The organism is Massilia niastensis DSM 21313 (assembly GCF_000382345.1).
Lineage (GTDB): Bacteria > Pseudomonadota > Gammaproteobacteria > Burkholderiales > Burkholderiaceae_D > Telluria > Telluria niastensis.
Map to the genome: position 1 here is coordinate 57,532 of NZ_KB908079.1, position 114,259 is coordinate 171,790.

Genomic DNA, 114,259 nt, shown 5'->3' on the forward strand with positions numbered 1-114,259 from the left:
TCCAACATCCCGATCTATATCTACGGCGAGACCCGCACCAGCCGCCACATCCCGAACGACATCCTGAAGGAGCTGCACGGCTTCATCCACATGTTCGAGGACACCCCGGAATTCGTCGCGCGCCACATCATCCGCGAAGCGAAGGCCTACCTGGACAGCCTGGCGCCGCCATTCTTCCGCGCGCTGGTGAACTACGCCTATGACGGCTCCTACTCGTGGCACTGCCCGGGCCACTCGGGCGGCGTGGCCTTCCTGAAGTCGCCGATCGGCCAGATGTTCCACCAGTTCTTCGGCGAGAACATGCTGCGCGCCGACGTCTGCAACGCGGTCGAGGAACTCGGCCAGCTGCTCGACCACACCGGCCCGGTGGCCAAGTCCGAGCGCAACGCCGCGCGCATCTACAACGCCGACCACTGCTACTTCGTCACCAACGGCACCTCGACCTCGAACAAGATGGTCTGGCACTCGACCGTGGCGCCGGGCGACATCGTGGTCGTGGACCGCAACTGCCACAAGTCGATCCTGCACTCGATCATCATGTGCGGCGCGATCCCCGTGTTCCTGATGCCGACCCGTAACCACCTCGGCATCATCGGCCCGATCCCGCTCGAAGAGTTCACCCCCGAGTCGATCGCCCGCAAGATCGAGGCGAATCCGTTCGCGCGCGACGCCGTCAACAAGAAGCCGCGCATCCTGACCATCACCCAGTCGACCTACGATGGCGTGGTGTACAACGTCGAGACCCTGCGCGAAATGCTGGACGGTAAGATCGACACCCTGCACTTCGACGAAGCCTGGCTGCCGCACGCCGCCTTCCACGACTTCTATCGTGACATGCACGCGATCGGCCGCGACCGTCCGCGCGCCAAGCAGTCGATGATCTTCTCGACCCAGTCGACCCACAAGCTGCTGGCCGGCCTGTCGCAGGCCTCGCAGGTGCTGGTGCGCGAATCGGAAACGGTCAAGCTGGACCAGGACGCCTTCAACGAGGCCTACCTGATGCACACCTCGACCTCGCCGCAGTACTCGATCATCGCCTCCTGCGACGTGGCCGCGGCCATGATGGAAGCCCCGGGCGGCACCGCCCTGGTCGAGGAATCGATCCTGGAAGCGCTCGACTTCCGCCGCGCCATGAAGAAGGTGGACGCCGAATTCGGCCAGGACTGGTGGTTCCAGGTCTGGGGCCCGGACGTGCTGTCGGAAGAAGGCATCGGCGAGCAGAAGGACTGGATGATCCACGCCGAGGACGAGTGGCACGGTTTCGGCAAGCTGGCGCCGGGCTTCAACATGCTCGACCCGATCAAGGCCACCATCGTGACCCCGGGCCTGGGCCTGGACGGCAAGTTCGGCGAGACCGGCATCCCGGCCTCGATCGTGACCAAGTACCTGGCCGAGCACGGCGTGATCATCGAGAAGTGCGGCCTGTACTCCTTCTTCATCATGTTCACCATCGGCATCACCAAGGGCCGCTGGAACACCCTGGTGACGGCGCTGCAGCAGTTCAAGGACGACTTCGACCGCAACCAGCCGATGTGGCGCGTGATGCCGCAGTTCGCGGCCGCCAACCCGCGCTACGAAAGCCGCGGCCTGCGCGACCTGTGCACCGAGATCCACTGCTTCTACAAGCAGTACGACGTGGCGCGCCTGACCACCGAGATGTACCTGTCGGACATGGTGCCCGCGATGAAGCCGTCGGACGCCTTCGCCAAGATGGCGCACCGCCAGATCGAGCGCGTCGCGATCGACGAGCTGGAAGGCCGCATCACCGCGATCCTGCTGACGCCTTATCCGCCGGGCATTCCGCTCCTGATCCCGGGCGAGCGTTTCAACCGGACCATCGTCGACTACCTGCGCTTCGCACGCGACTTCAACGAGCGCTTCCCGGGCTTCGAGACCGACGTGCACGGGCTGGTCCGGCGCGTGGTGGACGGCAAGCTGGGGTATTTCGTGGATTGCGTGAAGCAGGACGCGTAAGCCGCCCTGGCTGGATGACAGGCCCGGATGCGTTCCGGGCTTTTTTTTGCGCCCGATGTCACGATCGCCGCCTCCCGCTCGTCCTTGCTGTATCCCCAGCTTCCAAGGACGCCATGCACGCCACCGCCGAGCCCCTGCCTCTCCCATTGCGCAGTAGCGAACAGCCCACACCTGCGGTAAGCTCCCGCCGCATGGACACCCTCGATTTCGATTACACCGGTTTCTTCGCCTCCCGCCGCCGTCGCCTGCAGCGGATCGCCTACCGCATGCTGGGCTCGGTCGCCGAGGCCGAGGATGTGGTGCAGGACGCCTGGCTGCGCTGGCATGCGGCCGACCGCGATGCCGTACTGGAACCCGAAGCCTTCCTGGTGCGCACCGTCACCCGGCTGTGCCTGGACGTGCTGAAGTCGGCCCGCGTCAAGCGCGAGGAATACATCGGCCCCTGGCTGCCCGAACCCTTCATCGATCCGGACGACGACAGCGACGACATCACCCTGCCCCTGATGCTGGCGATGGAACGCCTGTCGCCGCTCGAGCGCGCCGCCTTCCTGCTGCATGACGTGTTCGAGCTCGACTTCAACGAGGTGGGCGACGCCATCGGCCGCGAGAGCGCCGCCGCGCGCCAGCTGGCCAGCCGCGCACGCATCCACGTGCAGGCCGCGCGCCCGCGCTTCCCCGTGGCCGAGGACCAGCAGAAGGAAATCGCCGCGGCCTTCTTCGCCGCCTCGCGCAATGGCGACCTGGGCCAGCTCAAGCGCCTGCTGGCGGACGACGTCGTGTTCTACGGCGATGGCGGCGGCAAGCGCCAGGCGGTGGTCAATCCGATCGTGGGTCCGGACAAGGTCTCGCGCCTGCTGGGAGCAATGTCCTCGAAGGCGGGATGGGATACGGCGGAGGTGCTGTGCGACACCACCATCAACGGGCTACCCGGAAGGGTCAGCGCCGAGAACGACGACATGCTCCAGACCATTGCGCTGGAAATCGATGGCGGCAAGGTGAAGGGGATCTACGTGACCCGCAATCCCGACAAGCTCGGGCACCTCGACCGGGCATCCTTCGCCCGGCATTGAGGCCGTCCCCGGGGGAGCGGCGCGGCGGGCCGGCGCCCGGGCGCGCCGCCGGCCGCGATCAGGCCTTGGGCAGGGTGACGCCGTGCTGGCCCTGGTACTTGCCGCCGCGGTCCTTGTACGAGGTCTCGCAGACCTCGTCGCTTTCGAAGAACAGCACCTGGGCGCAGCCTTCGCCGGCATAGATCTTGGCGGGCAGCGGCGTGGTGTTCGAGAATTCCAGGGTCACGTAGCCTTCCCATTCCGGCTCGAAGGGGGTCACGTTGACGATGATGCCGCAGCGGGCATAGGTCGACTTGCCGAGGCAGACCGTCAGCACGTTGCGCGGAATGCGGAAGTACTCGATGGTGCGGGCCAGCGCGAACGAATTCGGCGGAATGATGCAGACGTCGCTCTTCACGTCGACAAAGGAATTCGAGTCGAAATTCTTCGGATCCACGATGGTGCTGTTGATGTTCGTGAACACCTTGAACTCGTCCGCGCAACGGATGTCATAGCCATACGAGGACGTACCGAACGAGATGATCCTGCGGCCATCCTGTTCGCGCACCTGCTGCGGTTCGAAGGGCTCGATCATGCCGGTTGCCTCCGCCATGCGGCGGATCCATTTATCGCTCTTGATTGTCATTGTCTGAATTCCAGGCTGGGAGAAAATCCAGCGATTTTACGCGAAATGGCAACGCCGGTCTCCCCGGGGAGATTGGTGTTGCCAGCATGGCAATTTGTTTGTACGATGGGAGTGCTTAACTCATCGACTGGAGACACACATGCACCATGCATCAAAGGCCTTGCTGGTAGCGGGCTTGCTGATCCTCGGCGGTTGCAGCACCGCCCCCACCACGGAGGCGCCGGCGGTGGCCGCCGACCCGAAACTCGCGGCCGTGACGCCGGACGAGAACCTGATGACGGGTTCGCGCATCCCGAAACGCCAGGGTACCGACCGCATGCTGAAGACGGTCGGCGCGCAGGAGGCGCGCGACGCCATGGATGCGGCCCCGCGCCCGATGAACAGCCAGTAGCAAGCTAGCCCGCCTCGGCCACCCTAAGCGGCCGGGCCACCGCTTCGCCCAGCAGGCGCACGATCATTTCGTGCGTCAGCAGCGCCGTGTCGGCCGGCTTTTCGAGCGGATACAGGTGGCTGCCCTCGATCGTCACGAGCCTGTCGCCGACCAGCTTGCGGGTGGCGGCCAGCCCGGCCTGGCGCAGCTCCTCGGAATGGGTACCCGCGATGAAGCCGACCGGCACCGGGAACGGCGTCCGGATCACGGCGCCCATGTGGTGCGGCAGCGTGTTGTAGATCTCGGATTCGACCTCGCGCGAAAAGCGCAGTTCCACCCCTTCCGGATGCGGCTTCAGGCCATGGTCGAGATAATCGTCCAAGGCTCCCGGCGCCCAGGCCTGGAACATCGGCTTGGCGATGAAATGCTGGTAGGCGGCCGCGCGGTCGGGCCAGTGGATGCGGCGCCGCTCCGAGAAGCGCGCCGGCGAAAAGCGCGAGCCCCAGCCGCGCAGCTTGGCCAGGCGCCAGACGAAGGCGCGCCAGCCCGCCACCACCGGGGAATCGAGCATCACGACGCAGCGCGCCAGGTCCGGCCGCTGCTTCGCCGCCATCATGCTCAGCATGCCTCCCAGCGAGTGCCCGACCAGGATCGCCGGCCGCCCGTAGCTGCCGAGGTGGGCGATCAGTTCCTCCACCAGCCCATGCCAGCCATCGCCCACCGGGTAGCGCGGATCGTGGCCGTGCATGTCGAAGGCGTGCACCTCGTAGTGGGTGCGCAGCGCGTCCAGCATGCGGCTGTAGGTACCGGCGGGATAGCTGTTCCCATGGGCGAAATGGAGCAAGGGTTTGGTCATGGACTAGGGCCGGCGCGCGGCCAGTGGTGGATCACGGCGGACCATTGTAATGGGACTCGCCGGCCCGCGGACCTCCTTTAGAGGGAAACCCCTACTGTGATGGTCGCGACATAGCCCTGGCTGGCATTGCCTGTTACGCTCGCCATCTGCAGCGCCGTGCCGTCGCTGAACACGTTGTCGGTCGCATAGCTGATGCGCGCCAGGTTGCTCGCGCTGGTGCCGTAGCCCGACGCCGTATAGGCCTCGTTCAGGCTCGCCATCGGGAAGGTGAACTGCGAAGTCTTGATGCGGTTCGATGCGCTGTTCGCCTTCGCCAGGGTCGGGTAGACCTCGAAGTGCACGTGCGGCATGCGTCCGTCGTAGCAGCCGGGGAAGATCGTCGTGAACGTGACCAGTCCCTGGCTGTCGGCCTCCTGCACGCCGCGCAGGTAGTTTTCGTTCGTGATCCCGCTCGAATACATCGAGTAGCCGCCCTCGCGGGTACAGTGCCACAGGTAGACCGCGGCGCCGGTGGCCGGCGCGCAGTCGCTGACGACGTTCACCAGTTGCAGGCGGATGGTCAGCGGCACGCCTGGCGCCGTGCCGCTCGCGCCGGCGACGCTGGTGCGGATATCGCTGCGCACGATGCCCGACAGGATCAGCGCGTTCGCCACCCCGTTGGCGTTGCGGTTGCTGCCGTCGCCCGGATACGGGCCGCCGGTTTCCTCGGGAATCACCGCGCAGGCGGCGCTGGTACTGCCGGTGCCGCTGGTGCCGGTGCTGCCGGTGGTGGTCGAGGTCGAGATGCCGAAGCCGCTGTCGGCGCCGCTGCCGCCGCAGCTGGCCAGCGGCACCGCGGCCGCGCCGGCGAACAGCCAGCGCAGCGACTGGCGGCGGCTGGCGGGCTGGGCCAGCATCTTCTCGAGGTCGAGGGCAAGGCCGTGATCGTGGTAGTCCATGGGGTCTCCGTGCTGTCCGGTTTATTGGCGGGCGCCGCGCTGCTGCGGCTTCTTGAGCTGCTCGCGCTGCTCCGCGGTCAGGAGCGCCATGATCCGGGCGTCGGTGCGCAGGCGCAGGATTTCCTGGTCGGCGATCGCCTGGCCCAGCGCCTGGGCGTGCGGGGCGGCCTTCGACTGTTCGAATTGCGGGGCGCCGCGCAGCGCGCGCAGGGCTTCGCGCGCCTTGCGTTCGGTCTTGTCGAGCTCGCGCTGCTTCGGCGCCTGCTCGTGCAGGATCGCGAACACGCGGTCCTGCTGCGCTTCGCTCAGGTCGAGGCCGCGCAGATGCGGCAGGCCGCCCGGGCCGCGGCGCTCGTGAGCACGCCCTTCCGACGGTGCACCGTCCTGGCCCGGACGCGCGTCGCCGCCCGGCGGCATCGGCTGGGCCAGCACGGCCGGGGTGGCGAGAAGGCAGGCGGCGAAGGCGGCCGCGGCGCGGAGGGAAGTCAGTGTCATGGTGGTGTCCTCGTGTGTATCGGAGCCGCCATTCTCTGGCCCGGCCATGTAAAGCGCTTACAAGCAAGGTAAATCCACGTAAATATTCCTGTGCAACAACTTGGATAGGCGGCGCACTTTGCTATCCTTGCGCCATGAGCCATGTATTACTGATCGACGATGACGTCGAACTTGTCGGAATGTTTGCTGAATACCTCGAACAGGAGGGTTTCAGCGTTTCCTGCGTCCATAACGGCGAGGACGGCGTGCGCGAAGCGCTGGCCGGCCATCACGCCATCGCCATCCTCGACGTGATGATGCCGGGCATGAGCGGCATCGACGCCCTGCGCCAGATCCGCGCCGCCAGCCGGATGCCGATCCTGATGCTGACCGCGCGCGGCGACGATGCCGACCGCATCCTCGGCCTGGAACTGGGCGCCGACGACTATGTCGCCAAGCCCTGCACGCCGCGCGAGCTGACCGCCCGCGTGCGCGCGATCCTGCGCCGCACCAATGCCGCGCCGGACAACGGCCCCGGCGTGGTGCTCACCGTGGGCAAGCTCACCATGCTGCCCGAGCAGCGGCGCGCCACCTGGGACGGCGCGCCGCTGGACCTGACCAGCACCGAATTCAACCTGCTCGAAGTCCTGGCCCGCAACGCCGGCCGCCCGGTGAGCAAGAACGAGCTGTCCGAGCAGGGCCTGGGCCGCCCGCTGGCCCGCTTCGACCGCAACATCGATGTCCACCTGAGCAGCCTGCGCCACAAGCTGGGGCCGCTGTCCGACGGCCGCTCCTGCCTGCAGACGATCTACCGCCAGGGCTACCAGTTGATCAGGGACTAGCATGGGGCGCTTGTTCTGGAAGTTCTTCCTGTCGATCCTGCTGGCCCAGGTCGCCGCCACCATCGGCATCGGCGGTGCGTTCTGGCTGCGCGACCAGGCGCGCCAGCGTCAGGTGCCGGTGCTCGACACCGGACCGCCGGCCGCGATCGCACTCGACGCCGCGGCGGCCACCCTGAAGCACGGCGGCGCGGCCGCGCTGCGCGACATGCTGGGCGAGATCCGGCGTCCGCAACTGTTCGTGCTGGACGAGAGCCTCCGCGAACTGCGGGGGCGCACCGTGCCGGGCGAGCTGCTCGGCGAAGTCGAGCGCGAGCTGGGCAGCGGCGACCAGGTGCGCGGCGCGCGCCGGCTGGTCGGACCGGACGGCGCCCGCTATACCGCCTTCGTGTCGCGCCAGTTCGGCGGTCCGCCGCCCGAAGCCCGTGGCCGCGGCCGGCCGGACGGTCCGATCCCGGGCCTCTTGCCCGGCATGGATCCGGGATTCGGACGCCGGGTCGGCCAGGTGGCCGGCATCGTCGCGGCGATCCTGGCCAGCCTGCTGTTCGCCGCCCTCCTCGCCTGGTATTTTTCGCGGCCGATCCGCGCCCTGCGCGGGGCCTTCGAGGCGGCCGCCGCGGGCGACCTGGCGCCGCGCTTCGGAACCCGTCCCACGGGCGGCGACGAATTGAGCGACCTCGGACGCGACTTCGACCGCATGAGCGGCCAGTTGCGGGCCCTGATGGACGGCCAGCGGCGCCTGCTGCACGACGTCTCGCACGAGCTGCGCTCGCCGCTGGCGCGGCTGCAGGCGGCGGTCGGCCTGGCCCACCAGCAGCCGGAAAAGATCGGGTCGTCGCTGGAGCGGATCGAGCGCGAGAGCATCCGCATGGACAAGCTGGTCGGCGAACTGCTGACCCTGTCGCGGCTGGAGGCCGCCACCGGCATCGCGCGGCGCGAACCGGTCGACCTGGCCGAACTGGTCGACGCGATCGTGGAGGACGCGCGCTTCGAGGCCGGCGATGCCGGGCCGCGCGCGGGCGATCCGCGCATCCTGGTGGAAGCGGAAAGCGTGACGGTCGCGGGCGATCCCGACCTGCTCTGGAGCGCGCTGGAGAACGTGGTGCGCAATGCGCTCAAGTATGGCGCCGGCGGCGTCATCCGGGTCCTGGTCGGCATGGACCACCAGAGCGCCCGGGTCGAGGTCCTGGACCGGGGTCCGGGCATTCCGGCAGCCGAGCTAGGCAACATCTTCCAGCCCTTCTACCGCGCCAACCCGACCGGCGCCGCGGTCGATGGACATGGACTGGGACTGGCGATCGCCCAGCGCGTCGTGCACGCGCATGGCGGCGAGATCCGCGCGGCGAACCGCGGGGACGGCGGCCTGGCGGTGACGATCACCTTGCCGCGCGCATGAGATCGGGCTGGACGAAGGGACGGGCGGCGCCGGCTGCATCGAGTCGCGCCCCGCGCACTGGCCGGCTGCCCACGTCCTGGTGACATTTCTGCAATGCCGCCGCCGCGCCATCCCGGGGGAAGTTCGAAACAGGCTGCAGGCCGGGACTGGTGCGTGGCATTCCGAAGACATCCTTGCCCGCGGAGCTCGTGAGCGTCAGCGTTCCCCCGGCGGACCACCTCCCCGGCGCCAGGATGGCCTGCGCTTCCGGACAACGCAGGGTGGCTTACGCGACATTTTCATCCGGCGTCATCGGCCTCCGTTCTTGAGCAGATAGACCGTGCTGGTTTCACGCACGTGCCCCAGGCGGTGCTGCAGTTCGGGGACTGTCAGCCCATGCTCGGCCTCGATCCGGGCGTAGCTCACGCGCAGCGCGGAGATGCCGAGGTGGGTCAGGTGATCCAGCCCCGCACGTTCGAGCACTTTCCGGACCTGGCGCCAGACCGTGGACGGCGCAAGACGCCCGCCTTCGGACGACGCGGGAAAGAATTCCTTCAGGGCGCCCAGGCCCGCTTCTTCCCTGGCCTTGAACCACTGTTCGACGAAGGGAACGGCGGCTTCGCGAATAGGAACCGCGCGGCTCAGGTGGCGATGGTGCACCATGACGATCGGTGCGACCTCCCGCAGGAAGACATCCTTCGCATCGAGGTGGATCGTTTCTTTTAACTTCAACCCGGTGCCCAGGGAGAGCGCCAGCAAGGCGGCATCCCGGGTTTTCTTCCAGGTTCGTGGCGTCGGCAATGCAGCCAGAAAAGCCCGCTCCTCCTCCTCGTTGGCAAAGCCGGTCGTTGCAGCGAGTTTCTCGGGATAGCTGTAGCGGTCGCGCAGACGGAATGCCGGCGACACCTTGAGCGCGCCCGCATGCACCAGGTACGCGTAGAAGTCATCCAGGAAGCAGGCGTAACGCTTCGCCGTATTCAGGTTCTTCTGATTGCTCAAGAACCGGTTGATCGTCATTGGCGAGGCATGGAGAAGGTCTTCGTTCGCTTCATCGGCCAGCGATTCGAGCTTGTTCAAGATGGCCTCGAATACAGTCAGGGACGAGTCTCTGTAGTCCTTGCCTGCTCCGACTGAATAATCCAGTAGTAGCTTTCTCACCGGCTTCATTGTGCACGCTCCTGTTGGCTATATCAGTAAGTACGATATGTGAAGTTTACGCCAATTTTTACGGGAAATGTGAGAAATATTGTTTCTAAGTGTTTGATTATTATGGATATAGCGAACACAACCCAGGCATGGTCCGTGACATCGCGGCGACGTGGCGAGCCCAAGATAATTGCAATTAACGCAAGTGTTTTCCTGGTCGCGGTTTTCCTGGGGTCGTGCCCCTCTCTTTCCGTTAATTGCGTTTTTCGAAATATAGCGGGCTGGTGGTATGGCGCCGATTCTGCTGGTGTACGGCCCCTACTTTTCCGTTAATTGCGCTTTTTGAAAATAGGAACAGGCCGCGTCCGCTTTCCGTTCAGGCGCCCTCTCTTTCCGTTAATTGCGTTTATATAGGACGCGCAGGCGATGGATATGTCCCCTCCCTCCCCTTGCCGCGTTGGCGGGACAAGGATCGGGACAGCCGATCATCGCCCCGGTCGACGGTCGCCGCGACTGGACAGGGAGTTCGCTACCGGCCATACCTGGAGCATGCCGCGCGCCGCTATTCGGTCCACCCAGCGACGCTCCGAACGCCAGCGCAAACGCGCCGGTCTCGTCCGTTCTCGAGCGGCGAATGCTGATGACGCCGTAGCGGGCAACAAGCTCGGCCTTCGGCTGCTGGCAGCGATCGCGGCAGCGCAGAGAACGCGAAACATGACGCGGCCTTCCCTGTCGGACGTACTTGCGAGTCTTCAATATTCACCGTCCCATCGTCATATAGCTTCATCTTCTCGACAAACGATGTCCATGCAGCAGGTTCCGCAGTCGCCATCGTGTCCTCGCTGCACACACCCGCACGCACGAGCAGTTAACTTACGTTTGCGAGCAAAAGTAATAAAATGAAGCGTGCGCTAATGATGAGCACGGTTCGAATATTTCCCGCACCGAAGAGATCCATGGTTTGAGTCACGACGCCAGCTGCTGATGCGGCCGTGCGGGCGCGAATGCGCCACGCAATGCGACATCGGTCCTGCTGATCTTTCATCCGTCCCCCAAGTGTCCGGGACGCGAATTGCCAAGAGGGAGAATAATGATGGCTCAGGTTACAGGCACTAATGATAATGATTTTCTGATCGGTACCGAGGATGCGGACGTGATCGACGGCCTGGGCGGCGATGACACCCTGCTCGGCGTCGGGGGCGATGATGTCCTCAACGGCGCCGCGGGCAATGACGCCTTGCAAGGCGGCGATGGGAACGACCAGTTGAACGGGGGCGACGGCAACGACGTCCTAAGCGGCGACAAAAGTTTCTTCGGACTGCTTGGCGCCGACGTATTGAGTGGAGGCACAGGCAATGACACCTTCGCCTGGGACGTCGGCAGCGGCGGGCATTCGACGGCGACCTTGCGCGACCGCGTCACCGATTTCGCCGGCGCAGGCGCGATCGGCGGCGATTTGCTGCGTTTGTCCCTGCCCTTCGATATGCAGAGGCTGATGGTCTTCGAGGGCAGGCTCGCCACCATGCCGGCGCCGGGATCGGCCCTACCGTTTGCCAATAATGGATTTACCGAGGTGTTTTACGCACATAGCGGCGGTTCCACGGTGCTGCTGGCCGATTCGAACGACAACGGGGTGTTCGACACCAACGACTTCAACGTCCTGTTCGATGGCCAGCACGACTTCCTCAAGAGCGATTTCGTCTCCACCGAATTCGTGATTCGCGGCACCGCAGGCAACGATACGCTGAATGGCGGCATCGAGAACGACCGGATTTTCGGGCTCGGCGGCAATGATGTGCTCAATGGTGGGGCAGGCGACGACGGGATTTCCGGTGGCGATGGAAACGACCTGATCGACGGCGGCGATGGGAACGATTTTTTCAACGGCGGCCTGTCGGGCGGCAATGGCAGCGATACGATCAACGGGGGCGCGGGCAACGACATCCTCCGCGGAGACGCCGGCAGTGACATCCTGAACGGGGGCGCCGGGCGAGACCAGCTGGCAGGCGGCGACGGCAACGATACCGCATCGGGCGGCGACGGCAACGATACGCTCGATGGCGACGCCGGCAACGATACCTTGTCCGGAGGCCTCGGCAACGACGATTTTTTCGGCGGCGACGGCAATGACGTCATGCGAGGCGAGGCCGGCAACGACGAACTGTTCGGCATGAACGGTAACGACACACTGGACGGTGGCGCGGGGGATGACCTCCTGATGGGCGAGGCCGGTACGGATCAACTGACCGGCGGTAGCGGGGATGACGAGTTCGAGTTCTTCCTCGGGTTCAATCCGAGCTCGAGCTTCGGCGCGTTCGATACCGTGCACGACTTCGAAGGCGCCGGGGTCGACGGCGGCGACGAGCTGGAACTGCGGAATGTCGACCTGGTCTTCCGCGGCGAGGTTTCCCTTAATCCCGTCCTGGGTGCAGCACTGGTCGGTGGCGGCAATGGGGCGACCGACATGATGTATACGACACGCAGCGGTTTTACCTGGCTGCTGGCCGACGAAAACGACAACGGCGTGCTCGACAACACTGACATGGCCATCCGCTTCGCGGGCACCCACGACTTCACCGTCGACGATTTCGGCGGCGCGACCAGGTTCATCCAGGTCGGCACCGATGGCGACGACGTCCTGGTCGGCACCGCAGACAACGACGTGATCTTCGGCGCCGGCGGAAACGACCAGATGTCCGGCCTCGAAGGCGATGACGAGCTGCACGGTGGAGCCGGCAACGACACCATCGATGGCGGTCCCGGGTTTGGCGTCGACAGCCTGTTCGGCGACGCGGGGAATGATACCTTGACCCTGGCCAGCAGCGACGGCGGCAGCGCAAGCGGTGGCGACGGCGACGACATCCTGATCGGTAACGATTCCTTCGGCGCCTTCCTGTCCGGCGACGACGGCAACGACATCTTGCGCAGCGGCTCCGCGGGCGACATTTCCAGCGGCGGGGCCGGCATCGACTTGTTCGCTTTCGGCACGGCCTGGGGCTTCGCGGTGGTCCAGGACTTCGAAGACGGCCTCGAATTGCTCGACCTCCGGAATAGCGGCCTGAGCTTCGCGGACCTGACGATCACCGACCAGTTCGGCAGCACGCAGATCGAATCCAGCGCCGGCCTGATTTTCCTCTCCGGCATTCCATCGACGGACATCAACGCAAACGATTTCATCTTTGTGTAAGCTGGAAGCGGCGCTGTCCTTCGTTCCCTCGACGTTCCGCCCGTTTCCGGGCGTCGGGGGGCGGTCGAGACCTGCCGGCCGCTACCGGAGTACGGCCTGGGAGGCGCCCCGGGGCAGTGCTAACGGCCATGCCAGTAGCGGGGATGGCTCGACCGGAATTCGGACAGTGCGATCGTGTTCCCGAAGGTGATGGTGACGGCGCCTGCTTCATCGGTGCGCACCCGGCGGATGCCCAGCGCCTGGTAGCGCGCGTACACCTCCGGCTTGGGATGCCGGTAGCGATTCCTGTAGCCCACCTGGAAAATTCCGAGCGACGGTCTCACAGCCTGTAGAAAAGCGATGGTCGAGGAAGTCCCGCTGCCGTGATGCGGCGCCAGCAGCACGTCCGCCCGCAGCCGCCGGGCACCGCCGTCCAGCAGCGCGCCCTCCTGGGCGGCCTCGATATCGGCGGCAAGCAGGATCGCCCTCCCCTGCGCACTGACGCGCAGCACGCAGCTGCGGGCATTCGCCTTCAGCCCAGGATCGGCATAGCTCGCACCATCCGGTCCGAACATCTCGAACAGCACGCCATCCCACTGCCAGCGCTGGCCCGCCTGGCAGCGCACGTGGCGCGCCGCGGCCCGCAGCGCCGGATGTTCACCGGGCAGCGAGGAAATCAATTCTCCGACCTTCACTGCGCCCAGCAGCGCCAGCGCGCCGCCGGCGTGGTCGAGGTCACTGTGCGAGACGATCACGCTGTCCAGCCGTCCGATGCCGCGCCCGCGCAAGTAGGGCAGGATGACGCGGCTGGCGCCGTCCGCACCCGGCGCGTATTGCGGCCCGGTGTCGTACAGCAGCCGGTGCCGGTGCGTCTCGACCAGCAGGGCCATGCCCTGCCCCACATCGAAGGCGGTGACGGTGAACCGGCCCGGCGGCGGCGACGCCGGCAGCTGGGTCAACAGCGGCGTCCAGGCCGCCAACCCCGCCCAACGATGCGGCCAGCCGCGCGGCGCCAGCAGCCAGGCGGTACCGGCGATCGCCAGCGCGAGCATCCAGGGCTGCGGCGCGGGCGCGCTCCACACGGCCAGCTTCGGCGCCGCGAGCCATGCGAGCCCGCCTGCGAGCAGCTCGATGGCGAGGTGGGCGGTGCCGAGCACGAAGTCCGCGAGCGGCGACGGCAGCACGCTGCCGGCCAGGGCGAGCGGGGTCACGAACAGGCTGATCACCGGAATGGCCACCGCGTTGGCCAAGGGACTGACCAGCGACACCTGGCCGAACAGCAGCAGCGTCAGCGGCACCAGCCCGACCGTGACCGCCCATTGCGTGCGCATCCCGAGCAGGAGCGACCCGCGCCAGCCCGCCGGCGCCGGGCCCAGGCGGCCGGTGCCGGCATACAGGATCGCCGCCACGGCCCCGAACGAGAGCCAGAATCCGGGCCACAGCATCGCCCAGGGATTGAGCAGCACGACCACGCCGAGCGCCAGGCACAGGACATGGGACGCCAGGGCGATCCGGCCCAGCCAGAGCGCGGCCGCGACCGTCGCCAGCATGTAGAAGGTGCGCTGCGCCGGCACGCCGAAACCGGCCAGCAGCACGTACAGCAGCGCGGTCGCCGCGCCCGCCAGGGCGGCGGCCTTCTGGGCCGGCAGCCGCAGCGGCAGCTGGGCCTGCGTGAAGAACGAGCGGCGCCAGAGGAAGGCGGTCAGCCAGGCGGCCAGGCCGGCCACCATGGTGATGTGCAGGCCGGAGATCGAGACGAGGTGGCTGATGCCGGTGCGGTTGAAGATGTCCCAGTCGGACTGCGCGATCCCGCGCTGGTCGCCGATCACCAGCGCCACGATCACGCCCGCGTAGGGCTTGCCGTCGAGCGCCGCCAGGATCCGCTCCCTGAGCAGCGCGCGCAGGCGTTCGACGCCATGCCGCGGGCCGGGCTCCCACGCCGACAGGCGCCGGTTGCGCCCGCCCGCCTCGCGCACATAGCCGGTGGCGCGCACGCCCTGCTCCAGCAGCCAGGCTTCGTAGTCGAAGCCGTGCGGATTGGCGTTGCCGTGCGGCCGCTGCAGGCGCACGAGCAGGCGCCAGCGTTCGCCGGGACGGATCGCGCCCGCCTCGGCGCCGCCGTACCAGGACAAGGCCACGCGGGGCGGCGCCGCCATGCCCGCCGTCTCCACCGACGCGACCTCGAAATGAAAGCGCACGCCGCCATCGAAGCGATGCGGAAGGCTGCCGACCGTGCCGACGACCACGATGTCGCGTCCCTCGTCCGCCTTCGCCAGGCCGTGGCCGAGCGCCAGGTGGGCCATCGAGGCGGCCCAGCACACCCCGAGCAGACAGGCCGCCGTCACGGCGCGCAACTGCCCGCGCAGGAAGCCGCAGGCGGCTGCGGCGCCACACAGGCAAGCCGCCAGCACCGGCGCATCCGGCAGCGCGGCGCGGGTCTGCAGCCAGGATGCGCCGGCGACGAAGGCGAGGATCGCGGCGCGCATTCCTTCCTCCGCCTCCGCAAGCTCAGCTGCTCAGCGGTCCATTGCCGCCATCCCGGCGGCCGGAATCGGGGCCGCCCTTGTTTCCAGGGTCGGCCGCATCGACAGGGACCGCGCCCGCGGGATTGGCGTCGGACCGGCCGCTGACCGGATGGCCCGGGTCCACGGGGCGGACGGCGAGGACCTGGTCGGCGCCCCCGGCATCGGCATGCCGCACCAGCTGCCAGGCGCTGCGCCGATGGATCAGTTCCGGGTGCCCCGCCGCGCGCCCGTGGAACTGGGCGCGGAAGGTCGCCGCCGGCAGCAGGCTCCCCGCGGCGAACCAGCGGGTGCCGTCGAGCGCATGGCTGTTTTCGCAGCGCCACCAGCCGCTGGCCGGACAGGCCGCTCCGGTCCTGGCGACGCTGCCGATCGGCGCCTCGGCGCTCGCCATCGGGAGCGCCGATGCCGGAATCGCGCCCGCCTCCGGGCCCGGCGCTGCCGGGGCCAGCCCGCGCGGCGGTGGAAGACGGACGCTGCTGCGCTTGTCCGCCAGTGTCCATACCGTCGGAATGCTGCTTTCGAAGCTGGGCTGCAATCCACGCAGGCGCTGCCACAGCGTGGGCGGCGGCAGCAGCAGGGCTTGCGGGATGCGCTGGCCCTTCTTCAGGAACTGGCGCTGCCCGCCGCAGACGCCCGCGCCGGCGCCGCCGTCGCTGCACAGCCACCAGCCGCTCTGGGGACAGGTATCGCCGGCGGAGGCATACGTGCCGATGGGCAGGGTCGGCGGCTCGGCCGGACTGCTCCCGGGCAGTGCCGTAGGCCGTATCCGGATGCTGGACAGGATTCGGTCCCACAGGCCAAGCGCGGCACCCTGCGACAAGGATGAGGGAACCGCGACATGGTTTCCCTTTCCTGTGCTCATACTGAACGAGATATGCGGATCGAACACATCATCTTCCGTCCCAGGCGCCTCCCACATGAAACTGTAGACGACCGCGTCGTTCTTCTCGACGACTCGCTCCACGAATTCCTCGCCGTCCATGCTGCCTATCGTCCGCCGAGTAGCGCGCAGCGTGGAAACGCGCCACCTGTCGATCACTGACAACCAGGAAGGAAGGTCCCTGGTTCTCTCCAGAAGTCCCTGCTCACCGGGAGCGTTTCCGGCGGCCAGGATCAGCATGAACTCGACATCCGGATTGCTCGGCAGCCGGGCGAACATCATGATCTGCTCACCCTGGTCCGCCCTCAGCGGATCGCGGATATAGGCGCGGTCGACGCAATATCCCGATTCGGCTGGCACCCGGTTTCCAGGATTCGCAACGAGCTGGGACACGAGCTTCGGCAGGTTCTCGATCAGATCGGGGAAATAGTTGTTCGCCGCAAGGTCGATGCTGACGCCGTCCGCATGCACGAGGGCCTCGACATCGATACCTTCGTATCGATAGCGTTCCAGTTCCAGTCCTCTTGCCCGCGTGCCTTCGGTCACGGTGCGGCCATGCACAAAGATTTTGCCGATGAGCCCGCTGTCGGTCTTCACATCCCTGGCGAGTTCCATGTTCCTGGTTCCGCCCGAACGATCCGGCATAGCCCGTATTTGCGCCTCGCGGTCCGCCAGGCGCGCCTGGAAGGCTTCGCTGGATTCTTCAAACGTCCCGATATCGAATCCATCGACACTCGGCCGGGTGAGCTCGATCCGTGCATCCTCGGGCATGTCGATCAACAATCTGCCGATGCACACGGTCTTCATCTTCTGGGTCATTCGCGCCACCTCTTGTTGATCCCGCACCGCACCCAGTGCCCAGGTGCCCGCCAGACACGCGAACACGATCGCGGCCAGCGTGATTGCCAGCCCGTTCCGACGGCATCGGGTCACGGCGTCTCCTGCACGATCTTCACGACCAGGCGCAGCGTCAGCATGATGATGTCTTCGTGCTTGTAGGCGTTCTGGTGGTCGACGCCGCGCGCGGCGAACAACTGCTTGACCTTGCCAGCCGGACCCGCGCCGGACTGGTGCGGAACCGTGCCGTCACCATGCGCATCCTGCGGCTCCGGCCGGAAATGCAGCTCGGTCTTCCCCCCGACCAGGACGCGCCGCTGGCCATCCGGGGAGTGCCCGAGGAAACGCGCCGTGGCGATGTTCGCCGCGGTCAGCGCGGTGGCCGATCCCGGCGCATGCCGCGCGATCCATCTCACCTGGGAATATGAGAGCTTGTCCCTGTCATCGCCATAGAACACATAGGTATTCGGGTGGTAGTAATCGCCCAGCGATCGATGAAAATCCTCTGCAATACCAATGGCCGATTCAATTGCATGCTGCACGCCCCGCGGGTCTTTTCTGTATTTACCCATGGGATCAGCCAATGCCGGGTTCACGAGGCGATACCATGTACTCATGTCCCGGTACAGGTCGTAGGGATTCGAGACTTTGCCGCCAGGCAGGCGCAGATAGTCACTGGCTGCCGCCCTGGATCCGATCCCATTGCCCTGGGCTCCCCCTCCCGACAACGCAGTGGCGCCTCCCCCCTGCATGACCCGAACGTGCAGCCAGGGCTGTGGATAGAGGTGGTTCGGAAGCATCTCGAGCACGCCGGGCGAAGTCGCCAGCACCGGGGTGGTCTGCTCGGGCGAGTCTCCAAGGATTTTTGCCAGGCCATGCGCGCACACGTCGTCAATGGCTCCGTTGCTCGGATTCGAGGTTTCCGTCCCACAGGCGATGCGGCGATACGCGGCGGGCGCGCCCAGCGCCGGCATGACGCCATGGATGATGCCGGCAATCTTGTCGGGGATACGCTTGGCGCACGCCCGGGCGACAAGCCCACCCATCGAGTGCGTGACGAGAACGACCTTGTCGCAGCGTCGCTTCGCCCTTGTCCAGAACGCGAGAATCTCGAGGATGCGCTGTTCGAGCCGCTTCGACGACGCGCCGCAGTCTTCCAGCCAATTGTAGCCGACACAATAAACGGGATAGTAGTGCGCGGCGTGTTTCACCAGGTGTGCTTCGGTCAGCGGCGCGAACTCGCGTACCCCCCATCTGCGTGGATCGCAGGCCATGACTGCCTTCCAGTGCGGGTTGACGAGACGCCTTCGATTCCGCTCGTCATACCGGAAGGTCTGGTTCAGGCGCATCTGCAGTGCATACAGCAAGCGACCGTATGAATCGGCGTGCACCTCGCCCCAACCGCGCTGGCGCACTTCGGCCTGCGTCAGGACATAGCCGTCATCGGCGTCCGGTAGCGAGACCGGGCCCGTTCCGTCCACCTCCAGTGACGCTGCGGAAAACAGCTTCTGGCGGCTCTCCGGCAGTAGCTTGCGCCAGTCGAGTACGGACTGGATGCTTTCCTGGACGCCGTTCGGCGGACGCCACACCGGCTCGCCCGGTTTCGCCAGCTCGTTGCGTTCATCCCGGATTCGTCCCAGGCGCGGCAGCAGTTTCGCCCTCAGGTTGGAACCCATCATGCCGGGCACCACGATCACCGGAACGATGGTATTCGACGGCATCAGCCCCAGCCCCCGGATCGTGTATGCCGGCGACGACAGGAAGGAGTTCACCTCCCATCCGCCATGGGACAAGGGGACGAGCGGCGGCAGCGGTCTGGTCGATTCGGCCATGACGGTTCGCGCCTTTCAAGCGTCCCGGGGCAGCAGTTCGAAGCGCACCGGCCCGAGCGCGTCGCTCATCACGAGCGCCGTGCGTCCCTGCTCGTCGCTGACGCCTTCGAGCGTCCTGCCGTCGTCCAGGTGGGCGATGTAGCGCTGCCTGGGAATCGGCTCGCGGGTCTGCAGGTGGCGCAACACCAGGCGCTCGTCGGTCCGCATCCTGGTGCTGGCGAAGCCGGGCGCCGCCGGGTTGCCGCCGCCCGGTCCGGTGTGCTCGACCGACGCCGCCCGGATCGCGTGTCCGCCGCTGCACTGCTGGGTGATCGTGCCGTCGGCCCAGTCGGTCTGCGCCCCGCGCGAGACGATCCGGACCAGCGGCGCCTCGAGGTGGATCGCCTCGGCCGAGATCAGGCTGATCCGCCCCGAGGACTTGATGTCGACCGCGCCCTGGTGGGCCTCGAGCGTCAGGTTGCCGCGGGCGGCCACCAGCTTGATGCCCAGCGCATGCGCGAAGGCGCTGACGCCGCGCGCGGCCCGGACCAGGATATTGCCCCCGGCCGTGAGCTCGGCGTCGCCGCCGCTCACCACGTCGACCTTCCGTTCGGAGCCGAGCGCCACGCCGTCCTGGCTGGCCAGCACGAGCCCGGCCGGCGCCGTCACGGCCACCAGCGGCGCCGCGCCGCCGGCGTCGGGCGCCATGTTCGAGCCGCCATCCCAGCGCCTGAGCCGCTCGGCCAGTTCGGCCAGGCGCACCGCGCCCGGCTCCTCGCCCGCGTGCTGCTGCGCCAGGCTGGCGAGTTCGTCGACCACGCCCTGCATCAGGTCGGCCAGCGCGACCAGGCCGGTGCGCGCCATCTGCGATCCTTCCGCCCCGGGCGCGGCTTCGGCCGTGACCAGGACGCCCTTGCGTCCGCGCACCGCCACATACTGGTCGCTGCGCAGTTCCGCGCCCTCCCCGCGCGCCTCGGCCGCGCCGTTGGCCTTCGGGTGGGTCAGCCAGCCCAGGTTCAGCTGGCTCGCGCCATGGTCGCTGGCCAGCTGGGCGCTGATCTGGCCGCGGGTATCGTCGAAGCACAGCTGGTTGCCGCGCTGGCCGCCGATCTCGCGGCTGCGCATGCCGGACAGGTAGCGGTTGCCCGGCAGCTCGCCGAGGCGGCTCAGGGCCGGCGGATGGGCGCGCTGGTTGTATAGCTGCGACAGGATCACCGGCCGGTCGGGGTCGCCGCCGAGGAAGGCGACCAGCACTTCGGAGCCGACGCGCGGCAGGCCCAGGGCGCCGGACTGCTGCTGGGCGCCCGGGCCGTTGCCGGCCCAGTTGGAAGCGACCCGCACCCAGGCCGAATCGGCCGGGGTATCGGAAGCCCCCGCCCCGTGCGCGTGCCGGTGGTCGGCGCTGCGCATGCCGGGAAAGCGGATCTTGACCCGGCCCAGGGCGTCGCAGTGCACGTCCTCGCCCGGCGGACCGGTGACGATCGCGCTTTGCAGCTGCGGATGCGGCAGGTCGGTGCGCGGATCGAAGGCCGGCGCCAGCGGAATGCCGCGCCGCACCGCGTCGAAGCTGATCCGCACCCGCGAACTGTCCAGGCCGGACGCGCCGTCCGCGCCATCCGCACGCAGCAGGCCGCCGGCGCCGTGGCAAGGCCCCATCAGGCGCCGCACCCGGGCCGACAGCTCGGCCGGCAGGTTGCTCTCGGCCTCGATGCGCAGGGCCGTGACCGTGAAGTCGCGTTCAAAGGCCGGGTGGGCGTCGATCTCGGGGTGGCCCGCCAGGGTGAAGTATTCGCCGGCGCGCAGGTCGCGCACCGAGCCTTCGCCATGGAAGCACTTGGATTCGAACTCATGCCGGTTCATGCGCACCTGGCCGAGCCGCCAGTGGTCTTCGACATCGTTGCCGGCATGCGGCATCTCGACCAGGTAGTCGTCCAGGGTGGCCGCCAGCTGGTTGCCGCTGCGGCCCTGGTCGGCCATGCTGCGCGCGGTGGTGGTCATGAACTGGGCGCCGAGCGGATTGCGGTAGTCCCAGCTGTGGCGCGTGGTGCTGCCGGGCTGCAGGCGCCGCGCCGCGCACCAGGACACGATGGTGTCGCGTTCCTCGGCGGCGTCGTCGCGGTGGTAGCGCACCGTGCCGGCACCCGAGCGCGGCAGCGAGTGGGGGTCGCAGAACAGCACCAGGGTATGCGCCGGCGCGCCGTCGCGCGCCGGCCCGGCTTCGGCGGGTGCGGCAGGCGCCGTGCCGTCGAACTCCGCGCCGGCATGTTCCGGACCGGCGCCGGCCGCACGCGCATGCCCCTGGCGCGCATGGCCCGGCCGGAAGTACCAGGCCACGCCGCGCCGGCGCAGCAGGCGCCGCACGAAGGCGGCGTCGGATTCGTTGTGCTGCATGGTCTGCTCGCGCGGCGGGAACTGGCGCATGTCGAACAGCGGATCGAGCTCGTAGTCGAAGGCGCTGGCCAGGATGGCGTTCGACTGGGTCCATTCGTCGAACAGCAGCTGCACGATCTCGAGCTCGTTCTGGTAGCGGAACACACGGCTGTTGATGCGCTTTTCCATCAGCGCCAGCGCATCGCGGATCACCAGCTGGTACACGGCCAGGCCGCCGTCGTAGTCGCCGGCGCGCGCCTCGGCCACGATGCCGCAGACGCTGCGCAGCTGCCCGCGGTCGGTGACCAGCAGGACTTCGGCCGGCAGCGCGATCAGTTCCTTGAGCGGCAGGTAGGGACTCGCGGCGACGCAGGTGACGACGTAGTCGATGCCGCCGCACACCGCTTCGCTGCCGCTGACCCGCTGCGGCAGCAGGACTTCGTCGGCAAGATGGTCGGCATGCCCCAGCCGCAGGCGGATCGGCCGGTGGGCGGTCGTCAGCGACTTCTCGTGCTGAAGCATGCGCAGGAATTCGCTTGCGCTGTCCAAGTCTGTCTCCTGTCCAGGTAGCCGCCGCGGCAGCGAAGTGGACATCTTGACAGAGCGGCACCCGGCCGCCTTGTTGCCGATCAGCCAGCCCGACCTGAACTTACCGGCGCAAGTCCGGTCGCGCTGCGGATCAAGCGCCGATCAGCCTGGACAGCCGCGGAATTGCCGCCAGAGAAGCCCGGTGCGCGGCCAGCCGCACCTCGTCTTCGCTGACGCCGCGCAAGGCGGCCAGCGCGGCGCCGATGCGCGGCAGCTGGTCGGGGCTGTTGCGCCCCGGATGGATCCAGGCCGGGGCGATGTCGGGCGAGTCGGTTTCGAGCACGATCGCCTCGAGCGGCAGCCCGGTCGCCAGGCGCCGGATCTGGAGCGCGCGGGTGAAGGTCATGGCCCCGCCGAAACCGAGGTGGAAACCCAGGTCGATGTAGTTGTGCGCCTGCTGGAAGCTGCCGTTGAAGGCGTGCGCGATGCCGCCCGGCGGGCGGATCTGGCGCAGGTGCTTGAGCACCTGGTCTTGCGAGCGCCGCACGTGGGTCAGCACCGGCAGCCCGAAGTCGCGCGCGATGCGCAGCTGTTCGCGGAAAAAACGCTCCTGCTTGTCGCGCATCGCAGGTTCGCACAGCATCGGGATGAAGAAGTCGAGCCCGATCTCGCCCACGCCCACGAAACGCGGATCGTCCAGCGCCGCCTCGACCGCGCCGCGCAGCACGGCCAGGTCCTCGTCGCGCGCCTGGGGCACGCAGATCGGGTGGATGCCGAGCGCATAGCAGGCGTTCGGCGCCGCATGCGCGAGGCTGGCCACGGTGTCGAAGTTGCCGCGCTCGACCGCCACCACCACGATCATCGACACCCCGGCCGCTTGCGCCACGCGCGCCACCGCGACGCCGCCGCCGTCGAACTCGCGCGCGTCCAGGTGGCAGTGGGTATCGATCCACATGGCTAGGCCTCCACCAGCTGCAGGCCATGCTCGGTCAGGCGGAAGATCCGGTCGCAACGGCGCGCCAGCTCCATGTCGTGGGTGACGATCACGAAGGCGGTGCCGAGGGTGCGCGACAGTTCCAGCATCAGGTCGAAGATGGTCTGCGCCGTGGTGTGGTCCAGGTTGCCGGTCGGCTCATCGGCGAGCACGCAGGACGGTTCGGTCACCAGGGCGCGCGCCAGCGCCACCCGCTGCCGTTCGCCGCCCGACAGTTCGCCCGGACGGTGCACCACGCGCTTGCCCAGGCCCACGCGGCCGAGGATCTTTTCGGCGCGCTGCAGGGCCAGGTCGCGCTTCTCGCGCCGGATCAGCAGCGGCATCATCACGTTGTCGAGCGCGGAGAATTCGGGCAGCAGGTGGTGGAACTGGTAGACGAAGCCGAGCGAGGTGTTGCGCAGCTCGCCGCGGCGCGATTCCGACAGGCTGGCGAAGTCCTCGCCCAGCAGGGTGACGGAACCGGTGCTGGGGGTGTCCAGGCCGCCCAGCAGGTGCAGCAGGGTCGACTTGCCGGAGCCGGAAGCGCCGACGATGGCCACGCGCTCGCCGCGGTAGACCGAGAAGTCGATCCGGTCCAGCACCTGCACGGTGTAGTCGCCCTGCTTGAAGGTCTTGCCCAGGCCGCGGCACGACAGGACCGGCGTCGACATCTTGTTCAGGTCATTCATAGCGCAGCGCCTCCGCCGGCTTGACGCGCGAGGCCGACCAGCTCGGATACAGCGTGGCGGCAAAGGCCAGCAGCACCGAGATGGCGCCGATCCGGGACACGTCCGGCCAGCGCAGGTCGGACGGAACGGTACTGATCAGGTAAATATCTTTCGACAAGAACTGCACTCCCAACAGGTTTTCAATGAACGGTACGATGACGTCGATGTTCAGGGCCACCGCCACCCCCATGGCGACGCCGGCCAGGGTCCCGAGCACGCCGACCACCGCGCCCTGGACCATGAAGATCTTCATGATCGAGCGCGGCGACGAGCCGAGCGTGCGCAGGATGGCGATGTCGGCCTGCTTGTCGGTCACCGTCATCACCAGGGTCGAGACCAGGTTGAACGCGGCCACGGCGATGATCAGGGTCAGGATGATGAACATCATCTTCTTTTCGGTCTGTACGGCAGCGTACCAGTTGGCGTTGAGCTTCGACCAGTCGCGCATCACCAGCTCGCCCGGCATGAATTTCCTGAGCTCCTCGGCCACCTGGGGCGCATCGCGCACCTCCGCGATGCGCAGGCGCAGGCCGGACGGCGCCGCCAGGCGCTCCATGCGCTGCGCATCCTGGATGTGCACGAAGGACAGCGCCGAATCGGATTCGAAATGGCCGGCCTCGAAGATGCCGACCACGGTGAAGCTGCGGGTGCGCGGCAGCATGCCGGCCGGGGTGGTCTGGGCCTGGGCCAGCAGCATCGTGACCTTGTCGCCGATGCCGACGTTCAGCTGGCGCGCCAGCGCATAGCCCAGCACGATGTTGAAGGCGCCCGGCCGCAGCGCGTCGAAGCTGCCCTGGTGGACCTTGGCCGCCACGTCGGACACCTTGTGCTCCTCTTCGGGCAGCACGCCGCGGATCACCGACGGGCGCATCGCGCCGTCGCGCAGCAGCATGCCCTGGGTCTCGACGAAGGGCGCGGCGCCGCGCACCGCCGGATGCCTCAACGCCTGGCGCTCGGCCTCGCGCCAGTCCGGCAGGCCGCCGTCCGGGTTGAAGACTTCGATGTGGGCCAGCACCGACAGCATGCGGTCGGTGACCTGCTTCTGGAAGCCGTTCATCACCGACAGCACGATGATCAGGGCCGCCACGCCGAGCGCGATGCCGGACACGGAGATCAGGGAGATGAAGGAAATGAAGCTGTTGCGGCCGCTGCGCTTGCCGGCGCGCGTGTAGCGCAGGCCGACCAGCCATTCATACGGCAGTGTGTGGATGATGCTCATGTGCTCTCATGCGGTTTCTTGGTTCCGGAGTGTGCCATACAACGCCCGCCGGCGGCAGGCGCCGATGCCGTCGAAGCGCCCCTCATTCGTAGCGCAGGGCCTCGGCCGGCTTCACCCGCGAGGCCGACCAGCTCGGGTACAGCGTGGCCACGAAGGACAGCAGCACGGCGACGCCGCCGATCCAGTACACGTCGTCCCAGCGCAGTTCGGACGGCATCTCGCTGATCAGGTAGACCTCCTGCGACAGGAAGTGCACGCCCAGCACGCGCTCGATGAAGGGCACGATCAGGTCGACGTTCAGGGCCACCAGCACGCCGAAGCCCACGCCCAGCGCCGCGCCCAGCAGCCCGACCAGGGTGCCCTGCACCATGAAGATCTTCATGATCGATCCGGGCGAGGCGCCCAGGGTGCGCAGGATGGCGATGTCGGCCTGCTTGTCGCGCACCGACATCACCAGGGTCGACACCAGGTTGAAGGCCGCGACCGCGACGATCATGGTCAGGATGATGAACATCATGCGCTTCTGCGACTGCACCGCCGCGAACCAGACCGTGTTGACCTGGGACCAGTCGCGCAGCAGCAGCTCGCCGGTCATCGAGCGCCTGAGCTCCTCGGCCACGCGCGGCGCCTGGTGCAGGTCGGCCAGGCGCAGGCGCAGGCCGCTGGGGGCGCTCACGCCCACCGCCTGCTGGGCATCGTCGAGGTCGATGAAGCCGAGCGAGGAATCGAATTCGAAGTGCCCGGCCTCGAAGATCCCGGCCACCGTCAGCGCGCGGGTGCGCGGCAGCGCGTTCGGATCCTGGCCCGGCACCGCGCCGGACGGCATCAGGAGGGTGACGCGCTCGCCCACCTTCACGTCCAGCGACCTGGCCAGCGCACGGCCGAGCACGACGTTGAAGGAGCCGGGTTTCAGCGCCTCGAAGCTGCCTTCGCGCATCTGGCGCGCCACGTCGGACACCTTGGCCTCGTCGGCCGGCACCACGCCGCGCAGCAGCAGCGGTTTCATGACGTCGCCGCTGAGCAGCATCGCCTGGGCGTCGAGGAAGGGCGCGGCGGCGCGCACCTCGGGGTTGCGCAGCGCTTCCTGGGCCTCGGTGCGCCAGCCCGGCATGCCGCCGCTGGCGTCGTAGACCTCGATGTGGGACAGCACCGACAGCATGCGGTTGGTGACTTCCTTCTGGAAGCCGTTCATCACCGACAGCACCACGATCAGGGCGGCGACGCCCAGCGCGATGCCGGCCACCGAGGCCATCGAGATGAAGGAGATGAAGCGGTTGCGGCCGCTGCGCTTGCCGCTGCGCGTGTAGCGCAGGCCGATCTGCCATTCGTAGGGAAGCTTGTGGGTGGTGCTCATGGTGTCGGATTCATATTCGCCAGGCCCGCAGTTTGCCAGACAAAGCTCATCCGTGGAATGGATTGTTAAAAATACCATGTGATCGGCTTCACAAGATTGTGCGGGTGCGCCGATGCCGCAGTTCTCGCGCAAGGCCCATTTGCCCTAAAATGACGGGATGGCCCATATTACGCTTGTCCTGCCTTACGCACTTCCTCTTCCCGAATTTGCTCCCGACCTGGTGCGCGCGCTCGACACACCGGCGCTCGCCGCCCTGCTGACGCGCACTTCGGCGCACGCCCGCCTGCCGGTGGGCGACGCCGTGCGCGCCTTGCCGCATGAGCAATGGCTGGCGCGCGCCCTCGGCGCCGGCGCCGAAGGCCGGCCGGCCTTCGCGGCGGCCGCCATGCGCGGCTTCGGACTCGATCCGGGCGGCGGCACCTGGTTCATCCTCAACCCGGCCCACATCCAGATCGCGCGCAGCCACCTGATGATGGCCGACCTGCGCCACCTGGGCCTGGGCGAGGACGACAGCCGCGCGCTGTTCGAGGCCGCCCGCCCGCTGTGCGAGGAGGCCGGCCATGCGCTGGCCTATGGCGACGCCCAGACCTGGTTCCTGCGCGCCGACGACTGGGCCGGCTTCGACACCGCCACGCCCGACACCGCGGTCGGCATGGACCTGACCGACTTCATGCCCAGGGGAGAACGGGCGATCGCCTACCGCCGCCTGCAGAACGAAGTGCAGATGCTGTGGTACACCCATCCGGCGAACGCCGCCCGCGAGGCGCGCCGGCTGCCGGCCGTGAACGCGTTCTGGCTGTGGGGCGCGGGCGCCCCGGGCCAGGCGCCGGCGGCGCACGCCCCCGGGCTCGCCACCTTCGCCGCCCCCGGCTGGCTGGATGCGCTGGCCGGGCGCCGCCTCGGCTCGCTCGACGAGCTCGACGGCGCGATCGGCGCCGACACCCTGCTGGTGGCCGGCAACCTGTCCGAAGCGGCGATCGCCGCCGACTGGGGCCGCTGGGTGCTGGAGATGCAGCATCTCGAAGACAAGCTGTTCGCGCCCCTGTACGCCGCCCTGAAGCAGGGCCGCGTGCGCGCGCTGCGCCTCGTGCTGAGCAGCCGCGAAGGCCTCGCCGAATTCACGACCACCCCCATGGCCCAGCGCATGTTCTGGCGCCGGCCTTCACTGGAACGACTGACTTGAGCACCAAGACGAGTACCAACACCCGGATCGCCATCCGCCCCTGCCCCTTCCGCACCTCGGAATTGCTGCGCCAGGGTGGCGTCCATCCCGTGCTGGCGCGCATCTACGCCGCGCGCGGCCTGTGCGATCCGCGCGAGCTCTCGAGCGAGCTGGCGGCGCTGTCGCCGCCGGCCGGCCTGAAGCATATCGACGCGGCCGCCGTGTTCCTGGCCGACGCCATCGCTGCCGGCAAGAAGATGACCATCGTGGCCGACTACGACTGCGACGGCGCCACCGCCTGCGCCACCGCCCTGCGCGGCCTGCGCGCGATGGGCGCCCGGGTCGACTACATCGTGCCGAACCGTTTTGAGTATGGCTACGGCCTGACGCCCGAGATCGTCGCGCTGACGGCGCGCGAGAAGGCGCCCGACATCATCATCACGGTCGACAACGGCATCGCCAGCATCGACGGCGTGCTGGAGGCGAACCAGCGCGGCATCGAGGTCGTCGTCACCGACCACCACCTGCCGGGCGACTGCCTTCCCCCGGCGCGCGTGATCGTCAACCCGAACCAGCCGGAGTGCGGCTTCCCCAGCAAGAACCTGGCGGGGGTGGGCGTGGTGTTCTACGTGCTGCTGGCGCTGCGCGCGGAGCTGCGCCGGCGCGGCGTGTTCGACGCCCAGACCCAGCCCAAGCTGGACAGCCTGCTCGACCTGGTCGCGCTGGGCACGGTGGCCGACGTCGTCAGGCTCGACGCCAACAACCGCATCCTCGTCGCCCAGGGCATCAAGCGCATGCGCGCCGGCCGCATGCATGCGGGCGTGGCGGCGCTGTTCCGCGTCGCCGGGCGCGAGGCGCGCTGCGCTTCCCCCTTCGACCTGGGCTTCGCCGTCGGCCCGCGCCTGAACGCCGCCGGCCGCCTGGAAGACATGGCGCTCGGGATCGAGTGCCTGGTCACCGACGACGAGGGGCGGGCCTGGGCCATCGCCCAGCAGCTCAACGAGATCAACCTGAAGCGGCGCGAGATCGAGGCCGAGATGCAGGACACCGCCCTGCTCCACCTGGACAGCTTCGAGCCGTCCGGATCGAGCACGATCGCGGTGTTCGACGAAGGCTGGCACCAGGGCGTGATCGGCATCGTCGCCTCGCGCCTGAAGGAAAAATTCTACCGTCCGACGATCACTTTCGCGCCGGCCGGCGAAGGCTGGATCAAGGGTTCGGGCCGCTCGATCCCGGGCTTCCACCTGCGCGACGCGCTCGACCTGGTGTCGAAGCGCGTGCCGGGACTGATCGACAAGTTCGGCGGCCACGCGATGGCGGCCGGCCTGAGCATCCGCGCCGACGCCTTCGACGCCTTCGCCCAGGCCTTCGAGGCCGTGGGCCGCGCCTGGCTGACGGAGGCGGAGCTGGAGCGCATCGTCGAGACCGACGGCCCGCTCGAGGACGAGTACTACTCGACCCAGTTCATCGAACTGATGGATGGCCAGGTCTGGGGCCAGGGCTTCGCCCCGCCCGTGTTCTGCGACGAGTTCCGCGTGGTCAGCCAGCGCATCCTGAAGGAGCGCCACCTCAAGCTCCTGCTGGAACGGAATGGCCGGCGCTACGACGCGATCTGGTTCGGGCATACCGAGAGCCTGGGCGAGCGCGCGCGCGTGGCGTTCCGGCTCGACGCCAACGAGTACAACGGCGTCACCAAGGTCCAGCTGCTGGTCGAACACGCCGAACCGGCCTGAGCTCCGGGGGCGCCCGCGGCGGCGCCTACTTCCCTTCCTTGTGCGGACGGTAGGTCTCGCCGTGCCGCATGACGAAGAAGGCGTCCTCGGCGACACCCTGCGCGGCGCGCGCCAGGGCCAGGTCGCGCGGCGCCTGGTCGAGGCGCTCCTGCCCCATCGGATAGGTTCCCCAATGCATGCCGACGCTGCGCCGGACCCGCAGTTCGCGATGGATGCGGACCGCCTCGTCCGGGCTGACATGGGAATTCCGGTACCAGAGCGGCTGGTAGGCGCCGATGCCGATCGCCGCCAGGTCGAAGCCGTCGAAGCGCGCGGCGATATCCTGGATATCCTTCGAATAGGCCAGGTCGCCCGAGAAGAAGAACGAGAACCCGGGGCGCGTCACCGCATACCCGCCCCACAGGGTGGCGTTGCGGTCCCAGGGTGTGCGCGCCGACCAGTGGAATACCGGCAGCAGGTGCACGTCCATCCCGCGCACGCTGGTCTTGTCCCACCAGTCGAGCTTCACGATGCGCGCCCGGTCGCCCCCGGTGACATGCTTTTCGAGCCAGAGGTCGACGCCCAGCGGCGCGATCAAGAGCGGCGGCCCGCCGGCCTGGCGGTACAGGGTACGCAGCGATTGCGCCGACAGGTGGTCGTAGTGCGAATGGCTGATCAGGATGGCATCGATGTGCGGCAGGCCCGCCAGCGGCACGCCGGGCCGCTGCAGGCGCCTCGGACCCGCGAACGGCAGCGGCGAGGCGCGCTCCTCGAACACCGGGTCGGTCAGGATGTTCACGCCCGAACCGGTCTGGAACAGGAAGGTCGCATGGCCGATCCAGGTCAGCGCCGGCTCGGCCGGGTTGCCATGGATGAAAGCGAGGTCCGGCTCGACCGGAAGGATGGGCGCCAGCGGCGCGCGCCCGGCGTGATCCGACGACCAGTTCCTGATCCTGGCCAGCCAGGCCTCGACGAAGCCGATGTCCGGCCGCTGGTAGGCCGGGTTCGGCGGATAGTTGTTCGCGAAGCCATGCGGGCGATGGTGCGGGCGGCTGGCGTCGTGGTAGGGGTTCACGCTCGCGCAACCGGCCAGCAGCGCGCCGGCCACGACGAACATCCGGGTCGTTTTGATCGGCATCGGACAAGGGAAGAGTGATCGATTGCCAGCAGTATAAGACCTGCCGCGCCCCATCCTTCGGCCTATGCCCGGGTGTTACATGTCACCGATGTTCATTTGGGGCCATTTCCGGTACGATACTAGCTTTGCCTGTTCCAATACCGCGCCATCCAGCCCGGTACCGACATACAATCGACCACTGGCCGCCAGCTGCCGGGGCTTGGATTGCGATGCAGGGGAACATGAATACTGGTTGTGCATGTCACGAGCATGCATTGCCGTTTTTACTGGAAGCGCATGCAGAGTTCCAAGATTTCCCAGCCACGCCGCCTCGATTGGACCTTGCTGGCTTGCGTCCTCGTCGTGCTGCTCGTGCTGGGAACCGAAGCCGTACGCTGGGCCCGCGCCGCCAGGGCGGCGGCCACCCCGAGCGCCGTCGTCGCCGCGCCGGGTGCGCGGGTGGCCCTCACTCCCCTTTCCCAATCGCAGATTCCGATGCCGCAGGGCGTGCCCTCGGCCCATGCCAGTTCGATCACCAACCTGCCCGGCGACCGCATGCTGGCGGTCTGGTGGGCGGGCAGCCGCGAAAGCGGCCCCGACGTGAAGGTGTTCGCCTCGCGCTGGGCCAACGGCACCTGGAGCGCGCCCTGGGAAGTCGCCAGCCGCGAATCGCTGGGGCCGGCGCTCGGTTTCGGCGTGCGCCGCATCGGCAATCCGGTCGTCTGGACCGACCGCGACGGCAAGATCCACCTGTACGTGGTCGCGACCGGCCTGGGCGGCTGGGCGGCCTCGCGCATCGTCCACACCGTATCGTCCGACCACGGCGCCAGCTTCGGGGTGCGCCGCGTACTGCCCATGTCGCCGCTGTTCAATACCAGCGTCCTGGTGCGCTCCTCGCCGGTGGGGCTGGCCGATGGCGGCTGGTGGCTGCCTGTCTATTTCGAAATCGGCATCAAGTATCCGATGCTGATGTCCTTCGACGCCAACGGCGATCCGACGGCGCTGGCGCGCATCGGCGCCCGCACCACGACCCTGCAGCCGGCGATCGTGCCGGTGTCGGCGACCGAAGTGCGCGCCCTGATGCGCGACGCCAGCGACGAACAGCGGGTGCAGCACGCTTCCAGCCGCGATGGCGGATCGAGCTGGCAAGACCTGCCGCCCCTGGCGCTGTCGAACCACCAGACCTCGCTGGCCGTGATTCGCCTGAACAACGGCAGCTTCCTGATGCTGCACAATCCCGTCGAACGGGGCGGCGCGCGGAATATCCTGCGCCTCTCGATGTCGCAGGACATGCACACCTGGCACACCGTGTCCGACATCGCCAGCGGCCAGGCCGGCGACGAATTCTCTTACCCGACCATGCAACAGGTCGGCGACGAGCTGCACGTGACCTATACCCACCAGCGCCGGGCCATCGCCCACCATCGCTACCGCATCATCGCAGGAGAAAGTATCTGATGAGCCTACCCGAGCTCGCGTCGCAGGTCGTCTACGGACGGTTTGCCTGGACCATCGTCCTCGCGACCCTGGCCATGTCCCTGTGGCCGGCCTCGCGCCCGACGCGACCCGCGCTGGCCGCCATCCTTGCCGGCGTGGCGGTCCTGATGGCGCTGCCCGGAGCGATGTCGCCCGCCTACTGGCTGGGCCTGGCGTTCCAGTACCCGAGCGGCCTGCTGCTGGGCCTGTGCCTCGTGGCGCTGCTACGCCGCTGGCGCGGCGACGCCCCGGCCCGCGTCATGCCGCTGGCGCCGGCGGCCGCGCTGGCAGGCGCCGGCCTGCTGCTGTATCTCGACGCCTTCGGCCTGCTGACGCGCGGCTTCTACTACGCCGGCTTCGGCCCGACCCTGGTGCCCCTGCTCGCGGTGCTGGCGGCGGCGGGCTGCGCGGCCGCCATCCTGGGCGGCAAGGCCGCCCCGCAGGCGGGCGCGGGGCTGTTCGCGCTGGCCCTGTTCTCGCTGCTGCGCCTGCCGTCCGGCAACCTGTGGGACGCCCTGATCGACCCGCTGCTGTGGGGATGGGCGGTGGCCGCCCTGGTCGCCGCCGCGCTGCGCGGGCTGCTGCGGCGCTTCGCGCGCCCTGGCGTCCAGCCGGAACCGTCCGGCCTGGCGCCCGAACTGCCGCTCGCGCGCACTGCGCCGGCAGAACATTTTTCGACTTTGAAGGAGCACCTTGGTGGTAAATAGGAATTGGCTAACTCATCCGGTAATCGCGACGGCAATCGCCGTCAACGCATTCATCCTCCTCCTGAGCATCCTGTGGTCGGCCGATCCGGCCAGCCTGGATCGCATGCTGGTCGAGGACGGAATCGTCGAGTGGATGCAGTTTCTGACGTTCGCAGTCATTGCCGGACTGCTCGCCTTCGTCACTGTCGACCGCTGGAAGCGCGGTCCGGGACTGAGCCTGCCGGTACTGGCGCTCGGCGGCCTGACCGCCCTGGTGGCCCTGGCCGCGGTCGAGGAAATCTCCTGGTTCCAGCGCATCCTGAACGTCGCCTCGCCCGAGTTCTTCCTCGAGCATAACAAGCAGGCCGAAACCAATATCCACAACCTCGCGTTTGGCAAGGAAAGCCTGCACAAGACCGTGCTGCTGAAGCTGATCTTCATCGCCGGCATCACCCACAACCTGGTCCTGCCGCTGGTGGCGCGTTCCCGCCCCGCGATCCGCGAATGGATCGAACGGCTCGGCCTCTACCTGCCGCCGCTGGCCGCATCGCTTCCCTACCTGCTGATGGTGATCCTGTCGCACCTGCTGATCGAGCACCCGCGCAAGGGCGAACTGGGCGAGATGTTCGGTTCCGTGCACTACCTGGCCACCGTGTTCGGCGCCTACTTCCTCGGCATCGCCTACGGCAAACAGCCGCTGTTCGAGCACGCGCCGGAGGCCGGCCGCATGGCGAAGCTGTTCGCGATGTTCCTGGTCTTCCTGCTGCTGGTGGGATGGCTGCTCAGCGCCGGCGCCGGCGCCATGACGGGCCCCGCGCGCTAGGCCTGGATGCGGGCCTGGCCCGCAGTTCCCCCGCCGGGGGCGCCGGCATCAGAGTTGCCACAAGCCGTGATCGACGCCGCCCTGGATATGGATCGCGAAGCTGCCCTTGCCCGGAATCTCGAGCGGAGGATGGGCAACGAAGGCGCCCTTCGCCGCCGCCGCCGCCAGCGCCGCATGGATGTCGTCCACCAGCCAGTAGGGCCGGACCACCGGTTGTTCGGTGTCGCGCAGCGGGCCGCGCACACCGACGCTGCCGCCACCGGGCAGCGGCGCCGTGCGCGCGCCGCCGAGCAGCGGATCCGCCGCACCGAAGCTGACGCCGTGCGCGGCCTCATAGGCGGCGCACACGGCATCGGCATCCGCAGCGACGATCTCCAGGTAGTGAAGCTTCATCCCCATCCCCAATGTGTCAGGCTGAGCGCCTTATTTCTTGCAGTCGCAGAAATCCGAACCGCGGTCGAACACCACTTTCCACCTGCCGGGCGCTTCCAGCCGCCAGATCGAGTTGAAGCGGCCGATCTTCCTGCCCTTCTGGTCGTAGACCGGGCCGCCGCTATAGGCCAGGGTACCCGATTCCAGCACTTCGACCTCTTCCGGTTCCCAGGAGAACGGCGCCTCCGGCTTGTCGTAATACTTGCGCCATGCCTGGCTGACCGCCCGCTTGCCGCGCAGCGCGCCTTCCCCCGACATGAAGATGGCTTCGTCCGCCAGGAAGCGGGTGAAGCCGTCGAAGTCGCGCGCCTTCATGGTGGCGGCGAAAGCGCGTTCGGAATCCGCCACCTGCTTCTTCAGGTCCTCGGGCGAGACGCGGGCATTGCCGGCGGCGGCGACGAGGACCAGGCAGGCGGCCAGCAGGGAGATCGAGCGGTGGCCCATGACATTCCTTTTTGCGATTTGGCAATATTTAAATTCTGTCACGGTAGCACCCTGTTGACAACCGGTGCTTGCGACGAGTCTGAATTCGGAGTATAAATACTCCATAACCGGAGGAACCATGAGCCTAGCCTACTCCTACCCCAAGAGCCGTTTCGAGCCGGCCGTACTGGTCGACCTGAATTCGAAGAGCGAGCGCGAGCGCCTCTCGCATGCGGCCCTGAAGGGCTTCTTCAAGCTGGCCGCCGCCTGGCAGCTGCGCGACGACGACGCCCGCGAACTGCTGGGCGGGCTGTCCTCGTCCAGCTACTACGACTGGAAGAAGAACCCCGACCGGCTGCTCGAGGTCGACCGCATCACGCGCATCTCCTACCTGCTGGGCATCTACAAGGCCCTGCACATCCTGTACGGTGACAAGCTGGCCGACGAATGGGTGCAGCTGCCGAACACGAATGCGATCTTCGCCGGGCGCACGCCGCTCGCCACCATGCTCGGCGGCGGCCTGGTCGCCATGCAGACGGTGCGCAGGCTGCTCGATGCGCGTCGCGGAGGCCTGTGAGTGACCCTGGTTCCCACACTGACACCGCTGCGCCAGTACGACACCTGCCGCCTGATTCCATCGCGCTTCGCCGACGTCGAGGATTCCGTGCTCGCCCCGCTGGCCGAGGACGACGCCATGCTGCGCGACCTGTTCGACCTCGACAACGCCACCAATGAGCGCCTGCGCGGCGAGTCCGGCCTGCTGCCGGGGATCGGCATGGACGAACTGGTCTTCGGCCTGCCGAACTTCCGCATCATCAATGCCGCCTTCACCTACGCCCGGCCGGAAGGCAGCCGCTTCAACGACGGCGAGCGCGGCGCCTGGTATTGCGGCTTCTCCGCCGAGACCTCGCTGGCCGAAGTCATCTTCCACAAGACGGTCGAGTACAGCGAAATCGACCGCTTCGACGACAGCACCAGCTACCAGTGCCTGCTGGCCGACTTCAGCGCCAGCTTCCACGACCTGCGCGGCATCGACGCCTACCGCGACTGCCTCGACCCGCGCAGCTACGTGGCCTCGCAGGCGCTGGCCGCCGACCTGCTGGAAGCCGGTTCGATGGGCCTGATCTACCCGAGCGTGCGCCATGCCGGCGGCACCTGCCTGGCGTGCTTCCGGCCCGCACTGGTGGGCAATGTGCGCAAGGCGCAGACCTATCGGTTAACATGGGCGGGTTCGCCGCACCCCGCGGTCGAGATCCTTTGAATCCTCTGCAAGCGTATGAAAACCAATCCCGAGAAAGACACCGAACTGCACGACAAGATCAACCGCGAGACCGGCCGCATCAAATGGAGCGAGCTGGAACGCCACTTCGCCAGCGGCTCGGTCGTGTACGTCAGCGAAGAGCTGGACCTGATCGAGGTCGCGCTGCGCATCGCGCACGACGACAAGGAAAGCATCACGCGCTGGATGGCCGCCGGGTCGATCGCCAAGGTCAACGATACCCAGGCCGCAAGCTGGCTGGCGGCGGATGCGACCCTGTGGGCCTCGGTGGTCAGCCCCTTCGTGCTGGTGCAGCCGGAAAAGAAAAGCCTGCATTGACTGTCGAGCGGCGCCCGTGCGTCCGGTCGCGCGCCGGCTGGACGCGCTGACGGCGAAGCCGCCAGGCCTGCCGCATCGCTCAGCGGTGCGTCAGGGCGTGCGCCGCGCGCCGCATCAGCTGCGCGGCCCGCGCCGGGTCGGGCTCCATCAGCGCCAGCTGCTGCCAGGCTTCGGCATGGTCGCGCTGCGCGGCCGCCTCCAGCAGGCGGCGCGCTTCCTGCTCATCCTTCGCCACGCCTTCTCCGTCGAGCAGCATGTTCGCCAGGATGAACATCGCTTCCGGCACCCCGGCGCGCGCCGCCACCCCGAGCCAGCGCGCAGCGAGCGCCGCGTCCTGCGGCATGCCTTCGCCGCTGCGGCAGGCCAGTCCCAGCCGGTAGGCCGCGCGGCCGTCGGCAGCCTCCTGCGCCTGCGGCGCGGCCGTCGGCGGCGGCTGCGCCCACGCCTCCATCGCGCAGGCGGCGGCGAGCAGCAGGAGCACCCTCATTGCGCCAGGTCGATCGCGTACAGCGCCGTGCCCTTGCCGCTGCCGTCGTCGGCGGCCAGCTGGCTGACGTTGTGCAGGCCGGCCTCGTGCGCCAGCCTGATCATCCCCGGCGCCGAGTGGAACACCACCGGGCCGGCCGTCTTCACTTGCGCGAAGCGCCAGCTGCGCGCCATGCCGTTGGCGGCGCGGGTCAGCTGCTTCGCCCCGCGGATATAGGCGATCAGGATGTCGCGGTTGTTGTCGGGCGCGGCGATCACGGTCTTGCCGCCGTCCAGGCCCGGGAAGTTGCCGCCGCCGCTGGCGCGGTAGTTGTTGGTCGCGACCAGGAATTCCTGCTCCGCCGCCACCGGCTTGCCGCGCCAGCTCAGCTTGCGGATACGTTCGCCCGCCGCGCGCGTCACGTCGATCTCGTAGCCGAGGTCGCGCGAGGTCACGGTGTCGAAGTTATAGCTCGGCACGGCCTGGTTGACCAGTTCCTGCGGCCCGGTCCTGGCCGGGTCGATGGTGTTGAAGCGCTGGGCCGCCTTTTCCAGCCAGGCCTTGAGCTGGGCGCCGCTCACCTTCACCGCATACAGCGCGTTCGGGTACAGGTAGAGGTCGGCCGCATTGTTCAGCGCCAGGTCGCCCGCCTTTACATCGGTGTAGTCGGACGGTCCCGCCAGCCCGCTCTTGAACGGCGCCGACACCGACAGCACCGGCAGCTTCGCGTACTGCGGCAGGTTGGCGGCCACGTATTTCGCGACATAGTCCGCCTGCGCCTGGTTGACCACCTCGATCGCCGAGCCGTCGCCCACGTCCGCGAAATAGGTCGACATGCGGAAGGCGGTGCTGCCGACCGGGGTCCTGACGTAGCGGATGGTCGCTTCGTGCTCCTCCTTCACCAGCGCCAGCACCGCGGGATCGGCGTCCACGAAGGATCCGGCGCCCGTCTGCGCGGCGCGCGCCTGCACGAAGGTCTTGTCCTGCTCGACCGTCCAGCGCTTGCCGTCATGCTTCAGGTGCAGGCCGATCACGCCCAGGTGCTTGCCCCACAAACTGGCCATCACGGTCGGCACGCCATGCACCATGCCGCGCGCCTTGTCCACGCCCGGCAGGTTGAACTGGGCGACCGTGCTGTCCGGGTTCGGGAACAGCTGGTGCGCGTGCCCCAGCAGCATCGCGTCGATGCCCGGCACCTGGGCCAGGTAGTAGCCGGCGTTCTCCATGGCCGGCGAATAGCGGCCCGCATCCAGCCCGCCGTGCGCGATCGCCACCACCAGTTCGGCGCCCCTGGCGCGCATCTCGGGAATGTACTGCTCGGCCGCCTCGCGCACGCCCTGGGTGGTCACCTTGCCCTCGAGCCAGCGCTTGTCCCAGGACATGATGGTCGGCGGCGCGAAGCCGATGATGCCGACCTTGACCGTCGTGGCCAGCGGCTGGCCGTCCGCGCCCACGGCGCTGAGCTTCTTCTCGATGATGTGGTAAGGGGCGAACAGCGGCTTCCTTGTCTTCGCGCTGTAGACGTTGGCCAGCACCATCGGGAAGGACGGGCCGGCGCACTTCTTCGCATGCTTCACGCCCGTGACGTCGAAGCGCTGGCCGGTCGCCTGGCCGAGGAAGGCCAGCCCGTAGTTGAACTCATGGTTGCCGATCCCCGCGCCGTCGTAGCCGAGCTTGTTCATGACCTTGTAGATGCCCAGGGTCTGGTCGCAGCGCAGCGGTTGCACGAGCGCCTGGTAGTCGGCCAGCGCATTGCCCTGGATCGTGTCGCCGTTATCGAGCAGCAAGGTATTCGGGAATTCCTTGCGCGCCTGGGCGATCAGGCTGGCGGTCCGGTCCAGGCCGAAGGACGGCTCGTCCACCAGCTTGTAGTAGTCGTAACCCACCACGTTCGCATGCAGGTCCGTGGTTTCCAGCACGGCCAGCAAGGCGCTCGTGCCCGCCGGCGGCTGCTTGCCTGCCAATGCGGGAAGGCTCACGAGCGCCGGGACGAGAGCGATGCAAATCTGATAACACAAAGAGGAGGCCATGGGATGTCCGTCAAACAAGATCGCGCGATGATAAGGCAGCGCCCTGCGCGCGGGCAAGCGCGGATGCTCCCGAATCTGGTCCTCCTGGCGTACTGGGGTATAATCGAAGGTTCGATTCAACTACTCAAAAGACTGCCCAGACCATGGAAGCTGAACACATCAATGCCATCTCCGCCCTGCTGAACGACCTGACCAGCCGTGAAGCCGAACTTCGGAGGTATCTTTGACTTCGATAAGAAGTCGGAGAAACTAGAACAGGTCAACCAGGAACTGGAAGACCCGACCATCTGGAGCGACCAGAAACGCGCCCAGGATCTCGGCAAGGAGAAGAAGGCGCTGGAGGCCGTCGTCCTGACGCTCGAGAAAGCGAAGACCGATCTCACCGACGCCGCCGACCTGTTCGAGATGGCGCGCGAAGAAGGCGACGACGCCACCCTGGAAGCGGTGGGCGGCGATGCCGACGCCATCCAGAAGATCATCGAGGCGATGGAATTCCGCCGGATGTTCAGCAACCCGATGGACCACGCCAACTGCTTCATCGACATCCAGGCCGGCGCCGGCGGCACCGAAGCCCAGGACTGGGCCTCGATGCTGCTGCGCCAGTACCTGCGCTACTGCGAACGCAAGGGCTTCAAGGCCGAGATCCTGGAACAGTCCGAGGGCGAGGTCGCGGGCATCAAGACCGCCACCATCAAGGTCGAGGGCGAGTACGCCTACGGCCACCTGCGTACCGAGACCGGCGTGCACCGCCTGGTGCGCAAGTCGCCGTTCGACTCGGCCAACGGCCGCCACACCTCGTTCACCTCGCTGTTCGTGTACCCGGAAGTGGATGACTCGATCGAGATCGAGATCAACCCGGCCGACGTGCGCATCGACACCTACCGCGCATCCGGCGCGGGCGGCCAGCACATCAACAAGACCGACTCCGCGGTGCGACTCACGCACGCCCCGTCGGGCATCGTTGTCCAGTGCCAGAACGACCGCTCGCAGCACCGCAACAAGGCCGAAGCCTTCGACATGCTGCGCGCCAAGCTGTACGAGCTTGAACTGCGCAACCGCATGAGCGAGCAGCAGAAGCTGGAAGACTCCAAGACCGACGTCGGCTGGGGCCACCAGATCCGTTCCTACGTGCTGGACCAGTCGCGCATCAAGGACTTGCGCACCGGCTTCGAGACCGGCAACACCAAGAACGTGCTGGACGGGGATCTCGACGACTTCATTTCGGCCTCCCTGAAGCAAGGCGTGTAAACGATGACAGCAGCGATGACCCACGGCGCCCGCGCGTTCATCTTCGACATGGACGGCACCATCGTCGACAACATGGCCTTCCACACCCGCTCGTGGATCACCTTCTTCGAGCGCCGTGGGCGCGTCATCGACGCCGACGAGTTCTTCCGCGCCACGGCCGGACGCCAGGGCAAGGAAATCATCCGTTCGCACATGGGCGAGCACCTGGCCGACGAGGAAGTCGCCACGCTCAACCACGAGAAGGAAGCCGTCTACCGCGAGCTGTACCAACCGCACCGCAAGACCGTGGAAGGCTTCGAGGACCTGATCGCGGTCGCGAAGGCCAGCGGCGTGAAGCTGGCCGTGGCCACCGCCGCGCCGCCGGCGAACATCGCGTTCACGCTCGACGGGCTCGACCTGCGCCGCCACTTCGACGCGATCGTCGGCGCCGCCGATGTCGCGCGCGGCAAGCCGCATCCGGACGTGTTCCTGAAGGCCGCGCAGCAGGCCGGCGTCGCGCCCGAACACGCCATCGTGTTCGAGGACGCGCCGCTGGGCGTGGAAGCCGCGCGCCGCGCCGGCATGCGCGCCGTGGTGCTGACCACCACCCTGCCCGCCTCGGCCTTCGCGGAATTCGACAATATCGTGGCCATCGTCAACGACTTCTCCGAGCTGGACGTTGAAGCGCTGATCGCCTGAAAACCCAATAAGAACCACCGAATCCCATGACTACGGAAAACCAAGAACAGGCGCCGGTACCGGCCGCCGACGAGAACAAGATCATCGCCGAGCGCCGCGCCAAGCTGGCCGCGATCCGCGAAAAGGGCGTCGCCTTCCCGAACGACTTCGTCCCCCGGGACAAGGCCGCCGACCTGCGGGAAGCCCACAGCGGCAAGTCGCGCGAGGAACTCGAAGCCGAACCGGTGAGCGTGGTGCTGGCCGGCCGCATGATGCTCAAGCGCGAAGCCGGCAAGAAGGCCGCGTTCGCGACCCTGCAGGACAGCTCGGGCCCGGCCGCCGACGGCCGCATCCAGGTCTACGTCACCCTCGACAACACCGGTGCGGAAGCCATGGAAGCGCTGCAGCGCTATGACCTGGGCGACATCCTGGGCGTGGAAGGCACGCTGTTCAAGACCAAGACCGACGAACTGACCATCAAGGTCACGACCCTGCGCCTGATCTCGAAGTCGCTGCGTCCGCTGCCGGACAAGTTCCACGGCCTGGCCGACCAGGAGACCAAGTACCGCCAGCGCTACGTCGACCTGATCATGAACGAAGAGACGCGCCGCACCTTCAAGGCGCGTACCGCCGCGATGTCGTCGATCCGCCGCTTCATGGAAAAGCACGAGTTCATGGAAGTCGAGACCCCGATGCTGCACCCGATCCCGGGCGGCGCCGCGGCCAAGCCTTTCATCACCCACCACAATGCGCTGGACATGCAGATGTACCTGCGCATCGCGCCGGAGCTGTACCTGAAGCGCCTGGTGGTGGGCGGTTTCGACCGCGTGTTCGAGATCAACCGCAACTTCCGCAACGAAGGCGTGTCGGTCCGTCACAACCCGGAATTCACGATGATGGAATTCTATGCGGCCTACACCGACTACAACTGGATCATGAACTTCACCGAGCAGGTGATCCGCCAGGCCGCGGTCGACGCCCACGGCAGCGCCGTGCTGAGCTACGGCGGCCGCGAGCTGGACCTGTCCAAGCCCTTCCATCGCCTGACCATCATCGAAGCGATCGACAAGTACGCGCCGGGCTACACCCCCGAGCAGCTGAACGACGCGGAGTTCATCAAGGCCGAACTGAAGAAGTTCGGCGTCAAGCCGCACGCGCATGCCGGCCTGGGTTCGCTGCAGCTGTCGCTGTTCGAGGAAACCGCCGAGGCGCAGCTGTGGGAGCCGACCTTCATCATCGACTATCCGGCCGAAGTGTCGCCGCTGGCGCGCGCCTCGGACACCCGCGAAGGCGTGACCGAGCGTTTCGAGCTGTTCATGGTGGGCCGCGAGATCGCCAACGGCTTCTCGGAGCTGAACGATCCGGAAGACCAGGCCGCGCGCTTCCAGGCCCAGGTGGCCGCCAAGGATGCCGGCGATGAAGAGGCGATGTTCTACGACGCCGACTACATCCGCGCGCTGGAATACGGCATGCCGCCGGCGGGCGGCTGCGGCATCGGCATCGACCGCCTGATGATGCTGATCACCGATTCGCCGAACATCCGCGACGTGCTGCTGTTCCCGCACCTGCGCAAGGAAGACTGATCCCCGAAGGCCGCCGCAAGGCGGCCTTTTTCCTTGGCGCCGTTCAGGCGTAGGCCGGCATCTTCCCGATCAGCTTGTCGAGCGTGATCGGATAACTCCTCACCCTCACCCCGACCGCGTTGTAGACCGCGTTCGCCACCGCCGCCGCCACCCCGCAGATACCCAGCTCGCCGACGCCCTTGGCCTTCATCGGCGACGAGATCGGATCGACCTCGTCCAGGAAGATCACTTCCTGGTTGAAGATGTCGGCATGGACCGGCACTTCGTAGCCGGCCAGGTCGTGGTTGACGAAGAAGCCGCGCCGCCCATCGACCGCCAGTTCTTCCATCAAGGCCGCCCCCACGCCCATCGTCATGCCGCCGATCACCTGGCTGCGTGCGGTCTTGGGATTGAGGATGCGGCCGGCCGCGCACACCGCCAGCATGCGCCGCACGCGCGGCTCCCCGGTGGCGGCGTCGACCCCGACCTCGACGAAATGGGCGCCGAAGGTGGATTGCTGGTACTGCTTGTCGAGCTCGCCGAACTCGATCGCATCCTCCGCCACCAGGCCCGCGCCGGCCAGGTCGGCGAGCCGCACGCTGCGCTGCCCCGACCTGACCTGGCCATCGGCGAACACGAGGTCTCCCGCGCCGAAGCCGGCGCGCTGCGCGACCAGTTCGCGCAGCTTCGCGCAGGCCGCGTACACGCCCGAGGTCGAGCAGTTGCAGCCCCACTGCCCGCCCGAACCGGCCGACACCGGGAAGCTGGAGTCGCCCAGGCGCACCCTGACCCGTTCGAGCGGCACGCCCATCATCTCGGCGGCGGTCTGGGCGATCACGGTATAGCTGCCGGTACCGATGTCGGTCATGTCGGTCTCGACCGTCACGATGCCGTTGCGATCGAGCCGCACCCGCGCCGCCGACTTGGTCACGATATTGTCGCGGAAGGCGCTTGCCACGCCCATCCCGACGAACCAGCGCCCGTCGCGCACCTGCCCCGGCTTCGGATTGCGCTTGTCCCAGCCGAAGCGCTTCGCGCCGGTCTGGTAGCACTGCACCAGCTGGCGTTTCGAGAAAGGCGGATTGGCGGGAAGCGGCGCTCCCCGCGACGCTTCCGCTTTTGCCTGCGGGTCGCTGGAGGCGGGCTTGCGCGCCGGATCGAGCAGGACCTGGGTATCGTTCCTGATCCGGAACTCGACCGGATCCATGCCCAGCTTTTCCGCCATCTCGTCCATCGCCACCTCGAGCACCGCCAGGCCGGGCGCCTCGTTCGGCGCGCGCATCGAATTCGCTTCCGGCAGGTCGAGCACGGTGAGCCGGTTCGAGGTCATGCGGTGCTGGCCGGCGTACAGGGCGCGGGTCTGGATCGCGCCGGCCTCGGGCTGGCCGTTGGGCAGGTCGCCCGACCAGCTTTCGTGGCCGATCGCGGTGATGCTGCCCTCCTTGGTGCTGCCGATCCGCACCCGCTGGATGGTGGCCGAGCGGTGCACGGTGTTGTTCGGCACCAGGGCGCGCTGCAGGGCCACCTTGACCGGACGCCGCGCCGCCCGCGCGCCCAGGGCGGCCAGCACGACATCGGCGCGGATCCAGAGCTTGGCGCCGAAACCGCCGCCGATATAGGACGAGACCAGCCGGATCCGGTCGGCGGGCATGTTCAGGGTCGCGGCCAGGTCGGCCACCGACCAGGCCACCATCTGGTTCGCGGTCCACACCGTCAGGCGCTCGCCTTCCCAGGCCGCCACCGTCGCATGCGGCTCGATCATCATGTGCGATTCGTGCGCCGTGGTGTAGGTGGCGTCGAGCTGGACCGGCGCCGCCGCGAACGCGCCGGCGAAGTCGCCGACCGCGCTTTCCCCCTCTGCGCCGAAGCTGGGGGCCGGCTTGCCGCTATCCTTGATCTCGGCCAGCACATGGTTTCCTTTGGCCGGCGCGTACCCGACCCGGACCAGGTAGGCCGCGGCGCGCGCCTGCTCGAAGGTCTCGGCCACCACCATGGCGATCGCCTGGTGGTAGTGCTGGACCTGGGGTCCGCCGATCAGGCGGGCGGTATTGAACTTCCCCTTGCCCAGCTTGCCGGCATTGCCGGCCGTGACGATCGTGATCACGCCGGGCGCGCGCTGCGCCGCCGACAGGTCCATCGAAGCAATGCGCCCCTTGGCGATGCCGGCGCCGATGATGTAGCCATAGGCCGGATGCGCCACCACGTCGTGGCGGTCGTGGGCGTAGGGGGCGGTCCCGGTGGTCTTGAGCGCACCCTCGATGCGGTCGACCGGCTGGCCGATGACCTTCAGCTGGTCGATCGGATTGGTGGTGGCGGGAGTATCGAATTTCATGGCTCAGCCCTTTGCATCCTGGAGCACGGCGGCGAGTGTGCGCTCGACCAGCGGCAGCTTGAACTCGTTCTCATGGGTGGTGCGGGCGCCGGCCAGCAGGCCGGCCGCGACCGCCCTGGCGCCGCGCGGCAATTCGCGCTCGGCGGCCTCGACCCGCCACGGCTTGTGGGCCACGCCGCCCAGCGCCACCCTGCCGTTGCCGTCGGGCTGCACGATCGCCGCCACCGAGATCAACGCAAAGGCATACGAGGCGCGGTCGCGCACCTTGCGGTAGGCCTGGACTCCGCCGACCGGCCTGGGCAGGGTGACGGCGGTGATCAGCTCCCCGGCTTCGAGCACGTTCTCGATATGCGGTGTATTTCCGGGCAGGCGGTGGAAGTCGGCGATCGGAATGGTGCGCGTTGCACCATTCGGGCGCACGGTCTCGATCGCCACATCGAGCACCCGCATCGCGATCGCCATGTCGCTCGGGAAGGTGGCGATGCAGGCCTCGCTGGCGCCGACGATCGCATGGATGCGCGTGAAGCCGCCGATCGCGCTGCAGCCGCTGCCGGGCTTGCGCTTGTTGCAGGGCTGGTCGGTGTCGTAGAAATAGGGACAGCGGGTGCGCTGCAGCAGGTTGCCGGCGGTGGTGGCCTGGTTGCGCAGCTGGCCGGAGGCGCCGGCCACGATCGCGCGCGTCAGCACGCCATAGTCGCGCCGGATGCGCGGGTCGGCGGCCAGGTCGGTATTGCGCACCAGGGCGCCGATCCGCAGCCCACCCTCCGGCGTCGCCTCGATCCGGTCCAGGGACAGGTCGTTGATGTCGATCAGGTGCGTCGGATTGTCGATCTGCAGCTTCATCAGGTCGAGCAGGTTGGTGCCGCCGGCGATGAATTTCGCGCCCGGGATGCGCGCGGCGGTGGCGGCGGCTTCGGCGGGCGATTTCGCCCTTTCGTAGGTGAAGGCTTTCATGGCTTGACTCCTGCGACCTCGGCAATCGCCGCCTGGATGTTCATGTAGGCGCCACAGCGGCAGATGTTGCCGCTCATGCGCTCGCGGAATTCCACTGGCGTCATCGGCGGCGCCCGGGTCAGGTCGGCGGTGACGTGGCTGGGCGTGCCGGCCCGGATCTCGTCGAGCATGGCGACCGCCGAACAGATCTGGCCGGGGGTACAGAAGCCGCACTGGTAGCCGTCGTGCTTGACGAAGGCGGCCTGCAGCGGATGCAGGTGCATCGGCGTGCCCAGGCCTTCGATGGTGGTGATCTCGTGTCCCTCCTGCATCACGGCCAGGGTCAGGCAGGAGGTGAAGCGGCGCCCGTCGACCAGCACGGTGCAGGCGCCGCACTGGCCCTGGTCGCAGCCTTTCTTGCTGCCGGTGAGCTGCAGCCGCTCGCGCAGCACGTCGAGCAGGGTGGTGCGCGGATCGATCACCATCTGGTGCTCGGCGCCGTTGACGCGCAGGGTGACGTTGACGGTCGCTACCTGGCCCGGCGCCGAGGACCGGGCGGGAGCGGCGGCTTCGGCCTCCGCCACCGTCCCCGTTGCGAGAACGGCACTGCTGGCGGCAACGGCGGTCGTCTGGAGCAGTTTTCGCCGTGCCGGATCGAATTCGGTCATCATGGTTCTCCTTGAGTGGTGGAGAAAAACAGCAACGCGAACAGGCAAGGAAACAGCCTGCACGTCCCTGCGGGTGGCAGGGCCGGCTGCTTGCTCGTGCCAGAATAGTCGGACCCGATCCGCTTGAAAATACAACCTAAGAGGTGGGAAGGCGCAAGGCCCCAAAGGACAGGAGTCCTGTCCCGCGAACGGGACAGGACTCCTCGGGGGCCGCGCTGCGCGGCGGGGGAAGGCGGCGTCAGGCGCCGCCGCCGATGCCTACTGCACGACCGTGTAGCACGGCGTGTAGGCCTTGCCGGGCAACTTCATCCGGCTCTGCTCCACGAAGGAAGCCAGCAGCGCATCCATCGGACCCATGATCGCGCTCTCGCCATGGATCTCGTACTTGCCGTACTGCTCGATCGCGCGGATGCCCTCTTCCTTCACGTTCCCGGCCACCACGCCCGAGAAGGCGCGCCGCAGGTTGGCCGCCAGCAGGTGCGATTCCTGGCCGCGGTGCAGCTTCAGGTTGCGCATGTTCTCGTGCGTCGGGCGGAACGGCTTCTGGAATTCCTGGTCGATCTTCAGGCGCCAATTGTAATAATAGGCATCGCTGTGCGCCTTGCGGAACTCGCGCACCTGCTTGATGCCGGCGTACATCTCGCGCGCCACGGAATCCGGATCGTCGATGATGATCTTGTAGCGGTTCTGCGCCGCGCCGCCCAGGGTCAGGCCGATGAAGTGGTCGATCTGCGCGAAATACTCGCGCGCCGACGCCGGGCCGGTGAAGATCAGCGGGAACGGCACCTCGGCATTGTCCGGATGCAGCAGGATGCCCAGGATGTACAGGATCTCCTCGGCCGTGCCGGCGCCGCCCGGGAACACCACGATGCCGTGGCCGGTGCGCACGAAGGCTTCCAGGCGCTTCTCGATGTCCGGCATGATCACCAGGTCGTTGACGATCGGGTTCGGCGACTCGGCCGCGATAATGCCCGGCTCCGAGATCCCGAGGTAGCGCCCGCCCGTCAGGCGCTGCTTGGCGTGGCCGATCGCCGCGCCCTTCATCGGGCCCTTCATCGCGCCCGGCCCGCAGCCGGTGCAGATGTCCAGTTCGCGCAGGCCGAGCGCATAGCCCACCTGCTTGGTGTAGTTGTACTCGATGCGGTTGATCGAGTGCCCGCCCCAGCACACCACCAGGTTCGGATTGCGCTGCGGCTGGAGCACGTTGGCGTTGCGCAGGATGTGGAACACCGAATCGGTGATCCCTTCCGTGCGGCTCATGTCGAATTTGGGGTTGTCGGTGACTTCGAAGTGCACGTAGACGATGTCGCGCAGCACCGCGAACAGGTGTTCGTGGATACCCTTGATCATCTTGCCGTCGACGAAGGCGATCGAGGGCGCGCCGCGGATGTCGAGCTTGATGCCGCGCTCGCGCTGGATGATGCTGATGTCGAAGCTGGCGTAACGTTCCAGCAGTTCCTTGCCGTCGTCGATATTGCTGCCGCAGTTCAGGACTGCCAGTGCACATTTGCGAAAAACATCATAAAGGCCGCCCTGGCTGGTATCGAGCAGCTTGGCCACCTCGGCCTTCGACAACACCTCAAGCCGGCCCTCCGGGGAAATAAGCGTATCGATTACATCATGGGTCATGTCTTGTTTTCCTTTTCTCTTCTGTGAAACGGGACTGGCCTGTAGTCAATATACGCCAAAGTGCAACAATTTGTCTCCGGTCGTTTACGCGCGTTGCGCGCTTGAACGCGCGTCAATATCACACCCGGAAAAAATTCGCTTGCGCTATTGAATATGCACTAGAATGCGTGCCTATTGGAATCTTCGGTTGTCCGAATTCTCCGAAAAAACACTCAATCAAGACAACACTATTTCGGGAGGAACCGCATGAGCGGTGCAGCTACTTCACCCGCCAAGGGACCCCTTCCAGAATTCAAGCAAATCATGGGCCACCCAGCACCACTGTGGATGCTGTTCATGACTGAATTCTGGGAGCGTTTCGCTTTCTACGGCATTCGTTGGGCACTTGTGCTTTATATCGTCGCCCAGTTCTACGGCGGCGACGCGGCCGGCCAGGCCGACGCCAACCTGACCTACGGTTCCTATCTCGCGCTGGTGTATGCCGGCGCCGTCTTCGGCGGCTACGTGGCCGACCGCGTCATCGGCTACCAGCGCTCGATCCTCGTCGGCGCGATCTTCATGGCGGCCGGCCTGTTCATGATCACGATCCCGAATCCGGACGTCTTCAAGCTCGGCCTGGCGACCATCATCGTCGGCAACGGCATGTTCAAGCCGAACATCTCGACCATGGTCGGCCAGCTCTACTCGCTGGGCGATACCCGCCGTGACAGCGGCTTCACGATCTTCTACATGGGCATCAACATCGGCGCCTTCTTCGCCCCGATCCTGACCCAGATCCTGGCCCAGAACGTGTTCAACACCGGCGACACCCCGGCCTACAAGGTCGTGTTCTTCGCCTCCGGCATCGGCATGCTGCTGTCGCTGGTGTGGTTCTACGTCGGCCGCAAGACCCTGAAGGGCATCGGCGCACCGGTCGGCGAACTGGCCAGCCCGAAACGCCTGCTCGCCGTGGTGATCGGCTCGATCGTCGTGATCCCGGTCGTCTACCTGCTGCTGCGCGCCGGCGCCGCCAAGCTGCAAGGCGTGCTGACCGTCCTGTTCATCATCCTCGCGATCATGCTGATCGTCGAAGGCGTCCGCGAAGGCAAGGTCGCGCGCGACAAGACCATCGCCATGATGATCATCTTCGCCTTCAATATCCTGTTCTGGTGCTTCTTCGAACAGGCCGGCAGCTCGTTCACCTTCCTGGCCGACCAGATCGTGAACCGCAACCTGGATGGCTGGATCTTCCCGGTGGCCTGGTTCCAGTCGGTGAACTCGGTGGCGATCATCGTGTTCGCGCCGATCATCGCCGCGGTCTGGGTCTGGCTGGGCAAGCGCAACGCCAACCCGTCGATCCCGCGCAAGTTCGGCCTCGGCCTGGTGTTCAACGGCCTGGCCTTCGGCCTGCTGATGTACGCGCTGTCGCAACTGATCGACGACCAGGGCAAGATCCCGTTCTGGACCCTGTTCATGGTCTACGTGATCCAGTCCGTCGGTGAACTGTGCCTGTCGCCGATCGGCCTGTCGATGGTGACCAAGCTGGCGCCGGTGCGCCTGGTGGGCCTGGGCATGGGCGGCTGGTTCCTGTCGACCGGTATCGGCAACAACCTGTCGGGCATCTTCGCTTCGCACGTCTCGGGCGAAACCGGCATGTCGGTGACCTCGGCCCTGGGCGGCTACACCTTCGGCTTCTGGTCGCTGCTGGGCGGCGGCGTGCTGCTGCTGCTGGTGGCGCCGCTGATCCAGAAACTGATGCATGGCGTGAAGTAAGCGTCCGACGCCTCAACGAGAACGGCGGCCCGAGGGCCGCCGTTCTCGTTTGTGCTGGCGGCCGCGGTGCGAACCGCACAACTTACACCTTGTCGAGCTGCGCACTCATCTCCCTCATCTCCCCGAACATCCACTCCCTGAAGCGCTGCACCTTGAGCATGTGCTCCTTGTGCGGATTCGCCAGGAACCGGTAGCCGTTCGCAAACGGCGCGCTGCGGCACGGTATGCGCCTCAGCGCGCCCGACACGATGTCCTGGAACGCGATCCCGTACGGCACCAGCGCCACCCCCTGCCCCGCCACCGCCGCCTGCACCAGCACGCCCCAGTGGCTGTAGCCGCGCGAGAAATCGTACTTGCCCTTGAGCGCCTTGTTCTCGTTGAGCAGCTGCAGCCAGGCCTCGGGCGACTGTTCCACCAGCAGGCGGTAATGCGGCAGGTCGGCCAGGGCCAGGGCCGCCTGGCCCGGGGCCAGCAGCTCGGGGCTGTACACCGGCACCAGGCGCTCGCGGAACAGCACCGTCGGGTCGCCGTCGCGCACCGGCCCGTAGCGGATCGCCACGTCGGTGCTGTCCGCGTGCAGGTCGACCGGCGCATCGTTCGAGTCGATCCGGATGTCGAGCTCCGGATACTGCTTGGTGAAGCGGTGCATGCGCGGCACCAGCCACTTGATCGCGAACGAATGCGTGGTCGAGATCCGCAGGATCGCTTCCTCGTCGCCGCGCTGCAGCGCCGCCACCTTGGCGCGCAGGTCGGCCAGCATGCGGCCGGTGGCGATCGCCAGCTCCTGCCCTTTCTCGGTCAGCGAGATATGCCGCGGATGGCGGACGAACAGCGGAAAGCCGATGTTTTCCTCGAGCTGCTTGACCTGGAGGCTGACCGCCGCCGGCGTCTTGTGCAGCTCGCGCGCGGCCAGCTTGAAGCTGCCCCAGCGTGCCGCGCAATCGAAATCGATGAGTCCCGAGAGGCTGCGCAAAGGTTTCATGCCAGCTCCATGCGTAAGAAATTCTTATTCAATCCAGTACTTTTTCTAGTTTGATCAATTTTACTGCTAGGCGGAAAATATACGCGATCAGACAAGGAAAAGTCATGCCCAAGAATATTTTGGTGATCGGTGGCACCCGCTTTTTCGGAAAACTGCTAGTGCAGCGCCTTCTCCGGGCCGGCCACCGCGTGACGATCGCGACGCGCGGCTACGCTCCCGACCCCTTCGGTGACCGCATCAGCCGCATCCGCGTTGACCGCCGCAACGAAACCGCGATGCGCGCCGCCTTCCGCGACGCCCGCTTCGACATCGTCTACGACCAGATGTGCTACTCGCCACTGGACGCCGCGATCTCGGTGCGCGTGTTCGGCGGCAGGGTCAAGCGCTACGTGATGACCTCGACCATCGACGCCTACCGCGAGCTGGAACCCGCCGGCCGGCCCTTCCTCGAAGACGACCTGCAGGTCCTGGCCCAGCCGATCGACACCGCCTATCCATGGCACGACCCGGCGCGCGCCATCGAGAGTTATGTATGCGGCAAGATCCAGGCCGAGGCCTACCTGTACCGCGACGGCAGCATGCCGGTCGTGACCGCGCGCCTGGCCCACGTGCTGGGCGGCCCGGACGACTTCACCGGACGCCTGGCCCACTACGTGGACCTGGTGCGCCTGCGCGGCGTGCTGCCCTACACCGACCCACAAGCCTGCGTGTCCTTCATGGAAGCCCAGGAGGCGGCCAACTTCCTGTTCTGGGCCGGCGCCCGGGACTTCACCGGCCCGGTGAATGCCGCCGACGACGGCCCGCTGTCCGCCTTCGAACTGCATGGCCGGGTGGCGCAAGTCCTCGACGAGCAGGCCCGCACCCGCCAGGCGGCGCAGGCGGCCGCCCCCGGCGAACTGTCGCCGTTCGACTTCCCCTCGCCGCTGGTGCTCGACACCGGCCGCGCGAAGTCGCTGGGCTACCGCTTCGGCCATGCCGACGACTGGCTCGACAACGCCATCCGCCAGCACGACCTGGCCTACGTCTAGGCGAAACCAGGCGAACCTCCAAAAGACAACGCCGGCTCGGAGCCGGCGTTGTCTTTTTCTACAGGCGCACGATCACTTCTGCGCCTTCTCGCGCGCCACCCGGAACAGCAGCAGGATGATCGCCGCATACGGGATCAAGGTCAGCAGGTTCGCATCCGGCCCCGCGAAGAACGGGTTCGAGGCTTCCGCCCACCTGGCCATCGCGCTGTCGAAACCGGTCAGCACGCCGGCGGTGATCGCGATGATGATGCCGGCCAGCGCGCCGCCCGCGATATAGCCCGAGGCCAGCAGGGTGCCCGAGCTGCGGTCGCCCGCGGCCTGGCGTTCCTCCTGGTTCAGCTTCGCGTACTGCGGCAGCGCGTTGTTGCGGCGGTCGACCAGCCAGCGGATGAAGCCGCCCACCGCGATCGGCAGGGTCGACACCAGCGGCAGGTAGACGCCGACCGTGAAGGCCAGCGACTGGATGCCCGCCATTTCCAGCACCACCGAGATCATCACGCCGAACAGCACCAGGGTCCACGGCAGTTCCTGGTCGAGGATGCCCTTGATGATATACGACATCAGCACCGCCTTCGGCGCGTCGTACTTCTTGACTTCGGTGCCGTCCGGACGGGTCTTGTGGGTGCCGTTGATGCCCGGGTCGACCAGGTAGGCCACCTTGCCGTCGTCCGCCACCAGGTACTTGCCGGCCGGGCCGCCGGCGGTATCGGTCTTGTGCCAGACCTTGTAGGTGTTCGTGTCCGAGGACGCCTGCGGGCCTTCGATGCGCGCGGTCTGGGTCAGCCTGGCCGCGTCGACGGTGAGGTTCGGCGCCACCTGGGCCGCCGGCACGTAGACCGTGCCGGCCTCGTTCAGCTTGAGCAGGATCGGTCCCAGGATCAGGGCCGAGGCGAAGGCGCCGCACAGGATCGCATACTGCTGCATGCGCGGGGTCGAGCCGACCAGGAAGCCGGTCTTCAGGTCCTGCGAGGTGGTGCCGGCGTTGCTGGCGGCGATGCAGACGATGGCGCCGACCGACAGCGCGGTCACGTAATACTGGCCGCCGGTCCAGCCCATCACCAGGAAGATCAGGCAGGTGAACAGCAGGGTGGCCACCGCCATGCCCGAGATCGGATTGGACGAGGAACCGACTTCGCCGGTCAGGCGCGAGGACACGGTGGCGAACAGGAAGCCGAACACCAGGATCAGCAGCGCGCCCAGCAGATTCATGTGCAGCGGGGTGGCCACGGTGATGATGGCGATGATGGCCAGGCAGCCGATCAGCACCCATTTCATCGGGATGTCCTGGTCGGTGCGCAGCGCGGTATTCGCCGAACTTCCCTTGCCCTTGCCCATCCCGGCCAGGCCGGCGGACAGGCCGCGCCAGATCATCGGCATCGCCCGCACCAGCGAGATCAGGCCGGCCGCCGCCACCGCGCCCGCGCCGATGTAGAGCACATAGGCGTTGCGGATGTCGTCCGGCGACATGTCCCTGATCAGGGTCGTCCCCGGCGACAGCGGCACGGTGAGCAGCTCGCCGAAGAACTTGATCATCGGGATCAGGAGCAGATAGGACAGCACGCCGCCCGCCGCCATCGTGAACGCGATGCGCGGACCGATGATGTAGCCCACGCCGAGCAGTTCGGGCGAGACCTCGGCGCCGGCCGAACCGCCCTTCAGGGGCGCGGCGAACTCGAAGTTGACGGTATCCTTCCAGCCCTTGAACGAGACGCTCAGGGTCTTGTACAGCAGGCCGATGCCGAAGCCGCCGAAGATGATGGCGGCGCGGCGCCTGGCGTCGCGGGCGGCGTCCGAACCGGCCTCGCGGATCTCGCCGGCGGCCTCGCGCGAGACGTCGGTGGCGGCGGCCTTGAGCACCTCGGCGCAGGCGGTGCCTTCCGGGTACTTGAGTTCGCGGTGCTGGTCGACGATCATGGTGCGGCGCATCGGGATCATCATCAGGATGCCCAGCAGGCCGCCCAGCACGCCGACCAGCATCACGCGCGAGATCTCCAGGTCGAAGCCCAGGATCATGATGGCGGGCATGGTGACGCCCAGGCCGAAGGCCAGCGATTCGCCGGCCGAGCCGGCGGTCTGGGTGATGCTGTTCTCGAGGATGGTCGACTGGCGCGCGCCCATCTTGTGCGCCATGCCGAACAGCGTGATCGCGATCACCGCCACCGGGATCGAGGCGCTGACGGTCAGGCCGACCTTCAGCACCAGGTAAAGGGACGAGGCCCCGAACACCATCCCCAGCACGACGCCCATGACGAGGGCGCGCAGGGTCATTTCGGGCAGGCGGGCGGTAGCCGGTATGTACGGCTTGAAGCCGGCCGGATTCGGATCGTAAGGCATGGGTTTCCTTTGGTGCTTGCACGGCCCGCCATGTTTGGACGTGCCTGAAACCGAGAATATCGCACATGCCGTAATGGAATGAAAGCGGATTATAATGCGCCGCTGACGGCCCGCAGTCCGGCCACACCATGAGGTTCCCGTAGTGTCCAAGTCCACCAGGCTGCCCCCGCAGCGCCCCGGCCGCGTACGCGGTTTCATCCTTCTCATCCTTGCCGCCGTGTTGCTGGCTGCCGGCGGCGCCGTGGTCTACGTCATGTCGGCGATCCTGCCGAACGTGCCCGCGATCGACGCCGTCACCGACTACCGGCCCAAGATACCGCTGCGCATTTATACCGCCGACAATGTCCTGATCGGCGAATTCGGCGTCGAGCACCGCGATTTCGTGCCGATCTCGAAGATCCCGCCGATGATGAAGACCGCCCTGCTGGCGATCGAGGACACCCGCTTCTACGAGCATGGCGGCATCGACTGGATCCGCGCGGCCGGCGCCGCCAGGTCGAACCTGCGCGGCGGCTTCCGCCAGGGCGCCTCGACGATCACGATGCAGGTGGCGCGCAACTTCTTCCTGTCGCGCGAGAAGGTCATCTCGCGCAAGCTCACCGAGATCGCGCTCGCCTACAAGATCGAGGACGCCCTGACCAAGGACCAGATCCTCGAGCTGTACATGAACCAGATCTACCTGGGCCAGCGTTCCTACGGCTTCTCGAGCGCGGCGCGCAGCTACTTCGGCAAGCCGCTCGACGGGCTGACCCTGGCCGAGACGGCGATGCTGGCCGGCCTGCCGCAGAATCCGGCGCGCCACAACCCGGTCGCCAACCCCAGGCGCGCGCAGCAGCGCCAGCACGCCGTGCTCAAGCGCCTGTTCGAGCTGGGCGACATCACCGAGACCCAGTACCGGCAGGCGCTGGCGGAACCGCTGCGCGTCAAGCGCGACGCCGGCCAGGAATACGATACCAGGGCCGACTACGTGGCCGAACTGGCGCGCCAGGTCGTCTACGAACAGTTCAAGGAAGAGGCCTACACGCGCGGCATCACCGTCACCACCACCATCCTGAAGGCCGAGCAGGACGCGGCCTACGAATCGGTGCGCCGCAACGTGATGGAATACGACCGCCGCCACGGCTACCGCGGTCCCGAGGCGCGCATCGAGCTGCCCCAGGACCCGGTCGAGCGCGAGGAAGCGATCGCCGAGGCGCTGCAGAAGCGCCCCGGCAGCGACGGCCTGCTGCCGGCGGTGGTCACCGCCGCGGGCCCGAAGGAAGTACGCGCCGAGACCCAGGGCGGCGACGACATCGTCATCCGGGGCGCCGGCCTGAAGTTCGCGGCGAACGCGCTGTCGGACAAGGCCAGGGACGCCGTCAGGATCACGCCGGGCGCGGTGATCCGCGTCGCCAGGCTGGAGAAGAGCGAGGACTGGGCGATCGCCCAGGTGCCGCAGGTGGCGGCGGCTTTCGTCGCCATCGATGCCGACACCGGCGCCTACCACGCGCTGGTGGGCGGCTTCGACTACAACCTGCAGAAGTTCAACCACGTGACCCAGGCCTGGCGCCAGCCCGGATCGGCGATCAAGCCCTTCGTCTATTCGGCCGCGCTGGAACGAGGCTATTCGCCGGCCACCCGCATCCTCGACGAGCCGCTCGACCTGCCGGGCGAGAACGCCGGCGCCACCTGGTCGCCGCAGAACGACGACGGCGTGTTCGACGGGGCCGTCACGATGCGTTCGTCGCTGGCGCACTCGAAGAACGTGCCCACGGTGCGCCTGCTGCGCGCGCTGTCGGTGGACTTCACCCACCAATACCTGGAGCACTTCGGCTTCGACCTGGCGCGCCATCCGAAGAACCTGACCCTGGCGCTGGGCACCGGCGCGGTGACGCCGCTGCAGATGGCCGGCGCCTACGCCGTGTTCGCCAACGGCGGCTACCGCGTCAAGCCCTACCTGATCGCCAAGATCCAGGACGGCAACGGCACCATCATCGCCGAGAACAAGCCGGCCCCGGCGCAGCAGGAGGAAAACCGCGTGATCACGGCGCGCAACGCCTTCGTCACCGACAGCATGCTGCGCGACGTGACCCGCTACGGCACCGGCGCCGCCTCGACCCAGCGCCTGGGCCGCAGCGACATCGCCGGCAAGACCGGCACCACCAGCGACGCCTTCGACGGCTGGTTCGCGGGCTATGGCGGCAAGGTCGTGGCGGTGGCCTGGATGGGCTATGACGAGCCGCGCTCGCTGGGCGGCAAGGAGTTCGGCTCGACCCTGGCGCTGCCGATCTGGATCGACTACATGCGGGTGGCGCTGGCCAAGGTGCCGCAGCAGGAGCGGGTGGCGCCCGAGGACGTGATGCGCGAGGGCGAGGACTGGATCTATCCGGAGTTCCTCGACGCGCCCGAACTGCGCAACATCGACATCGATCCCGCGCTCGACGACGCCGCGCCCGCGGCGCCCGCCGACCCGGACGCGCCCGGACCGGACGACGACGAGGACCCTCCCCTGCATCCCGTGCCGACGCCGGTCCCGGCGCCGCCGCCCGCGCCGCCCGCGCCACCGGCGCCGCCGATCGCGCCCACGCTGCGTCCTTGATGGTAAGCTGACGGGCTCCGGCCGCCGCGCCGGAGTCCCGCGGACCGCCTGCTGGGCTGAATGGGCGCTCCGCCTGTCCGCTTACAACAAGGAGATCATCATGGCTTATGTCGACGGTTTTGTCCTTCCCCTGCCCAAGGCCAATCTCGAGGCCTATCGCGAAATGTCCACCAGGTGCGGCCAGATCTGGCGCGAACACGGCGCGCTCGAGTTCCGCGAATGCATCGCCGACGATGTCAAACCCGGCAAACTGACCTCGTTCCCCCAAAGCGTCGACCTCAAGGACGACGAGATGGTGGTCTTTTCCTGGATCGTCTACGAATCGCGCGCCAAGCGCGACGAAGTCAACGACAAGGTCATGAAGGATCCACGCATGGCCGACATGATGCAGCCCGGGGCCATGCCCTTCGACGGCAAGCGCATGGTCTACGGCGGCTTCGAGATGATCATCGACCTGTAGGCGGACCGGACCGGGGACCTCGTATGGATTGTTCCCGGTCCATTGTTATACAATCTGGAAACTTTTTTTCCTCCGTTCCAACGATGACGCCTGACCAGCATGCCGACATCGACGCGCTGCGCCGCCGCATGCTGACAGGCGCGCTGGCCGCCGTCCCTTCCCTGGCCCTGCCTGCGCTGGCGCAGGAAGCGCCGAAGCAGCTGATCGTCGGCGGCCTGCCCGTGACCTGCAACCTGACCCTGCCGATCGCCTGCATGGCCAAAACCCGCGTCAACGAGAAGCTCGGCGCCGGTCCCGCGCCCTTCGTGTACGCCAAGTTCAGCGGCTGGCCGGAGATCAAGGAATCCCTGATGACCGGACGGGTCCAGGCGGCCTACATGCTGGCGCCGCTGGTCATGGACCTGGTCGACAGCCGGATTCCGCTGAAGGTCGTCTCGCTCGGCCACCGCTCGGGCGCGGTGATCATGGTCCGCACCGATTCCCCGGCGCGCAGCTTTCGCGACCTGCGCGGCAAGAGCATCGCCATCCCCAGCCGCTTCGCGGTCGACTTCCTGTTCCTGCGCAAGATGCTGGCGCGCGCCGGCATGTCGCCCAAGGACATCTCGATCGTCGAGATGGCCCCGCCGGACATGCCCGCCGCGCTGTATGCGCGCGCGGTCGACGCCTATTGCACCGGCGAGCCGTTCGGCGCGGCCGCCCAGCGCGCCGGCTATGCGCGCCCGCTGGCGATGACGCGCGACGAATGGCGCAACTACATCTGCTGCGTGCTCACCGTGCGCGAAGACCTGATCCGATCGAGCCGCCCCATGGTGCAGGACCTGGTGAACCACATCCAGGCGGCCGGCCACTGGCTCGACGGGGGCCCGGCGAACCGCGACAAGGCGGCGCTGATCGCCTCCAGCCGCCAGTTCTTCGGCCAGGATCCGAAGATCATCAAGTTCGTGATGGACAATCCCGAAGACCGCGTGACCTATGGCGACCTGCGCATGATCCGCGCCGAGTTCGACGAACTGATGCAGCTCTCGCTCGAGGCGCGCACCCTGAAGCGGCCGGTGGCCTACGAGCGCTACGTCGACGAAAGCTTCTACAAGAACGTGAAACCGGTACCGATCCCGCTGTGAAGACACTCCTGCTTTCCCTGCTGCTGTGCTGCGGCCTGGCCCAGGCCCAGACCCTCAAGTCCGGCGTCTTCGAGCCGCCCCGCGCCGCGCCCGATATCGCGCTGCCGGCGTCCACCGGCAAGCCGTTCAGGCTGTCCGGCCTGCGCGGCAAGGTCGTGGTGCTGGAGTTCGGCTATACCCACTGCCCGGCCGTCTGTCCCGTGTCGCTGGCGGCGCTGGTCCAGGCCCGCACCCTGCTGGGGCCCGCCGCCGCCGAGGTCCAGGTGCTGTTCGTCACGGTCGACCCGGAGCGCGACAGCACCAGCCGCCTGCGCAGCTACCTGGCGCAGTTCGATCCCGGCTTCATCGGCATCGGCGGCACGCCGGCGCAGATCGCCGCCGTCCTGCGCGACTACGGCATCAGCGTCGGCAGGCAGGCCGGCGACGGCAAGGCCGGCTACCAGCTGGGGCATTCGTCCTACCTGTACTTCATCGACCGGCGCGGCATGCTGCGCGCGCTGATGCCGTTCGGACGTCCGGCCGCCGATATCGCGCATGACCTCGCGATCCTGTTGAAGCAGTAGCGCATGCGCCCGAATCGCCGCCTCCGGCCCGCCTGGCTGCTGCTTGCCTGCGCCATCGCCTTCCTCGCGTGGGCGATGTGGGCGCCGCTGCCCGCATCCGACCGCGACCAGCTGTTCGAGATCCCGGAGGGCACCTGGGCGCGCCGCATGGCGGGCGAGAAGCGCGACATCCTGCCCGCCACCATCCGCCTGACCCTGGGCGTGAAGGACGTGCTCCTGCTGCGCAACAGGGACAGCGTGCCGCAGGTCTTCGGTCCGGTGCTGATCATGCCGGGCCAGGATTTCCGCCTGCCGTTCGAGACCGTCTCCGAGAACGAATTCAACTGCACCGCCCACAGCAGCGGCTCGATGAAGGTGATCGTCGACCCGCACCCGGCGCCTGGCCCTGCGCGCCTGCGCTGGCGGCTGGCCGCCTGGTCCGCGGCGCTGCGCCATTCACCCTGGCCTGATCGAGGAAGCCCCCCTTGGAAAAACTGAAACGCACCTGGCCCGCCCTGCTGCTCATTGCCGTCCTGGTCGCCGTCTGGCACCTGGCGGTCGTGCAGACGGCCAGCCTGATCTTCCCCGGTCCGGGCCAGGTCCTGGCGGGCGCCGCCGAACTGGCGCAGGACGGCACCCTGTGGCAGCACATCGGCGCTTCCCTGATGCGCGTCGCCACCGGCTTCATGCTGGCGGTGATGGTCGCGGTGCCGACCGGCTTGTGGATGGGCCGCGTCGACGCCGTGTACCACACGCTCAACCCCCTGTTCCAGATCCTGCGGCCGATCTCTCCGATTGCCTGGATTCCGCTGGCGATCCTGTGGTTCGGGGTCGGCGATGTCGCCCCGGTATTCCTGATCTTCCTGGCCGCCGTGTTCCCGATGATCGTGCAGACCGCGAATGGCGTGCACACCATCGAACAGCGCTACCTGCACGCCGCCATGAACTTCGGCGTGTCGCGCCAGAAGATGTTCCACCAGGTGATCGTGCCGGCCGTGCTGCCCGAGATCGTGGTCGGCATGCGCGTCGGCCTCGGCGTCGCCTGGCTGGTGGTGGTGGCGGCCGAAATGATCGTCCGCAACTCCGGCCTGGGCTACCTGATCATCGACGCGCGCAACGCCGGCAACCGCTACGACCTGGTGGTGGCGAGCATGGTGATCATCGGCGTCATCGGGCTGCTGCTGGACGCCGCGATGCGCAGGCTGGAAAGACTCGACTCGGTAAGGTGGCGCTATGGCGGTTAAAATTGTGATCGATGGGATCAGGAAGAGTTTCACGCAGGGCGGCATTGCGCTGCCGGTGGTGGGCGGCGTCAGCCTGGACATCGCCGACGGCGAATTCGTCGCCATCGTCGGCCCGTCCGGCTGCGGCAAGTCGACCCTGATGCGGATGATCTCAGGCTTCGAGCGGCCGGACGCCGGCAGCGTGCGGATCGACGGCGAACGCTTGACGCGTCCGGGACCGCAGGGCATCGTGATCTCGCAGCATGGCTCGGTGTTCCCGTGGCTGACCGTGCAGGAAAACCTGATGTTCGGGCTGAACGCGGGCGAGCGCGCGCAGAAGGCCAGGCTGGCCGATCACTACGCGGAGATGGTCGGCCTGAAGGGCTTCGAGAACGCCTATCCGCGCGAGCTCTCGGGCGGCATGCTCAAGCGCGTCGAGATCGCGCGCGCGCTGGTGGTCAAGCCCGAAATCCTCTACATGGACGAACCCTTCTCGGCGCTCGACGCCCTGATGAACCTGCGCATGCGCAACGAACTGCTGCGCATCCTGCAGGAAGAACGCCACACCGTGGTGCTGATCACCCACGACGTCGAGGAAGCGCTGTACCTGGCCGACCGCATCATGGTGCTGTCGCCGCGCCCGGCGACGATCCAGGCCAGCTTCCGGGTCGCCCAGGCGCATCCGCGCAAGCTGTCCAGCCCGGAGCTGCAGCAGATGAAGGACGCGATTCTTGCCGAACTCGGGCTGACCGCCTAGGCGCGCAACACCCCGCCCCTGCGCGCCGGCGCCTGTATTGACAGGCCCGGCGCCAGCTCCCTGGCACTGTCACGCCGGCGCCACGGACAATTGACAGCACGGCGATCGTCATGCAACATCAATTTCCATTCATCAACTGCCGGCCGTAGCGGCCTGCGAACCACCCATGAGCCCCACTTCGCTGACCTTCGACATGCCCGACCTGGCTGCCCGCCTGGACCAATGCTCGCCCGAGGAGCTCGACCAGCTCGGCTTCGGCGTGATCGGCTTCGACGCCGACACCCATGTCCATCGCTACAACGCCTTCGAGTCCCAGGCCGCCGGCCTGTCGCAGCAGCGCGTGGTCGGCCAGCCGCTGTTCACCAACGTGGCGCCGTGCATGAACAACTTCATGGTGGCCCAGCGCTTCGAGGACGCCGCCGCGGACGGCGGCACGCTCGACGACACCATCGACTACGTGCTGACCCTGCGCATGCGCCCGGTCAAGGTGGCCCTGCGCCTGCTGGCCGGCCCTGGCCGCGCCAACCGCTACGTGCTGGTCCAGCGGCAGCCGCGGTGAACCGCGACGCCGCACAACTGCACGCCGAACACGAGGCGCTGATCCAGTTCCTGTACCTGGCCCCGATCGGACTGGTGCAGGCCGACATCGACGGCGCGATCTCGATGCTGAACCCGATCGCGGCCCAGCTCCTGATGCCGCTCTCGCGCGACGGCGGGCTGGACAACCTGTTCCAGGCCCTCGAAAGCGTCGCACCCGACCTGCGCAACCTGTGCGCACGCTACGGCCATGCGAGCGGCAAGGTCTGCGACGGCCTGCACGTGCACCTGAACGCGGGCGGCGCCGGGCGCAGGATCCCGCAGATCCTGTCGGTGACCCTGCTCAAGCTGGACGCCGGCCGCCTGATGGCGGTGATCGGCGACATCACCGAGCAGGTACGGCGCGAGCGCCAGCTGCGCCAGAGCGACGCCTGGCTCAACGCCATCCTGGCCGGCATCACCGACTATGCGCTCGCGGGCCTCGACGCCCAGGGCCGCATCGTCGACTGGAACGCCAGCATCGGGCGCGTGACCGGTTTCGGCGCGGACGCGGCCGGCCAGCCCTACTCGATCTTCTATCCGGACGACGCCATGACGCCGGAGCACCTGCTGGACCGCCTGCGCGAGGCCGACGACAACGGCTGGACCCTCGACGAGGGCCGCCGCCGGCGCGCCGACGGCAGCTATTTCTGGGGCAGCGCGATGATCGCGCCCCTGCCCGACCGCGATCCCCTGCCCGGCCACGAGGCCGCGGGCGCGGCCTATTGCCTGATCCTGCGCGACATCAGCGACAAGCGCGAGGCCAGCGAGCGCCGCCGCCGCGAGACCTTCGGCGACTACCTCACCGGCCTGGCCAACCGGCGCGCCTTCTTCGAGGCCGCCGAACAGGAGCTGGCGCGCAGCCGGGCCGCACCCCGGCCCACCGCGGTGATCGTCATCGACGCCGACCATTTCAAGGCCATCAACGACCGCCATGGCCACCCGGGCGGCGACGCCGTTCTCCAGCACCTGGCCGCCATCCTGGGCGACACCTTCCGCGCGGTGGACGTGGTGGCGCGCATCGGCGGCGAGGAATTCGCCGTGCTGCTGCCCTCCACCGACCTGGCGCGCGCCGCCGTCGTGGCCGAGCGCCTGCGCGCCGCCGTCGCCTCGCAGCCGGCCCGCTTCGACGGCGCCAGGATCGGCTACACGGTCAGCGCCGGCGTCGCCGCAGCGAGCGACGGCGCGCTCGGCGTCGACGTCCTGCTCAAGCACGCCGACCAGGCGCTGTACGCGGCCAAGCGCGCCGGCCGCAACCGGGTCGAACGCTGGCGCCCCGAGCTGGCGCCTGCAGCAACCGAGGCGGGCCCCTTCGATGCTGCCTGATCCAGCCGACGCCTACGAGGCGCTGATGCAGTTCCTTTACCGCGCGCCGATCGGGCTGGTCGAGACCACGCTCGACGGGACCGTGGAGATGCTCAATCCGATGGCCTCCAGCCTCCTGATGCCGCTCGCCGCCGGCACCGGACTGGACAACCTGTTCGCGGTGCTGGCGCCGCTGGCGCCCGGCCTGTCCCGCACCGTCGCGGCCTACACCGATCCGTCCGGCGTCGTCTGCGAGGGCCTGCGCCTGCCGCTGGGGGCCGCGCACACGGCCCCGGGCGCGCCCCAGGTGCTGTCGCTGAACCTGATGAAGATCGACGCCGGGCGCCTGATGGCGGTGGTGAGCGATGCCACGCACGAGGTGCAGCGCGAGCAGGAAACCCTGTCGCGCCGCCTGCGCAGCGCCGCCCGCACCGACGCGCTGACCGGCATGCCGAACCGCGAGGCGGTGCGCGAGGAATTGCGGCGCCTCCTGTTCCAGCCGGATGCGGAGCGGCGCTTCGCCGTGCTGTTCCTGAATTGCGACCGCTTCCGCCAGGTCAACGACGCCTTCGGCCAGGCGGCCGGCGACCAGCTGCTGGTGCACATGGCGGACCGCATCCGCGGCGCCCTGCGTCCGCCGAACGACCGCATCGACCTGCAGGCCCGCGGCGGCCAGCTGGCGGCGCGCGTGGGCGGCGACGAATTCGTCATCGTCCTGGACGGCATGCGTGCGCGCGCCGACGCCGAAAGCGTCGCCACCCGCCTGCTGGACGCGCTCGCGCGTCCCTACCAGATCCCCGGCCACGAGATCGTGTGCAGCGCCAGCCTGGGGCTGGCCTGGGGCGCCAACGCCGCGTCGAGCCCGGACGAGGTGCTGCGCGACGCCGGCATCGCGATGGTGGAAGCCAAGCGCGCCGGCGGCGGCCGCCAGCTGGTGTTCGAGCCGGCGATGCACGAACGCGCCGCGCGCCGCGCCGACATCGAGGCCGAGCTGCGCCTGGCGATCGCCGAGGAACAGCTGTTCGTGGTCTACCAGCCGGTGGTCGAACTGCGGCCGGACGGCGGTACCGACCATGCGGCCGCGGTCGAAGCCCTGGTGCGCTGGCGCCATCCGGTGCGCGGCATCGTGCCGCCGATCGACTTCATCGGGGTGGCCGAGGAATGCGGCCTGATCGGAGCGGTCGGCGACTTCGTGCTGGAACGCGCCTGCCGCGACTTCATCGACTGGCAGGGCCGGCTCGGGGCGCGGGCGCCGCGCCTGATGGCGGTCAACCTGTCGCGCGCCCAGCTCGGCCAGCCCGGCTGGCTGGCCACCGTGCGGCGCGTGCTGGAGGCCACCGGCATCCAGCCCGCCCAGCTCCAGCTCGAAGTCACCGAAAGCCTGGCGGCCCAGGACCAGGGCATCCAGCAGCGCCTGCACGACCTGAAGGCGCTCGGGATCAAGCTCGCGCTGGACGACTTCGGCACCGGCTATTCGTCGCTCTCGAGCCTGCACCTGCTGCCGGTCGATACCGTCAAGATCGACCGCTCCTTCGTCTGCCAGGCCGATACCAGCCACCACCACCGGGTGCTGATCGAGGCCACCGTCAAGGTGGCGCAGAGCCTGGGCATGCGCACCGTGGCCGAAGGCATCGAGACCGCCTCGCAGGCCGAGGTCGTGCGCAGCCAGCACTGCGACAAGGCCCAGGGCTATTTCTACAGCCGTCCGCTGCCCGCGCCGGAGCTGCTGGCATGGCTGGATGACCGCGGGGCGCTGGCGGCCTGACGAGTACGTCGGGCCACTCCTACATGAGTTGGCGACACTCTCCTATTTTCGTGCGGGCTGCCGCGCTTACATGATGGGACCACCTCACACCCCCAAGGAGAATGACATGAACACCAACATCCAAGGCGTCCTGCTGGCAGGCCTGATGGCGATGGCGCTGGCCGCATGCAAATCGACCGAACCCAGTGCCGACGGCATGAGCGGCATGAGCGGCGCGAGCGGCATGAGCGGCGCGGGCGCGTCGAGCGCCACCCCCGGCACCGCGGGCTCCGCGATGGAATCGCAGGGCACCAGCTCGGGCACCACCGGCAATACCGGCACCAGCGGCACGACCAGCGGCGCCACCGGCACCACCGGCACGACCGGCACCACCGGTACCACCGACGCCACCGGCACCGGCACCGGCCGCTAAGCGCTGCGCCAGCGGCGGTCCCGCGCGGCCGCCGTTTCCCAAGGCCGGAAGGCCGGGATCTCATGTCTTCCTGATCAGTATGTGGGCCCTCTCCTACATACCCTATCGATTTGTTCCTATTTCATGCGCACGAGTGGGTCCGCATGATGTCAATACCAAATAACTCAAGGAGAAAGCGATGAACAAGAAATACCAAGGCGTCCTGCTGGCAGGGCTGATGGTTGTGGCTCTGGCCGGATGCAAGTCCATGGGCGGCAGCGACACCAGCGGCTCGAGCGGCTCGTCGACCATGGGTAGCGGCAGCTCCGCGACGACTCCGAGCACCGGCGCCGGCACCACCGGTTCGTCCGGCACGGGCAGCTCCACCTGGGGCACGGGTTCGAGCGGCACCGGCACCACCCCGCCCGCCACCGACACGATGCCGCCGGCCACCGGCACCATGCCGCCTACCGGCACCACGCCGCCCACCGGCACCACGCCGCCGCCGACCGGCCGCTGAACCACGTCATCTCCGCAGCAGCATCGCCGGACCCCGCGCCGTCCTTGCGGCGGCGTTCCGCGCTCTCTCCTGGCCGATGCGTCCGCAGTCGCTTCACCAACCGCTGGCGCCTCGGTCCTTGTCTGTTATCCGCATCTGCACCGGCCTGGCGCCAGCGTTCTGTTGCATGGACGCCCGACGCTGCCACGCTCGGGTAGAATCGCGGCATGTTTTTTCTCCCGACTGTCCGGCTCCCACAATGAAGAAATGGCTTGCACGCTGGTTCGGCGGCGCACGCACGGACGCGCCTGCGCCGGCCAATGCACGCCAGGCTGTTGCGGATACCCCACAGGACAGCGAGGTGCAACCCGCGCTCGAGTCGGTTTTTTTCCACTGGCTGGCGGGTCCCCATGCCTCAGCCGTGGCGCCCGGCGGCGCCCTGATCCTGGACCAGCTGGCCCGCCTGGCGCGCGATCCGCAGGCGGCCGCCGAGCTGGTGCCGCGCGTGCCCGCCGTGATCCCCCAGCTGCTGCGCAGCCTGCGCGACGAGGGCAGTTCGGCCGCCGGCCTGGCGCGCCAGGTGGCGCAGGATGCGGTGCTGGTGGCGGAGGTGATCCGCGAAGTGAACAGCCCCTACTACCGTCCCGCGACGCCGGTGCGCAGCATCGAAGGCGCGCTGCTGCTGCTCGGGCAGAACGGCCTGCGCATGCTGCTGGCGCGGGTGGCCTTCCGGCCCGTGATCGGCATGGGGACGGGCCGGATCGCGCGCCACGCCGCGCCGCTCCTGTGGAGCCTGTCCGAGAAGTGCGCGCAGGCCGCCAGCCTGCTCGCGCCGGGCCACGGCGCCGATCCCTTCGAAGCCTACCTGGCGGGACTGATGCAGAACCTGGGCCTGGTGGTGGCCCTGCGCCTGGCCGACCAGATCGTCCCCGCCGGCGCCTTGCCGGACGACGAGGACTTCGGCGCCGCCCTGCGGGCCGCCGCGCGCATCCTGTCGGCGCGCATCGCGGCGCAGTGGGAACTTCCGCAGGCCGTCGGCCAGGCCATCCTCCACGCCGGCCAGGGCGGCGCACTGGCGCAGGTCCTGGCGACGGGCGACCGGCTGGCGAAACTGCGACTGCTGCTCGATGCCGGCGTGCCCGGCCATGCCCGCGCCGCCGCGGCGCTGCCGGCCGCCGAACGATCGGTGTTCGACAGGCTCCGGCAGGACGACTGAGGCAGCTTCCTCAGCGCGGCATCGCCATCAGGCGTTCGAGTTCGGGCTGCATGGCCGCCGCCCAGATCTCGTAGCCCTTCTCGTTCGGGTGCAGCAGGTCGGGCATGATCTCCTTCGACAGCCTGCCGTCCGCCTGCAGGAAAGCCTGGTTGATGTTCATGAAGAAGACCTTGCGGTTGTCCGCCAGGGAAGGCAGCTCCGCGTTGATCTGCTCGTTGAGCCGGCGCGCGGCGCCGTCCGGCGTCTCGTCGCGCGGGAAGATCGCCAGCAGCAGGATCCTGGTATCCGGCAGGCGGCGCCGCAGTTCCTCGATATTGCGCTTGATCCCGGCGACGGTGGTGGCCGGATGGTCGCGCCGGTGGCCGGTGTTGTTCGTCCCGAACATCAGCACCGCCACCTTCGGATCGATGCCGTCGACCTCCCCATGCTTCAGGCGCCACAGGACGTTCTCGGTGCGGTCGCCGCCGAAGCCGAGGCCGAGCGCGTGATACCGGGTGTAGCGGCGCTGCCAGGTGGCGGCGCCTTCCTTTTCCCAGCCCTGGGTGATCGAGTCGCCGATGAACACCAGTTCCGGGCTCTGGCCAGAGGCCTTCATGACCTTGATGTCCTCGAGCTTCTGCAGGTGGCGCGGCATCCACCAGGCGAGCGACCAGGATTCGTTGAGGGTGTCCGGCGTGACGGCGACGGTGCGGTAATCGGGGCAAGCCGTGTTCGGGGTGCCGGCGCGGTCGAAGACCACGTTGGCGATGCTGACCTCGCCGCTGCCGGTGCCCTCGACGGTGAACGGACGCCGCACCGCCCGGAAGTCGTCGCCCTCGCGCGCGAAGCACTCCATCGACAGCACGATGCGCCGCCAGCCCTTGCCCTGCGCGGCGCGGCCCGGCACCACGTAGGAAACCGGGCGCTCGCAGTCCTCGCCGCAGCCGACCTTGAACAGGATGCCGCCCCTGGCCAGTTCGTCCACCTTCAGGTCGAAGGCCAGCGTACCCTGTGCCCGATAGGGTTCGAGGTCGACCGGCGCGCCCTGGATCCCGACGCCGCTCTTCCAGATGTTCTTCCAGCGCAGGGTGAGCGCATCGTCGGCGGCGGCCTTCGGCGACTTCCCCACCTGGACGGCGCTGTTCGGGAATGTCGCCTGCAGCGCCGCGTCGAGCGACAGCGAGGCGGCCGTCAGCACCTGTTCGGTGTCGGGCCCGATCGCGGCGACCTGCGATCCGGCCGCCGCGCGGCCCTGGTACAGGGCGAGCCGCTCGTGCCGGCTGTCCGGGGGCGGGGTCGTGGCGCAGGCGGCCAGCACCAGGGGGACCGTCAGGCAGGACAGGCTGCGGGCGGCAAGGGTCATCATTGTCTCCGGTGTATGTTTGCGCATGACATCCATGATGCAGGATTGTTAGCGTTCTCGCAACCGCCGTGCTGTCCGAGCCACATGGCGGATCGGCAGGCGCCCGGCGCATCGCGCTGGGCTCTGCTATATTGGCGCCCCTTGTATGTACAAATCGAAACCATGCACACACTCGTTCGACGCGCCGTCCTGCTGTCCGCCGTCCTGGCGGCCTGCGCGCACGCCCGGCCGCCCGCCGTCCTCACCCCGCCCGCACCGGTCGCACGCGCGAACTGGGCCGTGACGCGCCTGGACCACCAGGTGTTCGCGTTCTACGGCCTGGCACCGGGCAAGGCCAGCGGCGACATCACGCGCGACGTCCACGTCCTCGACCTGAAGACGGGCAAGTGGACCAGGAAGGCGGATGTGCCGGTCGACGGCGGACGGCTGGCGGCCGTCGCCGTCACGGTGGCCGGCCGCGTCTACCTGGTCGGCGGCTACACGGTCGCGCCGACGGGGACCGAGGTGTCGACGCCGGAAGTGCTGCGCTATCTGCCCGACAGCGGCCGTTTCGAGGCCGAGAGCCGGATGCCGGTGCCGGTCGACGACACGGTGGCGCTGGCATGGCGCGAGCGCTGGATCGTGCTGGTCAGCGGCTGGCACGACAAGGGCAACGTGACCGACGTCCAGGTCTACGATACCCGGACCGGCACCTGGAGCGCGGGGACGCCGTGGCCGGGCAAGCCGGTGTTCGGGCACGCCGGCGGCCTGGCGGGCGACACCATGGTCGTCTGCGACGGCGTCACGGCCGGGAAGAAGCCCGACGGCAAGAACCAGTTCGCGATCACGGATGCGTGCTGGCAGGGGGTGCTCGATCCGGCCAGGCCGGGCGACATCACGTGGACCGCCTTGCCGCCGCATCCGGGGGCGCCGCTGTACCGGGCCGGCGCGACGGGCGATGGCGGCAAGGGCATCGTGTTCGCCGGCGGCAGCGGGCGGCCGTACAACTACGACGGCGTCGGCTACGACGGCCAGCCGTCGGAACCCTCGGATGCGGTGTTCAGCTACCGGACTGATCTTGGCAAATGGCAAGTCCATGCGCCCTTGCCGGTGGCGGGGATGGATTTCCGGGCACTGGTGCCGCTCGACGGCGAGTACGGCCTGTTCGGCGGCATGCGTGCCGGGCAGAAGGTGACGGGAGAGGCGATCCGGTTCCGGCTCGACTAGCCGGCGCCCGGCACGGCGGTCCACGCCGCGGGGCGGCGTGCCAGCATCCATTCGACTATAATGGTCCACCCATTCCGCGAATGAAATTGCACGCTGCATGCCTTTCGATCTCAAGAAAAACCTCCCCAAACCAGGTCACCGTTTCGTCCTGCCTGTCCTGCACGGCTCGTCCGACGCCTATGCGCTCGCTGTCGCGGCGCTGGAGCTGAAGGCCAACAAGCAGATGCTCACCGTCGTCGTGGCCAATGCCAGCGACGGCCAGCGCCTGCTCGACGAGATTCCCTGGTTTGCGGAAGGCAAGCTGTCCTGCCACCTGCTGCCCGACTGGGAGACCCTGCCCTACGACGCGTTCTCGCCGCACCAGGACCTGGTGTCCGAGCGCCTGGCGACCCTGCACGAGATCCAGAACGGCCAGTGCGACGTGCTGGTCGTGCCCGCGACCACCGCGCTGGTGCGCCTGGCGCCGCCCTCCTTCCTGGCCGCCTACACCTTCTTCTTCCGCCAGGGCGAAAGCCTGGACGAAGCGCGGCTGAAGGCCCAGCTGACCCTGGCCGGCTACAGCCACGTGTCGCAGGTGATGTCGCCCGGCGAATACTCGGTGCGCGGCGGCCTGATCGACCTGTTCCCGATGGGTTCGGCCCTGCCCTACCGCCTCGACCTGTTCGGCGACGAGATCGAGACCATCCGCACCTTCGACGCCGACACCCAGCGCTCGCTGTATCCGGTGCGCGAAGTGCGCCTGCTGCCGGGCCGCGAATTCCCGATGGACGAAGCCGCGCGCACCGCCTTCCGCGGCCGCTGGCGCGAGCGCTTCGAGGGCGATCCCTCGCGCTCGCCGATCTACCGCGACATCGGCAACGGCATCGCCTCGGCCGGCATCGAATACTACCTGCCGCTGTTCTTCGAGCAGACCTCGACCCTGTTCGACTACCTGCCGCGGGAATCGCCGCTGGCGCTGGTGGGCGACGTCGACGCCGCGATCCAGCGCTTCTGGCTCGACACCGAATCGCGCCACCGGTTCCTGAAGAGCGACCGCGAACGCCCGATCCTCGAACCCGGCGAACTGTTCCTGGGCGCCGAGCAGTTCTTCACCTGCGCCAAGCCGCACGCCCGCTGGGCCATCGCGCGCGACCCGAACCAGCCGGCCTCCGAGCTGACCGCGCCGATTCCCGACATCGCCGTCAACCGCCGCCTCGACGATCCGCTGGCCAACCTGCGCAGCTATCTGCTGCGCAGCGATACCCGGGTCATGATCTGCGCCGACTCGGCCGGCCGGCGCGAGACGCTGCAGCAGTACTTCACCGAATACAGGCTCGAACTGGCGCCGGTCGAAGGCTTCGAGGGCTTCCGCGCGTCCGGCGCCCAGCTGGTGCTCGGCGTGGCGCCGCTGCATGCCGGCTTCGAGCTGTTCGATGCCGCCGCCGGCCACCTGGTGTTCGTCACCGAGACCGAGCTGTACGCGGGCTCGGGCCGGCGCGCCGGCAAGAAGAAGCAGGAAGCGACCAGCCAGGTCGAGTCCATGGTGCGCGACCTGTCGGAGCTGAAGATCGGCGACCCGGTGGTGCACATCAACCACGGCATCGGCCGCTACATGGGCCTGACCAGCATGGACCTGGGCGAAGGCGAGACCGAATTCCTGCACCTCGAATACGCCAAGGACACCAAGCTGTACGTCCCGGTGTCGCAGCTGCACGTGATCTCGCGCTACTCCGGCACCTCGCCCGAGGACGCGCCGCTGCACGCGCTCGGCTCGGGCCAGTGGGAAAAGGCCAAGCGCAAGGCCGCCGAGCAGGTGCGCGACACCGCCGCCGAGCTGCTCAACCTGTACGCGCGGCGCGCGGCGCGCCAGGGCCATTCCTTCGAATACTCGTCCACCGACTACGAAAACTTCGCCGCCAGCTTCGGCTTCGACGAGACGCCCGACCAGGCCGAGGCCATCCACAACGTCATCAAGGACATGACCTCGGGCCGCCCGATGGACCGCCTGGTGTGCGGCGACGTCGGCTTCGGCAAGACCGAGGTCGCGCTGCGCGCGGCCTTCATCGCCGTCATGGGCGGCAAGCAGGTCGCGATCCTGGCGCCGACCACCCTGCTGGCGGAGCAGCACGCCCAGACCTTCGCCGACCGCTTCGCCGACTGGCCGGTGAGGATCGCCGAGCTGTCGCGCTTCCGCACCGGCAAGGAAGTCAACAACGCGATCAAGGGCATGGCCGACGGCACCCTCGACATCGTGATCGGCACCCACAAGCTGCTCTCGCCCGACGTCAAGTTCGAACGCCTGGGCCTGGTGATCATCGACGAGGAACACCGTTTCGGCGTGCGCCAGAAGGAAGCCCTGAAGGCGCTGCGCGCCGAGGTCGACGTGCTGACCCTGACCGCGACCCCGATCCCGCGCACCCTGGGCATGGCGCTGGAAGGCCTGCGCGACTTCTCGATCATCGCCACCGCGCCCCAGAAGCGCCTGGCGATCAAGACCTTCGTGCGCAGCGAGGACGGCTCGGTGATCCGCGAAGCCTGCCTGCGCGAACTCAAGCGCGGCGGCCAGATCTACTTCCTGCACAACGAAGTCGACACCATCGAGAACCGCCGCGCCTCGCTCTCGGCCCTGCTGCCCGAGGCGCGCATCGGCGTGGCCCACGGCCAGATGCACGAGCGCGACCTGGAAAAGGTGATGCGCGACTTCGTGCAGCAGCGCTTCAACATCCTGCTGTGCACGACCATCATCGAGACCGGCATCGACGTGCCGACCGCGAACACCATCATCATGCACCGCGCCGACAAGTTCGGCCTGGCGCAGCTGCACCAGCTGCGCGGCCGGGTCGGCCGCTCGCACCACCAGGCCTATGCCTACCTGCTGGTGAGCGACGTGTCGAACCTGACCAAGCAGGCGCAGCGCCGCCTGGATGCGATCCAGGCGATGGAGGAACTGGGCAGCGGCTTCTACCTGGCGATGCACGACCTGGAAATCCGCGGCGCCGGCGAAGTGCTGGGCGAGAACCAGTCCGGCGAGATGCTGGAGATCGGCTTCCAGCTGTATTCCGACATGCTCAACGAAGCGGTGCGCTCGCTCAAGGCCGGCAAGGAGCCCGACCTGGCGGCGCCGCTGTCCACGACCACCGAGATCAACCTGCACGTGCCGGCCCTGCTGCCGGCCGACTACTGCGGCGACGTGCACGAGCGGCTGTCGATCTACAAGCGCCTGGCCAATTGCGAGAGCCAGGGCAAGATCGACGACATGCAGGAAGAACTGATCGACCGCTTCGGCAAGCTGCCCGACGCGGTGCGCGCCCTGATCGAGACCCACCGCCTGCGCATCGCGGCCAAGACCGTCGGCATCGTCAAGATCGACGCCCACGGCGAGGCGGTGAACCTGCAGTTCATGGAGAAGCCGCCGATCGACCCGATCCGCATCATCACCCTGATCCAGAAGAACCGCCACATCAAGCTGGCCGGCCAGGACAAGCTGCGCATCACCGCCAGCATGCCCGACCTCGCCGCCCGCGTGACGCAGGTAAAACAGACCATCAAACAACTGACCGCTTAATTCCATGACCACCAACCTGGTACTTCAGGGCCCGCAGGCCACTCTTGAAACGCTCGAGCGCCTGGCGCAACTGGCCCGCCCCGCGCGCACCGTTCCGCTCGCTGCCAACGCGCTGCGCTGCGAAGACGTCGCCTTCAGCGCCGGCCTGAAAGCCGGCATCGAGCAGGCCGCGTTCGACGTCCAGGTCGACGCCACCTTCATCGACGCCGGCCGCAGCCTGGCCGACTTCGGCCTGGTGGCGATGGACATGGACTCGACCCTGATCACGATCGAATGCATCGACGAGATCGCGGACATGCAGGGCCTGAAAGCGCAGGTGTCCGAGATCACCGAGGCGGCGATGCGCGGCGAACTCGATTTCCCGGCCAGCCTGGCGCGCCGCGTGGCCCTGCTCGAAGGACTGGACGCCGGCGCCCTGCAGCGCGTCTACGACGAGCGCCTGCAGATCTCGATGGGCGGCGAAGCCATGCTCGCGGCGGTCCAGGCCGCGGGCCTGAAGACCCTGCTGGTGTCGGGCGGTTTCACCTTCTTCACCGACCGCCTGAAAGGACGCCTGGGCCTCGACTATACCCACGCCAACGTGCTGGAAGTGGCGGACGGCAAGCTGACCGGCCGCGTGGTCGGCGGCATCGTCGATGCAGACGAGAAAATGCGCACCGTCCAGCGCGTGTGCGACGAGCTGGGCATTCCAGCATCGCGCGCGATCGTGATGGGCGACGGCGCCAACGACCTCAGGATGATGGGCATCGCCGGACTGTCGGTGGCCTTCCGCGCCAAGCCGATCGTGCGTGCGCAGGCCGGCGTGGCCCTGAACTTCTCGGGCCTGGATGGCCTGCTGCACATTCTCGCCTGAGCGCCAGCACTCATTCATAAAAAGTCGAGCTGGCTCAAACATCGGCGTGTCCGCGATTGGAAGCGCCGCAGTGCTGGACTAAGGTGGACATGCGACCGCGCCGGTCGCACGTCCACCGACAGGAGACTGCCATGTCCAGCCTGGCCCAACGCGTTTCCCTTCCCGCTACGCCTTCTTCTCCCGCCTCCGCAGCGCAGGCCGGCGCCGTGAACCGCGGGCGACGACGCCTGCTGCTCGGCGCGCCCGCGCTCGCCGGCGCGCTGGCCATGCCGGCCGCCCCGGCGCGGGCCCAGGCCGGATACAGGGAGCCGTGGTGCGCCACCTGGGGCTGCGCGCCGGCCGGCCCGACCCCGACCGCCAGCACGCTCAGCTTCAGCAACCAGACCCTGCGCCTGGTCGCGCGCGCCAGCATCGGCGCCAGCCGCGTCCGGGTGCGCCTGTCGAACGAGATGGGCGGCACCGAGCTGCGCATCGGCGCGGCCAGGATCGGCCTGCGCGGGCCGGGCGCCACCGTGGTGGCCGGGACCAATTTCCCCCTGAGCTTTGGCGGACGCAGCTGGGTGAGCATCCCGGCCGGCGCACCCGTGCTGTCCGACCCGGTCGCCCTGCCGGTGCCCGCGTTCGCCGAACTGGCCGTCAGCCTGTACCTGCCCGGCACCGTCCAGGGCAGCACCATGCACAGCGCGGCCTGCCAGACCAGCTACGCCTCCACCGCGGGCGACCACAGCGCGCTGGCGGCGCTGCCGGTGCAGCGCAGCTTCAGTTCCTGGCCTTTCCTCACCGAGATCGATGCGGACAGCCCGGCCACGGCCCTGGTCGTCGCGGGCGATTCGATCACCGACGGCATCGGCAGCACCGTCAACACCAACCGCCGCTGGCCGGACTGGCTGGCCCAGCGCCTGCGGCACGAACCCGGCGGCAGCACGCGCTACGCCGTCGTCAACCGGGGCATCAGCGCCAACCGCATGCTGCTCGACACGCCCACGGCGCTGCTGGCCGGACACGACCTGCTGGAACGCTTCGACCGCGACGTGCTCGCCACGCCGGGCCTGCGCGTGTTCGGCGTGCTCATCGGCATCAACGACATCAATCAACGACATCATCCACAGTCCATCCTCGGCCATGATCCGGCCCGAAGACATGGTCGCGGGCTACCGCCAGCTGATCGAGCGGGCGCATGCGCACGGCATCGCGGTCTTGGGCGGCACCCTGCTGCCGTTCACCGGCTACCAGTATGCCTCGCCGGCGCGCGAAGCCGTGCGCCAGGCCGTGAATGCCTGGATGCGCAGCAGCGGCGCCTTCGATGTGCTGGCCGACTTCGACCTGGCGCTGCGCGATCCGGCGGCGCCGGCGCGGCTGCGCGCGCCTCTCGACAGCGGCGACCACCTGCATCCTAACGATGCCGGCTACCAGGCCATGGCGGCGGCGGTGCCGCTGGCGCAACTGGGGGCGCTGCTCGGCGCGCCTAGCGCACACCGAGCGGACAATGCCCGCGGTTTCCGTGCCTGGGTGTAACAAGCTGTAATAAACGCGCAAGCGGGCGCGGAAGGTCTTAAGATGCCAGCATCAGGAGGTATGTTATGAAAAGCTACGCCGTCATGATCGCGTCGCTCGCCGCGTTGGCAGGCTGCGCCACACACCCGAATTACGCATCCCGCGCCTATCCGCCCCCGGCCGACCCGAGCCAGTGGCATGTCGTATCCGTGACGCCAGTTCCTGTCGGCACTGGCGCGCAAGCCGCCGCCAGCGGCCAGGCCGCCGTCACCACGCCCAACGGGCCGAGGGTGACCTACACGACGCCGACCACCGTGCAAGCGGTGCCGCAAACCGTCTATGTACCGCAACCGGTGTACGTGGAACGGCCGCGCTATACCTATCCGCCGATCTCGATCGGCCTGGGCTTCGGCTTCGGACGCGGCGGCTGGGGTCACCGCCACCGCGGCTGGAGCGGCCATATCGGCACCCACTGGCCATACTAAGCTCCCCAAGCCGGCATTCGCCGGCCTTTTTGCCTGGCACAAGCGCCCATCTTCGCGATGGGCGTCGTCTTTCCGGCTTGCCCATGTCCTCGCGTGCGGTCCCCGAACGCGAGGATACGGGATACTAGGAGCTCTACCGCTACCGGGAAGATTATCTGTCGCCATGGCAAACAGCAAGACTCCGTTCCTGATACTGACACGTGCTGGTTTCGAAGACCTCCTGCCGCGCGTCGACCGCGCCGGCGCGGTCTTCTATCTCAACCCGGGCGTCGCCTCCGACGCCGAGCTCGCAAGCCTGCGCGACGAGGGCGCCGCCCTCCAGGTGCTGGCGACCCCGGTGGATCCGGCAACGCCCGACGACATGGACGACGTGCTGGCGGCAAGCGGACACCCCTCCGTGTGGATCGAGCGCGTCCGGCCGGCGGGCCTACCCGCCGTGCCGGCCCGGGCGAACGCGGCGCGCCCGGCGCCGGCAGCCCCGGGGCTGCGCCAGCGGCTGGCCAGGGGCGCCGGTGCCCTCGCCGGCCTGGCGCTGAATCGGCTGCGCACGCCTGGGTCCGGACGGCAACTGATGGTCCTGCCCTACCTCGGCTTCGGCAACCCGCACAAGCTGTGGGTCAGGGGCCGGGTGCTGGACGAAGCCAGTTTCCGCGAGCAGGGCAGCCAGGACAGCGGCTGGATGAACCTGGTGGCCCTGTACCGGCGCCTGGAATCCGACGAGGTCGTGGGCGCGCATGTCGTTGCCCGCTTCCAGGGACAAAGCTACGACACCGCGACCGACGCGGGCGGCTATTTCTCCTTCGAGATCACGCCCGCCGCCTCGCTGCCCGCCGGCCGGCACACGGTCGACATCGAGATCCCCGCCAGCCGCGCCCCCGACGGCCAGCCCCTGCGCGCCACGGCCGACGTGTTCGTCCCGGCCGCGAGCGCGCGCTTCGGCATCATCAGCGATATCGATGACACCGTGCTCTGGACCAACGTGACCAACAAGCTGAACATGGCCCTGTTGCTGGCCCGCTCGAACGCCCACACCCGCAAGCCCTTCAAGGGCGTGGCCGCCTTCTATCGCGCCCTGAACGGGGGCGCGACGGGCAGCGAGGACAATCCCACCTTCTATGTCTCGAGCAGCCCCTGGCACCTGTACGGCCCGCTGCTGGACTTCCTGCGGGTCCAGGGGATCCCGGTCGGGCCCCTGCTGCTGCGCGAGCTGGACATGCGCAACATGTTCCAGCTGGTCAAGCACGGCAACCACAAGCTCGAGAAGATCGAACTCATCCTGGGCTACTATCCGGACCTGCAATTCGTACTGATCGGGGACAGCGGCGAACAGGATCCGGAGATCTACACCGAGGTCGTGCGCCGGCATCCGCAGCAGGTGCGGATGATCTATATCCGCAACGTGAATCCCGATCCGGCGCGCATCGACGCGCTCGACCGGCTGATCGAGGAAGTCAGCACCACCGGCGTCCAGCTGATCCTGGCGCCGGACAGCGTGTTCGCCGCCTCGCACGCGGCGGCGGAAGGCCTGATCCAGGTCGATCGCCTGGCCGCGGTCCGGGCCGACAAGAAACAGGATGACAAGCTGATCGCGTCCGGCTGAGCGTGCGCCGCCGTCAGTGCCCGGGCACGGCGCGCCCGGCGCGGTCCAGCGCCTGTTCGACGCTGACCGCCAGCTCCGCCAGCTGGAAAGGCTTGCGCAACAGGAGGTCGTCGCCCAGGGCCTGTTCGATCGCCTTCATGTCGGCGTAGCCGGTCGCGATGATGATCGGCACACCGGGAAACGCCTCGCGTGCACGCAGCATCAATTCGGCGCCGGTGATGCCCGGCATCAGGTAGTCGGTGATGATCAGGTCGGGCCGCTGGCGCTGCAGCTCGCGCAATCCGGCTTCGCCGTCGGGCGCCTGGCTGACCTGGTAGCCGAGCGCCTGGAGGGAATCGACCATCGACTCGCGCACGAAATCGTCGTCCTCGACGATCAGGATGCGCGCGTCCGGCCGGGCGCTCCGGCCGACGACGGCCGGCGCGGGCGGCGCCGTCTCCTCGTGCTCGCCTGCCGCGCGCAGCCAGATCTCCACGGTCGTGCCCACGCCGCGCTGGCTGAGGATGCGGGCCGCGCCGCCCGACTGCTGCGCCATGCCGTACACCTGGCTCAGTCCGAGTCCCGTGCCCTTCCCCACTTCCTTGGTGGTGAAGAAGGGTTCGAAGACCCGCGCCGCCACGTCGGGCGCCATGCCTTCGCCGCTGTCGGTGACCGCGATCCGGACATAGGCGCCCGCCGGCAGCAAGCCGGCGGGCGGCGCCATCGGCGCCGCATGGAACACCAGTTCACCGCCGCCGGGCATGGCGTCGCGCGCATTGATGGCCAGGTTGAGCAGGGCCATTTCCATCTGGTTGGTGTCGGCCATGATCGTCGCGCCCGGCGCATCGACCTCGAAGCGCAGCCGGATGCCTGAACCCAGCGAGGTGGCGACCAGCTCGCGCACCCCGTCGAACAGGGCGCCGACGTCGGTCGCGCGCAGGTTCAGGCTCTGGTTGCGCGAAAACGCCAGCAACTGGCTGGTCAGCTTGCCGCCGCGCTGGCACGCCCGGCGCGCCACTTCGGCGCGCTGCCGCGCCAGCTCGTCCTTCGACAGCAGCAGGATCAGGTCCATGCTGCCCTGGACCACGTTGAGCAGGTTGTTGAAATCGTGCGCGATGCCGCCGGTGAGGCGCCCGACCGCTTCCATCTTCTGGAACTGCACCATGGCCTGCTGCACCCGCTCGCGCTCGATCACCTCGTTCATCAGGCGATCGTTGGCCGATGCCAGCGCCCGCGTGCGCTCCTCGATCCGCACTTCCAGCGTCTCGTTCAGTTCGACCAGCGCTTCCTGGCTCTGGCGCAGGCTGGCGGCGGTGCGTTCGAGGTCGCCGAGCACGTGGCGCGCCTGGTACTGGCGCCGCCTGGCGCGCAGCGCCGAGCCGGCCGCGCTGCGCAGGGTCTGGGCGTTCAGCGGGCGTTCGAGCAGGATGATGTTGCCGAGGGCGCCGATCCGTGCGCGCGCACCGTCGGCCGGCGGACCGATCGCCTTGGCCAGCAGGACCACGAAGGGGAAGTCGGACCAGGGGTCCTGGCGCTCCAGCCAGGCGTGCAGCGGGCCGAGGTCGATCCCGTGCAGGGCTTCCTCGGCGATGATGGCCGCCCCGGCGCCCTCCCCGATCGCGGCCGTGAGCCGGGCGAAGCTGCCGGCGACCTCGCAGGCGAAACCGTCGCGCCCGAGCACCGCCGCGATGACCTCGGCATCGCGCCCGCGCGGCGCGAAGACCAGGACGCGCTCTTCGGGCGCGCTAGTCGGCGGCATGCGGCGCGGGAATCATCATCGGCGTGGAACCGCGGTAGCTCGGCAGTCCGCTGAGCACGCCTTCGAAACCTTCGAGCGGATCGCCGATCCGGATGCCGTTGGGGCCAAGCTGGAGTTCATGGATGGTCAGCGCATGGCGGGCCGTCCGGCTCTTGATGACGGTGATGGCACGCCGCAGGCGGCCATTGGATTCGAAGAAGCGCAGCAGCACCGTGCTGTCGCTCAGGTAGCTCAGGTCGACATCGGTGCGCACCTCGCCGACCAGGCCGTGCTGGCCCAGCACCAGCACCGTGGTGACGCCCTGCTGGTTCAGGTAGGACAGCAGCTCGTGCATCTGCAGGGTGAGGTAATGCTCACCCGGCATCGCCTGCAGGTAGGCGTTCAGGCTGTCGATCACGATGAAGCTCACGCCGCGCTGCTCGACCGAGTCGCGCAGCATCTGTGCGAATTCGCCCGGCGACAGTTCGGCCGGATCGATATGGTGGATCCTCAGCTGCCCGCTGTCGGCGAAGGCGCGCAGCTCCAGCCCCAGCGCCGCGCTGCGCTCGAAGAAGGTGCCCAGGCCCTCGTCGAACAGGTAGAACGAGGCCCGTTCGCCGCGTTCCAGCGCGGACAGCAGGCAGCGCGTCGACAGGGTCGTCTTGCCGATGCCGGACGGGCCGACGATCAGGGTGTTGGTGCCGCGCACCAGTCCGCCGCCCAGCAGCGCATCGAGGCCATCCGAACCGCTCGAGCGCACCTCCGGGACGAAGGGCCGGTTATGCTCGGCGGCCACCAGCCGCGGAAACATGGTGATGCCCCCGGTCTCGAGGAGGTAGTCATGGTAGCCGCCGCGGAAACGGATGCCGCGCATCTTGATGATGTTCACGCGCCGGCGTTCCTTGCCGAATTCCTTGGCGATCTGCTCGAGGCTGATCACGCCATGGGCGATGCTGTGCAAATGCTGGTCGGACTGGCTGGTCTTGTCGTCGAGCATGAGCACCGTGCTCGACCTGGAGGAAAAGAACTGCTTGAGCGCCAGGATCTGGCGCCGGTAACGCAGCGGATTCTGGGCCAGCAGGCGCATCTCGGACAGGCTGTCGAACACCACCCGCACCGGCCTGATCCGGTCGACCTCGTCCATGACCTTGCGCGTGGTTTCGCCGAGCTCGACTTCCGAGGGGTGGAATACGGACTGCTGGGCATCGGGATCGAGGTCGGTGTCGCCGGCCAGTTCGAACACCGCCAGCGACGCGATCGACCAGCCGTGGCTTTCCGCGACCGCGGCCAGTTCGTCGGTGGTTTCGGACAGCGTGATGTACAGGCCGCTCTCGCCCTTGGCCGCGCCATCGAGCAGGAATTGCAATCCCAGCGTGGTCTTGCCGGCGCCGGGCGACCCCTCGACCAGGTAGACCCGCTGCGGCGTCAGTCCGCCGCCAAGGATATCGTCAAGACCGGCAATGCCGGTCGAAAGGCGGGAGGTCGGTACGGAGTTCATCTACGGCCTATGGATGTGGCCGAGAATGCCGTGCAGCCTTGGCGACACACTGCAGTACGACCGGTAGAGGGCGTCGCAAACGGCGCAACGGCTATGTTGATGCCAATTATACGGGGATTTGCTTTCAGGTCCCGAACAGGTCGTGCGCGTCGAGGATCGCGTAGGCGATGTCGGGGCGCTCGCCGAGCCGGCGCCGGACCGCGGCCGGCACCGACTGGCGCACCTTCCTGCACAGTCCGGGCCGTTCTTCGAGCACGATGAGGATGCCGCGCACCGTGCGCACCTCGTTCGGCCCCGGCGCGATGCGCAGCTCGGCGCCCAGGTTCCTGAGGACCAGGGCTTGCACGTGCAGGAGGTCGGCGTAGCTGTCGATCCGTTCGATGCGCTCGATCAGCTTCTGTTCCTGCTGGCGCGTCAGCATCAGCGGCCGGTGGTCGCCCTGGGGGTCGGCCATCAGGCGCTCGCGCTCGCACACGCACGTGCCCGGCGGGCATTCGGTGCGGACCGGAAAAGCAAAGGGCGACAGGTGTTCGCTCACGTCAGGGATGGGAAATCGGGGGCCTTGGACGATTCTATATCGGAACGGCGCTCCGGCGTACCCTCGTCCGGGCTGCCGAGCGACGCCAGCAGCGCATTCATGCGCTGGTAGTGGGTCCCCTTCCAGTACACGCGCTGGCAGATGTCGCAGGTGGTGAAGCTGTGCTGCAGGGTGCGCACCGATTGCGGCAGGCGGTGGAAGACGCTGGCCTTGTCGACCGGGCGCAGCGGCACGTTGCAGTCCAGGCAGCGCGTGAACGGGCGCGCGCCCTGCGCCAGGTCGAGCCGCGCGAACAGCTCGCGCAACTGCTGCGCCGGATCGAGCGCGTGGATGTAGCAGCCATGCAGGATGGCGCGCCGCTTGAGCAGCTCGCGGTCGCGCGTGAGCACCACGCGGTCGGCGTCCTGGGCGATGTCCTCGATCTCGTCGTCGTGGTAGTGGTTGTCGTACAGCGTGTCGAAGCCGGCCATGCGCAGCAGGCGCGCCAGCCCGCCCAGGTGGGCGTCGGCGATGAAGCGCATGCGCGCCAGCGGGCGGTCGCGCAGCCGGTCCAGCACCGGCTTCTCCTGCAGGGCGCTCTCGTGCGGACCGAATTCGATGAGCTCGAAGCGCGAGTAGACGGCAATCCGGTCGCCATCCTCGACCCGCCGCTCGAAGCCGCTTTCCTGTCCGTTGACCAGCACCAGTTCGACCTCGGTATGCGGCACGCCCAGCGCTTCGATCATGTGCTTGACGGTCGCGTCCCGGGCGCAACCGGACGCGAACGGCCGCCCGCGCCGCTCGCGCGGCAGGAAGTCGTTCAGCTCTTCATGGAAGCGAAAGATGGCGGTGACCATGATGAGCAGTATGGCAGCTTCATCGTCTGCTTGCAGAACCTATCCGTGCAACAACTCCAGCGCATTCGGCACCGACGCGAAGGCCGCCGTATTGTCGAAGATGCACCAGCAGGTACGCCCCGCCGCCACCTGCGCGTCGAGTTCGCGCCGCAGCTGGTCGATGTAGTCGCGCGGGTAGCGCGAGTAGTAGATGCGCGGCGAGCCGTGCAGCCGCACATAGACGCTGGTATCGCTGGTCGGCACGTGCGGCCCGGGCTGGCCGGCGGCCGGGTCGGCGATCACGCGCGTCACGCCGCGCTCGCGCAGCAGCGCCGTGGCGGGGTCCGAGAACCAGCTCGGATGGCGCGCCTCGAACGCGATCATGCAGCCGAACAGCTCGTGCAGCTGCCTGAAGAAGCTGCGTGCGGGCTCGTCGGTGAAGCCGAATTTCGGCGGCAGCTGTACCAGCAGGCAACCCAGCTTGTCGCCGAGCATGCGCGCCTCGCGCGCGAAGCGGTCCAGCTGCTCGCCGACCTCGAACAGGCGCGCGTCATGGGTGATCGCGCGCGGCAGCTTGACCGCGAAGCGGAAGTCGTCGGGCACGCTTTCCGACCAGCGCAGGTAGGTCTGCGGCTGGTGCGGACGGTAGAACGACGTATTGATCTCCACGGCCGGGAACACGGCCGCGTAGCGTTCGAGATGGCTGCCGGCGGCGGGAAAGGCTGCGGCGGATTCCTTGTAGACATTCCAGCCGGCGCAGCCGACCAGCAGGCGGCCGGGCGGTGGAATAGCGCTCATCGGTCACTTTGAAGTCGGGACCAGCCGATTCTACGGGAAGCCCGGCCGTGGCGGCGCATGGCTGACCCTGCACGAGCGCGTGGACCGGCTTACAATACCGCCATCGATACCTGTCAGGGAGACCCCGATGACCGACCCGCTCCACGTCGTCTGCCCCCATTGCGACGCCGTCAACCGCATGCCGCAGGCGCGGCTGCAGGATGCGCCGACCTGCGGCAAGTGCGCCCGGCCGGTGTTCGCCGGCCGCCCGCTCGAGGTCGACAGCGCCCGTTTCGAGCGTCACCTCACGCGCAACGATATTCCGGTGCTGGTGGATTTCTGGGCCGAATGGTGCGGTCCGTGCAAGATGATGGCGCCCGCCTATGCCCAGGCGGCGCAGCGCCTGGAACCGATGGTGCGCCTGCTGAAGGTCGATACCGAGGCGGCGCAGGACCTCGCGGGGCGCTACAACATCCGCAGCATTCCGACCCTGGCGCTGTTCCGCAACGGACGCGAAGTCGCGCGCCAGGCCGGCGCCATGGATGCGGGCCGGATCGTGGCCTGGGTGCAGGCGCACGCGGGCCAGGCCTAGTCGCGCACCCGGTTGCGCAGTGCGTTCCTGCAATGCGCAGTGTTACAATCCCGTCATCACCGGGTCGGTCCCGGACGAGGAGGAGCTATGTCGCAAGAACTGGTAATGGAGCGTGGTGTGGAAGACAGCAAGCAATGGGCGCGCATCCTGTACATCATTCACGCCCTGACCTTCTTCTTTTCGCTCGGCATGCTGTCGTTCGTGCCGCTGATCGTCAACTACGTCAAGCGTCCCGAGACCTCGGGCACCATGGTGTACACCCACCACACCTGGATGATCCGTTCGTTCTGGTTCTACGCGCTGTGGATGGCGCTCGGGTTCGTGCTCTTCGCCACCATCATCGGCATCCCGCTGGCCTGGCTGGTGTGGGGCGTGGCCTGGGTGTGGAAGGCTTACCGGCTGATCCGCGGCTTCCTCGACCTGAACAGCAACAAGGCAATGCCGGTCTGAAGCGGCATCGCCCCGCAGGTCCTGGTCAGAGTGCGGCGAGGGCCTGCTCGAGGTCGGCGATCAGGTCGCCCGGCTCCTCGAGGCCGATATTGAAGCGGACCAGGATGCCCGCGTCGCGCCACTGCTTGCGCATGCCCTGGATACGGTAAGGCATCACCAGGCTGTTCGGGCCGCCCCAGCTGTAGCCGATGCCGAACAGGGCCAAAGCATCGACGAAGCGGTCGGTCTGCGCTTCGGTGAAGCGCGCATCGAACAGCACCGAGAACAGCCCGCCGGCGCCGCGGAAGTCGCGCTTCCAGAATTCGTGGCCCGGGCAATCCTCGAACGCCGGGTGCAGCACCTTCGCAATCTCCGGACGCGCCTTGAGCCAGGCCGCGACCTGGCGCGCGCCGGCGTCGTGGGCCTCGAAGCGCAGCTTCATGGTCGGCAGCCCGCGCATCACGAGGAAGGCGTCGTCCGCCCCCACGCCCAGGCCGAGGCGCATGTGCGCCTGCGCCAGGCGGTCGTTGAGCGCGCGGTCGCGCGTGATGACGGCGCCCATCAGGAGGTCGGCGCCGCCCGACTGGTACTTGGTCAGCGCATGCATCACGATGTCGGCGCCGGCGTCGAAGCCGCGCAGCGCCAGGCCCGCCGCCCAGGTGTTGTCGAGCGCGACCAGCACGCCCTTTTCGTGCGCCGCCTTGCACAGCGCCGGCAGGTCCGGCACTTCCATCGACACCGAACCGGGCGCCTCGGCCCAGACCAGCCGGGTGTTCGGCTGGATCAGTTCGGCGATCCCGGCGCCGACCATCGGATCGTAGAAGCGCGCCGTGACGCCGAAGTCCTGGCTCAGCCAGCGCCCCAGCTCGCGGTTCGGGTTGTAGACATTGTCCGGCAGCAGCACGTCATCGCCGCTCTTGAGCAGCGCGAAGTCGATCATCGCGATCGCCGCCAGGCCCGACGGCGCCAGCAGGCAGTGCTCGCCGCCTTCGATGCCGGCCAGGCGCGCTTCCAGCGTGAAGGTGGTGGGCGTGCCGTGCAGGCCGTAGGTATAGGCGTTCTTTTCCTTCCACTGGCCGGATCGCATCGCGGCGACGTTCGGGAACAGCACCGTCGACGCGTGGTGGATCCCGGTCGGGAAGGCGGCGAAGCCGCCGGGCGCGACATAGTCGCTGTGGATCAGGGTGGTCTGGACCGCTTTCTTGTTCATCTTGATGCGCCCCGGCTGCCGCTCAGACCACGCTGGCCCACAGGTCGTGGGCGTCGGCCTTGGTGATCACGACCTCGGCGAACCCGCCCACGGCCAGCTTCTGCTTGCCCGGGACCAGGGATTTCTTGATGTGCACCACGCCGTCGATTTCCGGCGCATCCGCGGCCGAGCGTCCGATCGCTTCGCGCGGGCCGACTTCGTCGACCAGCACGCGCATGGTCTTGCCGACCTTGTCCTGCAGGCGCTTGGCCGAAATCTCTTCCTGCAGCAGCATGACGCGCGCGCGGCGTTCCTCGCGCACTTCTTCCGGCACCGGGTTGTCCAGCAGGTTCGCGGTCGCGCCTTCGACCGGCGAGTAGGCGAAGCAGCCCAGGCGGTCGATCTGCGCTTCCTTCAGGAAGTCCAGCAGGTACTCGAACTCGGCCTCGGTCTCGCCCGGGAAGCCGGCGATGAAGGTCGAGCGGATGGTCAGGTCCGGGTTCATCTTGCGCCAGGCCTGGATGCGGTCCAGGTTCTTCTCGCCGCTGGCCGGGCGCTTCATGCGCTTGAGCACGTCCGGATGGGCGTGCTGCATCGGGATGTCGAGGTAAGGCAGCACGTGGCCATCGCCCATCAGCGGGATCACCTGGTCGACGTGCGGGTAAGGATAGACGTAGTGCAGGCGCACCCAGGCGTCGTACTGGCGCGCCAGCTGGCCCAGGGCCTCGACCAGCTGGGTCATGTGGGTCTTGACCGGGCGGCCGTTCCAGAAGCCGGTGCGGAACTTGACGTCCACGCCGTAGGCGCTGGTGTCCTGCGAGATCACCAGCAGTTCCTTGACGCCGGCCTTGAACAGGTTCTCGGCCTCGACCAGCACCTCGCCGATCTGGCGCGACACCAGGTCGCCGCGCATCGACGGGATGATGCAGAAGCTGCAGCGGTGGTTGCAGCCCTCGGAAATCTTCAGGTAGGCGTAGTGCTTGGGCGTCAGCTTGACGCCGTGGTCCGGCACCAGGTCGAGGAAGGGGTCGTGCGGCTTGGGCAGGTGGAGGTGCACCGATTCCATCACCTCGGCGACGGCGTGCGGACCGGTCACGGCCAGCACCTTCGGGTGCACCTTGGTGATGATGTCCTGGCCCGCGGCATCCTTCTTTGCGCCCAGGCAGCCGGTGACGATCACCTTGCCGTTCTCGGCCAGCGCTTCGCCGATCGCATCGAGCGATTCCTGCACCGCGGCGTCGATGAAGCCGCAGGTGTTGACGATCACGAGGTCGGCGCCGTCGTAGGACTTGGCGGTCTGGTAACCTTCGGCGCGCAGCTGGGTCAGGATCTGCTCGGAATCGACCAGGGCCTTCGGGCAGCCGAGCGACACGAAACCGACCTTGGGCGCGGCGACGCCAGGCGCAGCCGGCGGGATGACCAGCTCGGGCGTGCTCGTTGCGGCAACGTTGGAAGTGGAAACGGGAAGCGAATGACGGCGAAGTTCAGGCATGGGCGGGCGACAAAAGATCTGGGCAATCCGCGATTGTACCTGAAGCGCGCCCCGCGAGGGAAACGGAGGCGCGGGAACCGGCCGCGGGAACGGCCGGCGAAGCCGGGGACAGGCTTACTTCTTGTCGTTAGGCAAGCCCGGGAAGGGGAAGGCGCCGAACATGGCCTTGCTCTGGCTCTGCATCTGTTCCTGCATCTGCAGGAACAGGTTCTTGCTCTGGTCGATGTAGTTGTTCATCATGCCCTGCATCATCGGGCCCTGGACATTCATGAACTGGGTCCACATTTCGGGGCTGAACGGCTTCCCCTCGAGGGCGCCGGCCGTCGCCGCGCTGGTGAACTTGTTCTGGATATCGGTGAACGCCTGGACGTTCTTCTCCAGGTAAGAACCCATCATGCCCTGCATCGCGTGACCGTAGTAGCGGATGATCTGTGACAGTACGGAACTCGTGAACATGGGGACGCCATTGGCTTCCTCCTCCAGGATGATCTGCAGGAGGATGCTGCGGGTCAGGTCCTCGTTCGTTTTCGCGTCGACCACGGTGAACTCGTCGGCATCGAGCACCAGTTGCTTGACGTCGGTCAGGGTGATGTAAGAACTGGTCTGCGTGTCGTACAGGCGACGGTTCGGGTATTTCTTGATCAGGCGTTCAGCACTCTTCTTTGCACTACTCATCTCAAGTTCCATTGGTTGCGCCGCAGCATGGCTGAAGCGCGCTTGTCATCGGTGGCCGACCATCCGGCGGTCTCCAGGCGTCGGTCCCTTCCCGTCCAATCCGGGGATTGCCCGGAGGGACGGACAAGGCTAACCATACCACGCAATGCTCGCAGGTGCAGCAATTATTAGAATAATCACTACCGTAAGTCGTCTGGCAATGCCGACCGGGCGCCTAGTCCGCGCGCGCCTTCACATAGCGTCCCGGGGCCGGCTCGATCGGCTGGTAGCGCTCGTTGCCCGGCGCGGCCGGGACCGGCACTTCGGGGCCGCCGAATTCGGCCAGGAACCTGGCCCACTCCGGCCACCAGCTGCCCTTGTGCTCGGTCGCGCCTTCGAACCAGTCCGCATCGGTCTTCGGACGGGCCTTGCCCGCCTTGTCGTTCGCCCAGTAGCTGCGCTTGCCCTTCGAGGCCGGGTTGATCACGCCCGCGATGTGACCCGAAGCGCCCAGCACGAAGCGGTTGGCTTTCGGATTCTTCGGGTTCAGCAGGTTCATCGAGGCATACGCGGCTTCCCACGGGACGATGTGGTCTTCCTTCGAGCCGTAGACGAACACCGGCGCCTCGATCTTGCCGAGGTCGACCGGCACGCCGCAGACCGTGAGCGCGCCCGGGTCCCGCAGCTTGTTCTCGAGATAGGTGTTGCGCAGGTACCAGCAGAACATCGGGCCCGGCAGGTTGGTGCTGTCGGCGTTCCAGTACAGCAAGTCGAAGGCCGGCGGCACCTTGCCCTTGAGGTAGTTCTGCTGCACGTAGTTCCACACCAGGTCATTCGGGCGCAGGGCCGAGAAGGTGGTCGCCAGGTCGCGCCCCGCCATCAAGCCGCCCGCCTTCAGGGTCTGCTCGCGCAGGGCCACCTGGGTCTCGTCGATGAACACGTCGAGCACGCCGGTATCGCTGAAGTCGAGCAGGGTCGTCAGCAGGGTCAGGCTGGCCGCCGGCTGCTTGCCGCGCGCCGCCTGCACGGCCAGCGCGGTGGTGGCGATGGTGCCGCCCACGCAGAAGCCGAACACGTGCGATTTTTCCTGTCCGGTGATCTCGGCCACCACGTCCAGCGCCTTGATCGCGCCCTGCTCGACGTAGTCGTCCCAGGTCAGCTTGTCGAGCTTGCGGTCCGGGTTACGCCAGGACACCATGAAGACGGTATTGCCCTGGTCCACCACGTAGCGCACCACCGAATTCTCGGGCTGCAGGTCGAGGATGTAGAACTTGTTGATGCACGGCGGAATCATGACCAGCGGCACCTGGTGCACCGTCTTGGTGGTCGGGGTGTACTGGATCAGCTGGAACAGGTCGTTCTCGTACACCACCGTGCCCGGCGTGTTGCCGACGTTGCGGCCGACTTCGAACGCGGATTCGTCCGATTGCGAGATGCGGCCCTTCTGCATGTCGGCCAGCATGTTGGCCAGGCCCTTGGTCAGGCTTTCGCCCTTGGTTTCGATCAGCTTTTTCTGCGCTTCCGGGTTGGTTGCGAAGAAATTCGCGGGCGACATCGCGTCCACCATCTGCTGGACCGCGAAACGGATCTTCGAGCGCTCGCGCGGGCCGACCTCGACCGCATCGACCATCGCCATCAGGAAGTCGGAGTTCAGCAGGTAGGAGGCGGCCGAGAAGGCCGACAGCGGGTGCGCCGTCCATTCGGAGGCCGAGAAGCGGCGGTCATGGATGGTCAGCGCCTTGCCCGAGATAAAGTCCTGCCACAGTTGGGTGGCCTTCTTCAGGTAGTCGTCGCGCAGGGATTCCAGCTTTGCCGGGGCAATGCCGGCGCCGAAGTCCTTGAGGATTCCACTCAAGGGATTCGCCCCGTTCACTTGCGGCGCCATCGGCACCATCGGCACCATCGACGGCATCTTGAGCCAGCCCTGCCAGGCAGTGGGGTCGGCGAGCTGGGTCATCCAGGTGGAGGCAAAAGCTTGAGGGTCAGGCATGTTCATGTGGGCGTCCGTTGTTTAGAATCAGGGTACATCACCAAGGAAACAAATTATGTGGATCGTAGCCGTCGCCTGGATTTATGTGGTTGCTCTTATGGCGGCGACTGAACCGAACATCGTTGCCGGAATTATGACGTTTCTGGCGTATTGCGTGGTGCCATTATCAATACTTTTTTACTTGACGGGATCAAAACGGCGCCAGAAACGGCGCGCGGCCGCCACACGGAAGGCGGCGGGAGGCGCTTCGGCGCCGGCGTCGGGGAGTTCGGCGGACGGTTGCGCGCCCGGTGACGGAGGATGCGACGGCGGCGGCGGCGGCGGGGACTGATTCCCGCGCCGCGCCGCTTACTTCAGCCAGATCAGGCTGGCCTGGCGTCCGGTGACGCCGTCGCGGCGATAGGAGTAAAAACGTTCCGGTGCGCTGGCGGTGCACAGCGTGCCGCCCGCGACGCGGATGACGCCGTCGCGCGCCAGCATCAGGCGCGCCAGCAGGAACATGTCGGCCAGATACTTGTCCGGACGGCCGGGATAGGGGCGGAAGGCGGCCTGCGCCGCCCCGCCCGGCAGCGCCGCCTCGAAGGCCGCCAGGACGTCGGGACCGACCTCGAAGGCCGAGGGGCCGATCGCCGGCCCCATCCAGGCGGTGATCTCGCCCGCGCCCGCCGCGCGCATCGCCGCCACCGTGGCGCCCAGCACCCCGGCCGCCAGCCCGCGCCAGCCGGCATGGGCGGCGCCCACCACCTTGCCGTCCAGGCCGGCGAACAGCACCGGCAGGCAATCGGCGGTCAGGATCGCGCACACGGTGCCGGCCCGGGTCGTGACGCTGGCGTCGCCGGTGCGCACCGGCTGCTCCGGCCCCACCGTGGCGGCATCCACCACGTCGGGGCCGTGGACCTGGGCGATCCAGGCCGGACGGCCCGGCAGCCATTCCTGCAGGCGGGCGCGGTTCGCGCGCACCGCTTCAAGCTGGTCGCCCACGTGCAAGCCCAGGTTCAGGCCGCCGCCACCCTTGCCGTCGCCGTAGGGCCCGGTGCTGACGCCGCCGGCGCGGCTGGTGGCCAGGGCGCCGACCGAGGCCGGCAGGTCCGGCCAGTCGGGAAGGACCAGTGCGGAACGCGCCATCACGCTTCGTCGTCGTCCAGGTAGTCGTCGCCGTCGTCGTCAGCGCCGAGCCCGTCGTCGTCGCCCGGTTCCTCGATGCCGGCGCGTGCGATCAGCTCGGCGAAATCGTCGGCCAGCGGCACGGTCCACTCGCACTCCTCGCCGGTGCCCGGATGCACCAGGCCGAGGCGGCGCGCCTGCAGCGCCTGGCGGTGGAACACCGGCGTCAGGTGGCGCTTGCCGTACACCGCGTCGCCCACCAGGGAGAAGCCCAGCGACTGCATGTGCACGCGGATCTGGTGGGTGCGGCCCGTTTCCAGGCGGCAGCGCACCAGGCTCACCGGGCGACGGTCGAGCTCACCGGTGGCGGCGCGCTCGTAGTGGGTGATGGCCGGCTTGGCGAACGGGCTCGTGGAGACCGCCATCTTGACGCGGTCGCGCGGATCGCGGCCCATGCCGGTGTCGATGGTGCCCGAGATGCGCGGCGTGCCCCAGACCAGCGCGAAGTACTCGCGCTTGACGGTGCGCGCCTGCAGCTGGCGCACCAGGTCGGTCTGGGCGGCCAGGGTCTTGCCCACCACCATCAGGCCGCTGGTGTCCTTGTCGAGACGGTGCACGATGCCGGCGCGCGGCACGCCCACCAGCTGCGGGCAGTGGTGCAGCAGGCCGTTGAGCAGGGTCCCGGTCCAGTTGCCGGCGCCCGGATGGACCACCAGGCCGGCCGGCTTGTTGACGACCAGGATGTCGTCGTCCTCGTACACGATGTCGAGCGCCATCGGCTCGGGCGCGAAGGCGGTGTCTTCGGGCGCGGCCTGGGGCGCGATGACGACGGTTTCGTCGCCATAGGCGGTATCCTTGCCGCGCGCCGGCTTGCCGTCGACCATCACATGGCCGCCCTCGAACCACAGCTGCAGGCGGCTGCGCGAGAACTGCGGCACCAGCGCCGCGACCACCTTGTCGAGGCGCTGGCCGCAGGCGTCGGGCGTGAGCGCGAGCGTGATCGGCGAAAGATCGACGCCCGAACCGGCCGGCCCGAAGCCGCCCTCCAGTTCGTCGTCGAGTTCAGGGTCAAAAGGCAATTCCGCCGAATCCGGCGCAGGAGTTAATATCACGTCAGTCCCATCGGCTATAATCAGCCGTTCGTTGAATCTCGGTAAAACTTTTCTGCAAAAAGCTATGCAAAAAAAATTGTCTGTATTGGTCGCTACTTGCGCCCTCGTCGGCCTCTCGGCATGCAGTGTTCTGCCAGAGCGCACCGACGAAACCAAAAACTGGTCGGCGGAGAAATTATACGCTGAGGCGCGCGATGAGATGGCCGGCGGGCACTATGAAGCCGCGATCAAGTTGTTCGAGCGCCTCGAATCCAACTATCCCTTCGGCACCTACGCCGCCCAGGCGCAGATGGAAATCGCCTATGCCCACTACAAGGCGGAAGACCAGGCCGAGGCGCTGGCCGCCGTCGAGCGTTTCATCAAGCTGCATCCGAACCATCCGCAAGTGGACTACATGTACTACCTGCGCGGCCTGGTCAATTTCAATGACCAGCTGGGTTTCTTCAGCTTCCTCTATGAACAGGATCCGACCGAGCGCGACCCGAAGGCCACCCGCGAAGCCTTCACCGCGTTCAAGGTCCTGGTCGACAAGTTCCCGAACAGTAAGTATCGGGAAGACTCGATCGCGCGCATGAGCTACCTGGTCAATGCGATGGCGCAGTACGAAGTGCACGTGGCGAACTATTACTATCGCCGCGGCGCCTACCTGGCGGCGCTCAACCGCGCGCAGGACGCGGTCGCCAACTACAGCGACGCGCCGGCGCGCGAGGAAGCGCTGTTCATCATGATGCGCTCCTACGACAAGCTGGGCATGCCGCTGCTGCGCGACGACGCCCAGCGCGTGTTCGCGCTGAACTACCCGAACAGCCGCCTGCTGAACCCGAACGCCGCGGGCGATGCGCCATGGTGGAAGTTCTGGTCGAAAGGCGGGGCCAAGCCGTCGCCGAAGGACGCCGTCCAGTAACACGCGGCAGCCGGCGCTGCGCGCGCCGGCAGCTGTTTACTGCTCCACCTTGCGGCGGAACACCCACTCGCGCTCTCCCGACAGCGCCGGCTCGAAGGCATAGCCGCCGGTGTCGAAGTCCTTCAGCTGTTCAGGATCCGTGACGCCGTTCACCGCCGCATAGCGCGCCATCATGCCGCGCGCACGCTTGGCGAAGAACGAGATGATCTTGTACTTGCCGTTCTTCCAGTCCTGGAACACGGGATCGATCACCGGCGCGTCGAGCAGCTTCGGCTTGACCGACTTGAAGTACTCTTCCGAAGCAAGGTTCACCAGCGCTGCGGACCCGGTCTCGGCCAGGCGGCGGTTCAGCGCCTCCGTGACCGTGGCGCCCCAGAACGCGTACAAGTCCTTGCCGCGCGCATTCTCCAGGCGGGTGCCCATTTCCAGTCGGTACGGATGCATCCGGTCCAGCGGACGCAGCAGACCGTACAGGCCGGACAGGATGCGCACCCGCTGCTGCGTGTAGTCGAGCGCCTGCGGCGCCAGGCTGCGCGCATCGAAGCCGGCGTAGACGTCGCCGTTGAAGGACATGATCGCCTGGCGGGCTTCGGCATGGTCCGGGTGCCAGTGCGCATAGCGCGTCACGTTGAGCATGGCCAGGCTGTCGGATAGGCTCATCAGCTCGGCGATGCGGTCCGGCGAATAGGTGCGCAGCACCTTGATCAGCTCGGCGGCGTGGTCGATGAAATCCGGCGTGGTGTGATGCGCGGTGGGGCTGGGGGAGTCGAGGTCGAGGGATTTGGCGGGCGACAGTACGATCAGCATGGACAAGACACTATTTCTTCAAATAAACAACCAACATGATACCCGCTCCAGCAAAACGCATCGTCATCGACACCAATGTGCTGCTCGACCTGTTCGTCTTCCACGACCCGCGCTGGGAGGGCCTGCTGGGCGCCATGGAAAGCGGTGAAGTCGAGGTGGTGACCCGCGCCGATTGCCGCGACGAATACCTGGCCGTGCTGCGCTACCCGCACCTGCCGCTCGACGACGACAGCCGCGCCCGCGCCGCGGAGCGCTTCGACGCCCTGCTCACGCTGGTCGCGCCCGACGCCCGCCACATCCGGCTGCCGATCTGCACCGACCGCGACGACCAGAAATTCCTCGAACTGGCGCGCGACGCCGGCGCCGAGGTGCTGGTCACCAAGGACAAGGCCTTGCTCAAGCTGGGCCGCAAGACCGTCAAGGAAGGCCTGTTCCGCATCATGCTGCCCGAGGCCTGGCTCAAGGTCCGCGCCGCCGCCGCGTTAGAATGAGCACAAGACAACCCGCTCCAGAACCAAGACCATGACCACCCCTGCCCTCGTTTCCCGCCTGCCCGCCGTCGGCACCACCGTGTTCACCCAGATGTCGGCCCTCGCCTTCGATCACGGCGCCGTCAACCTCGGCCAGGGCTTCCCCGACTTCGACTGCGATCCGAAGCTGGTCGACCACGTGAACGACGCCATGCGCGCCGGCCATAACCAGTATCCGTTCATGACCGGCGTGCCCGCCCTGCGCGCGGCCATCGCGGCCAAGCTCGAGGCCCGGTACGGCCGCCGCTACGACAGCGCCGCCGAGATCACCGTCACCGCCGGCGCCACCCAGGGCATCATCACCGCCATCCTGTGCAGCGTGCATCCGGGCGACGAAGTGATCGTCATCGAGCCGGCCTACGACAGCTACCTGCCCTCGATCCAGCTGGCCGGCGGCGTCGCCGTACCGGTCGCGATGCGGGTCAACGAACAGGGCTACAGCGTGCCTTGGGACCAGGTCGCCGCAAGCGTCAGCGCGCGCACCCGCATGATCGTCATCAACACCCCGCACAACCCGACCGGCAGCATCCTGCGCCAGGCCGATCTCGCCGCGCTGGCCGCGATCGTCGACAACACGAATATCCTGGTCCTGTCCGACGAAGTCTACGAGCACATGGTGTTCGACGGCGAACCGCACGCCTCGGTCGCGACCCACCCGGTGCTGGCCGAACGCGCCTTCGTGGTGTCGAGCTTCGGCAAGACCTACCACGTCACCGGCTGGAAGGTCGGCTACGTGGCGGCGCCGGCGGCGCTGACGGCGGAATTCCGCAAGGTCCACCAGTACAACGTCTTCACCGTGAACACCCCGATGCAGCACGGGATCGCCGCCTACATGGCCGATCCCGCGCCCTATCTCGGGCTGGCGGCGTTCTACCAGAAGAAGCGCGACCTGTTCCGCGCCGGGCTGGCGGGCAGCCGCTTCACCCTGCTGCCCTCGGACGGCACCTACTTCCAGTGCGTGCGCTACGACGCGATATCGAGCCTGTCCGAGGCGGAATTCGCCAAGTGGCTGACGGTCGAGGCGAAGGTGGCGGCGATTCCGGTGTCGGCCTTCTACGGCACGCCGAAGGAATCGGGCATCGTGCGCTTCTGCTTTGCGAAGAAGGACGAGACCCTGCAACTGGCGCTGGAGCGCCTGGCGCGGCTGTGACGGCGGCGCCGCGCCAGGCCGCGTGGCGCGGGGCTACTGGCCCAGCTGCTTGAGCTGGCGCTCGACGAAGGTCTGGAGTTCGGCCGACAGCGCGCCCCCGGCGCGCGCCTTCTGGAAGGCCTCGGCCGCTTCCGCGTTGCGCTTCTCGGCCTGCAGCGAAATGCCCAGGCCCATCCACCACACGCCGTTGTGCGGGGCCGTGCGCAGCGCGGTCTGGTACTGCTCGGCAGCCTCGCGGTGGCGCTGTTCGCGCTGCAGCACGCCGGCCAGGAAGGCGTGGTAGTCGCCATTCCCCTTCGCGTAAGGCAGGGTGCGCGTCAGGGTGGCGATCGCCGGGCCGCCGCGTTCGAGCTGCAGGCGCGCCAGCAGCATCGCCAGCGCCGGCTGGCGCGGGTCCAGGGCCAGGGCCGCCTGCAGCTGGCGCATCGCCTCGTCGGGACGCCTGGCCTCGACCAGCAGGCTCACCAGGGTCTGGCGCGAAGGCTCATGGCGCGGGTCGGCGCGCAGCGCAGCCTGCAGGTGGGCGATCGCTTCGTTGACCCGGCCATGTTCCAGGCTGGCCAGGGCGCGGCCATAGCCGTTCTCGGCGCGCTGGGCCGCGGTCTCGACGCGGCCAGCGGCCGCTTTCGGCGCCGGCTTCGCCCTGGCTTCCTGGGGCCTGGCCGCGGAAGCTTCCGGCTTGCGCACGGCCGCGGCGCGCGGCGCCGCCTCCCGCTTCGGATGCGCACGCACCGCGTCGCGCTGCTTCGGCGCCGGAGACTGCCCGCGCACGGCCGAGGCTTTCGCTACTGGCGGCGGCGCGGCGGCGGCCGGCGCTTGCGCCGCGGACGCAGCACCCTTGGCGCCGAGCGTGTCGCCCGGCGCCGCCGCGGGGGCCGCGATGACGGGTTCCCGTTTCGGCACCGGCAGTTCGACACCGACGGCCGAGGGCGCGGCGGCCACGGCGAGCGGCGCGGGCGTGGCCGCAGGCGCGGCCGGCCTGGCGGACATGGCGCTCCAGCCCACGGCGCCGGCGGCGCCGAGCCCGGCGACGGCGGCCGCGACCAGCGTCGGACGCAGCCACGCCCGGCGCCGCTCCGCCTGCACCGGCCTGATGTGCGACGGCATGGCCACCGCCCCCGGTTGCCCGGCGCGCGCATCGAGGTCCTGCAGCATCTGGTTGATCAGGCTCATCGTACGAATACCCATCCGAGGCCGGCCGCGACCGCCGCCGATGCGGCGCCGGCCGCCAGCCAGGTCCAGATCTCGCGCCGCACGCCGATCGTATCGCGCGCGGCGATCGTCACGTGGCTGCCGGCCACCTCCTGCCTGCCCTGGCCAAAGCTCAGCATCAGGGCCTTGTGCGCCATGATGTTGACCAGGCGCGGCACCCCGCCGCTGGCGCGGTACAGGCCGCGGATCGCCGCGCGCGTGAACAGGCGCGCGCCGGTGAATCCCGCCACCCGCAGGCGGTGCGCCACATAGTAATCCAGGTCGTCGCGGCTGAGCGGACCGAGATGGTAGTGGAAGGTGATGCGCTGGGCCAGCTGGCGGATCGAGTCGAGCTGCAGCTTGCGGTTCAGTTCCGGCTGTCCGAACAGCACGATCTGCAGCAGCTTGCGCTTCTCCGTTTCCAGGTTGGTCAACAGGCGCAGCGCTTCCAGGCTTTCGACGGGAATCGCCTGCGCTTCGTCCAGGCACAGCACCACGCGCTTGCCCTCGCGCGCCAGCTGCAGCAGGCGGTAGTTGATCGCCTTGAGCAGCTGGTGCTGGTCGACGGAGCGGTCGAGCGCGAGTTCCAGCTCGTCCGCCAGCGCCAGCACCAGGGTGCGCGGTTCGAGATAGGGATTCGGGATGTAGGCGGTGACAAAGCCCGGACCCAGGGTCGCCATGAACTTGCGGCACAACAGGGTCTTGCCGGTGCCGACTTCGCCGGTGATCTTGATGAAGCCTTCGCCGCTGCGCGCCGCCACCAGCAGGGTGTTCAGCGCTTCCTGCGAGCGCGGACTGCCGAAGAAGAAGCTGGTATCGGGCGTGATCCCGAACGGCAGCTCGCGCAGGCCGAAATGGGCCGCGTACATTACTTCCGCTCCCGGCTGCGCGGATCGAGCTGTTCGATACGGCGGCTGGTGTCCAGCAGGTCCTGGCTCCAGTCGTTGGCGCCCTCGACGATGGTGGGCTTGATCAGCACCACCAGTTCGCGCTTCTGGTTGACGCGGTTCTTGTTGCGGAACAGCGCGCCCAGCACCGGCAGCTTGTCGGCGCCCGGCAGCTGGTCGACGTCGCCGCTCGAGGCCTGGCGCATCAGGCCGCCGATCGCCACCACGCGGCCGTTCTGGCCGCGCACGATGCTGTCCAGCTCCGAAGTGGCCGACGCCGCCAGCGGCAGGGTCAGGGTGCCCGCGGTGCCGAGGTCGACGTTCTTGGTCACGGTCGAGACCTGGCTCACCGAGGGGTGCACGTGCAGCAGGATGTTGCCCTTGTCGTCGATCTGCGGCGTCACGTCCAGCACCACGCCCGAGAAGAAGGGCTGCAGGGTCACGCTCGGGGTGACGGTGTTGCCGCTGTCGCTGGTGTTGATGGTGTTGGTGACGCCGGTGACGAAGAATTCGTCGGTGCCGATCTTCAGCACGGCCTTCTGGTTGTTCATCGCCGACACGCGCGGGCTCGACAGCACGTGCACGGTGCCCTGCGATTCGAGGAAGGAGATCAGGGCCGCGAAGTTGTTCGTCTGGAAGGCGAAGCCGAACAGCGAACCGGCCGCGGTGGCCGCGTTCGACAGCGAGAAGCCGGTGCTGGCGCTCAGGCCCTGGCCGTTGGCGATCACGGCCGGCTGGCCGCCGTTGAACGGCAGCGGCGCCAGGTTGGCGCCCGGCGCGATCATGCCGCCCGAGACGCGGTTGGCGTGGCCGCCGCGGAACGAGGCGAACGACGCCCAGTTGATGCCGCTCTGGAAGCTGTCGTTCAGCTCGACCTCGAGGATCTTGGCTTCCAGGATCACCTGGCGGTCGACCGACAGCTGGGTCGCCTTCAGGTAGGCATCGACATTGCGCAGTTCGTCCGGCAGCGCGCGGATCACGACCACGCCCGACTGCGGACTGATGACGACGCTGCGCCCGCCCTCCTTCGAGCCGACGATCGCCTCGATGGCCGACTTCAGGTCGACCCAGAAATCGATATCGGAACTGGTCCGCACATCCGTGCTGTCGAGCTGCACGAGGTTCGTGGCGCCGGACGTGTTCTCGCCCTGGTTGCCCGGCGCGTTGCCCGTGTTCTGGCCGGTGCCGGTGCCGCCGTTGCCGCCGCCGTTGCGGTAGCCGCCTGCGTCCGCGACCGTGGTCGAGGACACGCGCAGGTTGGACACGCCGCGCCGCCTGGCGGTCAGGTAGTTCACCTGGAACATGCGGGTCTGCATGGTCAGCGGACGGATGCTGATGCGGGTGCCGTCGATCCGGTAATCGTAGCCGTACATCTCGCGGATCGCATCGAGCGTCTCGGTCAGCGTCACGTCCTTCAGGTTGGCGCTGATGCTGCCGCTGACGTCCGGGTGCACCAGCATGTTGTAGCGGGTGCCGGCGACGATCGAACGGAAGAACTGCTGGGCCGGCACGTTGTTGAACGAGACATTGAAGCGTTCCTCCAGCGCCGGACGGGCTTTCGGCAGCTGGTTCGCCAGCGCGCTGGCGGGCGGCAGCAAGGCGTTCGCCACCGCGTCATCGACCGCCGGCGCGGCCGGCGCCTGGGTCGTGGCGCGCGCCATCTCCTTGCCGATCGCATCGTAGGTGTCGTGCTTCGGCGCGGTCTGGCAGCCGCCCAGGAGGAATGCGCCCGCTGCGGCGCCACTGATCAGGAAAAGCTTGTCCATCGGGGTCCTGTGGCTCATTGCACGGCCGGGGTCTGGTCGGCCGCGGCCAGGCGCAGCACCTGGCGCTCGCGGCCGCGCACCAGCTCCACCTCGGTCTGGGTCATGCGCGCGACGCGGGCGCCGCGGAAGGTTTCACCCAGCCGCACCGTTTCGCCGTCGATCACGGCGACGTGGCGTCCGCCGGCGCGCGCCGCGATCAGCACCGACTGCAGGCGCGGCTGGCCGTCGCCGGCGGCGCCGGCCGCGCGGCCGGGGTCGAGCGCGGCCGGCGGGCGGGTCGGATCGGCCAGGGTCTGCGCGAATGCGCTCTGGTGGACGAGCGCGAAGCCCGCCAGGGTCGTCAGGATCATTCTTTTCACAGCTTCATCCATTTACGGTCCAGGCTCAGGGTATGGAGGGTAAGCGTCAGGCGGGAGGACGGGTAGTCCTCCACGTCGAGCTGCGCCTTGCCCCAGAACAGCCGGGTCGGCATCGCTTCGAGCGCGCTCATGTAATCGACCATGTCGAGGTAGTTGCCGCGCACGGTGACTTCGACGCCATGGCGGTACAGCAGGTCGGCGGGCCGGGCGGCGTCCCTGTCCGCATCCGGGACGGCGTCCGGCTGCGGCGCCGACGACGCCGCCAGCGGCTCGACCGGGAGCGTGCGCATCGACACCAGCTTCAGGCGGCCGTTGGCGCGCAGGATCGCGTCGACCAGCGGCCCCATGCGCTCGGGCGGCACCAGGCCGTGCTCCATCGCCAGCAAGGCCTGGCTCAGCCTGGCCGTCTCCTGCCTGATGGCGCCTAGCCTTGCGCGCGCGGGTGCATCGGGATCGACCTGGTAGGCCTGCACCCGGGCGGCGATCTCCTCGTCCATGCCGATCATGTTGTTGCGCTGCTGGCTGATCTGGCCGCGCAGCGCGTCCTGGGCGCGGTACATCGGGCCGAGCACCGCGGTGTGGGCCGCGAACACGGTCACGGCGACGGCGGCCGCGAACATCAGGCCGCGCTCGCGCAGGGTCAGCGCATCGATGCGCGCCGCGAACTGGTGGATGCGCAGCTTCATTTGCGCGCCTCCTCGGGCGCCGACTGCAGGCTGAACTCGACATACGGCGCGGGCGTGCTGGCCGGCTTGCCCTCAACAGCGGCGCCCGGCAGCGGCGCAGCCTCGCCGATCTGCAGGCTGGCGAAGGATTTATCCTGCATCAGCGGTTCCCGGGTCAGCCGGTTCAGGTAACCGGGCACCATGGCCGGGTCGAGCGTGCGGCCCTTGATGCCGATCTCGTTGCCCGCCCTGGCCACGCTCACGCCGGTCAGCCACAGGCCCTGGACGCTCTGGCGCGCCAGCGCCTTGAAGTAGCCGCCGAAACCATTGGTGTCGCCCAGTTCGCCCCGTTCGATGACGCCGGAAATATTGCGCAGCGCCGCCAGCTGGGCGTCGGCCTCGGCGATCTCGGCCACGAGTTCGCCATTTTTCTGGCGCGGCGCGAATTCGGCGTTCACCGTCGCCAGGCGCGCCTGCTTCTGCTGCAGGCGCGCGGCGCCGGCGCTGGCTTCCTCCCGCATGGCGGCGGTGCGCGCCTGGCCAAACACCGCCAACGCGGCGATGCCGGCGACCAGCACCGCCAGCGCGAGCGCCATCGTCGCCGCCGACAGGATCTTCTTCTGCGGCTGGAAGACCGGGTTGAACAGGTTGATCTGCTGGCTCAAGCCGCCTCCTCCGTGCGCAGCGCCGCGCCGAGCGGCAGGAAGAAGCGCTGCTGCAGCGCCTTGTCGGCCAGTTCCGGGGTGCGGCCGATATCGAACAGGCTGGCCAGGTCGAGGGTCTCGACCGGCATGTACAGGTTGCTCGACAAATATTCCTCCAGGCCGCACACGGCCGAGGGACCGAGCGCCAGCTTCGCCACGCTGATGAACGAATACTGGCGCTCGAAGTGGTCGAGCGAACGCTGCAGCTCGAGCGTGACCCGTTCAAGACATTGGTGCTTGCGTTCGTGGTCGAGGTCGAGCAACTGCTCGAGGGTGACGTCGAAGCGGCGCGACAGGTACAGCTCGCCATTGAAGGACACCGTCAGCAGGCCGCCGTCGTCGCCGAACGAGAGCAGCGCCACGCCGCGGCCTTCCGCCTCCAGCAGGGCGGAAATATTACGCTGGGCCATTTCGGGAATGTCGATCACGCTCAGGTCGACCTTGGCGTCGAGGAACAGCTTCTGGCGCGGACCGATCACGCTGTTGCGGGCGGCGATCGCAAAGATCGACTGCTGGGATCGTGCATTCCTGTCCAGCGGGATGTCGAGCACGTCGATGGTCGCTTCGGCGACGGGAAAATCAAGCAGGTCCTTCAGGCGCCAGCGCACCGCGGTCTTCATTTCCTCGCGCGGGACGTTCGGCGCCTCGACATTCATCACTTGGTATTCGCCGCCGCCGAGCAGGGTCGCGCAGCGGTAGGCGCCGGCCTGCCCGTCGCGTGCGGCCTTCTCCAGCACGTCCACGCCGGGCTGGCCGGGATGAAAGTGCGCGAACCGGACCAGCGGCCGGGCCTGTGCGACCCGCTCGACGCTGGTGGCCGCTACGCCGTCACGCTGGACGGCGATGCTCAGCCATCCTTCTTTTTTCCTGGTTCTCTTAAAAAAACGCATGCAGGCGGCAACGGTGATCGCGAAAAGTTGATTCGATGAAGCAAAGCTTGATTATATTCAAGCTAAGCCGGAATCGATCACAAAAACTCACCGGCTACCCAAAAACAGTTGGGTTTTTACAGTTTGCAGGCGCTTTCGTTGTCAATACATCTCGCGAATATAGATCACCGGGCTCCGGTATTGGCCGAATGTCACGCGCCCAACCATGCTGGGTAACCACTCGGCGCTCTTCATGTGGACGTGGACGCTGCCGGTCTTCTTCGGAGCGGCGAGCCAGTAGTCGCCCATCCCCAGGTCCAGCCGGGGCGGCTTGCCGCCCAGCGACTTGACGACATCGGGATTGCAGTTCTCGGCGCCGATCGCGGTGGCCGGCGTCAGCGCCAGGCTGCGCTGGCATCCCGAGAAGACCGGTTTGAAGAAGTCGGCCGACGGCCCGAGGTCGAAGGTGACGACGTTCTCCCACGCGGTACCGGTCCAGTACTGCGCCTTCATCGGGATCCTGGTCTTCAGCAGCTCGGAGCCCAGTACACTGGCCAGGTGCAGGCGGCCATTGATCACCATGATGCCGGCCTCGCCCGATTGCGCAGGCGCCTCCGCCCGCAGCGAACTGACCTGGACCGCGCCCGTGCCGGCGCGGTTCTCGGCGCTGTCGGCGCGCAGGTAGACTGCCGTCGGCGCGCGCCAGCCGCCGCTGCGCGCCGCTGCCCGGTCGAAGCGGACGCCAAGCTGGAAACTGGCCGGGCGCGCGACAGTCCTGCCGACGGAGGGCGGCATGCCGAACGGCTCGGCGCCCTCGATCCGCTCGAACAGCTTGCCGCCCGGCGCCACGGCGGCGCTCAGGCCCAGGTCGGGGATGAAGTTGAGGTCCGGACCCGATCCGGCCGCGAAATACTGCAACGGGGCGCCGCTCTCGCTGTAGGCGGTCACGGCGGCATCGAAGGGTTCGCCGGAGAAGGCTGCATTCGCAATCGCCGCCGCGCCCTGCGCCGGGCAACGCATGCGCGGCAGGCAGGTGAAGCCGCCCGCGACGGCGGTCTTGAAGTAGGCAGGATAGAAGCGCCCGACGGTCGACGGCGCGGCCGTGATGTCGATGCCGGTTCCCAGGTAATCGGCCAGGGTCGGCGTGAGCCCGATGCTCCCGACCTCGTGCCATGCCGTGGTGCCGACCACCGTGCCGGCGCTGCCGGCCGCCAGCGCGAAGCTGGCCGTCAGCTGCGCCGGGAGAGGCTCTTTCTGGGCGCCCTGCCCGGCCGATTCCTGCACCAGCCTGGCGAGTGCGCCCGATGGCGCAGCGCCAAGCACCAGGGCATCGCCGGCGGAGGAGGAGAAATAGGCTTCGCGCCCAAAGCTCGGCAGCTTCTCCTGGTTATGTCCCTTCGCAACCAGGCCCACCTCGAATGCCTCGCCCGCACGCGCGAATCCGACGCCGGTCGCCGCGTCGTTTTTCGGATTGGCCTGCTGGTCGGCTTTCCTGCGGATGAACGCCGTCTCCAGCACGGCGGGATACGACACGAACTGGACCGACTGGCCGACATTGCCGCTGTCCAGCATATGCAGCCGGATCCGGCCCAGGTCGGCGTACTGGAACTGCACGTCCGCCGATGCCGTGTTGGCGGCAAACTTGACGCTGGCGGCGGTCCAGGACAGGTTCGCCCCCGTGGTGCCGCTTTTCGAGCAGGCGGCAAGCCTGGCGCCATACATCGCGCCGATGCCGCCCGAGGTGTCGGGATCGTTGCATTCGAGCGCGAAGCGCAGCTGGACCGTCTTCTCCGCCGCCGCGTCGAGCGCCACGGCCTTTCCGTCCGCGGACACGGCCGTGATATGGATCGACACCGGCGCGCCTGCCACGACGGGGCCGGTAAAGCGCCGGCAGCCTGCGCCTTCGTCGACGACCGGCTGGCCCGGCGTGCATCCGGCGCGCGTGAAGGCATAGCCGGCGCCGCTGACCGGATTGGTGGCGGTGCCGCTGCTGGTGCCGGTGTTATTGCGCTGGTCGGCGTCGTTCGAACCGATGACCGTCGCGGTATTGGTCACGCTGCCGGAAGCGACCACCCTGGCGCGGATCGTCACCGATGCGGTGGCGCCTTTCAGCAGCGGCTTCTTGTAGCTGCAGGTGACGCTGCCTCCGGACGCGCTGCACTCCCAGTCCGCTCCCGAGAACGAGACGTACTCCAGCTGCGCCGGCAGCTTGTCGACGACTTGGACGGCGCTGTCCGGGCCTGGCCCGGCGTTGCCGACCTTGAGCGTGTAGTCGACCGTGCGCCCGACCTGCAGCTCGCCGGAGCGGCTCTTGTCGAGGCTCAGGTCGGCGGAGGCGACCGACGGCAGCGCCAGGATGCCGGCCTGGATCAGCACCAGGTCGTCTTCCGTGGTGAAACGGGCGCTGGCACTGGTCTGGTTGGCGCCGAAGCCGCCCAGCTCGTAGGCGTCGAAGTCGACGCCGATCGAGGTCTCGTCGCTGTTGATGCTGCTCTTCGCATTGAAGTTGTTGTCGTTGGTGGCGAACGGCGGATTGGTCAGCACCGTGCCGTCGAACGCCACCGTGTCCCCTTTCTGCGAGCCGGTCAGGTCGCCTTCCCAGACGATGTGGCCCAGCCGGCCCTTCGCCGCGCCGGGCGCCGCCGGTCCACGGAAATCGCCCATGGTCACCGACACCGAGCGGTTCAGCAGCGCTTCGAATCCTTCGAACACGTTGATCGTGCGGTAGGTGCCGTTCGGCAGGACGTACACGACCAGCAGCGCAAAGCCCGCGACGACCGTATTGCTCTTGTGGTTCTTGTAGCAGTACGGACTGCCGTTGTCGACCGTCAGGCCGGCGAACTTGTAGCTGTGGCTGGCCTTGCCCTTGACGTAGTCGGTGACCTCGACCGCCGCGCCGAAGTAGCTCAGGCCGTCGATCGACGACTGGTAGCGGCGCTCCGGCGGCGCGCTGACGGCGCGCCCGTCGATGCTGACGTCGGCGTCCATGGTGGCGCCGGAGCCGGCCCAGTACAGGTGGGCCGCCAGCACGGTCGCGCCGGACGGCAGGCTGAACGAGGCCTGCCCTTCGGAGGCGATGATGCAGGACTTGGCGCCGCCCTGCTTGTCGCGCAGGCTGGCCTGGGTCCCGGTGAAATCGATATTCCCCTCGTAGGCCTTGACCAGCCGCAGCGGCGTGTCGGCGTAGGCCGGTGCGCCCGCGGCCATGGTGGCGCATGCCGTTGCCGCCAGCAGGCGGACCATCGTCCTGTGAACTGTCATATCTCCACCTCCAGCCTGCGCTGTACGAAATCGGGACTGTTGCTGGCCTGCTTCCCGCACTGGTCGTCGACCGGCTGGTTGCAGGCCGTGGCCTTGATGCGCCATCGGGTCAGCGCATCCTCGTCGCCATCCTCCGTGACCGGGCCCGCGATCGCCTCGCAGTGCACGCTCACGGTGAAGTTGGCCAGTACGCTGTCGGGCGGCAGCGCGAACGATCCGTCGCCGCAGCGCCCAGCGCGCAGGCGTTCGTACAGGCCCCACTCGATGCCGGCGCGCGCCGCCTGGTAGGCCTTGGCGCCCTCGAAATCGTTGCTGGCGCCGGCCTGCTGCGCATTGAAGATCGTGACGGCCGCGACGCCCAGCCCCGCCAGCACGACGAGCAGGAAGATCGCGGTCACGAGACCGACGCCGGCACTGCGGCGCGGATGGGGAAGCGGGAATCTGCTCATGGCGTGTTGTCGACGTGGACCTGGTGCACCAGGCGGATGCCGGCGTCGTCGCCCGGCGACAGGCGCAGCGACAGGTTCAGGATCACCAGGGCGCTGCGGCGGGACGCCTCGCTGCCGTAGCGGAAGATGCCGGCGCAGCTGCCGACGCGCTCCGCGATCACGGCGCGCTGCGGCCCGCCCTGGGGTGGCAGCTGCTGTGCGGCGTGGATGGCGTAGCCCCAGTAGCGCACCAGCGCATTGCCGCCGCCGGCACGGCCCTCGCAGGCATAGGTGACGGGTCCGGTGACCACCTGGAAGCGGTGGTTGGGCGACATCATCGGCGTGTCCTGCAGGGCGAACGGGTTGTACTCGAGTTCGACGACGGGATTGGCGGTGCCGGCGCCGGCGACCGCACTGACCTGGGCGATATTGCGGTTGGCCGCGCCGGGACGGTACAGGTAGGCATCGGACGGCTCGGCACCCTCGCCCAGGTTGTAGACCACGATGAAATCGCCGCGCTCGATCGGACGGATGGTCCCGCCCAGCACGGTGAAGCTGGTCCGGCCCGGATTGTCGACATCCAGCACATGCATGCCGGGCGTGTCGGGAGCGACGCCGTCGTCGATCGCCAGGTAGCGGCCGCCGGTGCGGGTCTGCAGGAACTCCACCGCGTCGCCGTCCGGGCTGACCCGCACGCTGTTGGGCAAGGCCAGGCGCAGGTCGCGCGCGATGCGGCGCAGCGCCAGGTCGGCCTCGTCGGTGGCGGCGGCGCGCGCCGCGCTGTCGGCATAGCCCTGGACCGGCGCCCGGATGAACACCGCCACGACGGCGCCGATGATGCCGATGATGACGATCACGAGGACCGCTTCGACCAGGGTGAAGCCGCGCGCGCGGCCGGCAGGCGGGCGCGCGATCACAGCAAGCCCGGGGCGTAGCGCGTGCGGTAGCCGTCGAGCACCACCTTGTCGCCGTCGTAGCCGACCTCGACCCGGATGCGCAGCACATCGACGTCGGCGCCGGCGCCGGGCGCCACCGGAATGCCGCCGATCGACTGCGGCGTCACGGTCACGCGCGCGGTATAGCCGTCGACCTGCATCGCGTCGCCGTTGGCGTCCGACAGCACGCCGCCGATGTCGAACGCCGCGGCCGGCAGGTTCGGCTGCGCCACGTAGTCGTTGATGTTGTCGTGGGGCCGGACGCCGCCGGCTTCCGGGCCCCAGTTCTCGGCGAGCGCGCAATCGCCCGGGCTGCCGACGTCCTCGTCCTCCGCGTTCGGCGAGGTCGGGTCGCAATAGCTGAACCTGGCCAGCTGGACTTCTTCCAGCAGCCCTTCCGCGATCATCAGCGCCTGCTTGCGGCGCAGCGGATCGGCGCTGTGCTTGGTGGTGAGGCTGAGCACACCGAGGATGCCGGCCAGCGCCACGCCGACGATCATGATGAACAGGATCAGTTCGATCAGGGTCAGGCCCCGTTCGCGCGCCCGCCGCACCGGCTTACTGGACATAGCCGGTCTCCCGGGTCACGCTGACCGCACGGGCCTTGCCCGAACCGGTGATCGACAGCGTCAGTCCGTCGAAGCTGCCGTCCGCCGTCAGCGGACGGCCGAGCGGGTCGAAGAAGAAGCGACGCAGGCTTGCGGATGGCGCGTAGCTGACGCCCTCGGGCCGGCCCAGGCAGTACCAGCCGTCCGCCTGGCAATGGGTGCTCGAGGCCGCAGCGCCCATGGCGCCGCCGGGCGCCGCCACCCGGCTCGCCGCGGGGCAGTCGCCGTCGGACGCCTCATGGCACAGTGCGATGCGGTTTGCGTCGAGCAGGACGTGGACAGGGGCGTTGCGCGCGATCGCCGTCTTCTGGGCATGGCGCAGCAAGGCGCGGGCCTGCTCGGCGAAGACGTCGCTGTCGAACTCGGACCGGTCGAAGAAGCGGCCGGCGCCGATCGCGCCGAGCACGCCGATGATGACCATCACGACGATCAGTTCGACCATCGTGAAGCCCGTCTGCGGTGGATGGGGTGGACGGCGGTCGCTCATGCGTGTTTCAAATAGGATCGGGCACGATTGCGTGACGCAATCGTGCCCGGCAAGGATCAGCCGAAGAGGCTTATTCGCACGTCAGCGTGCCGCCGGCAGGCAGCTCGTAGGTCGGCGCCTGGCCGGCAGCCGCTTCGCGATAGCGGATGAAGCAGCTGTTCTGGAGCGCAGTGTTGCCGACCACGCTGACCGGACGGATGGTCACGGTCGTGTTAGTGGAGGTGATCTGGTAATCAGCCGCGTTCAGGCCGGCAGCAGTGGCTAACGCGTCCTCTGCGCTCGGGTAGCCGTTGGTGAGGTTGACAACCACACCCTCGACGGTGATCGTGTCTGCGGACGGATTGATCAGCGCTTGGCCATGGATCATCGCCGCCGTCGCATTCAGTGCGCCGCGGGCCGCCTGCAGGCTGGCCACGCGGGCGTCGCCGCCCAGGCTCGCGAATTTCGGCAGCGCGGTCGCCGCCAGGATGCCCAGGATCACGATCACCACGATCAGTTCGATCAGCGTGAAACCGCCTTGCGCGCCTTTGGTGAAGCTTTTGTTCATCAGGTTCTCTCCGTGTAGAGTGCGGGCATAAACCGCGCTTTTGCTAATTATTGGTGGACGCATGCAGCTCGACTTCGCCGAGTACCAGGCCCTGCAGGTGCCCGCTTTGCCCGTCGATATCGACTGGATGCGGCGCGCGTGACAATTTTACCTTGAACTTAAGCAATTTTGATGACCCTGAGGAAAAAGTGTCGCTCCTGAGCAAATAATTGATGCTGCGATCGCTGCGATCGAAAAACCACGCGCCTTTTTCCAGCTCGGCCAGGTCCGGCGTGTAGTATTCGCCCAGGTAATTCACGGGCTTCCGGTCCAGCCACCTGATCGGGTTTTCCTGCGCCAGCGCCGCCAGGCTTGCCCTGGTCGGCGCCTGGGCCGCGCGGGCGGCGAGCGCGGTGCGCAGCGCGCCGACCACGTGATAGGCCGCCGTGCGCTCCGACTGGACCCGGTAGTCCAGCAGCCGCAGCAGCAGCATGCCGGCCAGGAGCGCCACCAGCGCCGCGCACACGGCGAACTCGAAGCGCGTGGCCCCGCCCGCCCGCGCCAGGCCGCTCATTTCGGATGCAGGGCGGCCTTGCCCAGGTCCCAGATCGGCAGGAAGATGCCCAGCGCCAGCACCAGCACCATCGCCCCCAGGAAGGTGATCAGGATCGGCTCGATCTGGCTCGACAGGGTCTTCAGTTCGTAGTCGACCTCGCGCTCGTACATCTGCGCGATCTCGTCCATCAGGTCGTCGAGCGAGCCGGTTTCCTCGCCCACGGCGATCATCTGCAGCACGATCGGCGTGAACACGCTGGCCGCCGTCGAGGTACGCAGGATGCTCTCGCCGCGCTCGACGCCGTCGCGCATCTGCTCGATGCGCGCGCTCAGCCAGGCGTTGTCGGCGGTCTGCGCCACCACGGTGAGCGCCTGCACGATCGGCACGCCGCTGCGGATCGACAGCGCGAAGCTGCGCGCGAAGCGCGCCACGGTCGCCTTGTGGATGATCTTGCCGGCGATCGGGATGCGCAGCTTGCGCCGGTCCCAGGACAGGCGCCCCGCGGGCGTCCGCACCCAGGAGCGGAAGCCGAAGACGGCGCACAGCGCGATCCCCGCCATGGCCGGCCAGTAGGCCACCGTGAACTGCGAGGACGACAGCAGGATGCGCGTCATCAGCGGCAGTTCGGCGTTGAAGGACTTGAACACCGCCGCGAACTGCGGGATCACGAACATGTTGACGACCACCATCGCGATCGCCATGGCGATGACGACGAAGCTGGGATAGCGCAGCGCGGTCTTGACCCGCTCGCGCATGCCGCGGTCGAACTCGAGGTGGTCGAACAGCCGCAGGAAGACTTCTTCCAGGCGCCCGGTCATCTCCCCCACCTTGACCATCGACAGGTAGAAGGCCGAGAAGCACTGGGGATGGCGCGCCATGGCCGCCGACAGCTCGCGGCCGGCGTCGAGCGACTCGCGCAGGTCCTTGATCACGCGCGCGAAGGACTTGTTGATGGCCGATTCCTGCAGGCCGGCCAGCCCGCGCATGATCGGCACGCCCGACTTGAGCAGGGTGTGGATCTGGCGGCTGAACAGCTGCACATCCATCGAGCCGACCTTCTTCTCGGTCAGGCGCGCCAGCAGGCCGTTGCCGCCGCCGGCCGCGGTCTTGCGGGTGGGGGTGATCTCGACCGGCGTGGCGCCGCTGCCGAACAGCTGGTCGGCCACCGCCGAACTGTCGGCGCCTTCCAGCACGCCCTGCAGCAATTCGCCGCGCGCGTTGCGGGCCTTGTAGGCGAAGAAGGGCATTATTCCTCGACCTGGTGGCTGACCCGCATCGCCTCGGCGATGGTGCTGCGGCCCTGCACCGCCAGGCCGACCGCGTGGCGGCGCAGCGTCTCGCCCTTCATCTCGGCGTGCGCCACCTTCAGGAAGTGGCCCGGATCCGGGTGGTTGGCGGCGTCGGTCACGGCGCGCGTCATCTCCAGCAGCTCGTAGACGCCGGTACGGCCGCGGTAGCCGGTGCCGTTGCAGTGCGAGCAGCCGCGCCCGTGGAAGAAGGGCGTGGTCTCGGCGTGCGCGCCCAGCTCCGCGCGCAGCCAGTTGATTTCAGGCGCTTGCGGCTGGTACGGGGTGGAGCAGCTCTCGCAGATCACGCGCACCAGGCGCTGGGCCAGCACCGCCTGCAGCGAGCCGCCCACCATGTAGCGCGGCACGCCCATGTCCATCAGGCGCAGCGGGGTGCTGGCGGCGTCGTTGGTGTGCAGGGTCGAGAGCACCAGGTGGCCGGTCATCGCGGCGCGCAGGCCGATCTGGGCGGTTTCCTGGTCGCGCATCTCGCCGACCAGCACGATGTCCGGATCCTGGCGCAGCGCCGAGCGCAGCACGCGCGCGAAGCTCAGGTCGATCTTGTCGTTCACCTGCACCTGGTTGATGCCGGGCAGGCGGTACTCGACCGGGTCCTCGACCGTGATCAGCTTCTTCTCGACCGAATTCAGCTCGGACAGCGCGCTGTACAGGGTGGTGGTCTTGCCGCTGCCGGTCGGGCCGGTCACCAGCACCAGGCCGTTCGGGCGCTGGACGATGGCGCGGAAGCGCTCCACGATCCGTGGCGGCATGCCGATCGCGTCCAGGCGCAGGGTGGTGCCGACCTGGTTCAGCAGGCGCATGACCACCGACTCGCCGTACTGGGTCGGCATGGTCGAGATACGCACGTCGATGCGCTGGTTGCGCACCTTGACCGCGAAGCGGCCGTCCTGCGGCAGGCGTTTTTCCGAGATATCGAGGTCGGCCATCAGCTTCAGGCGCAGGGCCAGCGGGGTGGCGACCTTGAGGTCGGCTTCGGTCTGCAGGTGCAGCACGCCGTCGATGCGGAAGCGGATCGAGAGGCGGCCGTCCTGCGGCTCGATGTGGATGTCCGAGGCGCGCACCTGGGCGGCGTCGTCGAACACCGACTGCAGCAGCTTGACGATCGGCGCTTCTTCCAGCCCCGGGTTGGCGGCCAGCGCCCCGAAGTCGATCGAGGCGTCGCCCAGGTCGGCCTCGACCTCGCGCGCCAGTCCGGTGATCTCGCCGGTGCGGCGGTAGATGCGGTCGATCGCCCCCAGCACCTCGGTCTCGTTGACCACCGCCAGCTCGACGCCCTTCTTCAGCAGGCGCGCGATCTCGTCGTAGGCGAACAGGTCGGTCGGGTCGGAGACGCCGACCAGCATGTTCTCGCGGCGGTCTTCCAGCACCAGGGCGCGGAAGCGGCGCGCCGCCGTCTCCGGCAACAGGCGCACCAGCTCGGAATTGATGTTGTAGAACTTGAGGTGGATATAAGGGATGTTCAGCTGGCGTGCGAGCGCGCCCGAGATCTGCTCTTCGGTGACGTAGCCGTTCTCGACGAACACGCGGCCCAGCTTGCGCCCGGTGCGCGTCTGGTCCGCCAGCGCCTGCTGGAGCTGCTCCTCGCTCAGCAGCTTCTGCTGCATCAGCACTTCGCCGAGGCGGACTTTTTCTGGCCTTGCCATGACTTCCCTTCATCGTAATGTATTGCGGGCACAATTTTATGCCAGAAAGAATCATTGTGATGACGGGAAATGTCCGACTGTCTCCGTTTCGCCTCGCAAATACTTGTCGCCGGTGCAAGATGGCCAATATTAAACTTGGCACCGGCCCGCCTTGTCAGCGAGCACGATGCGACATTCGGGGTCAGATCTGTCATTCGGACACCGATCGAACACCTTTGCTTTACATCAAGATGCTGGTGTGTTTATCTCAAACTCGTCAATGCTTGGCTCACCAAAACCCGCGCATCACGGACAAGCTCGGAAAGAGGGGAAAGTCCCAGTATGCTAAAAACCGTGCTGAGATTTCGCAAAGATTGTGCGCCCATGTCCGAATGACAGACCTGACCCCGAATGCCACGATGGAACAGTTATTCGAGCAATACTGCAAAACACGTTCAAGTTTCGCCTTAAAATAGTACGCCCGTGCCTTTTCGGGCGCCAGTTCCTCCACAACAACCATTCGGAGACACGATGTACGAAGACATGATGGGGACCAAACCGGTGTCGGAGCGCCAGCAGTTCGATGCCGGCGCTTTGGACGCCTGGATGCGTGGGCACGTCGACGGCTATCCCGGCGGCCCCTTGCAGGTCGCGCAGTTCAAGGGCGGTCAGTCGAACCCGACCTTCCTCCTGGACGCGGGCGCCACCCGCTACGTGCTGCGCACCAAGCCCGGGCCGGCGGCGAAGCTGCTGCCCTCCGCGCATGCGATCGAGCGCGAATTCCGCGTCATGGGGGCGCTGCACGGCGCCGGCTTTCCGGCGCCGCGCCAGTTCGCGCTGTGCACCGACGAGTCGGTGATCGGGCGCGCCTTCTTCGTGATGGAGCATGTCGAGGGACGCGTCCTGTGGGAGCAGTCGCTGCCCGGCATGACGCCGGGAGAACGCGCCGCCATCTACGATGAGCTGAACCGCGTGATCGCGCGCCTGCACACGCTGGACTACGCCGCCCTCGGGCTGGCCGACTATGGCAAGCCGGGCAACTACTTCGCGCGCCAGATCGAGCGCTGGACCCGGCAGTACCAGGCCTCGGCCACCGAACCGATTCCCGAGATGGAGCGCCTGATCGCATGGCTGCCGGCGCACATCCCGGCGGGCGACGACACCAGCATCGTGCACGGCGACTACCGCCTCGACAACATGATCTTCCACCCCACCGAGCCGCGCATCCTCGCGGTGCTCGACTGGGAGCTGTCGACCCTGGGCCACCCGCTGGCCGACTTCTCCTACCACTGCATGAGCTGGCACATCCCGCCCGGCCAGTTCCGCGGCGTCGCGGGCCTGGACCTGGAAGCGCTCGGCATCCCTTCCCTGCCCGACTACGTGGCGCGCTACTGCGAACGCACCGGCAAGACGATCCGCGCAGAAGATTTCGATTTCTACCTGGCCTACAACATGTTCCGCCTGGCCGGCATCATGCAGGGCATCATGAAGCGCCATGTCGACGGCACCGCGTCCAGCGCCCAGGCGCTCGAGAACGGCAAGGCCGCGCGTCCGATGGCGGAGCTGGCGTGGCGCTTCGCCTCGCGCAGCCGCGCCCCGGTCACCAACCCATAACAGACCTCACGAGGACAAGCACATGGATTTCGCCTATTCCGAGCGCTGCCAGGAGCTGCGCACCCGCCTGCTCGCCTTCATGGACGAGCACATCTACCCGAACGAAGGCGCCTTCACCGAGGAAGTCGAACGCAACGGCCGCGAGCGCGGCAGCCGCTGGCAGCCGCTCGCGCTGATCGAGCGCCTGAAACCCCTGGCGCGCCAGCAGGGCCTGTGGAACCTGTTCCTGCCGAAGTCGGCGCGCGCCCCGCAAGGCCTGGCCAACCTCGACTATGCGCCGCTGTGCGAGATCATGGGCCGGGTGCCGTGGGCGCCCGAAGTCTTCAACTGCTCGGCGCCCGACACCGGCAACATGGAGACCCTGGAGCGCTACGCCGGCGAAGAACTCAAGCAGGCCTGGCTCGAGCCGCTGCTGCGCGGCGAGATCCGCTCGGCCTTCGCGATGACCGAGCCCGACGTCGCCTCGTCGGATGCGACCAACATCGCCACCCGCATCGAACGCGACGGCGACCACTACCTCATCAACGGCCACAAATGGTGGATCTCGGGCGCCGGCGATCCGCGCTGCCGGGTGTATATCGTGATGGGCAAGACCGACCCCGCGGCGGCCCGCCACCAGCAGCAGTCGATGATCGTGGTGCCGGCCGACACCCCGGGCATCACCGTGGTGCGCCCGCTGCCGGTGTTCGGCTACGACGACGCGCCCCACGGCCACTGCGAGATCCGCTTCGAGGACGTGCGGGTGCCGGCCGCCAACATGCTGCTGGGCGAAGGCCGCGGCTTCGAGATCGCCCAGGGCCGCCTCGGGCCGGGCCGCATCCACCACTGCATGCGCGCGGTCGGCGTGGCCGAGCGGGCGCTCGAACTGATGTGCCGCCGGCTCGGCAGCCGGGTCGCGTTCGGGCGCGTGCTCTCGGACCAGGGCGTCTGGCGCGAACGGATCGCCGAAGCGCGCATCCGGATCGACACCGCGCGCCTGCTCACCCTCAAGGCGGCCTACCTGATGGACACGGTGGGCAACAAGCACGCCCAGTCCGAGATCGCGATGATCAAGGTGCTGGCCCCGACGGTGGCCCAGGATGTGCTGGACTGGGCGATCCAGGCCCATGGCGCGGCCGGCGTCTCGGAGGAATTCCCGCTGGCCTACCAGTGGGCCGCGAACCGCACCCTGCGCCTGGCCGACGGTCCGGACGAGGTGCACCGCAACGCCATCGCGAAACTGGAACTGGCCAGGTACGGCTGAGCGCCAGGCCTTGCCCGGCCGCTGGCGGGCCTGGCGACGGGCCGCACGCCACCCGCTTTGCATACAGGTTGAGCTCAGCTACCATGGGGGCAGGCGGCGCGATCGCGCCGCTCCAACATGGGGGCAACCTTGCAGTTTTCCCGTCATTCGCTGCCGTCGATCCGGTCCAAGCTCTACATCCTGGTGCTGGCCTGCGTCCTGCCGATCCTGGTCGGCTACATGGCGCTCGCGCGCGACGCCGCCATCCGCGAGCGCGCCCACGTCGCGGAAGACGCGCAGACGGTGGCCCAGGTGCTGGCGGCGGCGGTCGACCGCGACCTCGACGCCGGCGAGACCGCCGCCCGCGTGCTCGCCAACTCGGCGCTGCTGGCGCGCGGCGACCTGGAGGGCTTCCACGTCGTCGCGCGCCAGCTGCTGCGCCCCGAATTCCCGGCCCAGGCGGTCGTGCTGAGCAGCCGCGACGGCACCCAGCTGGCGAATACCCGCTATCCCTACGGCGCCCCGCTGCCGCCCTCCGGCAATCCCCAGGACATCGAGCGCGTGTTCGCCAGCGGCGACGCGATCGCCTCGGGCCTGTACCGCACCGACGCCGACCAGTCCTTCGTCCTGTCGGTCGACGTGCCGGTCTGGAAGGATGGCAAGGTGAACTACGTGCTGTCGGTGCAGCTGCGCCCGAGACGGCTGGCCGAGCTGCTCGACAGCCAGCGCCTGCCGGACAGCTGGGTCGCCGAGATCTACGAGAAACGCCACCTGATGGTGTCGCGCAGCGCCGATCCGGGCGCCAACCTCGGTGCGCCGATGGCGCCCGCGCTGGCGGCCGAGGTGACCAGGCACGAGGCCGGCATCGTCCCGCTGAACCAGAGCGACGAGACGGCCGGCTACGCCGCCTTTGCCCGTTCGCCCAAGCACGACTGGGTGGTGGCGATCCGCTTCCCGCGCGAAGCCGCGCGCGAACTGCTCGGCCATTCGCTGGCGACGACCATGGTCGCGATCGCGGCCCTGCTGGCGCTCAGCCTGGGGCTGGCCTGGGCGCTCGGCGGCGCGATCGCGCGCGCGGTGCAGGGCCTGGCGGCGCCGGCCGAAAGCCTGGGACGGGGCGAACCGCTGGCGCTGCCGCCGCCCGAGATCCGCGAAGTCGACACCGTGGCCAGGGCCCTGCACCGGCTCGACACCGAACTGCAGGAATACCGCACCCGCCACGGCGCCCTGGTGGCGGCCCGCACCACCGAGCTGGAACGCTCGAAGGCCCAGCTCGAGATCGTGTACGCGACCGCCCCGGTCGGGCTGTGCTTCATGGACACCGACATGCGGATCGTGATGATCAACGACTACCTGGCCCGGGTCAACGCGCGGCCGGCGCACGAGCACATCGGCCATACCCTGACCGAACTGCTGGGCGAGGTCGGTCACGCGTTCGAGACCGGCTACCGCCGCGTGCTGGAAAACGGCCGCCCGGTGGTCGAGCAGGAAGCCACCGGCGAGGTGCCGGCCACGCCGGGCGTGCTGCGCCACTGGATCTCGAGCTACTACCCGGTGTTCGGGCCGGACCGGCAACTGGTCGGGGTGAACGCCGTGGTGCTCGACATCACCGAGCGCAAGCAGCAGGAGCAGCGCAACCGCGACAACGAAGAGATGTTCCGCGCCCTGTTCGAAGCCTCGGGCGACGCCCACGTGCTGGTGGCCTATGCGGCCGGCTTCGTCAGCGCCAACCAGGCGGCGGCCGACCTGTTCGGCTACGCCAGCGTCGACGAACTGCTGGACGAGTCGCCGGCAAGCACCGCGCCGCCGCTGCAGCTGGACGGCCGCAACAGCGAGGAAGCGGCGCTCGAGTACATGCGCCGCACCCTGACCGAAGGCCGGGTCCAGTTC

General features: G+C 68.0%; 99 protein-coding genes and 1 pseudogene (2 of these 100 running past the window's edge). 47 read left to right on the top strand and 53 right to left on the bottom strand.

Features of this window, described 5'->3' with window-relative positions; translation table 11 throughout:
* Together H162_RS0103615 and H162_RS0103620 are read left to right on the top strand one after the other, a co-directional pair.
* Window positions 1-1,974 carry the 3' portion of an arginine/lysine/ornithine decarboxylase gene (locus tag H162_RS0103615; RefSeq protein ID WP_020652082.1) on the top strand. Its footprint begins 285 nt before the window's first position, so the window shows 1,974 of its 2,259 coding nt (coding positions 286-2,259); the start codon falls outside the window, past its left edge; it ends in the stop codon at window positions 1,972-1,974.
* A gap of 191 nt (window positions 1,975-2,165) precedes the next feature.
* Window positions 2,166-3,044, top strand: a complete 879-nt coding sequence (locus H162_RS0103620; RefSeq protein ID WP_020652083.1) for a sigma-70 family RNA polymerase sigma factor — start codon at window positions 2,166-2,168, stop codon at window positions 3,042-3,044.
* 58 nt (window positions 3,045-3,102) lie between these two features.
* Here H162_RS0103620 and dcd read toward each other — a convergent pair whose 3' ends face one another.
* Entirely contained in the window at window positions 3,103-3,669 is a 567-nt protein-coding gene (gene dcd / locus H162_RS0103625; protein ID WP_020652084.1) for a dCTP deaminase, read from the bottom strand.
* A gap of 139 nt (window positions 3,670-3,808) precedes the next feature.
* On the opposite strand from dcd, the gene H162_RS0103630 reads away from it, so the two are divergent.
* The gene (locus H162_RS0103630; protein ID WP_020652085.1) at window positions 3,809-4,060 is read left to right on the top strand and encodes a hypothetical protein; all 252 of its coding nucleotides are present in this window, start codon (window positions 3,809-3,811) and stop codon (window positions 4,058-4,060) included.
* 4 nt (window positions 4,061-4,064) lie between these two features.
* Here H162_RS0103630 and H162_RS0103635 read toward each other — a convergent pair whose 3' ends face one another.
* From H162_RS0103635 to H162_RS0103645, 3 genes are all read right to left on the bottom strand, one after another.
* The gene (locus H162_RS0103635) at window positions 4,065-4,895 is read right to left on the bottom strand and encodes an alpha/beta fold hydrolase (RefSeq protein ID WP_040786345.1); all 831 of its coding nucleotides are present in this window, start codon (window positions 4,893-4,895) and stop codon (window positions 4,065-4,067) included.
* 77 nt (window positions 4,896-4,972) lie between these two features.
* Window positions 4,973-5,833, bottom strand: coding sequence for a dioxygenase family protein (locus tag H162_RS0103640; protein WP_020652087.1), 861 nt, complete (start codon window positions 5,831-5,833; stop codon window positions 4,973-4,975).
* 21 nt (window positions 5,834-5,854) lie between these two features.
* Window positions 5,855-6,328, bottom strand: coding sequence for a Spy/CpxP family protein refolding chaperone (locus tag H162_RS0103645; protein WP_020652088.1), 474 nt, complete (start codon window positions 6,326-6,328; stop codon window positions 5,855-5,857).
* Between the two features lie 134 nt (window positions 6,329-6,462).
* On the opposite strand from H162_RS0103645, the gene H162_RS0103650 reads away from it, so the two are divergent.
* Both H162_RS0103650 and H162_RS0103655 read left to right on the top strand, forming a co-directional pair.
* A complete protein-coding gene (locus H162_RS0103650; protein WP_020652089.1) occupies window positions 6,463-7,149 on the top strand; it encodes a response regulator transcription factor in 687 nt (228 codons plus the stop codon).
* A gap of 1 nt (window position 7,150) precedes the next feature.
* Window positions 7,151-8,542, top strand: coding sequence for a sensor histidine kinase (locus H162_RS0103655; protein WP_020652090.1), 1,392 nt, complete (start codon window positions 7,151-7,153; stop codon window positions 8,540-8,542).
* A 288-nt stretch (window positions 8,543-8,830) separates the two neighbouring features.
* On the opposite strand, the gene H162_RS0103660 is transcribed toward H162_RS0103655, so the two are convergent.
* Window positions 8,831-9,598 (bottom strand): tyrosine-type recombinase/integrase, encoded by a 768-nt coding sequence (locus tag H162_RS0103660; RefSeq protein WP_169444431.1) that lies wholly within the window; start codon window positions 9,596-9,598, stop codon window positions 8,831-8,833.
* Between the two features lie 1,162 nt (window positions 9,599-10,760).
* Here H162_RS0103660 and H162_RS0103665 point away from each other — a divergent pair.
* Window positions 10,761-12,854, top strand: a complete 2,094-nt coding sequence (locus H162_RS0103665) for a calcium-binding protein (RefSeq protein ID WP_026354185.1) — start codon at window positions 10,761-10,763, stop codon at window positions 12,852-12,854.
* Window positions 12,855-12,973: 119 nt separating this feature from the next.
* Here the strand turns inward: H162_RS0103665 and H162_RS0103670 are convergent, their stop codons facing one another.
* From H162_RS0103670 to H162_RS0103705, 8 genes are all read right to left on the bottom strand, one after another.
* Window positions 12,974-15,319: a DNA internalization-related competence protein ComEC/Rec2 gene (locus H162_RS0103670; RefSeq protein ID WP_020652093.1), complete on the bottom strand. Its 2,346-nt coding sequence runs from the start codon at window positions 15,317-15,319 to the stop codon at window positions 12,974-12,976.
* Window positions 15,320-15,341: 22 nt separating this feature from the next.
* Window positions 15,342-17,171: a T6SS immunity protein Tli4 family protein gene (locus H162_RS0103675; RefSeq protein WP_020652094.1), complete on the bottom strand. Its 1,830-nt coding sequence runs from the start codon at window positions 17,169-17,171 to the stop codon at window positions 15,342-15,344.
* Complete coding sequence (locus H162_RS0103680; protein ID WP_020652095.1) at window positions 17,168-18,907, bottom strand: esterase/lipase family protein; 1,740 nt, start codon at window positions 18,905-18,907, stop codon at window positions 17,168-17,170. The genes H162_RS0103675 and H162_RS0103680 overlap by 4 nt, the downstream gene beginning before the upstream one ends.
* Before the next feature lie 15 nt (window positions 18,908-18,922).
* The gene (locus tag H162_RS0103685; RefSeq protein ID WP_020652096.1) at window positions 18,923-21,805 is read right to left on the bottom strand and encodes a type VI secretion system Vgr family protein; all 2,883 of its coding nucleotides are present in this window, start codon (window positions 21,803-21,805) and stop codon (window positions 18,923-18,925) included.
* A gap of 130 nt (window positions 21,806-21,935) precedes the next feature.
* On the bottom strand, window positions 21,936-22,739 hold the full coding sequence (locus H162_RS0103690) for a TatD family hydrolase (RefSeq protein ID WP_020652097.1): 804 nt from the start codon (window positions 22,737-22,739) through the stop codon (window positions 21,936-21,938).
* Window positions 22,740-22,741: 2 nt separating this feature from the next.
* Window positions 22,742-23,446, bottom strand: a complete 705-nt coding sequence (lolD, locus tag H162_RS0103695; protein WP_020652098.1) for a lipoprotein-releasing ABC transporter ATP-binding protein LolD — start codon at window positions 23,444-23,446, stop codon at window positions 22,742-22,744.
* Window positions 23,439-24,704 (bottom strand): lipoprotein-releasing ABC transporter permease subunit, encoded by a 1,266-nt coding sequence (locus H162_RS0103700; protein WP_020652099.1) that lies wholly within the window; start codon window positions 24,702-24,704, stop codon window positions 23,439-23,441. The genes lolD and H162_RS0103700 overlap by 8 nt, the downstream gene beginning before the upstream one ends.
* Window positions 24,705-24,786: 82 nt before the next feature.
* The gene (locus H162_RS0103705; protein WP_020652100.1) at window positions 24,787-26,058 is read right to left on the bottom strand and encodes a lipoprotein-releasing ABC transporter permease subunit; all 1,272 of its coding nucleotides are present in this window, start codon (window positions 26,056-26,058) and stop codon (window positions 24,787-24,789) included.
* Between the two features lie 157 nt (window positions 26,059-26,215).
* On the opposite strand from H162_RS0103705, the gene H162_RS0103710 reads away from it, so the two are divergent.
* Both H162_RS0103710 and recJ read left to right on the top strand, forming a co-directional pair.
* Window positions 26,216-27,241 carry a hypothetical protein gene (locus tag H162_RS0103710; RefSeq protein WP_026354186.1) on the top strand — a complete coding sequence of 342 codons (1,026 nt, stop codon included), beginning with the start codon at window positions 26,216-26,218 and terminating at the stop codon, window positions 27,239-27,241.
* A complete protein-coding gene (gene recJ / locus H162_RS0103715) occupies window positions 27,238-28,953 on the top strand; it encodes a single-stranded-DNA-specific exonuclease RecJ (protein ID WP_020652102.1) in 1,716 nt (571 codons plus the stop codon). Before H162_RS0103710 ends, recJ begins: the two co-directional genes overlap by 4 nt.
* 25 nt (window positions 28,954-28,978) lie before the next feature.
* On the opposite strand, the gene H162_RS0103720 is transcribed toward recJ, so the two are convergent.
* Window positions 28,979-30,070, bottom strand: a complete 1,092-nt coding sequence (locus tag H162_RS0103720; RefSeq protein ID WP_020652103.1) for an MBL fold metallo-hydrolase — start codon at window positions 30,068-30,070, stop codon at window positions 28,979-28,981.
* A 276-nt stretch (window positions 30,071-30,346) separates the two neighbouring features.
* Here H162_RS0103720 and H162_RS0103725 point away from each other — a divergent pair, with 276 nt between their 5' ends.
* Genes H162_RS0103725 through H162_RS0103735 form a run of 3 tightly spaced genes read left to right on the top strand, consistent with a single transcriptional unit; the run spans window position 30,347 to window position 33,034 of the window.
* Entirely contained in the window at window positions 30,347-31,507 is a 1,161-nt protein-coding gene (locus H162_RS0103725; RefSeq protein WP_020652104.1) for a sialidase family protein, read from the top strand.
* Window positions 31,507-32,232: a hypothetical protein gene (locus tag H162_RS0103730; RefSeq protein ID WP_020652105.1), complete on the top strand. Its 726-nt coding sequence runs from the start codon at window positions 31,507-31,509 to the stop codon at window positions 32,230-32,232. Before H162_RS0103725 ends, H162_RS0103730 begins: the two co-directional genes overlap by 1 nt.
* The gene (locus tag H162_RS0103735) at window positions 32,222-33,034 is read left to right on the top strand and encodes a hypothetical protein (protein ID WP_026354188.1); all 813 of its coding nucleotides are present in this window, start codon (window positions 32,222-32,224) and stop codon (window positions 33,032-33,034) included. Before H162_RS0103730 ends, H162_RS0103735 begins: the two co-directional genes overlap by 11 nt.
* Window positions 33,035-33,082: 48 nt before the next feature.
* On the opposite strand, the gene H162_RS0103740 is transcribed toward H162_RS0103735, so the two are convergent.
* On the bottom strand, window positions 33,083-33,427 hold the full coding sequence (locus H162_RS0103740) for a hypothetical protein (protein WP_020652107.1): 345 nt from the start codon (window positions 33,425-33,427) through the stop codon (window positions 33,083-33,085).
* Between the two features lie 30 nt (window positions 33,428-33,457).
* Window positions 33,458-33,910 (bottom strand): YybH family protein, encoded by a 453-nt coding sequence (locus H162_RS0103745; RefSeq protein ID WP_020652108.1) that lies wholly within the window; start codon window positions 33,908-33,910, stop codon window positions 33,458-33,460.
* A 118-nt stretch (window positions 33,911-34,028) separates the two neighbouring features.
* On the opposite strand from H162_RS0103745, the gene H162_RS0103750 reads away from it, so the two are divergent.
* Genes H162_RS0103750 through H162_RS0103760 form a run of 3 tightly spaced genes read left to right on the top strand, consistent with a single transcriptional unit; the run spans window position 34,029 to window position 35,486 of the window.
* Window positions 34,029-34,466 carry an antitoxin Xre/MbcA/ParS toxin-binding domain-containing protein gene (locus H162_RS0103750; protein WP_020652109.1) on the top strand — a complete coding sequence of 146 codons (438 nt, stop codon included), beginning with the start codon at window positions 34,029-34,031 and terminating at the stop codon, window positions 34,464-34,466.
* Window positions 34,467-35,150 carry an RES family NAD+ phosphorylase gene (locus tag H162_RS0103755; RefSeq protein ID WP_020652110.1) on the top strand — a complete coding sequence of 228 codons (684 nt, stop codon included), beginning with the start codon at window positions 34,467-34,469 and terminating at the stop codon, window positions 35,148-35,150.
* A 15-nt stretch (window positions 35,151-35,165) separates the two neighbouring features.
* The gene (locus H162_RS0103760) at window positions 35,166-35,486 is read left to right on the top strand and encodes a DUF2288 domain-containing protein (RefSeq protein ID WP_020652111.1); all 321 of its coding nucleotides are present in this window, start codon (window positions 35,166-35,168) and stop codon (window positions 35,484-35,486) included.
* Window positions 35,487-35,565: 79 nt separating this feature from the next.
* Here H162_RS0103760 and H162_RS32500 read toward each other — a convergent pair whose 3' ends face one another.
* Together H162_RS32500 and H162_RS0103770 are read right to left on the bottom strand one after the other, a co-directional pair.
* Complete coding sequence (locus H162_RS32500; RefSeq protein ID WP_020652112.1) at window positions 35,566-35,973, bottom strand: tetratricopeptide repeat protein; 408 nt, start codon at window positions 35,971-35,973, stop codon at window positions 35,566-35,568.
* On the bottom strand, window positions 35,970-37,982 hold the full coding sequence (locus tag H162_RS0103770; protein ID WP_026354189.1) for a bifunctional 2',3'-cyclic-nucleotide 2'-phosphodiesterase/3'-nucleotidase: 2,013 nt from the start codon (window positions 37,980-37,982) through the stop codon (window positions 35,970-35,972). Before H162_RS0103770 ends, H162_RS32500 begins: the two co-directional genes overlap by 4 nt.
* 143 nt (window positions 37,983-38,125) lie before the next feature.
* Here H162_RS0103770 and prfB point away from each other — a divergent pair.
* The 3 genes from prfB to lysS all read left to right on the top strand — a co-directional run bounded on the left by prfB (window position 38,126) and on the right by lysS (window position 41,470).
* Window positions 38,126-39,230 (top strand): peptide chain release factor 2 gene (prfB, locus tag H162_RS0103775; protein WP_156885456.1). Its coding sequence is split into 2 segments (ribosomal slippage): window positions 38,126-38,206 and window positions 38,208-39,230, totalling 1,104 coding nucleotides; the frame shifts between segments, so codons are not numbered across the junction.
* 15 nt (window positions 39,231-39,245) lie between these two features.
* Window positions 39,246-39,908 carry an HAD family hydrolase gene (locus H162_RS0103780; protein WP_020652115.1) on the top strand — a complete coding sequence of 221 codons (663 nt, stop codon included), beginning with the start codon at window positions 39,246-39,248 and terminating at the stop codon, window positions 39,906-39,908.
* A 26-nt stretch (window positions 39,909-39,934) separates the two neighbouring features.
* Window positions 39,935-41,470, top strand: coding sequence for a lysine--tRNA ligase (lysS, locus tag H162_RS0103785; RefSeq protein WP_020652116.1), 1,536 nt, complete (start codon window positions 39,935-39,937; stop codon window positions 41,468-41,470).
* A 43-nt stretch (window positions 41,471-41,513) separates the two neighbouring features.
* Here lysS and paoC read toward each other — a convergent pair whose 3' ends face one another.
* The 4 genes from paoC to ppnN all read right to left on the bottom strand — a co-directional run bounded on the left by paoC (window position 41,514) and on the right by ppnN (window position 47,011).
* Window positions 41,514-43,781: an aldehyde oxidoreductase molybdenum-binding subunit PaoC gene (paoC, locus tag H162_RS0103790; protein ID WP_020652117.1), complete on the bottom strand. Its 2,268-nt coding sequence runs from the start codon at window positions 43,779-43,781 to the stop codon at window positions 41,514-41,516.
* Between the two features lie 3 nt (window positions 43,782-43,784).
* The gene (locus tag H162_RS0103795) at window positions 43,785-44,735 is read right to left on the bottom strand and encodes an FAD binding domain-containing protein (RefSeq protein WP_020652118.1); all 951 of its coding nucleotides are present in this window, start codon (window positions 44,733-44,735) and stop codon (window positions 43,785-43,787) included.
* Window positions 44,732-45,385: an aldehyde dehydrogenase iron-sulfur subunit PaoA gene (paoA, locus tag H162_RS0103800; protein WP_020652119.1), complete on the bottom strand. Its 654-nt coding sequence runs from the start codon at window positions 45,383-45,385 to the stop codon at window positions 44,732-44,734. The genes H162_RS0103795 and paoA overlap by 4 nt, the downstream gene beginning before the upstream one ends.
* Before the next feature lie 255 nt (window positions 45,386-45,640).
* Window positions 45,641-47,011, bottom strand: a complete 1,371-nt coding sequence (ppnN, locus tag H162_RS0103805) for a nucleotide 5'-monophosphate nucleosidase PpnN (protein WP_026354191.1) — start codon at window positions 47,009-47,011, stop codon at window positions 45,641-45,643.
* Window positions 47,012-47,314: 303 nt separating this feature from the next.
* On the opposite strand from ppnN, the gene H162_RS0103810 reads away from it, so the two are divergent.
* Window positions 47,315-48,763: a peptide MFS transporter gene (locus H162_RS0103810; RefSeq protein ID WP_267872140.1), complete on the top strand. Its 1,449-nt coding sequence runs from the start codon at window positions 47,315-47,317 to the stop codon at window positions 48,761-48,763.
* A gap of 82 nt (window positions 48,764-48,845) precedes the next feature.
* Here the strand turns inward: H162_RS0103810 and H162_RS0103815 are convergent, their stop codons facing one another.
* The gene (locus H162_RS0103815) at window positions 48,846-49,745 is read right to left on the bottom strand and encodes a LysR substrate-binding domain-containing protein (RefSeq protein ID WP_026354193.1); all 900 of its coding nucleotides are present in this window, start codon (window positions 49,743-49,745) and stop codon (window positions 48,846-48,848) included.
* Window positions 49,746-49,849: 104 nt separating this feature from the next.
* Here H162_RS0103815 and H162_RS0103820 point away from each other — a divergent pair, with 104 nt between their 5' ends.
* Window positions 49,850-50,773, top strand: a complete 924-nt coding sequence (locus tag H162_RS0103820) for an NAD-dependent epimerase/dehydratase family protein (RefSeq protein ID WP_020652123.1) — start codon at window positions 49,850-49,852, stop codon at window positions 50,771-50,773.
* Between the two features lie 72 nt (window positions 50,774-50,845).
* On the opposite strand, the gene H162_RS0103825 is transcribed toward H162_RS0103820, so the two are convergent.
* The gene (locus H162_RS0103825) at window positions 50,846-53,107 is read right to left on the bottom strand and encodes an OPT family oligopeptide transporter (protein ID WP_020652124.1); all 2,262 of its coding nucleotides are present in this window, start codon (window positions 53,105-53,107) and stop codon (window positions 50,846-50,848) included.
* A 142-nt stretch (window positions 53,108-53,249) separates the two neighbouring features.
* Here H162_RS0103825 and H162_RS30040 point away from each other — a divergent pair, with 142 nt between their 5' ends.
* The 13 genes from H162_RS30040 to H162_RS0103890 all read left to right on the top strand — a co-directional run bounded on the left by H162_RS30040 (window position 53,250) and on the right by H162_RS0103890 (window position 65,540).
* The gene (locus H162_RS30040) at window positions 53,250-55,685 is read left to right on the top strand and encodes a penicillin-binding protein 1A (RefSeq protein ID WP_020652125.1); all 2,436 of its coding nucleotides are present in this window, start codon (window positions 53,250-53,252) and stop codon (window positions 55,683-55,685) included.
* A gap of 100 nt (window positions 55,686-55,785) precedes the next feature.
* On the top strand, window positions 55,786-56,145 hold the full coding sequence (locus H162_RS0103835) for a DUF1428 domain-containing protein (protein WP_020652126.1): 360 nt from the start codon (window positions 55,786-55,788) through the stop codon (window positions 56,143-56,145).
* 83 nt (window positions 56,146-56,228) lie between these two features.
* A complete protein-coding gene (locus H162_RS0103840; protein WP_020652127.1) occupies window positions 56,229-57,266 on the top strand; it encodes an ABC transporter substrate-binding protein in 1,038 nt (345 codons plus the stop codon).
* Window positions 57,263-57,829, top strand: coding sequence for an SCO family protein (locus H162_RS0103845; RefSeq protein WP_020652128.1), 567 nt, complete (start codon window positions 57,263-57,265; stop codon window positions 57,827-57,829). Before H162_RS0103840 ends, H162_RS0103845 begins: the two co-directional genes overlap by 4 nt.
* Before the next feature lie 3 nt (window positions 57,830-57,832).
* A complete protein-coding gene (locus tag H162_RS0103850) occupies window positions 57,833-58,306 on the top strand; it encodes a cupredoxin domain-containing protein (RefSeq protein WP_020652129.1) in 474 nt (157 codons plus the stop codon).
* A complete protein-coding gene (locus H162_RS0103855) occupies window positions 58,294-59,052 on the top strand; it encodes an ABC transporter permease (RefSeq protein ID WP_020652130.1) in 759 nt (252 codons plus the stop codon). The genes H162_RS0103850 and H162_RS0103855 overlap by 13 nt, the downstream gene beginning before the upstream one ends.
* A complete protein-coding gene (locus tag H162_RS0103860; protein WP_020652131.1) occupies window positions 59,042-59,788 on the top strand; it encodes an ABC transporter ATP-binding protein in 747 nt (248 codons plus the stop codon). Before H162_RS0103855 ends, H162_RS0103860 begins: the two co-directional genes overlap by 11 nt.
* Window positions 59,789-59,954: 166 nt before the next feature.
* Window positions 59,955-60,347, top strand: coding sequence for a hypothetical protein (locus tag H162_RS0103865; protein ID WP_020652132.1), 393 nt, complete (start codon window positions 59,955-59,957; stop codon window positions 60,345-60,347).
* Window positions 60,344-61,690: a GGDEF domain-containing protein gene (locus tag H162_RS30045; RefSeq protein ID WP_020652133.1), complete on the top strand. Its 1,347-nt coding sequence runs from the start codon at window positions 60,344-60,346 to the stop codon at window positions 61,688-61,690. Before H162_RS0103865 ends, H162_RS30045 begins: the two co-directional genes overlap by 4 nt.
* On the top strand, window positions 61,680-63,434 hold the full coding sequence (locus H162_RS30050; protein ID WP_020652134.1) for a putative bifunctional diguanylate cyclase/phosphodiesterase: 1,755 nt from the start codon (window positions 61,680-61,682) through the stop codon (window positions 63,432-63,434). The genes H162_RS30045 and H162_RS30050 overlap by 11 nt, the downstream gene beginning before the upstream one ends.
* Before the next feature lie 106 nt (window positions 63,435-63,540).
* Entirely contained in the window at window positions 63,541-63,846 is a 306-nt protein-coding gene (locus H162_RS34675; protein ID WP_020652135.1) for a hypothetical protein, read from the top strand.
* A gap of 178 nt (window positions 63,847-64,024) precedes the next feature.
* A complete protein-coding gene (locus tag H162_RS30060; protein WP_020652136.1) occupies window positions 64,025-64,345 on the top strand; it encodes a hypothetical protein in 321 nt (106 codons plus the stop codon).
* A 238-nt stretch (window positions 64,346-64,583) separates the two neighbouring features.
* A complete protein-coding gene (locus H162_RS0103890) occupies window positions 64,584-65,540 on the top strand; it encodes an HDOD domain-containing protein (RefSeq protein WP_020652137.1) in 957 nt (318 codons plus the stop codon).
* A gap of 10 nt (window positions 65,541-65,550) precedes the next feature.
* Here the strand turns inward: H162_RS0103890 and H162_RS0103895 are convergent, their stop codons facing one another.
* Window positions 65,551-66,882, bottom strand: a complete 1,332-nt coding sequence (locus tag H162_RS0103895; protein ID WP_020652138.1) for a GDSL-type esterase/lipase family protein — start codon at window positions 66,880-66,882, stop codon at window positions 65,551-65,553.
* Window positions 66,883-67,044: 162 nt separating this feature from the next.
* Here H162_RS0103895 and H162_RS30065 point away from each other — a divergent pair, with 162 nt between their 5' ends.
* From H162_RS30065 to H162_RS0103935, 7 genes and pseudogenes are all read left to right on the top strand, one after another.
* Entirely contained in the window at window positions 67,045-68,088 is a 1,044-nt protein-coding gene (locus H162_RS30065) for a Kelch repeat-containing protein (RefSeq protein ID WP_020652139.1), read from the top strand.
* Between the two features lie 97 nt (window positions 68,089-68,185).
* On the top strand, window positions 68,186-71,632 hold the full coding sequence (mfd, locus tag H162_RS0103905) for a transcription-repair coupling factor (protein ID WP_020652140.1): 3,447 nt from the start codon (window positions 68,186-68,188) through the stop codon (window positions 71,630-71,632).
* 4 nt (window positions 71,633-71,636) lie between these two features.
* Complete coding sequence (gene serB / locus H162_RS0103910) at window positions 71,637-72,485, top strand: phosphoserine phosphatase SerB (RefSeq protein WP_020652141.1); 849 nt, start codon at window positions 71,637-71,639, stop codon at window positions 72,483-72,485.
* A gap of 674 nt (window positions 72,486-73,159) precedes the next feature.
* A pseudogene (locus H162_RS35695) lies at window positions 73,160-73,504 on the top strand (GDSL-type esterase/lipase family protein); the annotation flags it as partial.
* Between the two features lie 121 nt (window positions 73,505-73,625).
* Complete coding sequence (locus tag H162_RS35700) at window positions 73,626-74,000, top strand: GDSL-type esterase/lipase family protein (RefSeq protein WP_371846840.1); 375 nt, start codon at window positions 73,626-73,628, stop codon at window positions 73,998-74,000.
* Window positions 74,001-74,188: 188 nt separating this feature from the next.
* Window positions 74,189-74,464 carry a hypothetical protein gene (locus H162_RS0103930; protein ID WP_229451922.1) on the top strand — a complete coding sequence of 92 codons (276 nt, stop codon included), beginning with the start codon at window positions 74,189-74,191 and terminating at the stop codon, window positions 74,462-74,464.
* Window positions 74,465-74,627: 163 nt separating this feature from the next.
* Window positions 74,628-76,064 carry an App1 family protein phosphatidate phosphatase gene (locus H162_RS0103935; RefSeq protein WP_020652146.1) on the top strand — a complete coding sequence of 479 codons (1,437 nt, stop codon included), beginning with the start codon at window positions 74,628-74,630 and terminating at the stop codon, window positions 76,062-76,064.
* A 13-nt stretch (window positions 76,065-76,077) separates the two neighbouring features.
* On the opposite strand, the gene H162_RS0103940 is transcribed toward H162_RS0103935, so the two are convergent.
* The 5 genes from H162_RS0103940 to H162_RS0103960 all read right to left on the bottom strand — a co-directional run bounded on the left by H162_RS0103940 (window position 76,078) and on the right by H162_RS0103960 (window position 81,430).
* Entirely contained in the window at window positions 76,078-77,802 is a 1,725-nt protein-coding gene (locus tag H162_RS0103940) for a response regulator (protein WP_020652147.1), read from the bottom strand.
* Complete coding sequence (locus H162_RS0103945; protein ID WP_020652148.1) at window positions 77,789-79,279, bottom strand: ATPase domain-containing protein; 1,491 nt, start codon at window positions 79,277-79,279, stop codon at window positions 77,789-77,791. The genes H162_RS0103940 and H162_RS0103945 overlap by 14 nt, the downstream gene beginning before the upstream one ends.
* Before the next feature lie 124 nt (window positions 79,280-79,403).
* Window positions 79,404-79,817, bottom strand: coding sequence for a hypothetical protein (locus H162_RS0103950; protein ID WP_020652149.1), 414 nt, complete (start codon window positions 79,815-79,817; stop codon window positions 79,404-79,406).
* On the bottom strand, window positions 79,814-80,653 hold the full coding sequence (locus H162_RS0103955) for a Mut7-C RNAse domain-containing protein (RefSeq protein WP_020652150.1): 840 nt from the start codon (window positions 80,651-80,653) through the stop codon (window positions 79,814-79,816). Before H162_RS0103955 ends, H162_RS0103950 begins: the two co-directional genes overlap by 4 nt.
* Before the next feature lie 39 nt (window positions 80,654-80,692).
* Window positions 80,693-81,430 (bottom strand): DUF72 domain-containing protein, encoded by a 738-nt coding sequence (locus H162_RS0103960; RefSeq protein WP_020652151.1) that lies wholly within the window; start codon window positions 81,428-81,430, stop codon window positions 80,693-80,695.
* A gap of 127 nt (window positions 81,431-81,557) precedes the next feature.
* Between H162_RS0103960 and trxC the strand changes: the two genes are divergently transcribed.
* Together trxC and H162_RS0103970 are read left to right on the top strand one after the other, a co-directional pair.
* The gene (trxC, locus tag H162_RS0103965) at window positions 81,558-82,001 is read left to right on the top strand and encodes a thioredoxin TrxC (RefSeq protein WP_020652152.1); all 444 of its coding nucleotides are present in this window, start codon (window positions 81,558-81,560) and stop codon (window positions 81,999-82,001) included.
* Window positions 82,002-82,088: 87 nt separating this feature from the next.
* Window positions 82,089-82,451, top strand: coding sequence for a DUF4870 family protein (locus tag H162_RS0103970; protein WP_026354195.1), 363 nt, complete (start codon window positions 82,089-82,091; stop codon window positions 82,449-82,451).
* Window positions 82,452-82,476: 25 nt separating this feature from the next.
* On the opposite strand, the gene H162_RS0103975 is transcribed toward H162_RS0103970, so the two are convergent.
* The 6 genes from H162_RS0103975 to H162_RS0104000 form a co-directional block, all read right to left on the bottom strand.
* Window positions 82,477-83,640, bottom strand: a complete 1,164-nt coding sequence (locus H162_RS0103975) for a cystathionine beta-lyase (RefSeq protein ID WP_020652154.1) — start codon at window positions 83,638-83,640, stop codon at window positions 82,477-82,479.
* A gap of 22 nt (window positions 83,641-83,662) precedes the next feature.
* Entirely contained in the window at window positions 83,663-85,111 is a 1,449-nt protein-coding gene (rimO, locus tag H162_RS0103980) for a 30S ribosomal protein S12 methylthiotransferase RimO (RefSeq protein WP_026354196.1), read from the bottom strand.
* A gap of 114 nt (window positions 85,112-85,225) precedes the next feature.
* On the bottom strand, window positions 85,226-85,786 hold the full coding sequence (gene phaR, locus H162_RS0103985) for a polyhydroxyalkanoate synthesis repressor PhaR (protein ID WP_020652156.1): 561 nt from the start codon (window positions 85,784-85,786) through the stop codon (window positions 85,226-85,228).
* A 214-nt stretch (window positions 85,787-86,000) separates the two neighbouring features.
* On the bottom strand, window positions 86,001-87,761 hold the full coding sequence (phaC, locus tag H162_RS0103990) for a class I poly(R)-hydroxyalkanoic acid synthase (RefSeq protein WP_026354197.1): 1,761 nt from the start codon (window positions 87,759-87,761) through the stop codon (window positions 86,001-86,003).
* A gap of 342 nt (window positions 87,762-88,103) precedes the next feature.
* Window positions 88,104-88,880 (bottom strand): peptidoglycan editing factor PgeF, encoded by a 777-nt coding sequence (gene pgeF, locus H162_RS0103995; protein ID WP_020652158.1) that lies wholly within the window; start codon window positions 88,878-88,880, stop codon window positions 88,104-88,106.
* Window positions 88,880-89,971, bottom strand: a complete 1,092-nt coding sequence (locus H162_RS0104000) for an RluA family pseudouridine synthase (protein WP_040786349.1) — start codon at window positions 89,969-89,971, stop codon at window positions 88,880-88,882. Before H162_RS0104000 ends, pgeF begins: the two co-directional genes overlap by 1 nt.
* Before the next feature lie 64 nt (window positions 89,972-90,035).
* Between H162_RS0104000 and H162_RS30075 the strand changes: the two genes are divergently transcribed.
* Window positions 90,036-90,875, top strand: coding sequence for an outer membrane protein assembly factor BamD (locus H162_RS30075; protein ID WP_040786351.1), 840 nt, complete (start codon window positions 90,036-90,038; stop codon window positions 90,873-90,875).
* Window positions 90,876-90,911: 36 nt separating this feature from the next.
* Here the strand turns inward: H162_RS30075 and yaaA are convergent, their stop codons facing one another.
* Window positions 90,912-91,682, bottom strand: a complete 771-nt coding sequence (gene yaaA, locus H162_RS0104010; RefSeq protein WP_020652161.1) for a peroxide stress protein YaaA — start codon at window positions 91,680-91,682, stop codon at window positions 90,912-90,914.
* A 35-nt stretch (window positions 91,683-91,717) separates the two neighbouring features.
* Here yaaA and H162_RS0104015 point away from each other — a divergent pair, with 35 nt between their 5' ends.
* Both H162_RS0104015 and H162_RS0104020 read left to right on the top strand, forming a co-directional pair.
* The gene (locus H162_RS0104015; protein WP_020652162.1) at window positions 91,718-92,173 is read left to right on the top strand and encodes a putative toxin-antitoxin system toxin component, PIN family; all 456 of its coding nucleotides are present in this window, start codon (window positions 91,718-91,720) and stop codon (window positions 92,171-92,173) included.
* Between the two features lie 31 nt (window positions 92,174-92,204).
* The gene (locus H162_RS0104020; protein WP_020652163.1) at window positions 92,205-93,362 is read left to right on the top strand and encodes a pyridoxal phosphate-dependent aminotransferase; all 1,158 of its coding nucleotides are present in this window, start codon (window positions 92,205-92,207) and stop codon (window positions 93,360-93,362) included.
* Window positions 93,363-93,395: 33 nt separating this feature from the next.
* On the opposite strand, the gene H162_RS0104025 is transcribed toward H162_RS0104020, so the two are convergent.
* From H162_RS0104025 to H162_RS0104100, 16 genes are all read right to left on the bottom strand, one after another.
* A complete protein-coding gene (locus tag H162_RS0104025) occupies window positions 93,396-94,535 on the bottom strand; it encodes a tetratricopeptide repeat protein (protein WP_020652164.1) in 1,140 nt (379 codons plus the stop codon).
* Window positions 94,532-95,422: an ExeA family protein gene (locus tag H162_RS0104030; RefSeq protein ID WP_020652165.1), complete on the bottom strand. Its 891-nt coding sequence runs from the start codon at window positions 95,420-95,422 to the stop codon at window positions 94,532-94,534. Before H162_RS0104030 ends, H162_RS0104025 begins: the two co-directional genes overlap by 4 nt.
* Complete coding sequence (gene mshL, locus H162_RS0104035) at window positions 95,422-97,206, bottom strand: pilus (MSHA type) biogenesis protein MshL (RefSeq protein ID WP_020652166.1); 1,785 nt, start codon at window positions 97,204-97,206, stop codon at window positions 95,422-95,424. Before mshL ends, H162_RS0104030 begins: the two co-directional genes overlap by 1 nt.
* A gap of 14 nt (window positions 97,207-97,220) precedes the next feature.
* Entirely contained in the window at window positions 97,221-97,556 is a 336-nt protein-coding gene (locus tag H162_RS0104040) for a hypothetical protein (protein WP_020652167.1), read from the bottom strand.
* Between the two features lie 5 nt (window positions 97,557-97,561).
* Window positions 97,562-98,251: a hypothetical protein gene (locus tag H162_RS0104045; protein WP_020652168.1), complete on the bottom strand. Its 690-nt coding sequence runs from the start codon at window positions 98,249-98,251 to the stop codon at window positions 97,562-97,564.
* On the bottom strand, window positions 98,248-98,895 hold the full coding sequence (locus H162_RS0104050) for a PilN domain-containing protein (protein ID WP_020652169.1): 648 nt from the start codon (window positions 98,893-98,895) through the stop codon (window positions 98,248-98,250). Before H162_RS0104050 ends, H162_RS0104045 begins: the two co-directional genes overlap by 4 nt.
* Window positions 98,892-99,824: a type IV pilus biogenesis protein PilM gene (locus tag H162_RS0104055; protein ID WP_020652170.1), complete on the bottom strand. Its 933-nt coding sequence runs from the start codon at window positions 99,822-99,824 to the stop codon at window positions 98,892-98,894. Before H162_RS0104055 ends, H162_RS0104050 begins: the two co-directional genes overlap by 4 nt.
* 141 nt (window positions 99,825-99,965) lie before the next feature.
* Entirely contained in the window at window positions 99,966-103,064 is a 3,099-nt protein-coding gene (locus tag H162_RS0104060) for a DUF6701 domain-containing protein (RefSeq protein ID WP_169444432.1), read from the bottom strand.
* Window positions 103,061-103,513: a pilus assembly PilX family protein gene (locus H162_RS0104065; protein ID WP_020652172.1), complete on the bottom strand. Its 453-nt coding sequence runs from the start codon at window positions 103,511-103,513 to the stop codon at window positions 103,061-103,063. The genes H162_RS0104060 and H162_RS0104065 overlap by 4 nt, the downstream gene beginning before the upstream one ends.
* On the bottom strand, window positions 103,510-104,409 hold the full coding sequence (locus H162_RS0104070) for a prepilin-type N-terminal cleavage/methylation domain-containing protein (RefSeq protein ID WP_020652173.1): 900 nt from the start codon (window positions 104,407-104,409) through the stop codon (window positions 103,510-103,512). Before H162_RS0104070 ends, H162_RS0104065 begins: the two co-directional genes overlap by 4 nt.
* A complete protein-coding gene (locus H162_RS0104075; protein ID WP_020652174.1) occupies window positions 104,406-104,996 on the bottom strand; it encodes a type II secretion system protein in 591 nt (196 codons plus the stop codon). The genes H162_RS0104070 and H162_RS0104075 overlap by 4 nt, the downstream gene beginning before the upstream one ends.
* The gene (locus H162_RS0104080) at window positions 104,986-105,522 is read right to left on the bottom strand and encodes a pilus assembly FimT family protein (protein WP_020652175.1); all 537 of its coding nucleotides are present in this window, start codon (window positions 105,520-105,522) and stop codon (window positions 104,986-104,988) included. The genes H162_RS0104075 and H162_RS0104080 overlap by 11 nt, the downstream gene beginning before the upstream one ends.
* A gap of 70 nt (window positions 105,523-105,592) precedes the next feature.
* Window positions 105,593-106,069 (bottom strand): type II secretion system protein, encoded by a 477-nt coding sequence (locus tag H162_RS35625; protein WP_020652176.1) that lies wholly within the window; start codon window positions 106,067-106,069, stop codon window positions 105,593-105,595.
* 43 nt (window positions 106,070-106,112) lie between these two features.
* Window positions 106,113-106,622, bottom strand: coding sequence for a hypothetical protein (locus H162_RS0104090; protein ID WP_020652177.1), 510 nt, complete (start codon window positions 106,620-106,622; stop codon window positions 106,113-106,115).
* Window positions 106,619-107,851, bottom strand: coding sequence for a type II secretion system F family protein (locus H162_RS0104095; protein WP_020652178.1), 1,233 nt, complete (start codon window positions 107,849-107,851; stop codon window positions 106,619-106,621). The genes H162_RS0104090 and H162_RS0104095 overlap by 4 nt, the downstream gene beginning before the upstream one ends.
* Window positions 107,851-109,554 carry a GspE/PulE family protein gene (locus H162_RS0104100; protein ID WP_020652179.1) on the bottom strand — a complete coding sequence of 568 codons (1,704 nt, stop codon included), beginning with the start codon at window positions 109,552-109,554 and terminating at the stop codon, window positions 107,851-107,853. The genes H162_RS0104095 and H162_RS0104100 overlap by 1 nt, the downstream gene beginning before the upstream one ends.
* Window positions 109,555-110,064: 510 nt before the next feature.
* Between H162_RS0104100 and H162_RS0104105 the strand changes: the two genes are divergently transcribed.
* The 3 genes from H162_RS0104105 to H162_RS34680 form a co-directional block, all read left to right on the top strand.
* Complete coding sequence (locus tag H162_RS0104105) at window positions 110,065-111,147, top strand: phosphotransferase (protein ID WP_020652180.1); 1,083 nt, start codon at window positions 110,065-110,067, stop codon at window positions 111,145-111,147.
* Between the two features lie 22 nt (window positions 111,148-111,169).
* Complete coding sequence (locus H162_RS30080) at window positions 111,170-112,390, top strand: acyl-CoA dehydrogenase family protein (RefSeq protein WP_020652181.1); 1,221 nt, start codon at window positions 111,170-111,172, stop codon at window positions 112,388-112,390.
* Between the two features lie 129 nt (window positions 112,391-112,519).
* Window positions 112,520-114,259, top strand: the start of a protein-coding gene (locus H162_RS34680; protein ID WP_020652182.1) for a response regulator. It continues 2,730 nt past the right edge of the window; 1,740 of the gene's 4,470 nt are visible here — the first part of the coding sequence; its start codon is at window positions 112,520-112,522; its stop codon lies beyond the right edge, outside the window.

Excerpts from the sequence above, each read along its gene's own strand:
- H162_RS0103835 (WP_020652126.1), top strand. The coding sequence starts at position 55,786 with ATGGCTTATGTCGACGGTTTTGTCCTTCCCCTGCCCAAGGCCAATCTC.
- H162_RS30060 (WP_020652136.1), top strand. The coding sequence starts at position 64,025 with ATGAACAAGAAATACCAAGGCGTCCTGCTGGCAGGGCTGATGGTTGTG.
- paoC (WP_020652117.1), bottom strand. The coding sequence starts at position 43,781 with ATGAAATTCGATACTCCCGCCACCACCAATCCGATCGACCAGCTGAAG.
- H162_RS0103970 (WP_026354195.1), top strand. The coding sequence starts at position 82,089 with ATGTCGCAAGAACTGGTAATGGAGCGTGGTGTGGAAGACAGCAAGCAA.
- rimO (WP_026354196.1), bottom strand. The coding sequence starts at position 85,111 with ATGCCTGAACTTCGCCGTCATTCGCTTCCCGTTTCCACTTCCAACGTT.
- H162_RS0103770 (WP_026354189.1), bottom strand. The coding sequence starts at position 37,982 with ATGGCCTCCTCTTTGTGTTATCAGATTTGCATCGCTCTCGTCCCGGCG.
- H162_RS0104025 (WP_020652164.1), bottom strand. The coding sequence starts at position 94,535 with ATGAGCCTGATCAACCAGATGCTGCAGGACCTCGATGCGCGCGCCGGG.
- H162_RS0103620 (WP_020652083.1), top strand. The coding sequence starts at position 2,166 with ATGGACACCCTCGATTTCGATTACACCGGTTTCTTCGCCTCCCGCCGC.
- H162_RS0103640 (WP_020652087.1), bottom strand. The coding sequence starts at position 5,833 with ATGGACTACCACGATCACGGCCTTGCCCTCGACCTCGAGAAGATGCTG.
- H162_RS0103750 (WP_020652109.1), top strand. The coding sequence starts at position 34,029 with ATGAGCCTAGCCTACTCCTACCCCAAGAGCCGTTTCGAGCCGGCCGTA.
- H162_RS0103665 (WP_026354185.1), top strand. The coding sequence starts at position 10,761 with ATGGCTCAGGTTACAGGCACTAATGATAATGATTTTCTGATCGGTACC.
- H162_RS35700 (WP_371846840.1), top strand. The coding sequence starts at position 73,626 with ATGGTCGCGGGCTACCGCCAGCTGATCGAGCGGGCGCATGCGCACGGC.
- H162_RS0103810 (WP_267872140.1), top strand. The coding sequence starts at position 47,315 with ATGGGCCACCCAGCACCACTGTGGATGCTGTTCATGACTGAATTCTGG.
- pgeF (WP_020652158.1), bottom strand. The coding sequence starts at position 88,880 with ATGGCGCGTTCCGCACTGGTCCTTCCCGACTGGCCGGACCTGCCGGCC.
- H162_RS0103975 (WP_020652154.1), bottom strand. The coding sequence starts at position 83,640 with ATGAACAAGAAAGCGGTCCAGACCACCCTGATCCACAGCGACTATGTC.
- H162_RS0103720 (WP_020652103.1), bottom strand. The coding sequence starts at position 30,070 with ATGCCGATCAAAACGACCCGGATGTTCGTCGTGGCCGGCGCGCTGCTG.
- H162_RS0103820 (WP_020652123.1), top strand. The coding sequence starts at position 49,850 with ATGCCCAAGAATATTTTGGTGATCGGTGGCACCCGCTTTTTCGGAAAA.
- H162_RS0104040 (WP_020652167.1), bottom strand. The coding sequence starts at position 97,556 with ATGATCCTGACGACCCTGGCGGGCTTCGCGCTCGTCCACCAGAGCGCA.
- H162_RS0104020 (WP_020652163.1), top strand. The coding sequence starts at position 92,205 with ATGACCACCCCTGCCCTCGTTTCCCGCCTGCCCGCCGTCGGCACCACC.
- H162_RS0103840 (WP_020652127.1), top strand. The coding sequence starts at position 56,229 with ATGACGCCTGACCAGCATGCCGACATCGACGCGCTGCGCCGCCGCATG.
- H162_RS0103740 (WP_020652107.1), bottom strand. The coding sequence starts at position 33,427 with ATGAAGCTTCACTACCTGGAGATCGTCGCTGCGGATGCCGATGCCGTG.
- serB (WP_020652141.1), top strand. The coding sequence starts at position 71,637 with ATGACCACCAACCTGGTACTTCAGGGCCCGCAGGCCACTCTTGAAACG.
- H162_RS30075 (WP_040786351.1), top strand. The coding sequence starts at position 90,036 with ATGCAAAAAAAATTGTCTGTATTGGTCGCTACTTGCGCCCTCGTCGGC.
- H162_RS0103945 (WP_020652148.1), bottom strand. The coding sequence starts at position 79,279 with ATGAACTCCGTACCGACCTCCCGCCTTTCGACCGGCATTGCCGGTCTT.
- H162_RS0103940 (WP_020652147.1), bottom strand. The coding sequence starts at position 77,802 with ATGCCGCCGACTAGCGCGCCCGAAGAGCGCGTCCTGGTCTTCGCGCCG.
- phaR (WP_020652156.1), bottom strand. The coding sequence starts at position 85,786 with ATGAGTAGTGCAAAGAAGAGTGCTGAACGCCTGATCAAGAAATACCCG.
- H162_RS0103745 (WP_020652108.1), bottom strand. The coding sequence starts at position 33,910 with ATGGGCCACCGCTCGATCTCCCTGCTGGCCGCCTGCCTGGTCCTCGTC.
- H162_RS0104090 (WP_020652177.1), bottom strand. The coding sequence starts at position 106,622 with ATGAGCGGCCTGGCGCGGGCGGGCGGGGCCACGCGCTTCGAGTTCGCC.
- H162_RS0103705 (WP_020652100.1), bottom strand. The coding sequence starts at position 26,058 with ATGAGCACCACCCACAAGCTTCCCTACGAATGGCAGATCGGCCTGCGC.
- H162_RS32500 (WP_020652112.1), bottom strand. The coding sequence starts at position 35,973 with ATGAGGGTGCTCCTGCTGCTCGCCGCCGCCTGCGCGATGGAGGCGTGG.
- H162_RS0103650 (WP_020652089.1), top strand. The coding sequence starts at position 6,463 with ATGAGCCATGTATTACTGATCGACGATGACGTCGAACTTGTCGGAATG.
- H162_RS34675 (WP_020652135.1), top strand. The coding sequence starts at position 63,541 with ATGAACACCAACATCCAAGGCGTCCTGCTGGCAGGCCTGATGGCGATG.
- H162_RS0103795 (WP_020652118.1), bottom strand. The coding sequence starts at position 44,735 with ATGAAAGCCTTCACCTACGAAAGGGCGAAATCGCCCGCCGAAGCCGCC.
- lolD (WP_020652098.1), bottom strand. The coding sequence starts at position 23,446 with ATGAATGACCTGAACAAGATGTCGACGCCGGTCCTGTCGTGCCGCGGC.
- H162_RS0103850 (WP_020652129.1), top strand. The coding sequence starts at position 57,833 with ATGCGCCCGAATCGCCGCCTCCGGCCCGCCTGGCTGCTGCTTGCCTGC.
- H162_RS0103860 (WP_020652131.1), top strand. The coding sequence starts at position 59,042 with ATGGCGGTTAAAATTGTGATCGATGGGATCAGGAAGAGTTTCACGCAG.
- H162_RS0104075 (WP_020652174.1), bottom strand. The coding sequence starts at position 104,996 with ATGTCCAGTAAGCCGGTGCGGCGGGCGCGCGAACGGGGCCTGACCCTG.
- H162_RS0103890 (WP_020652137.1), top strand. The coding sequence starts at position 64,584 with ATGAAGAAATGGCTTGCACGCTGGTTCGGCGGCGCACGCACGGACGCG.
- H162_RS35625 (WP_020652176.1), bottom strand. The coding sequence starts at position 106,069 with ATGAACAAAAGCTTCACCAAAGGCGCGCAAGGCGGTTTCACGCTGATC.
- H162_RS0103960 (WP_020652151.1), bottom strand. The coding sequence starts at position 81,430 with ATGAGCGCTATTCCACCGCCCGGCCGCCTGCTGGTCGGCTGCGCCGGC.
- ppnN (WP_026354191.1), bottom strand. The coding sequence starts at position 47,011 with ATGACCCATGATGTAATCGATACGCTTATTTCCCCGGAGGGCCGGCTT.
- H162_RS0104015 (WP_020652162.1), top strand. The coding sequence starts at position 91,718 with ATGATACCCGCTCCAGCAAAACGCATCGTCATCGACACCAATGTGCTG.
- H162_RS0104105 (WP_020652180.1), top strand. The coding sequence starts at position 110,065 with ATGTACGAAGACATGATGGGGACCAAACCGGTGTCGGAGCGCCAGCAG.
- H162_RS0103725 (WP_020652104.1), top strand. The coding sequence starts at position 30,347 with ATGCAGAGTTCCAAGATTTCCCAGCCACGCCGCCTCGATTGGACCTTG.
- H162_RS0103635 (WP_040786345.1), bottom strand. The coding sequence starts at position 4,895 with ATGACCAAACCCTTGCTCCATTTCGCCCATGGGAACAGCTATCCCGCC.
- H162_RS30080 (WP_020652181.1), top strand. The coding sequence starts at position 111,170 with ATGGATTTCGCCTATTCCGAGCGCTGCCAGGAGCTGCGCACCCGCCTG.
- yaaA (WP_020652161.1), bottom strand. The coding sequence starts at position 91,682 with ATGCTGATCGTACTGTCGCCCGCCAAATCCCTCGACCTCGACTCCCCC.
- H162_RS0103700 (WP_020652099.1), bottom strand. The coding sequence starts at position 24,704 with ATGAGCATCATCCACACACTGCCGTATGAATGGCTGGTCGGCCTGCGC.
- H162_RS0103670 (WP_020652093.1), bottom strand. The coding sequence starts at position 15,319 with ATGCGCGCCGCGATCCTCGCCTTCGTCGCCGGCGCATCCTGGCTGCAG.
- H162_RS0103955 (WP_020652150.1), bottom strand. The coding sequence starts at position 80,653 with ATGGTCACCGCCATCTTTCGCTTCCATGAAGAGCTGAACGACTTCCTG.
- H162_RS0104030 (WP_020652165.1), bottom strand. The coding sequence starts at position 95,422 with ATGTACGCGGCCCATTTCGGCCTGCGCGAGCTGCCGTTCGGGATCACG.
- H162_RS0103690 (WP_020652097.1), bottom strand. The coding sequence starts at position 22,739 with ATGTGGATCGATACCCACTGCCACCTGGACGCGCGCGAGTTCGACGGC.
- H162_RS0104095 (WP_020652178.1), bottom strand. The coding sequence starts at position 107,851 with ATGCCCTTCTTCGCCTACAAGGCCCGCAACGCGCGCGGCGAATTGCTG.
- H162_RS0103895 (WP_020652138.1), bottom strand. The coding sequence starts at position 66,882 with ATGACCCTTGCCGCCCGCAGCCTGTCCTGCCTGACGGTCCCCCTGGTG.
- H162_RS0104045 (WP_020652168.1), bottom strand. The coding sequence starts at position 98,251 with ATGAAGCTGCGCATCCACCAGTTCGCGGCGCGCATCGATGCGCTGACC.
- H162_RS0103815 (WP_026354193.1), bottom strand. The coding sequence starts at position 49,745 with ATGAAACCTTTGCGCAGCCTCTCGGGACTCATCGATTTCGATTGCGCG.
- H162_RS0104055 (WP_020652170.1), bottom strand. The coding sequence starts at position 99,824 with ATGCGTTTTTTTAAGAGAACCAGGAAAAAAGAAGGATGGCTGAGCATC.
- H162_RS0103780 (WP_020652115.1), top strand. The coding sequence starts at position 39,246 with ATGACCCACGGCGCCCGCGCGTTCATCTTCGACATGGACGGCACCATC.
- trxC (WP_020652152.1), top strand. The coding sequence starts at position 81,558 with ATGACCGACCCGCTCCACGTCGTCTGCCCCCATTGCGACGCCGTCAAC.
- H162_RS0104060 (WP_169444432.1), bottom strand. The coding sequence starts at position 103,064 with ATGACAGTTCACAGGACGATGGTCCGCCTGCTGGCGGCAACGGCATGC.
- H162_RS30065 (WP_020652139.1), top strand. The coding sequence starts at position 67,045 with ATGCACACACTCGTTCGACGCGCCGTCCTGCTGTCCGCCGTCCTGGCG.
- H162_RS0103825 (WP_020652124.1), bottom strand. The coding sequence starts at position 53,107 with ATGCCTTACGATCCGAATCCGGCCGGCTTCAAGCCGTACATACCGGCT.
- H162_RS0103655 (WP_020652090.1), top strand. The coding sequence starts at position 7,151 with ATGGGGCGCTTGTTCTGGAAGTTCTTCCTGTCGATCCTGCTGGCCCAG.
- H162_RS30050 (WP_020652134.1), top strand. The coding sequence starts at position 61,680 with ATGCTGCCTGATCCAGCCGACGCCTACGAGGCGCTGATGCAGTTCCTT.
- H162_RS0103710 (WP_026354186.1), top strand. The coding sequence starts at position 26,216 with ATGGCCCATATTACGCTTGTCCTGCCTTACGCACTTCCTCTTCCCGAA.
- H162_RS0103730 (WP_020652105.1), top strand. The coding sequence starts at position 31,507 with ATGAGCCTACCCGAGCTCGCGTCGCAGGTCGTCTACGGACGGTTTGCC.
- H162_RS0104100 (WP_020652179.1), bottom strand. The coding sequence starts at position 109,554 with ATGGCAAGGCCAGAAAAAGTCCGCCTCGGCGAAGTGCTGATGCAGCAG.
- phaC (WP_026354197.1), bottom strand. The coding sequence starts at position 87,761 with ATGAACATGCCTGACCCTCAAGCTTTTGCCTCCACCTGGATGACCCAG.
- H162_RS0103680 (WP_020652095.1), bottom strand. The coding sequence starts at position 18,907 with ATGGCCGAATCGACCAGACCGCTGCCGCCGCTCGTCCCCTTGTCCCAT.
- dcd (WP_020652084.1), bottom strand. The coding sequence starts at position 3,669 with ATGACAATCAAGAGCGATAAATGGATCCGCCGCATGGCGGAGGCAACC.
- H162_RS0103865 (WP_020652132.1), top strand. The coding sequence starts at position 59,955 with ATGAGCCCCACTTCGCTGACCTTCGACATGCCCGACCTGGCTGCCCGC.
- H162_RS0104065 (WP_020652172.1), bottom strand. The coding sequence starts at position 103,513 with ATGAGCAGATTCCCGCTTCCCCATCCGCGCCGCAGTGCCGGCGTCGGT.
- H162_RS0103630 (WP_020652085.1), top strand. The coding sequence starts at position 3,809 with ATGCACCATGCATCAAAGGCCTTGCTGGTAGCGGGCTTGCTGATCCTC.
- lysS (WP_020652116.1), top strand. The coding sequence starts at position 39,935 with ATGACTACGGAAAACCAAGAACAGGCGCCGGTACCGGCCGCCGACGAG.
- mfd (WP_020652140.1), top strand. The coding sequence starts at position 68,186 with ATGCCTTTCGATCTCAAGAAAAACCTCCCCAAACCAGGTCACCGTTTC.
- paoA (WP_020652119.1), bottom strand. The coding sequence starts at position 45,385 with ATGATGACCGAATTCGATCCGGCACGGCGAAAACTGCTCCAGACGACC.
- H162_RS0104080 (WP_020652175.1), bottom strand. The coding sequence starts at position 105,522 with ATGAGCGACCGCCGTCCACCCCATCCACCGCAGACGGGCTTCACGATG.
- H162_RS0103645 (WP_020652088.1), bottom strand. The coding sequence starts at position 6,328 with ATGACACTGACTTCCCTCCGCGCCGCGGCCGCCTTCGCCGCCTGCCTT.
- H162_RS0103760 (WP_020652111.1), top strand. The coding sequence starts at position 35,166 with ATGAAAACCAATCCCGAGAAAGACACCGAACTGCACGACAAGATCAAC.
- H162_RS0103935 (WP_020652146.1), top strand. The coding sequence starts at position 74,628 with ATGGCAAACAGCAAGACTCCGTTCCTGATACTGACACGTGCTGGTTTC.
- mshL (WP_020652166.1), bottom strand. The coding sequence starts at position 97,206 with ATGGACAAGCTTTTCCTGATCAGTGGCGCCGCAGCGGGCGCATTCCTC.